107 protein-coding genes and 1 other RNA gene (2 of these 108 only partly in view) are annotated in these 112,030 nt (G+C 65.3%); 53 read left to right on the plus strand and 55 right to left on the minus strand.

The window, feature by feature from the left end; genetic code table 11:
• Positions 1–137: the 3' end of a DUF423 domain-containing protein gene (locus FHR95_RS10075; protein ID WP_183314287.1), read on the plus strand. Its footprint begins 268 nt before the window's first position; 137 of the gene's 405 nt are visible here — the last part of the coding sequence; its start codon lies off the left edge, out of view; its stop codon occupies positions 135–137.
• Here the strand turns inward: FHR95_RS10075 and FHR95_RS10080 are convergent.
• Both FHR95_RS10080 and FHR95_RS10085 read right to left on the minus strand, forming a co-directional pair.
• A complete protein-coding gene (locus tag FHR95_RS10080) occupies positions 113–526 on the minus strand; it encodes a PaaI family thioesterase (protein WP_040183775.1) in 414 nt (137 codons plus the stop codon). The two genes, FHR95_RS10075 and FHR95_RS10080, sit on opposite strands and share 25 nt — an antisense overlap.
• A gap of 192 nt (positions 527–718) precedes the next feature.
• Positions 719–2,893 (minus strand): malate synthase G, encoded by a 2,175-nt coding sequence (locus FHR95_RS10085; RefSeq protein ID WP_183314288.1) that lies wholly within the window; start codon positions 2,891–2,893, stop codon positions 719–721.
• A 232-nt stretch (positions 2,894–3,125) separates the two neighbouring features.
• Between FHR95_RS10085 and FHR95_RS10090 the strand changes: the two genes are divergently transcribed.
• Both FHR95_RS10090 and FHR95_RS10095 read left to right on the plus strand, forming a co-directional pair.
• Positions 3,126–4,100 carry an alpha/beta hydrolase gene (locus FHR95_RS10090; protein ID WP_040183772.1) on the plus strand — a complete coding sequence of 325 codons (975 nt, stop codon included), beginning with the start codon at positions 3,126–3,128 and terminating at the stop codon, positions 4,098–4,100.
• Entirely contained in the window at positions 4,097–4,579 is a 483-nt protein-coding gene (locus tag FHR95_RS10095) for a hypothetical protein (protein WP_183314289.1), read from the plus strand. Before FHR95_RS10090 ends, FHR95_RS10095 begins: the two co-directional genes overlap by 4 nt.
• A 12-nt stretch (positions 4,580–4,591) precedes the next feature.
• Here FHR95_RS10095 and FHR95_RS10100 read toward each other — a convergent pair whose 3' ends face one another.
• The gene (locus FHR95_RS10100) at positions 4,592–6,094 is read right to left on the minus strand and encodes a YifB family Mg chelatase-like AAA ATPase (RefSeq protein WP_183314290.1); all 1,503 of its coding nucleotides are present in this window, start codon (positions 6,092–6,094) and stop codon (positions 4,592–4,594) included.
• A gap of 74 nt (positions 6,095–6,168) precedes the next feature.
• The gene (locus FHR95_RS10105; protein WP_183314291.1) at positions 6,169–6,510 is read right to left on the minus strand and encodes an accessory factor UbiK family protein; all 342 of its coding nucleotides are present in this window, start codon (positions 6,508–6,510) and stop codon (positions 6,169–6,171) included.
• 291 nt (positions 6,511–6,801) lie between these two features.
• On the opposite strand from FHR95_RS10105, the gene FHR95_RS10110 reads away from it, so the two are divergent.
• The 3 genes from FHR95_RS10110 to glnK all read left to right on the plus strand — a co-directional run bounded on the left by FHR95_RS10110 (position 6,802) and on the right by glnK (position 8,921).
• On the plus strand, positions 6,802–7,140 hold the full coding sequence (locus FHR95_RS10110; protein WP_040183764.1) for a P-II family nitrogen regulator: 339 nt from the start codon (positions 6,802–6,804) through the stop codon (positions 7,138–7,140).
• Between the two features lie 39 nt (positions 7,141–7,179).
• Positions 7,180–8,430, plus strand: a complete 1,251-nt coding sequence (locus FHR95_RS10115; RefSeq protein ID WP_183314292.1) for an ammonium transporter — start codon at positions 7,180–7,182, stop codon at positions 8,428–8,430.
• Positions 8,431–8,582: 152 nt separating this feature from the next.
• Positions 8,583–8,921, plus strand: a complete 339-nt coding sequence (gene glnK / locus FHR95_RS10120; RefSeq protein WP_040183762.1) for a P-II family nitrogen regulator — start codon at positions 8,583–8,585, stop codon at positions 8,919–8,921.
• Positions 8,922–9,070: 149 nt separating this feature from the next.
• Here the strand turns inward: glnK and FHR95_RS10125 are convergent, their stop codons facing one another.
• A complete protein-coding gene (locus tag FHR95_RS10125; protein ID WP_040183761.1) occupies positions 9,071–9,847 on the minus strand; it encodes a ferredoxin--NADP reductase in 777 nt (258 codons plus the stop codon).
• A 144-nt stretch (positions 9,848–9,991) separates the two neighbouring features.
• Here FHR95_RS10125 and FHR95_RS10130 point away from each other — a divergent pair, with 144 nt between their 5' ends.
• On the plus strand, positions 9,992–10,918 hold the full coding sequence (locus tag FHR95_RS10130; RefSeq protein WP_040183760.1) for a LysR family transcriptional regulator: 927 nt from the start codon (positions 9,992–9,994) through the stop codon (positions 10,916–10,918).
• Positions 10,919–10,967: 49 nt separating this feature from the next.
• Here the strand turns inward: FHR95_RS10130 and FHR95_RS10135 are convergent, their stop codons facing one another.
• The 3 genes from FHR95_RS10135 to hemE all read right to left on the minus strand — a co-directional run bounded on the left by FHR95_RS10135 (position 10,968) and on the right by hemE (position 13,013).
• Complete coding sequence (locus FHR95_RS10135) at positions 10,968–11,396, minus strand: host attachment protein (RefSeq protein WP_040183759.1); 429 nt, start codon at positions 11,394–11,396, stop codon at positions 10,968–10,970.
• Between the two features lie 140 nt (positions 11,397–11,536).
• A complete protein-coding gene (locus FHR95_RS10140; RefSeq protein ID WP_052448555.1) occupies positions 11,537–11,944 on the minus strand; it encodes a VanZ family protein in 408 nt (135 codons plus the stop codon).
• Positions 11,937–13,013 (minus strand): uroporphyrinogen decarboxylase, encoded by a 1,077-nt coding sequence (hemE, locus tag FHR95_RS10145; protein WP_183314293.1) that lies wholly within the window; start codon positions 13,011–13,013, stop codon positions 11,937–11,939. Before hemE ends, FHR95_RS10140 begins: the two co-directional genes overlap by 8 nt.
• A 155-nt stretch (positions 13,014–13,168) precedes the next feature.
• On the opposite strand from hemE, the gene ribA reads away from it, so the two are divergent.
• Both ribA and trhA read left to right on the plus strand, forming a co-directional pair.
• Entirely contained in the window at positions 13,169–13,804 is a 636-nt protein-coding gene (gene ribA, locus FHR95_RS10150) for a GTP cyclohydrolase II (RefSeq protein ID WP_040183756.1), read from the plus strand.
• A gap of 46 nt (positions 13,805–13,850) precedes the next feature.
• Positions 13,851–14,522: a PAQR family membrane homeostasis protein TrhA gene (gene trhA / locus FHR95_RS10155; RefSeq protein WP_183314294.1), complete on the plus strand. Its 672-nt coding sequence runs from the start codon at positions 13,851–13,853 to the stop codon at positions 14,520–14,522.
• A 25-nt stretch (positions 14,523–14,547) separates the two neighbouring features.
• On the opposite strand, the gene djlA is transcribed toward trhA, so the two are convergent.
• Genes djlA through FHR95_RS10175 form a run of 4 tightly spaced genes read right to left on the minus strand, consistent with a single transcriptional unit; the run spans position 14,548 to position 18,422 of the window.
• Entirely contained in the window at positions 14,548–15,306 is a 759-nt protein-coding gene (gene djlA / locus FHR95_RS10160) for a co-chaperone DjlA (protein ID WP_183314295.1), read from the minus strand.
• Between the two features lie 28 nt (positions 15,307–15,334).
• Positions 15,335–17,248 carry a 1-deoxy-D-xylulose-5-phosphate synthase gene (dxs, locus tag FHR95_RS10165; RefSeq protein ID WP_183314296.1) on the minus strand — a complete coding sequence of 638 codons (1,914 nt, stop codon included), beginning with the start codon at positions 17,246–17,248 and terminating at the stop codon, positions 15,335–15,337.
• Between the two features lie 15 nt (positions 17,249–17,263).
• Positions 17,264–18,151 carry a farnesyl diphosphate synthase gene (locus FHR95_RS10170; RefSeq protein ID WP_183314297.1) on the minus strand — a complete coding sequence of 296 codons (888 nt, stop codon included), beginning with the start codon at positions 18,149–18,151 and terminating at the stop codon, positions 17,264–17,266.
• On the minus strand, positions 18,138–18,422 hold the full coding sequence (locus tag FHR95_RS10175; RefSeq protein WP_040183752.1) for an exodeoxyribonuclease VII small subunit: 285 nt from the start codon (positions 18,420–18,422) through the stop codon (positions 18,138–18,140). The genes FHR95_RS10170 and FHR95_RS10175 overlap by 14 nt, the downstream gene beginning before the upstream one ends.
• Before the next feature lie 272 nt (positions 18,423–18,694).
• On the opposite strand from FHR95_RS10175, the gene serA reads away from it, so the two are divergent.
• From serA to FHR95_RS10190, 3 genes are all read left to right on the plus strand, one after another.
• The gene (gene serA, locus FHR95_RS10180) at positions 18,695–19,945 is read left to right on the plus strand and encodes a phosphoglycerate dehydrogenase (RefSeq protein WP_183314298.1); all 1,251 of its coding nucleotides are present in this window, start codon (positions 18,695–18,697) and stop codon (positions 19,943–19,945) included.
• A gap of 352 nt (positions 19,946–20,297) precedes the next feature.
• A complete protein-coding gene (locus FHR95_RS10185; protein ID WP_183314299.1) occupies positions 20,298–21,653 on the plus strand; it encodes an 8-oxoguanine deaminase in 1,356 nt (451 codons plus the stop codon).
• 60 nt (positions 21,654–21,713) lie between these two features.
• On the plus strand, positions 21,714–23,057 hold the full coding sequence (locus tag FHR95_RS10190) for a uracil-xanthine permease family protein (protein WP_040183750.1): 1,344 nt from the start codon (positions 21,714–21,716) through the stop codon (positions 23,055–23,057).
• A gap of 58 nt (positions 23,058–23,115) precedes the next feature.
• Here FHR95_RS10190 and FHR95_RS10195 read toward each other — a convergent pair whose 3' ends face one another.
• Complete coding sequence (locus FHR95_RS10195; RefSeq protein WP_183314300.1) at positions 23,116–24,381, minus strand: amino acid deaminase; 1,266 nt, start codon at positions 24,379–24,381, stop codon at positions 23,116–23,118.
• Between the two features lie 101 nt (positions 24,382–24,482).
• On the opposite strand from FHR95_RS10195, the gene FHR95_RS10200 reads away from it, so the two are divergent.
• Together FHR95_RS10200 and FHR95_RS10205 are read left to right on the plus strand one after the other, a co-directional pair.
• Positions 24,483–25,268, plus strand: a complete 786-nt coding sequence (locus FHR95_RS10200; protein ID WP_183314301.1) for an enoyl-CoA hydratase — start codon at positions 24,483–24,485, stop codon at positions 25,266–25,268.
• A 126-nt stretch (positions 25,269–25,394) separates the two neighbouring features.
• On the plus strand, positions 25,395–26,219 hold the full coding sequence (locus FHR95_RS10205; RefSeq protein ID WP_040183738.1) for an IclR family transcriptional regulator domain-containing protein: 825 nt from the start codon (positions 25,395–25,397) through the stop codon (positions 26,217–26,219).
• 79 nt (positions 26,220–26,298) lie between these two features.
• Here the strand turns inward: FHR95_RS10205 and FHR95_RS10210 are convergent, their stop codons facing one another.
• From FHR95_RS10210 to FHR95_RS10225, 4 genes are read right to left on the minus strand one after another with little or no spacing between them, the layout of a single operon-like run.
• Positions 26,299–26,814 (minus strand): MarR family winged helix-turn-helix transcriptional regulator, encoded by a 516-nt coding sequence (locus FHR95_RS10210; RefSeq protein WP_082042503.1) that lies wholly within the window; start codon positions 26,812–26,814, stop codon positions 26,299–26,301.
• A gap of 13 nt (positions 26,815–26,827) precedes the next feature.
• The gene (locus FHR95_RS10215; protein WP_183314302.1) at positions 26,828–28,123 is read right to left on the minus strand and encodes a TRAP transporter large permease; all 1,296 of its coding nucleotides are present in this window, start codon (positions 28,121–28,123) and stop codon (positions 26,828–26,830) included.
• Complete coding sequence (locus tag FHR95_RS10220) at positions 28,116–28,658, minus strand: TRAP transporter small permease (protein WP_183314303.1); 543 nt, start codon at positions 28,656–28,658, stop codon at positions 28,116–28,118. Before FHR95_RS10220 ends, FHR95_RS10215 begins: the two co-directional genes overlap by 8 nt.
• Positions 28,659–28,685: 27 nt before the next feature.
• Positions 28,686–29,741 (minus strand): TRAP transporter substrate-binding protein, encoded by a 1,056-nt coding sequence (locus FHR95_RS10225; RefSeq protein WP_183314304.1) that lies wholly within the window; start codon positions 29,739–29,741, stop codon positions 28,686–28,688.
• A 376-nt stretch (positions 29,742–30,117) separates the two neighbouring features.
• Here FHR95_RS10225 and FHR95_RS10230 point away from each other — a divergent pair, with 376 nt between their 5' ends.
• The 9 genes from FHR95_RS10230 (at position 30,118) to FHR95_RS10270 (ending at position 40,420) form a co-directional block, all read left to right on the plus strand.
• Entirely contained in the window at positions 30,118–31,086 is a 969-nt protein-coding gene (locus tag FHR95_RS10230; RefSeq protein ID WP_183314305.1) for an MBL fold metallo-hydrolase, read from the plus strand.
• A 72-nt stretch (positions 31,087–31,158) separates the two neighbouring features.
• Positions 31,159–32,898, plus strand: a complete 1,740-nt coding sequence (locus FHR95_RS10235; protein WP_040183734.1) for an FAD-dependent oxidoreductase — start codon at positions 31,159–31,161, stop codon at positions 32,896–32,898.
• Entirely contained in the window at positions 32,885–33,124 is a 240-nt protein-coding gene (locus FHR95_RS10240; RefSeq protein ID WP_040183733.1) for a DUF2783 domain-containing protein, read from the plus strand. The genes FHR95_RS10235 and FHR95_RS10240 overlap by 14 nt, the downstream gene beginning before the upstream one ends.
• A gap of 14 nt (positions 33,125–33,138) precedes the next feature.
• Positions 33,139–34,449 (plus strand): homogentisate 1,2-dioxygenase, encoded by a 1,311-nt coding sequence (hmgA, locus tag FHR95_RS10245; RefSeq protein ID WP_040183732.1) that lies wholly within the window; start codon positions 33,139–33,141, stop codon positions 34,447–34,449.
• 63 nt (positions 34,450–34,512) lie between these two features.
• Entirely contained in the window at positions 34,513–35,532 is a 1,020-nt protein-coding gene (locus tag FHR95_RS10250; RefSeq protein WP_183314306.1) for a fumarylacetoacetate hydrolase family protein, read from the plus strand.
• Positions 35,533–35,543: 11 nt separating this feature from the next.
• On the plus strand, positions 35,544–36,188 hold the full coding sequence (gene maiA / locus FHR95_RS10255; RefSeq protein WP_183314307.1) for a maleylacetoacetate isomerase: 645 nt from the start codon (positions 35,544–35,546) through the stop codon (positions 36,186–36,188).
• A 97-nt stretch (positions 36,189–36,285) separates the two neighbouring features.
• Positions 36,286–37,512: a Bcr/CflA family efflux MFS transporter gene (locus tag FHR95_RS10260; protein ID WP_183314308.1), complete on the plus strand. Its 1,227-nt coding sequence runs from the start codon at positions 36,286–36,288 to the stop codon at positions 37,510–37,512.
• Between the two features lie 88 nt (positions 37,513–37,600).
• Complete coding sequence (locus tag FHR95_RS17420) at positions 37,601–37,882, plus strand: Lrp/AsnC ligand binding domain-containing protein (RefSeq protein ID WP_183314309.1); 282 nt, start codon at positions 37,601–37,603, stop codon at positions 37,880–37,882.
• A 174-nt stretch (positions 37,883–38,056) separates the two neighbouring features.
• Complete coding sequence (locus FHR95_RS10270; RefSeq protein WP_183314310.1) at positions 38,057–40,420, plus strand: EAL domain-containing protein; 2,364 nt, start codon at positions 38,057–38,059, stop codon at positions 40,418–40,420.
• A gap of 38 nt (positions 40,421–40,458) precedes the next feature.
• Here FHR95_RS10270 and FHR95_RS10275 read toward each other — a convergent pair whose 3' ends face one another.
• Together FHR95_RS10275 and FHR95_RS10280 are read right to left on the minus strand one after the other, a co-directional pair.
• A complete protein-coding gene (locus FHR95_RS10275; RefSeq protein ID WP_183314311.1) occupies positions 40,459–40,656 on the minus strand; it encodes a hypothetical protein in 198 nt (65 codons plus the stop codon).
• Positions 40,657–40,658: 2 nt separating this feature from the next.
• Positions 40,659–42,350 (minus strand): FAD-dependent monooxygenase, encoded by a 1,692-nt coding sequence (locus tag FHR95_RS10280; RefSeq protein ID WP_183314312.1) that lies wholly within the window; start codon positions 42,348–42,350, stop codon positions 40,659–40,661.
• Between the two features lie 129 nt (positions 42,351–42,479).
• On the opposite strand from FHR95_RS10280, the gene FHR95_RS10285 reads away from it, so the two are divergent.
• The gene (locus FHR95_RS10285) at positions 42,480–43,265 is read left to right on the plus strand and encodes a response regulator transcription factor (RefSeq protein WP_246378504.1); all 786 of its coding nucleotides are present in this window, start codon (positions 42,480–42,482) and stop codon (positions 43,263–43,265) included.
• Between the two features lie 67 nt (positions 43,266–43,332).
• On the opposite strand, the gene FHR95_RS10290 is transcribed toward FHR95_RS10285, so the two are convergent.
• The 3 genes from FHR95_RS10290 to FHR95_RS10300 form a co-directional block, all read right to left on the minus strand.
• Complete coding sequence (locus FHR95_RS10290; RefSeq protein WP_183314313.1) at positions 43,333–43,764, minus strand: hypothetical protein; 432 nt, start codon at positions 43,762–43,764, stop codon at positions 43,333–43,335.
• 174 nt (positions 43,765–43,938) lie between these two features.
• Positions 43,939–44,994 carry a TRAP transporter substrate-binding protein gene (locus tag FHR95_RS10295; RefSeq protein ID WP_183314385.1) on the minus strand — a complete coding sequence of 352 codons (1,056 nt, stop codon included), beginning with the start codon at positions 44,992–44,994 and terminating at the stop codon, positions 43,939–43,941.
• A gap of 65 nt (positions 44,995–45,059) precedes the next feature.
• Entirely contained in the window at positions 45,060–47,405 is a 2,346-nt protein-coding gene (locus tag FHR95_RS10300) for a cytochrome P450/oxidoreductase (protein ID WP_183314314.1), read from the minus strand.
• Between the two features lie 194 nt (positions 47,406–47,599).
• Between FHR95_RS10300 and FHR95_RS10305 the strand changes: the two genes are divergently transcribed.
• From FHR95_RS10305 to FHR95_RS10315, 3 genes are all read left to right on the plus strand, one after another.
• Positions 47,600–48,277 carry an IclR family transcriptional regulator gene (locus tag FHR95_RS10305; RefSeq protein ID WP_183314315.1) on the plus strand — a complete coding sequence of 226 codons (678 nt, stop codon included), beginning with the start codon at positions 47,600–47,602 and terminating at the stop codon, positions 48,275–48,277.
• Positions 48,278–48,365: 88 nt separating this feature from the next.
• A complete protein-coding gene (pyrB, locus tag FHR95_RS10310; RefSeq protein ID WP_040183718.1) occupies positions 48,366–49,394 on the plus strand; it encodes an aspartate carbamoyltransferase in 1,029 nt (342 codons plus the stop codon).
• Between the two features lie 93 nt (positions 49,395–49,487).
• Positions 49,488–50,135, plus strand: a complete 648-nt coding sequence (locus FHR95_RS10315; protein WP_040183717.1) for a hypothetical protein — start codon at positions 49,488–49,490, stop codon at positions 50,133–50,135.
• Between the two features lie 10 nt (positions 50,136–50,145).
• Here FHR95_RS10315 and ruvX read toward each other — a convergent pair whose 3' ends face one another.
• The 8 genes from ruvX to FHR95_RS10355 form a co-directional block, all read right to left on the minus strand.
• A complete protein-coding gene (ruvX, locus tag FHR95_RS10320; RefSeq protein ID WP_183314316.1) occupies positions 50,146–50,589 on the minus strand; it encodes a Holliday junction resolvase RuvX in 444 nt (147 codons plus the stop codon).
• 34 nt (positions 50,590–50,623) lie between these two features.
• Complete coding sequence (locus FHR95_RS10325) at positions 50,624–51,196, minus strand: YqgE/AlgH family protein (protein WP_040183714.1); 573 nt, start codon at positions 51,194–51,196, stop codon at positions 50,624–50,626.
• Positions 51,197–51,213: 17 nt separating this feature from the next.
• A complete protein-coding gene (locus FHR95_RS10330; protein ID WP_183314317.1) occupies positions 51,214–52,140 on the minus strand; it encodes a TonB family protein in 927 nt (308 codons plus the stop codon).
• A 19-nt stretch (positions 52,141–52,159) separates the two neighbouring features.
• The gene (gshB, locus tag FHR95_RS10335; protein WP_183314318.1) at positions 52,160–53,125 is read right to left on the minus strand and encodes a glutathione synthase; all 966 of its coding nucleotides are present in this window, start codon (positions 53,123–53,125) and stop codon (positions 52,160–52,162) included.
• Between the two features lie 123 nt (positions 53,126–53,248).
• The gene (locus FHR95_RS10340; RefSeq protein WP_183314319.1) at positions 53,249–53,962 is read right to left on the minus strand and encodes a CvfB family protein; all 714 of its coding nucleotides are present in this window, start codon (positions 53,960–53,962) and stop codon (positions 53,249–53,251) included.
• A gap of 51 nt (positions 53,963–54,013) precedes the next feature.
• Positions 54,014–54,739, minus strand: coding sequence for a 16S rRNA (uracil(1498)-N(3))-methyltransferase (locus tag FHR95_RS10345; protein WP_040183651.1), 726 nt, complete (start codon positions 54,737–54,739; stop codon positions 54,014–54,016).
• A 2-nt stretch (positions 54,740–54,741) separates the two neighbouring features.
• On the minus strand, positions 54,742–55,266 hold the full coding sequence (secB, locus tag FHR95_RS10350; RefSeq protein WP_183314320.1) for a protein-export chaperone SecB: 525 nt from the start codon (positions 55,264–55,266) through the stop codon (positions 54,742–54,744).
• Positions 55,267–55,297: 31 nt separating this feature from the next.
• Complete coding sequence (locus tag FHR95_RS10355) at positions 55,298–55,720, minus strand: rhodanese-like domain-containing protein (RefSeq protein WP_040183649.1); 423 nt, start codon at positions 55,718–55,720, stop codon at positions 55,298–55,300.
• Between the two features lie 218 nt (positions 55,721–55,938).
• Here FHR95_RS10355 and gpmI point away from each other — a divergent pair, with 218 nt between their 5' ends.
• From gpmI to FHR95_RS10370, 3 genes are all read left to right on the plus strand, one after another.
• A complete protein-coding gene (gene gpmI, locus FHR95_RS10360) occupies positions 55,939–57,513 on the plus strand; it encodes a 2,3-bisphosphoglycerate-independent phosphoglycerate mutase (RefSeq protein WP_183314321.1) in 1,575 nt (524 codons plus the stop codon).
• 21 nt (positions 57,514–57,534) lie between these two features.
• Positions 57,535–58,692: a murein hydrolase activator EnvC family protein gene (locus FHR95_RS10365; RefSeq protein ID WP_183314322.1), complete on the plus strand. Its 1,158-nt coding sequence runs from the start codon at positions 57,535–57,537 to the stop codon at positions 58,690–58,692.
• A 72-nt stretch (positions 58,693–58,764) separates the two neighbouring features.
• The gene (locus tag FHR95_RS10370) at positions 58,765–60,069 is read left to right on the plus strand and encodes a S41 family peptidase (RefSeq protein WP_183314323.1); all 1,305 of its coding nucleotides are present in this window, start codon (positions 58,765–58,767) and stop codon (positions 60,067–60,069) included.
• On the opposite strand, the gene FHR95_RS10375 is transcribed toward FHR95_RS10370, so the two are convergent.
• The 4 genes from FHR95_RS10375 to FHR95_RS10390 form a co-directional block, all read right to left on the minus strand.
• On the minus strand, positions 60,047–61,318 hold the full coding sequence (locus FHR95_RS10375) for a UbiH/UbiF/VisC/COQ6 family ubiquinone biosynthesis hydroxylase (protein ID WP_183314324.1): 1,272 nt from the start codon (positions 61,316–61,318) through the stop codon (positions 60,047–60,049). The two genes, FHR95_RS10370 and FHR95_RS10375, sit on opposite strands and share 23 nt — an antisense overlap.
• Before the next feature lie 101 nt (positions 61,319–61,419).
• Positions 61,420–62,631 (minus strand): 2-octaprenyl-6-methoxyphenyl hydroxylase, encoded by a 1,212-nt coding sequence (gene ubiH / locus FHR95_RS10380; protein ID WP_040183645.1) that lies wholly within the window; start codon positions 62,629–62,631, stop codon positions 61,420–61,422.
• A 64-nt stretch (positions 62,632–62,695) separates the two neighbouring features.
• Positions 62,696–64,033 carry a Xaa-Pro aminopeptidase gene (gene pepP, locus FHR95_RS10385; protein ID WP_183314325.1) on the minus strand — a complete coding sequence of 446 codons (1,338 nt, stop codon included), beginning with the start codon at positions 64,031–64,033 and terminating at the stop codon, positions 62,696–62,698.
• Between the two features lie 35 nt (positions 64,034–64,068).
• The gene (locus FHR95_RS10390; protein WP_040183643.1) at positions 64,069–64,647 is read right to left on the minus strand and encodes a UPF0149 family protein; all 579 of its coding nucleotides are present in this window, start codon (positions 64,645–64,647) and stop codon (positions 64,069–64,071) included.
• A gap of 162 nt (positions 64,648–64,809) precedes the next feature.
• Here FHR95_RS10390 and FHR95_RS10395 point away from each other — a divergent pair, with 162 nt between their 5' ends.
• The 3 genes from FHR95_RS10395 (at position 64,810) to FHR95_RS10405 (ending at position 65,985) form a co-directional block, all read left to right on the plus strand.
• On the plus strand, positions 64,810–65,109 hold the full coding sequence (locus FHR95_RS10395) for a cell division protein ZapA (RefSeq protein WP_040183642.1): 300 nt from the start codon (positions 64,810–64,812) through the stop codon (positions 65,107–65,109).
• Positions 65,110–65,159: 50 nt separating this feature from the next.
• Positions 65,160–65,344, plus strand: a non-coding RNA gene (gene ssrS / locus FHR95_RS10400) — 6S RNA.
• Between the two features lie 8 nt (positions 65,345–65,352).
• The gene (locus FHR95_RS10405) at positions 65,353–65,985 is read left to right on the plus strand and encodes a 5-formyltetrahydrofolate cyclo-ligase (RefSeq protein ID WP_183314326.1); all 633 of its coding nucleotides are present in this window, start codon (positions 65,353–65,355) and stop codon (positions 65,983–65,985) included.
• 401 nt (positions 65,986–66,386) lie between these two features.
• On the opposite strand, the gene ilvA is transcribed toward FHR95_RS10405, so the two are convergent.
• Positions 66,387–67,901, minus strand: a complete 1,515-nt coding sequence (gene ilvA / locus FHR95_RS10410; RefSeq protein ID WP_040183640.1) for a threonine ammonia-lyase, biosynthetic — start codon at positions 67,899–67,901, stop codon at positions 66,387–66,389.
• A 153-nt stretch (positions 67,902–68,054) separates the two neighbouring features.
• Here ilvA and rpiA point away from each other — a divergent pair, with 153 nt between their 5' ends.
• Positions 68,055–68,729 (plus strand): ribose-5-phosphate isomerase RpiA, encoded by a 675-nt coding sequence (rpiA, locus tag FHR95_RS10415; protein WP_183314327.1) that lies wholly within the window; start codon positions 68,055–68,057, stop codon positions 68,727–68,729.
• A 22-nt stretch (positions 68,730–68,751) separates the two neighbouring features.
• On the opposite strand, the gene waaA is transcribed toward rpiA, so the two are convergent.
• The 3 genes from waaA to FHR95_RS10430 are packed head-to-tail and all read right to left on the minus strand — an operon-like array spanning position 68,752 to position 72,567.
• Complete coding sequence (gene waaA, locus FHR95_RS10420; RefSeq protein ID WP_183314328.1) at positions 68,752–70,050, minus strand: lipid IV(A) 3-deoxy-D-manno-octulosonic acid transferase; 1,299 nt, start codon at positions 70,048–70,050, stop codon at positions 68,752–68,754.
• Complete coding sequence (hldE, locus tag FHR95_RS10425) at positions 70,050–71,480, minus strand: bifunctional D-glycero-beta-D-manno-heptose-7-phosphate kinase/D-glycero-beta-D-manno-heptose 1-phosphate adenylyltransferase HldE (protein WP_183314329.1); 1,431 nt, start codon at positions 71,478–71,480, stop codon at positions 70,050–70,052. Before hldE ends, waaA begins: the two co-directional genes overlap by 1 nt.
• Complete coding sequence (locus FHR95_RS10430; protein ID WP_183314330.1) at positions 71,470–72,567, minus strand: glycosyltransferase family 9 protein; 1,098 nt, start codon at positions 72,565–72,567, stop codon at positions 71,470–71,472. Before FHR95_RS10430 ends, hldE begins: the two co-directional genes overlap by 11 nt.
• Between FHR95_RS10430 and FHR95_RS10435 the strand changes: the two genes are divergently transcribed.
• The gene (locus FHR95_RS10435; RefSeq protein ID WP_183314331.1) at positions 72,566–73,312 is read left to right on the plus strand and encodes a 3-deoxy-D-manno-octulosonic acid kinase; all 747 of its coding nucleotides are present in this window, start codon (positions 72,566–72,568) and stop codon (positions 73,310–73,312) included. The two genes, FHR95_RS10430 and FHR95_RS10435, sit on opposite strands and share 2 nt — an antisense overlap.
• Here the strand turns inward: FHR95_RS10435 and FHR95_RS10440 are convergent.
• Entirely contained in the window at positions 73,282–74,421 is a 1,140-nt protein-coding gene (locus FHR95_RS10440; protein WP_246378506.1) for a glycosyltransferase family 4 protein, read from the minus strand. The two genes, FHR95_RS10435 and FHR95_RS10440, sit on opposite strands and share 31 nt — an antisense overlap.
• Positions 74,422–74,462: 41 nt before the next feature.
• Between FHR95_RS10440 and FHR95_RS10445 the strand changes: the two genes are divergently transcribed.
• From FHR95_RS10445 to FHR95_RS10455, 3 genes are all read left to right on the plus strand, one after another.
• The gene (locus tag FHR95_RS10445; protein WP_183314332.1) at positions 74,463–75,563 is read left to right on the plus strand and encodes a glycosyltransferase family 9 protein; all 1,101 of its coding nucleotides are present in this window, start codon (positions 74,463–74,465) and stop codon (positions 75,561–75,563) included.
• Positions 75,560–76,330 (plus strand): glycosyltransferase family 2 protein, encoded by a 771-nt coding sequence (locus FHR95_RS10450; RefSeq protein ID WP_183314333.1) that lies wholly within the window; start codon positions 75,560–75,562, stop codon positions 76,328–76,330. The genes FHR95_RS10445 and FHR95_RS10450 overlap by 4 nt, the downstream gene beginning before the upstream one ends.
• 153 nt (positions 76,331–76,483) lie before the next feature.
• Positions 76,484–78,163: a sulfatase-like hydrolase/transferase gene (locus FHR95_RS10455; RefSeq protein ID WP_183314387.1), complete on the plus strand. Its 1,680-nt coding sequence runs from the start codon at positions 76,484–76,486 to the stop codon at positions 78,161–78,163.
• Here FHR95_RS10455 and waaF read toward each other — a convergent pair.
• Both waaF and rfaD read right to left on the minus strand, forming a co-directional pair.
• Entirely contained in the window at positions 78,160–79,200 is a 1,041-nt protein-coding gene (gene waaF / locus FHR95_RS10460) for a lipopolysaccharide heptosyltransferase II (RefSeq protein WP_183314334.1), read from the minus strand. The genes FHR95_RS10455 and waaF overlap by 4 nt on opposite strands.
• On the minus strand, positions 79,193–80,149 hold the full coding sequence (gene rfaD, locus FHR95_RS10465) for an ADP-glyceromanno-heptose 6-epimerase (protein WP_183314335.1): 957 nt from the start codon (positions 80,147–80,149) through the stop codon (positions 79,193–79,195). Before rfaD ends, waaF begins: the two co-directional genes overlap by 8 nt.
• A gap of 94 nt (positions 80,150–80,243) precedes the next feature.
• Between rfaD and glyQ the strand changes: the two genes are divergently transcribed.
• The 3 genes from glyQ (at position 80,244) to gmhB (ending at position 84,213) form a co-directional block, all read left to right on the plus strand.
• Positions 80,244–81,191: a glycine--tRNA ligase subunit alpha gene (gene glyQ, locus FHR95_RS10470; protein WP_183314336.1), complete on the plus strand. Its 948-nt coding sequence runs from the start codon at positions 80,244–80,246 to the stop codon at positions 81,189–81,191.
• Positions 81,191–83,257 (plus strand): glycine--tRNA ligase subunit beta, encoded by a 2,067-nt coding sequence (gene glyS / locus FHR95_RS10475; protein ID WP_183314337.1) that lies wholly within the window; start codon positions 81,191–81,193, stop codon positions 83,255–83,257. Before glyQ ends, glyS begins: the two co-directional genes overlap by 1 nt.
• Positions 83,258–83,607: 350 nt before the next feature.
• On the plus strand, positions 83,608–84,213 hold the full coding sequence (gmhB, locus tag FHR95_RS10480; protein WP_183314338.1) for a D-glycero-beta-D-manno-heptose 1,7-bisphosphate 7-phosphatase: 606 nt from the start codon (positions 83,608–83,610) through the stop codon (positions 84,211–84,213).
• Between the two features lie 302 nt (positions 84,214–84,515).
• Here the strand turns inward: gmhB and FHR95_RS17145 are convergent, their stop codons facing one another.
• Complete coding sequence (locus tag FHR95_RS17145; protein ID WP_246378525.1) at positions 84,516–84,596, minus strand: group II intron maturase-specific domain-containing protein; 81 nt, start codon at positions 84,594–84,596, stop codon at positions 84,516–84,518.
• 4 nt (positions 84,597–84,600) lie between these two features.
• Between FHR95_RS17145 and FHR95_RS17150 the strand changes: the two genes are divergently transcribed.
• Complete coding sequence (locus tag FHR95_RS17150; RefSeq protein WP_246378509.1) at positions 84,601–84,810, plus strand: hypothetical protein; 210 nt, start codon at positions 84,601–84,603, stop codon at positions 84,808–84,810.
• Between the two features lie 116 nt (positions 84,811–84,926).
• Here the strand turns inward: FHR95_RS17150 and gyrB are convergent, their stop codons facing one another.
• The 4 genes from gyrB to dnaA form a co-directional block, all read right to left on the minus strand.
• The gene (gyrB, locus tag FHR95_RS10490; protein ID WP_040183625.1) at positions 84,927–87,347 is read right to left on the minus strand and encodes a DNA topoisomerase (ATP-hydrolyzing) subunit B; all 2,421 of its coding nucleotides are present in this window, start codon (positions 87,345–87,347) and stop codon (positions 84,927–84,929) included.
• An 11-nt stretch (positions 87,348–87,358) separates the two neighbouring features.
• Positions 87,359–88,474, minus strand: coding sequence for a DNA replication/repair protein RecF (recF, locus tag FHR95_RS10495; RefSeq protein ID WP_183314388.1), 1,116 nt, complete (start codon positions 88,472–88,474; stop codon positions 87,359–87,361).
• A gap of 58 nt (positions 88,475–88,532) precedes the next feature.
• A complete protein-coding gene (gene dnaN, locus FHR95_RS10500; protein WP_040183623.1) occupies positions 88,533–89,636 on the minus strand; it encodes a DNA polymerase III subunit beta in 1,104 nt (367 codons plus the stop codon).
• A gap of 61 nt (positions 89,637–89,697) precedes the next feature.
• Positions 89,698–91,161, minus strand: a complete 1,464-nt coding sequence (dnaA, locus tag FHR95_RS10505; RefSeq protein ID WP_183314339.1) for a chromosomal replication initiator protein DnaA — start codon at positions 91,159–91,161, stop codon at positions 89,698–89,700.
• Between the two features lie 508 nt (positions 91,162–91,669).
• Here dnaA and rpmH point away from each other — a divergent pair.
• The 4 genes from rpmH to mnmE all read left to right on the plus strand — a co-directional run bounded on the left by rpmH (position 91,670) and on the right by mnmE (position 95,608).
• Positions 91,670–91,804 (plus strand): 50S ribosomal protein L34, encoded by a 135-nt coding sequence (rpmH, locus tag FHR95_RS10510; protein WP_010626003.1) that lies wholly within the window; start codon positions 91,670–91,672, stop codon positions 91,802–91,804.
• Positions 91,805–91,817: 13 nt separating this feature from the next.
• Positions 91,818–92,234, plus strand: a complete 417-nt coding sequence (rnpA, locus tag FHR95_RS10515; protein ID WP_082042493.1) for a ribonuclease P protein component — start codon at positions 91,818–91,820, stop codon at positions 92,232–92,234.
• Positions 92,235–92,438: 204 nt separating this feature from the next.
• Positions 92,439–94,136: a membrane protein insertase YidC gene (yidC, locus tag FHR95_RS10520; protein ID WP_183314340.1), complete on the plus strand. Its 1,698-nt coding sequence runs from the start codon at positions 92,439–92,441 to the stop codon at positions 94,134–94,136.
• 101 nt (positions 94,137–94,237) lie between these two features.
• Positions 94,238–95,608, plus strand: a complete 1,371-nt coding sequence (gene mnmE / locus FHR95_RS10525) for a tRNA uridine-5-carboxymethylaminomethyl(34) synthesis GTPase MnmE (RefSeq protein WP_183314341.1) — start codon at positions 94,238–94,240, stop codon at positions 95,606–95,608.
• A 6-nt stretch (positions 95,609–95,614) separates the two neighbouring features.
• On the opposite strand, the gene FHR95_RS10530 is transcribed toward mnmE, so the two are convergent.
• From FHR95_RS10530 to rdgB, 4 genes are all read right to left on the minus strand, one after another.
• On the minus strand, positions 95,615–96,463 hold the full coding sequence (locus FHR95_RS10530) for a 23S rRNA (adenine(2030)-N(6))-methyltransferase RlmJ (protein ID WP_183314342.1): 849 nt from the start codon (positions 96,461–96,463) through the stop codon (positions 95,615–95,617).
• An 86-nt stretch (positions 96,464–96,549) separates the two neighbouring features.
• Positions 96,550–97,233, minus strand: a complete 684-nt coding sequence (locus FHR95_RS10535) for a YiaD family glycine zipper/OmpA-like lipoprotein (protein WP_183314343.1) — start codon at positions 97,231–97,233, stop codon at positions 96,550–96,552.
• Positions 97,234–97,263: 30 nt separating this feature from the next.
• A complete protein-coding gene (gene hemW, locus FHR95_RS10540; RefSeq protein ID WP_183314344.1) occupies positions 97,264–98,466 on the minus strand; it encodes a radical SAM family heme chaperone HemW in 1,203 nt (400 codons plus the stop codon).
• Positions 98,463–99,074: an RdgB/HAM1 family non-canonical purine NTP pyrophosphatase gene (gene rdgB / locus FHR95_RS10545; RefSeq protein ID WP_183314345.1), complete on the minus strand. Its 612-nt coding sequence runs from the start codon at positions 99,072–99,074 to the stop codon at positions 98,463–98,465. The genes hemW and rdgB overlap by 4 nt, the downstream gene beginning before the upstream one ends.
• Before the next feature lie 399 nt (positions 99,075–99,473).
• Between rdgB and FHR95_RS10550 the strand changes: the two genes are divergently transcribed.
• Positions 99,474–100,175 carry a LuxR C-terminal-related transcriptional regulator gene (locus tag FHR95_RS10550; protein ID WP_183314389.1) on the plus strand — a complete coding sequence of 234 codons (702 nt, stop codon included), beginning with the start codon at positions 99,474–99,476 and terminating at the stop codon, positions 100,173–100,175.
• Between the two features lie 7 nt (positions 100,176–100,182).
• Here the strand turns inward: FHR95_RS10550 and FHR95_RS10555 are convergent, their stop codons facing one another.
• From FHR95_RS10555 to FHR95_RS10575, 5 genes are all read right to left on the minus strand, one after another.
• Positions 100,183–101,430 (minus strand): P-loop nucleotide/nucleoside kinase family protein, encoded by a 1,248-nt coding sequence (locus FHR95_RS10555; RefSeq protein ID WP_183314346.1) that lies wholly within the window; start codon positions 101,428–101,430, stop codon positions 100,183–100,185.
• Positions 101,431–101,463: 33 nt separating this feature from the next.
• Positions 101,464–102,753, minus strand: a complete 1,290-nt coding sequence (gene hemL, locus FHR95_RS10560; RefSeq protein WP_183314347.1) for a glutamate-1-semialdehyde 2,1-aminomutase — start codon at positions 102,751–102,753, stop codon at positions 101,464–101,466.
• Positions 102,754–102,926: 173 nt separating this feature from the next.
• Entirely contained in the window at positions 102,927–103,787 is an 861-nt protein-coding gene (thiD, locus tag FHR95_RS10565) for a bifunctional hydroxymethylpyrimidine kinase/phosphomethylpyrimidine kinase (RefSeq protein WP_183314348.1), read from the minus strand.
• The gene (gene hemJ, locus FHR95_RS10570; RefSeq protein WP_040183611.1) at positions 103,787–104,218 is read right to left on the minus strand and encodes a protoporphyrinogen oxidase HemJ; all 432 of its coding nucleotides are present in this window, start codon (positions 104,216–104,218) and stop codon (positions 103,787–103,789) included. Before hemJ ends, thiD begins: the two co-directional genes overlap by 1 nt.
• Before the next feature lie 9 nt (positions 104,219–104,227).
• Positions 104,228–106,000: a chloride channel protein gene (locus tag FHR95_RS10575; RefSeq protein WP_183314349.1), complete on the minus strand. Its 1,773-nt coding sequence runs from the start codon at positions 105,998–106,000 to the stop codon at positions 104,228–104,230.
• A gap of 127 nt (positions 106,001–106,127) precedes the next feature.
• On the opposite strand from FHR95_RS10575, the gene argC reads away from it, so the two are divergent.
• From argC to mnmG, 6 genes are all read left to right on the plus strand, one after another.
• Positions 106,128–107,162 carry an N-acetyl-gamma-glutamyl-phosphate reductase gene (gene argC, locus FHR95_RS10580; protein WP_183314350.1) on the plus strand — a complete coding sequence of 345 codons (1,035 nt, stop codon included), beginning with the start codon at positions 106,128–106,130 and terminating at the stop codon, positions 107,160–107,162.
• Between the two features lie 129 nt (positions 107,163–107,291).
• Positions 107,292–107,645, plus strand: coding sequence for an iron-sulfur cluster insertion protein ErpA (gene erpA, locus FHR95_RS10585; RefSeq protein ID WP_040183608.1), 354 nt, complete (start codon positions 107,292–107,294; stop codon positions 107,643–107,645).
• Positions 107,646–107,759: 114 nt separating this feature from the next.
• A complete protein-coding gene (locus FHR95_RS10590) occupies positions 107,760–108,527 on the plus strand; it encodes a transporter substrate-binding domain-containing protein (protein WP_040183607.1) in 768 nt (255 codons plus the stop codon).
• A 111-nt stretch (positions 108,528–108,638) separates the two neighbouring features.
• Positions 108,639–109,310, plus strand: coding sequence for an ABC transporter permease subunit (locus tag FHR95_RS10595; RefSeq protein WP_040183606.1), 672 nt, complete (start codon positions 108,639–108,641; stop codon positions 109,308–109,310).
• 12 nt (positions 109,311–109,322) lie between these two features.
• A complete protein-coding gene (locus tag FHR95_RS10600) occupies positions 109,323–110,096 on the plus strand; it encodes an amino acid ABC transporter ATP-binding protein (protein ID WP_040183605.1) in 774 nt (257 codons plus the stop codon).
• 535 nt (positions 110,097–110,631) lie between these two features.
• Positions 110,632–112,030, plus strand: partial view of a tRNA uridine-5-carboxymethylaminomethyl(34) synthesis enzyme MnmG gene (mnmG, locus tag FHR95_RS10605; protein ID WP_183314351.1) — the 5' portion only. It continues 506 nt past the right edge of the window; only the first 1,399 of its 1,905 coding nucleotides appear in the window; its start codon is at positions 110,632–110,634; its stop codon lies beyond the right edge, outside the window.

Genomic DNA, 112,030 nt, shown 5'->3' on the forward strand with positions numbered 1-112,030 from the left:
TGGCGCTTACCGGCGTGACGAGCCTGGGAATGATCACGCCCCTCGGCGGGGTGCTGATGATCGGCGGCTGGCTGGCCCTGGCGGTAGCGGTGTTGCGCGCCCGACCGGAAGGTCAATCGCCGTCAGGCAGCGCATAGGTGGCAGTGACCAGAGCTACCGGCCGCTCGTCGCCGTCGGAGAAGAGCTGCACCTCACCCACCGCCAGGCGGCGCCCCAGCTTGAGGATCCGGGCGTTGGCGATGATATCGCGATCGCCCCGTGGCCGGCGCAGGAAACGACAATGCAGATCGCTGGTCACGGCCATGGGCTCGGGGCCAATCTGGGCCAGTATCGCCACGTAGAGGCAGACGTCGGCGAGCCCCATCAGGGTGGGGCCGGAGACGCTGGCGCCGGGCCGCAGGTGCTCATCCTCGATGGCCAGGCTCATGGTCGCACGCATCTCGTCGACGCCCTCGATGGTCCCGGTCCGCTGGGGAAAGATCTCGTCGAGAAAGTCCTCGATGGCGGCGGCGGTCATCACGGTCATCGGCAGGCTCCTTGCGGTGGTGGTGATGGCGAGGCAGAGCTCACGATAGCCGAGCTCGGCGCTGGCCGACAGTGACCGAACGTCGAGCGCTTCAACGTCGGCCCATCACGACAACGCCCCCACGGCACAAGCCGCGGGGGCGTTGCTACTCGACACCGGCGCAGGCCGGTGCCCGATCATCGGGCGAAGGCCTTACTTGGCCTTGTGCACCGCACGCCAGTGGTGAAGCAGCGGCTCGGTATAGCCGGCAGGCTGTTCACAGCCCTTGAAGATCAGGTCGCTGGCGGCCTGGAAGGCGGTCGAGGCATCGAAGTCGGCGCTCATTGGCGTGTATTCCGGGTCGCCGGCGTTCTGCTCGTCGACGACCTTGGCCATGCGCTTCAGGGTCTCCTGGACCCGGCCAGCATCAACCACGCCGTGGTGCAGCCAGTTGGCGATGTGCTGGCTGGAAATGCGCAGCGTAGCACGATCCTCCATCAGGGCCACGTCATGAATGTCCGGCACCTTGGAACAGCCCACGCCGTGCTCGACCCAGCGCACCACATAGCCGAGGATGCCCTGGCAGTTGTTGTCCAGCTCCTGCTGGCGCTCCTCGTCGCTCCACTGCGGTGACTCGTCCACCGGAATGGTGAGCAGGTCATTCAGGAAGTCCACATCGCCCTGACGTTCCATCTCGCGCTGCACGGCCGCCACGTCCACCTGATGGTAGTGCAGGGCGTGCAGGGTGGCCGCAGTGGGCGACGGCACCCAGGCGGTGTTGGCCCCGGCCTTGGGATGGCCGACCTTCTGCTCGAGCATGGCCGCCATCAGGTCCGGCATGGCCCACATGCCCTTGCCGATCTGGGCGTGGCCGCGCAGGCCACAGGCCAGACCGATCTGGACGTTGTTCTTCTCGTAGGCCTGGATCCAGGCGGCGCCCTTCATGTCGCCCTTGCGGATCATCGGGCCCGCTTCCATCGCGGTGTGCATCTCGTCCCCGGTGCGGTCGAGGAAGCCGGTGTTGATGAATACCACCCGCGAGCTGGCCTCGGCGATGCAGGCCTTGAGGTTGACCGAGGTGCGACGCTCCTCGTCCATGATGCCCATCTTCAGGGTATCGCGGGCCATGCCGAGGATGTCCTCGATGCGCTCGAACAGCGCATTGGAGAAGGCGACCTCCTTGGGGCCGTGCATCTTCGGCTTGACGATGTACATGGAGCCGGTGCGAGAGTTGCGCGGCTCATCCTCGCCCTTCTTCAGATCATGCAGGGCAATCAGGCCGGTCACGATGCCGTCGAGAATACCTTCGGGCAGCTCGTTGCCGTCGGCATCCAGCACCGCCGGGGTGGTCATCAGGTGGCCGACGTTGCGCACGAACATCAGCGAGCGGCCCGGCAGGGTCACACTGCCACCCTCGGTGTTGTGCCAGGTGCGATCGGCATTGAGGCGACGCGTGGTGGCCTTGCCGCCTTTCTCGACCTGTTCCTCCAGGTCGCCCTTCATCAGGCCCAACCAGCTGGCATAGACGCCGACCTTGTCCTCGGCATCCACCGCGGCCACGGAGTCCTCGCAGTCCATGATGGTGGTCAGCGCCGCCTCGACCACCACGTCCTTGACGCCGGCCGGGTCGGTCTTGCCGATCGGATGGCTCGGATCGATCTGGATCTCCAGGTGCAGGCCATGGTTGGCCAACAGGACAGACTCGGGAAGCTCGGCCGGGCCATTGAAACCCACCAGCTTGCCCGGGTCCTTGAGGCCGGTTTCACGGCCGCCGTCCAGCGAGACCACCAGGTGGCCGTCACGCAGCGCATACTTCACGGCATCGTGGTGGGAGCCGGTGGCCAGCGGCGCGGCGCGGTCGAGTACGCCGCGGGCATAGCCGATGACTTTCTCGCCGCGCTTGGGATTGAAGCTCGACCCTTTCTCGGCACCGCCCTCCTCGGAGATGACGTCGGTGCCGTAGAGGGCGTCGTAGAGACTGCCCCAGCGGGCATTACCGGCGTTCAGTGCGTAGCGCGGATTGTTGACCGGCACCACCAGCTGTGGGCCAGCTTGAGAAGCGATCTCGCGATCGACGTTGGCGGTGGTCACGCTGACGCTGGCCGGGGCCTCCACCAGGTAGCCGATCTCCTCGAGGAAGGCGCGGTAGGCCGCCATGTCGCGGATCGGGCCAGGGTTCTCGCGATGCCAGGCATCGAGTTTTTCCTGCAGACGGTCGCGCTCGGCGAGCAGTTCGCGGTTCTTTGGGGTCAAATCATGGAAGAGAGCGTCGACGCCGGCCCAGAAGGCCTCGGGGTCGACACCGGTGCCCGGCAGGGCCTGCTCGTTGATGAAACGGTCCAGCTCGGCGGCCACCTGAAGGCGATGGCGAGTGATGCGTTGGGTCATGGGTCGTGCTCCTCATGCTTGGCTGCTCGGTGCCCCCTGGCACCGACCGGCCGGACAGGGAATAGTGACTGCGTAGCACCAATTTTGTGGAAAATACTTCCACATGTAAAGCCGTCGCGGCCGCCTGCCACCCGGCGCTAGACCAAATGATGAGGCCGAGGCTGGGCGCCGAGGCATCGCTGGCCGGGCGGGCGGCTTGGCGCTAGCATGAACGGTCATTGCGGAGGAACCGATGAGCGATTTCACCCCCCTGCAGGCCCTGGGGCCCCTGGCCCCGGCAGACCTGTCCGGCCAGGACCTCGAGCGCTACCTGGGCCACTACGGCCTGGCGCCTCTGCTTGCCGAGCACGTAGGGCTCTATGTGGGCTACCTGGAGGCCGGTGACTTCCGTCTCTGGACCCAGGTGTGGAGTCCCGCGGCGCCCATCGGCACGGCCTTCGTGGTGCACGGCTATTTCGACCATCTCGGCCTCTACCGACACCTGCTCGAGTGCCTGCTCGCACGGGGCTGGCGGGTCGTTCTCTGGGACCTGCCCGGCCATGGGCTCTCCAGCGGCCGCCGTGCCTCCATCGACGACTTCAACGACTATGGCAGCTGCCTGCACCAGCTGCAGCAACATCTCGAGGACGAAGGCCTGGCCCCCCGCCCGTGGCTCGGCGTGGGTCAGAGCACCGGGGCAGCGATTCTCGCCACCGACGCCCTGACCCGCGGCGAAGATGGCGCCTGGTCGGGCCTCGCGCTACTGGCACCGCTGGTGCGCCCCTGGGGGTGGAACCAGTCGAGCTGGCTGCACCGCCTGGTGGAGCCCTTCGTGGAATCGATTCCGCGCAAGTTCCGCGCCAACTCCACGGATGCCGACTTCGCCAACTTCCTGCGCGAGGGCGACCCCCTGCAGGCCGACCGCCTGGCGATGGACTGGGTGGGTGCCATGCGCCGCTGGATGCCGCAGCTGCTGGCGCTGCCGCCAAGCCCGATTCCTACCCTGATCCTGCAGGGCGAGCAGGACCTGACGGTGGACTGGGAGTGGAATCTGGAAGTCCTGGCACGCAAGTTCCCCGATGCCGAGATCCATCGCCACCCCGAGGCACGTCACCATCTGGTCAACGAGGCCGAGCCGATTCGCCGCGAGCTGTTCACGGTGCTCAACCGCTTCATCGCCGGACTGGAACCGGTCGACACACCGCCACGCGAGACGATCGCACCATGACATCACGGCTGATGGTGGTGCTGGCGATCCTTCTGCTCGCCGGTTGTGCCGCCGCGCCGGAGCAGCCGACCACACTGCGCCAGGCCCTGTTTGGCCTGGCCGAACGCGCCGCCGAAAAGCTCATGGCGTCACCGCCGATGCCCAGTCCGGCAGTCGACCAGGTCCTGTTGCTGGCCAGGCCAGAGGTCGACCATGCGCTGGGACTCAGCGACGAGCGCGTACTCGAAAGCCTGACCCGCGCCCTGCTGGCGGTTTCCGACGGCCCCCAGGTGCTGGAGTGGCGTGATGCCATGGCCGAGGGCGGCAACGACAACCAGTGGCGCCTGGAGAGCCGACTCGCGGCGAACGGTCCTCGGCTAGCGCTCTCCGACCGCGAGCTGCTGCCCTATCGCCTCAGCCTGGAACTGCGACGCACCGGGAGCGACGCGCCGGATTGGCGCGGCGAGATCAGCGGGGCCCTGGACGCCACCGCCCTGTGAACGAGCAGGCCGTCACCCCTTGAGCAGGCGGTCGAGTTGCCGATAGCCGATTGCCTCGATCAGCTGATCGCGACCGGGATGTGCCTCGCCGGCCAGGTCGGCGAGCGTCAGCGCGACCCGCAGCACGCGATGGTAGGCCCGCGCCGAGAGCTTGAGACGCTCCAGCACGCCGGCTAGCCAGGCGCGATCCGCCGCCTGCAGCGCGCAGGCCTCTTCGAGGGCCTGGCCGGCCAGCCGGGCATTCAACTCGCCGCGGGCGGCCTGACGCGCCCGCGCCGCCATGACCCGCTCGCGGACCACCGCCGAGGATTCCCCTGCCTCGCGGGAGGTAAGCTGCTCCGGCGACAGCGCCGGGACTTCCACCTGCAGGTCGATGCGGTCGAGCAGCGGTCCCGAGAGGCGCGCCTGGTAACGCTGGATCTGGGCCGCCGTGCAGTGGCAGGCCTGGCGCGGGTCGCCCAGGTGCCCGCAGGGGCAGGGGTTCATGGCCGCCACCAGCTGGAAGCCGGCCGGGTAACGACGCTCGTGGCTGGCCCGGGCGATATGGATCTGTCCCGACTCCATGGGCTCGCGCATTACCTCCAGCACGTGCCGCGAGAACTCCGGCAGTTCGTCGAGGAACAGCACCCCGCGGTGGGCCAGGGAAATCTCGCCGGGACGCGGCCGGGAACCGCCGCCCACCAGGGCCACGGCACTGGCGGTATGGTGCGGGGCACGGAACGGGCGCACGCCCCACTCCTCCGCATGCGAAAGCCCGCTGACCGAGCGGATCGCCGCCACTTCGAGGGCCTCCGACTCGGAGAGCGGCGGCAGGATCCCCGGCAAGCGGCTGGCCAACATGGTCTTGCCGGTCCCGGGCGGACCGGCGAACAGCAGGTTGTGTCCGCCGGCGGCGGCCACCTCCAGGGCGCGCCGTGCCTGATGCTGGCCACGCACCTCCGCCAGGTCGGGGCCCGCCTCGGGTAGCGGGGCGATGTTCGGGGGCCGATGCGGTGCGATGGGTGCCTGGCCCAGCAGGTGGGCCACGACCTCCAGCAGGTGATCCGCGGGCAGCACCTCGAGGTTACCGGCCAGGGCCGCCTCGTCGGCATTTGCCTGAGGGACGATCAATTGACGGCCGGCGCGATGCGTCGCCATGGCCAGCGGCAGAACGCCGGCCACCGGGCGCAGTCGGCCATCCAGGGCCAGCTCGCCGGCGCACTCGACGCCCGACAGCGCCTCGGGCGGCACCTGGCCGGAGGCGACCAGCAGGCCGAGGGCAATGGGCAGATCGAAACGGCCCCCCTCCTTGGGCAGGTCGGCGGGCGCCAGATTGAGGGTGATGCGTTTCAGCGGGAAGTCGAAGCCGGCATTGACCAGGGCGCTGCGTACCCGTTCGCGACTCTCCTTGACGGCGGCTTCCGGCAAACCCACCAGGGTCATGCCGGGCAGTCCATTGGCCAGGTGCACCTCGACCAGCACCTCGGGGGCCTCAAGGCCGAGGCCAGCCCGGGTGTGGATGATTGCCAGCGTCATCGGCGCTCCCTCGCAGCCCGTCTGACCTCAGGCTAGCCCAGCCCGACGGGATGCGCCCGATGCCAAGCGGGGAATCAGCGGTCGGTCTCGCCAGCGCCGGCGTCTTCCTCGGGGCGCGGCACGTCCGGCAGCGCGGCCGGTGGCTCACTCGGCGTTGCGTCCTGCGAGGTATCGGTGTCCAGCGCCGCCTCGAGAGCCGCTACCTGTGTCTCCAGCGCCTCAACCCGCGCCCGGGTGCGCTGCAGGACATCCATGAGGATGTCGAAATCTTCCCGCGAGACCAGCTCCAGGCGATCGAAGGCGCCTTTCACTACCTGCTGAACGCCCTTCTGAACCTCCTCAGGCGCCTGGGAAGCGCCCTGCAGACGGTCGCCGATCTGCTGGGCCAGGCGGCTGATGCGATCATGGCTCACCATGGTGTCCCTCCTGAATCGTGATGGAATGCCTCCCCACAGGATACGCAAGGCACTGGCCCGGCGCATTCTCCACCATCGCCCTCTTGTGGAGCATGCGCACCACGACAGCGCACCACAACAGGGCGGTCACGACGACAGCACACTTCCCTCTACCGAAACGCCATCCCGTAATACACCCCAACATACTGATATAAAAGCCATATTCTTGGAGTTGGCACGCTTTACGCTTGGGCAGGACAGTCACTCATCGCGCGGCATCAAGCCGCCGACATCCAGTAGGGGAGATCCGGGATGAAGCTGATAACTGCCATCATCAAACCATTCAAGCTCGACGATGTGCGCGAGGCACTCGCCGACAATGGCGTCCAGGGCATCACTGTCACCGAGGTCAAGGGCTTCGGTCGCCAGAAGGGCCATACCGAGCTCTATCGCGGTGCTGAGTACGTCGTCGACTTCCTGCCCAAGGTGAAGGTCGAGGTCGCAGTGGACGACTCACGACTGGAGACGGTGCTCGATGCCATCTGCAGCTCGGCCAACAGCGGCAAGATCGGCGACGGCAAGGTCTTCATCACGCCGCTCGAGGACGTCATCCGAATTCGCACCGGTGAGCGCGGCGCCGATGCCGTCTGACCGACGCCCCCTTCCCATTCCTGACGTGGAGAGACCCCCATGGTCGAATTATCCGAGCTGAGCTACGCGCTCGATACCTTCTACTTCCTGATCTGCGGCGTCCTGGTGATGTGGATGGCGGCCGGCTTCTCGATGCTCGAGGCAGGCCTGGTGCGCTCCAAGAACACCGCCGAGATCCTGACCAAGAACATCGCGCTGTTCGCCATCGCCTGCACCATGTACCTGCTGGTGGGCTACTACCTGATGTACTCCAGCGGCGCAGGCGGTTTCCTGCCGAGCCTCGGCGTGCTGATCGGTGGAGAAAACGGCGTCGACGCGGTGTTGGCCGGCGGAGAGGACGCCCCCTACTATTCGATGCGTTCGGACTTCTTCTTCCAAGTAGTATTCGTGGCGACCGCCATGTCCATCGTCTCCGGTGCCGTGGCCGAGCGCATGAAGCTGTGGGCCTTCCTGGCCTTCGCCGTGGTCATGACCGGCTTCATCTATCCGGTCTCGGGCTACTGGACCTGGGGCGGCGGCTGGCTGGCTGAAGTCGGCTACTCCGACTATGCCGGTTCCGGCATCGTCCACCTGGCCGGTGCCGCCGCAGCCCTTGCCGGCGTGCTGGTACTTGGACCCCGTAAGGGCAAGTACGGCAAGGACGGCAGCATCTTTGCCATCCCCGGCGCCAATCTGCCGCTGGCTACCCTGGGGACCTTTATCCTCTGGATGGGCTGGTTCGGCTTCAACGGCGGCTCCGAGCTGAAGATGTCCGACGTCGGCTCCGCCAACAACGTGGCCCAGGTGTTCGTCAACACCAATGCGGCCGCCGCCGGGGGCGTGATTGCCGCCCTGGTACTGGCCAAGCTGTGGTTCCGCAAGGCCGACCTGACCATGGCCCTCAACGGTGCCATCGCCGGCCTGGTCGCCATCACCGCCGATCCGCTGTCGCCCAGCGCGCTGGGCGCGGCAGTCATCGGTGCGCTGGGCGGGCTGCTGGTGGTCATCTCCATCGTCATGCTCGACAAGCTCAAGCTGGACGACCCGGTGGGTGCCATCTCCGCCCACGGCGTGGTGGGTATCTGGGGCGTGCTGGCAGTGCCGTTCTCCAACGCCGAGGCAGGCTTCGGCCCGCAGATCATCGGTGTCCTGGGCATCTTCCTCTGGGTGTTCGTGGCCAGCCTCATCGTCTGGCTGATCCTCAAGGCCGTGATGGGTATCCGGGTCACCGAGGAGGAAGAGTACGAGGGCGTCGATCTGGCCGAATGCGGCATGGAAGCCTATCCCGAGTTCAGCGCCTCCAAGAAGTGAAGTAGGCTCCCAGCAAGCCGATGTGCTCTCACTGGCCCCCTTACGGGGGCCTTTTTTATTCCTCCCGCACCGGGTGTATGCTCTGGCACAATGAACACAGCAGGAGTGGCGGCCAGCGCCACCGACCAACGCACAGGACGAGGATCAAGACCATGAAACTGGTGACCGCCATCATCAAGCCGTTCAAGCTCGACGACGTACGGGAGTCGCTCTCCGAGATCGGCGTCCAGGGCATCACCGTTACCGAGGTCAAGGGCTTCGGTCGCCAGAAGGGCCACACCGAGCTCTATCGCGGCGCCGAGTACGTGGTCGACTTCCTGCCCAAGGTGAAGCTCGAGGTTGCGGTCGACGACGACATGGCCGAGAAGGTGATCGACGCCATCACCCAGGTCGCGAATACCGGCAAGATCGGCGACGGCAAGATCTTTATCACCCCGCTGGATGAGGTGATCCGCATTCGTACCGGCGAGACCGGCAAGGACGCGGTCTAAGCACCAAGCGGCCAAGCGGAGCCTAAAGCCAGGTAGCCAGTAGCAAGAAACCCCACCAGCGGTTAGCACGGTGGGGTTTCACGTTTCTGCCTCGCTACCTACCGCCCGTCACCGAACAGCTTGGCGGCTCGGTGCTTGAGGCTCGGCGCTTATTTCTCGACGAAGGCCCGCTCGATGACGTAGTCGCCCGGCTCGCCCATGCGCGGCGAGATATTGAAGCCAAGCTCGTCGAGCAGATGGCTGGTGTCGTCGAGCATCGCCGGGCTGCCACAGATCATGGCACGATCCTGCTTCGGGTCGATGGCCGGCAGGCCGGTATCTTCGGCCAGCTTGCCGCTGCGGATATGGTCGGTCAGTCGCCCCATGGTGTGAAAGGTCTCGCGGGTCACGGTGGGGTAGTAGACCAGCTTCTCGCTGATCTCCTCGCCGAGATACTCGTGGGCAGGCAGGTCCTTCTGGATGAAGTCGGCATAGGCCAGTTCGCTGACGTTGCGCACGCCGTGCACCAGCACCACCTTTTCGAAGCGCTCGTAGACCTCGGGGTCCTGAATCAGGCTCATGAATGGCGCCAGGCCGGTACCCGTGGAAAGCAGATAGAGATTGCGTCCCGGCAGCAGGTCGTCGGTGACCAGGGTGCCGGTAGGCTTGCGGCTGACCATGATCTGGTCGCCGACCTGGAGGTGCTGGAGGCGCGAGGTCAGGGGCCCATCGGGCACCTTGATGCTGAAGAACTCCAGGTGGTCCTCGTAATTGGGGCTGGCAATGGAGTAGGCCCGCATCAGCGGCTTGCCGTTCACCTCGAGGCCGATCATCACGAACTGGCCGTTCTTGAAGCGCAGGCTGCGTTCTCGGGTGGTCCGGAAACTGAAAAGGGTATCGTTCCAGTGGTGCACACTCAGAACGTCCTCAAGCGCAAACTTGCTCATGCCGACTCCTTGATATTCCCTAAAAGAATAGATCGGATAGCCAATCTTTGAGGGCAATTCTAAGAGCCGGGGCAATATCTGTTAAATGAATTGTATGGATAACACTTATCTATACTGTGAATATCAAGTTCGCCGAGGCATGTCATGCGCTACACCCTGCGTCAGCTGGAGGTCTTCGTCGCCGTCGCCCAGCACGAGAGCGTCTCACGGGCCGCTCGCGCCCTGGCGCTTTCCCAGTCGGCGACCAGTACCGCGCTCGCCGAGCTGGAACGGCAGTTCGACTGCCGACTGCTCGACCGTCTCGGCAAGCGCCTGAAACTCAATGCCCTGGGCTTCCAGCTGCTGCCCAAGGCGGTCGCCCTGCTCGACCGTGCCGAGGAAGTGGAGGAACTGCTGCGCGGCCAGCAGGGCATCGGCACCCTGGACGTGGGCGCCACCCTGACCATCGGCAACTATCTGGCGACCCTGTTGATCAGCGACTTCATGCAGCGCCACCCGGGCAGCCGAGTACGCCTCTCGGTGCGTAATACCCGGACCATCATCGACAGTGTGCGCCAGCATGAGCTCGACCTGGGGCTGATCGAGGGACAGTGCGAGGAGGAAGATGTGATTACCCAGCCGTGGGTAGAGGACGAGCTGGCGGTGTTCTGCTCACCTCGTCACCCGCTCGCCACGGCCGGGCCGGTGGAGCTGGACCGTCTGCTGCGCGAGGCCTGGATCATGCGCGAGCAGGGCTCCGGCACCCGCTTGACCCTGGAACAGGCCGCCCGGCACCGACGCGGACGCTTCAACATCCTGCTGGAACTGGAGCATACCGAGGGCATCAAGCGGGCGGTGGAGTCGGGGCTCGGCATCGGCTGCATCTCGAAGCTGGCCCTGCGCGATGCCTTCCGCCGCGGCAGCCTGGTACCCATTGCCACGCCCGACCTGGACCTGAGTCGCCAGTTCACCTTCATCTGGCACCGCCACAAGTACCTGGCCACCGGCATGCGCGAGTTCCTCAAGCTGTGCCGGCAGATGACGGAGGGCATTCGCCGAAGCGATCAGATCGATCTGCCCCAGGTGACCTGACGTAACGCGGCCCGCCACGAAGGCCGGGCCGCATGGAGGACGAGAGCGACTAGCGAAGGTCGCTGACGGCCTCCTGTATATCCGCCAGGGAGGCCTTGGTGAGGTCCTTGGCCAGGGTGTGAATCACCAGCTTGGCAGTGGGGCCATCGATCTTGTCACGCAGCTGGCCGAGGAAGCGCGGCGGAGCCACCAGGATCAGTTTCTCCATGGAGTTATCGACGCGGGCACGATAGAGCCGCTCGGCAACTTCTCGGGCGAAGATCTCCTCGTGGTGTTGGGTCGCGACGTTCTCTCCGCCGGCACTGCGCGACGTGGTCGCGGTCGACTCATGGACATCGCCACCGCGATCCGTCACCAGATCCCCCTCGTGCATGCGCCCCTCGGCGTGAACGAGGCTGTCTTTCTCGCTGACCTTGAGTCCATCGCGGGTGAAGAGTCGAGCCCGCGCCGCATCAGCCACCACGATATACGTTGTCATAGCCGCTCCTTGATGCTGGTGAATTGACGGAAGCCCTCCCCAGGGGGACAGCCGCTTCCGCCGCTAACTGCACATTGGCAAGACGGGTCGCATTGGTCAACCGGGAGATACGCGGCCGATGCCAGCCGCCCTCTGCGCCTCTAGAGGCGTGACACGCGCCGCGTCGGACGTCGCCGACAGATTCGACGCAGCGCATACAGTATCAGCGCTGCCACGGCGGCACCCAGGCCGTTGGCCAGGATATCCACCCAGTCACCGCCGACGCGCCCAGGCACCAGGGTCTGGGCAAACTCGAAGGCAATGCCCAGCAGCAGCGCGGCCAGGAAGGCGGACGGAAGGCGAATGCCGGCAAGACCGATCAGGCCCGCCAGGCCGCCATAGCCGATGAAGTGGCTGGCCTTGTCCCAGGGCAGCGTCTCCGGCAATTCATGACTTGGCGTCAGACTGCCCCAGGCGATCACCAGCAATGCCAGACTGGCCAGCACCGCCCAGCGGCGGCGCCAGCGTCGGTCCTCGCCTGAGGCCAGCCGGTACAGCCAGTCAGCCATGCGCGATATTGCGATGGTAGGCCGGACTGAGGTCGTGGAGGGCCTCCATGAAGGCCGTCACATGATCCGGGTCGGTGAACTGGTTGATACCGTGCCCCAGGTTGAAGATGTGGCCGGGCCCGTGGCCGAAGCTGTCGAGGGTACGTGCCACCTCGGCACGAATCGCCGAGGGACGGGCGAACAGCACGTGGGGGTCGAGGTTACCCTGCAGGGCAACCCGATTCCCGACGCGCGCCCGGGCGTCGGAGAGCTCGGTGGTCCAGTCCAGGCCGACGGCATCGGAGCCGGCCGCGGCGATATCCTCGAGCCACTGGCCGCCGTTCTTGGTGAACAGGATCACCGGCACTCGGCGCCCCTCGTGCTCGCGGATCAGGCCGGCGACGATCTGCTCCATGTAGCGCAGCGAGAACTCCAGGTAGGCCGGCGTGGAGAGCGCGCCACCCCAGGTATCGAAGATCTGTACCGCCTGGGCGCCGGCACGGATCTGGGCGTTGAGGTAGTCGGTGACGGCCTGGGCCAGGGTATCGAGCAGCCGATGCATGGTGTCCGGCGCATCGTAGAGCATCGTCTTGACGTGGCGGAAGTCCTTGCTCGAGGCCCCTTCGACCATGTAGGTGGCCAGCGTCCAGGGACTGCCGGAGAAACCGATCAGCGGTACCCGCCCGTTCAACTCGCGGCGGATGGTCGAGACCGCCCGCATCACATAGTCCAGGTCGCGTTCGGCATTCGGCGCCTCGAGCGCCTCTACCTCGGCCGCGGTGCGCACCGGCTTGCGGAATTTCGGGCCTTCGCCGGTCTCGAAGTAGAGCCCCAGCCCCATGGCATCGGGAATGGTCAGGATATCCGAGAAGAGAATGGCCGCATCCAGCGGGTAGCGCTCGAGCGGCTGCAGCGTCACCTCGCAGGCCAGCTCCTGATTGCGGCACAGGTCCATGAAGCTGCCGGCGTGCCCCCGCACCTCACGATATTCCGGCAGATAGCGGCCGGCCTGGCGCATCATCCATACCGGCGTGCGGTCGACGGGTTGACGCGCCAGGGCGCGCAGAAAGCGGTCGTTCTTGAGTTCCATGCGGGCAGCTCGTCCACGGAAAATGTGGGCGCCATTGTACCCCATCGAACGGCTCGAGGATGAGCCCCGTGACGCAACGGTGAGCCGACCGGGCCTTCCTGATAGAATGTCCCTTCACCCGTCGGCAACGCCGTGGTCTTCCACCGAGGTACATCGTGACGATTCGATTCATCGCCGCCTCGCGGCTGCCCACTCCCTGGGCCACCTTCACCATGCACGGCTTCGAGGACGACGCCACCGGCAAGGACCACATCGCCCTGACCCTGGGTGATGTGGCCGACGTCGCCCCGGTGCTGGGACGGGTCCACTCCGAATGCCTGACCGGCGATGCGCTCTTTTCCATGCGCTGCGATTGCGGATTTCAGCTGCAGGAGGCGCTCAAGCGCATCGCCGAGGAGGGCCGCGGCGTGCTGCTCTACCTGCGCCAGGAGGGGCGCGGCATCGGCCTGCTCAACAAGATCCGCGCCTACCATCTTCAGGATGCCGGCGCCGATACCGTGGAAGCCAACGAGCAGCTGGGCTTCGCCGCCGACCTGCGCCGCTACGACCTCTGCGTGCCGATGCTCGATCATCTGGGGGTCCAGGCGTTGCGCCTGATGACCAACAACCCGCGCAAGGTCGATGCCCTGACCCAGGCCGGCGTGGTGGTGATGGAACGCGTTCCGCTGACCACCGGTCTGAATGCCCACAATGAGCAATATCTCACCACCAAGGCCGGCAAGCTGGGCCACATGATGGCGCTGGACGACTTCACGCAGGCCAGCGACGTGGATATCGAACGCAAGCCCTGAGCCTCTCCCGACCCGACATCGGGCTGGCTCCCTGCAGAAGGCCCCGATGACGCATCACAGCTACCTAGACGAGACGCCTTTCAGTGTCCTGGAGGAACGCCTTCACAGCATCAGCCATGGGATCGGCGCAGCGCTCAGCCTCGCCGGCGTCGTGGTGCTGCTCGTGGTGGCCAGCCTGGCCGCCCGTGCCGACCCCTGGAAGCTCGCCGGCATCGGTCTTTACGGCATCAGCCTGGTGCTGCTCTACACGGCCTCCACCCTTTACCACGGCGTCCGCCACCCGCGCCTGAAGCGCCTGTTCCAGCTGCTCGACCACTGCGCAATCTACCTGCTGATCGCCGGCACCTATACGCCGTTCCTGCTGGTCAACCTGCGCGGCCCGACAGGCTGGACGCTGTTTGTCACCGTCTGGTCCCTGGCGCTGGCCGGCATTGCCTGCAAGCTGGCCTGGCCCCAGCGCTTTGCCGCGCTGCGGGTCGCCATCTACCTGGTGATGGGCTGGCTGATCGTCTTCGCCGGCGACGAACTGGCGGCGCGGCTATCCGCGACCGGCCTGACCCTGCTGGTCGCCGGCGGCGTCACCTATACCCTTGGCGTGGCCTTCTATGCCGTCAATGCCATTCCCTTCAACCACGTGATCTGGCACCTGTTCGTCATGGGCGGCAGTGCCTGCCACTACTTCGCGGTCTACACCGCAGTGCTGCCCTTCACGGCCTGAGCGCGTCTCATGCCGGCTCGGCGGGTCAGGCGCCACGGGCCTTGCGGATCCGCTCGTAGGCGCTGCCGATCTCGCTGGTGCGCTCCTTGGCGACCTCACGCATGCTCTCGGGCAGGCCCTTGGCGGCGAGCTTGTCGGGATGGTTCTCGCTCATCAGGCGCCGGTAGGCCTTCTTGACCTCGGCGTCGCTGGCATCCTGGTCGACCCCCAGCACCCGGTAGGCATCCTCCAGCGACAGGCCCTGCTCGTCCGCCCCCGACGGACCTGCGCGCAGCATGGCCTCGATCTGGGCAATCTCGGCTTCGGAGCAGCCCAGGCCCCGCACCACCCGCATCAGCATCTCGTGCTCGGCGGGGTGCAGCTGACCATCGGCGGCGACCGCCGCCAGCTGCACTTGCAGGAAGACCTGACGCAGCGCGGGCTGATGGGCCGCAATGTGGCGAATCTTGGCCAGCTCGGCGTCCAGATCGAAGTCCGAACTCTTGCCACGGGTAAAGTCCTCGCGGGCCTTGGCGCGCTGGGCCTCGTTCAGCCGCAGCCGATCCCACAGCTTGCGGGACGCTTCCAGCTCATCCTCGGAGACCTGGCCATCGGCCTTGCACAGGCACCCCATGACGGCGAAGGTCGACTCCAGAAACTGCGACTGGGCGCCGACCAGCTTGTCGACCAGGCGCTTGCGCAGCCGCCTGCCCAGCCAGTAGCCCAGCGCCCCGCCCACCAGCAGGCCGATGGGCCCGCCAATGGCCAGCCCCAGCAGGGCACCGATCAGTATCAGAAACAGCATCGCAACCTCATGAGAGAAACGTGACGTATCAGGACAGCCGGGCGCGGATCGAGGCCTCGATGCCGTCCGCGTCCAGGCCGCACTCGGTGAGCAGCTCGGCAGGCTTACCATGCTCGACGAAGGCATCGGGCAGCCCGAGATTGAGCACTTCCACCTGGACCCCCTCGGCCATCAGCAACTCGTTGACGGCACTGCCGGCACCGCCGGCGACCACGTTCTCCTCCAGGGTCACCAGCAGGTCGTGCTCGTCGGCGGCGGCCAGCACGGCATCACGATCCAGTGGCTTGACCGAGCGCATGTTGAGGTGGCTGGCCTCGAGGCGCTCGGCCACCTCGGCCGCCGGGCCATTGAGGCTACCGAAGGCCAGTAGGGCCAGCCGTGTCTCGCCCCCGGTGCCACGTCGACGCCACTCGGCACGGCCGATCTCGATCGGCTCGAGGTGATCAGGGGTGGGGACTCCCGGTCCGGTGCCACGCGGGTAGCGCACCGCGGCAGGGCCGGGGTGGTGGTAGGCGGCGCTGAGCATCGCTCGACACTCGGCCTCATCGGCAGGGGCCATCACCACCAGGCCCGGCAGGCAGCGCAGGTAGGAGAGGTCCAGAGCACCGTGATGGGTGGGCCCATCCTCGCCCACCAGGCCGGCGCGATCGATGGCGAAGGTCACGTCCAACTCCTGCACGGCCACGTCGTGAATCAGCTGGTCATAGCCACGCTGCAGGAAGGTGGAGTAGATCGCCACCACCGGTTTCATGGCCTCGCAGGCCAGACCCGCGGCCAGGGTCACCGCATGCTGCTCGGCGATCGCCACGTCGAAGTAACGCTCGGGGTACTCCTGGGAGAAGCGCACCAGGTCTGATCCCTCGCGCATGGCCGGGGTGATGCCGACCAGACGCTCGTCTACCGCCGCCATGTCGCACAGCCAGTTGCCGAAGACACGGCAGTACTTCTGCTTGTGGCTGGCAGGCTTGAGCGGCGGAGGCGTCTTTGCACTCTTTTCCGCCTCGTTCTTTTCCAGCTTGGTAATGGCGTGATAGCCGATGGGGTCCGCCTCGGCGGGCAGGAAGCCCTTGCCCTTGCAGGTCTTCACGTGAAGGAACTGAGGGCCGTCCAGATCACGCATGTTGCGCAGCGTCTGCACCAGCAGCGGCAGGTCGTGACCGTCGATGGGTCCGATGTAGTTGAAACCCAGTTCCTCGAAGAGCGTGGCCGGGCTGATCATGCCCTTCATGTGCTCCTCGGTCCGCCGCGCCAACTCCAGGGCGCCGGGCAGGTGGGAGAGCACGCGCTTGCCGCTCTCGCGCATGCTGGTATAGGGCTTGCTGGTCAGGATGCGTGCCAGATAGCTGGCCATGCCGCCGACGTTCTCGGAGATCGACATCTCGTTGTCGTTGAGCACCACCAGCAGGTTGGCGTCCACATGGCCGGCATGCGCCAGGGCCTCGAAAGCCATTCCGGCGGTCAGCGCGCCATCGCCGATCACCGCGCAGACTCGGCGCTGCTCACCGCGGGTCCGGGCGGCCAGGGCCATGCCCAAGGCGGCCGAGAGCGAGGTGCTCGAGTGGCCGACGCCGAAGGTGTCGTACTCCGACTCGGCGCGTCGCGGAAAGGCGGCGAGGCCGCCATACTGGCGGATGCCGGTCATCGCCTCGCGCCGCCCGGTGAGGATCTTGTGGGGATAGGCCTGGTGGCCCACGTCCCACACCAGGCGATCGAACGGCGTATCCAGCGCCTGATGCAGGGCAACGGTGAGCTCCACCACGCCCAGACCGGCGCCGAAATGACCGCCGGAAACGCCCACGCTGTAGAGCAGGTAGGCGCGCAACTCGTCGGCCACCTGGGCCAGCTGGCCGGCATTCATGGCGCGCAGTGCGGCCGGGGTATCCAGGGTATCGAGCAGCGGCGTGGCCGGACGCTCGACGGGGATGTCATCGAACAGCTTCATGTGGGCCCTGTAGTGTCAGTAATCTCGCTCGATCATGTAGTGGGCCAGGCCGGCCAACGGCGTGGCGTCCGCGCCCAGCGGCGCCAGGGCCGCCACGGCGGTCTCGACCAGCTCGTCGGCCCGCCGGCAAGCCCCCTCGAGGCCCAGCAGGCTCGGGTAAGTAGGCTTGGCTCGAGCCGCATCGGCGCCGGAGGTCTTGCCCAGGGTGGCGGTATCACCCGTCACGTCGAGGACATCGTCGTGAATCTGAAACGCCAGGCCGATGGCATCGGCATAGACGTCCAGGGCGGCTAGCCGAGGATCGGCCTCATCGACGGCGACCAGACCGCCGAGGCGGACCGCGGCGCGGATCAGCGCACCCGTCTTGTGCCCGTGCATGGCCGCCAGCGCCGCTACATCGGGATGTCCGCCAACGGCAGCGAGGTCCAGCGCCTGGCCGGCCACCATTCCGTCGCGCCCGGCGGCATCAGCCAGCGTGGCCACCAGGGCGGCCAAGCGGGGATGGCTGGCCCGTGCCAGCACCTCGAAGGCCAAGGCTTGAAGGGCATCACCGGCGAGAATTGCGGTGGCCTCGTCATAGGCCCGATGCACCGTCGGCTGCCCGCGCCGCAGGTCGTCGTCGTCCATGGCCGGCAGGTCATCGTGGACCAGCGAATAGGCATGAATCAGCTCCAGCGCCATGGCCGGGGCATCCAGGTCGTCATCCGCAGCACCCAGGGCACGACCGGCCGCATAGACCAGCACCGGCCTCAGCCGCTTGCCGCCCACCAGCAGGCCGTGGCGCATGGCCGCCTCGAGACGCGGCGCAGGCGCCAAGCGCTCGGCAAAGAGGGCCTCCAGGCGGTCATCGACCCGCGCACGATCCGAAGCCAGGCGGCTGACCAGGGAATCATCGCTCACCATCGTCCTCCGCGGCAGGCGCATCGAAGGGCTGCAGATCGACACCGCCGGCCTCGCCCTCGGTCAGGGTGCGTACCCTCAGCTCTGCCTCGTCGAGCCGTCGCTGGGCGTCGCGCGTCAGGCGAACCCCCTGCTCGAAGGCGGCCAGCGACCCCTCCAATGACAACTCGCCGGACTCCAGTCGCTCGACGAGCTGCTCGAGCCGCTCGACGGTGGCGGCAAAGTCGGCCGGTGCCGGTGGCTCGTCGTTACCTTGACCTTGCTGTTCCGCCATCGCCTCTCTCGCTGGTGACTGATCATTGGGCGACCAGTATACACGCTCTCCCCGGGGGGTCGTCTGCCCCGCCCGGCTCCCACGCAACTTGCACGCCATTCACCCAGGACGCTCAGCATTTTCATCTTCGTTCATGCCGGCTGTGGTAAGATATCGACCCTGTTTCGAGCCTGCTCTTGCCCCGCGCGAAGCGTCTCCGGCGGGCTCCAGGCTCATCACCATCTTCATGACACATGCATGCGGCTCGCGCCGACGAAGGGGTTGAATCGACCATGGCCAAAACGTCCCTGGACAAGAGCAAGATCAAGATCCTGCTGCTCGAGGGCGTCCACCAGAGCGCGGTGGACAACCTACTCAATGCCGGTTACACCAACATCGAGCACCTGCCGACCTCGCTGGACGAAGCGACGCTGATCGAGAAGATCCGCGACGTCCACTTCATCGGCATCCGCTCGCGCACCCAACTCAACGAACGCGTCTTCGACGCGGCCGAGAAGCTGGTGGCGGTCGGCTGTTTCTGCATCGGGACCAACCAGGTGGATCTCGATGCTGCCCTGGTACGCGGCATCCCGGTCTTCAACGCCCCCTTCTCCAATACCCGCTCGGTGGCCGAGCTGGTGCTGGCCGAGGCGATCATGCTGCTGCGCGGCATTCCCGAGAAGAGCGCCCGTGCCCACCAGGGCGGCTGGCTGAAGTCGGCGAAGAATGCCCATGAGGCGCGCGGCAAGACGCTGGGCATCATCGGCTACGGCAGCATCGGCTCGCAGCTCTCGGTGCTCGCCGAGTCACTGGGCTTCGACGTCATCTACTACGACGTAGTGACCAAGCTGGCGATGGGCAATGCCCGCCAGGTGGCCAGCCTGGAGGAGCTGCTGGCGCGTGCCGACGTGGTCAGCCTGCATGTGCCAGACCTGCCCTCCACCCGCTGGATGATCGGCGAGCCCGAGGTCGCCCTGATGAAGCCGGGAAGCATCCTGATCAACGCCTCCCGCGGCAGCGTGGTGGTGATTGAGGCCCTGGCCGAGGCGCTGAAGGCCGGCCGCCTCAACGGCGCCGCCATCGACGTCTTCCCGGTAGAGCCCAAGGGCAACGAAGAGGAGTTCGAAAGCCCGCTGCGCGGCCTGGCGAACGTCATCCTCACCCCGCATATCGGCGGCTCCACCCTCGAGGCTCAGGAGAACATCGGCATCGAGGTCTCCGAGAAGCTGGTCACCTTCTCCGACAACGGCACCACCGTCAGCTCGGTCAACTTCCCCGAGGTCGCTCTGCCGGCCCATCCGGGCAAGCACCGCCTGCTGCACATCCACGAGAACGTGCCCGGCGTGCTCTCCGAGATCAACCGCGTGCTCTCCGAGAACGATATCAACATCATCGGCCAGTATCTGCAGACCAATGAGCGCATCGGCTACGTGGTCATCGATGTGGACAAGGCCTACGGCGCTCGGGCGCTCGAGGCCCTTCGCCAGGTGAAGCACACCCTGCGGGTACGCGTGCTCTACTCCGAGAGCAGCTACGCCGACTGAGCCCGTCTCCGACCGGCAGGACGGAGCCGCCGCATCCATGATGCGGCGGCTCTTTTCATGAACGCCGCCCATTCAGCCGGGCTGCCTGCCGCCACCCTTTGCATGCCGAGGAGCGCCGCTGCCGACCGCTCGACGGCGGCAAGCCTCGAGCGCACGCGGATCAAGCACCCCGGTCTTGACAGTTGCCCCAAAGCCTCCCATTTTGTACACAAAACATGATGCCGCCTGGGCAACACTGAAAGTACACATACTATGTCGAAGGCACCTGAACCAAGGATCCAACCTGCTACGAGACTTGGGTAACCCTTTGCCTACGACAGGGGCCCCGCCGCGGGATCCCCGGGAGAACAGCATGACACCGACATCGCAGACCCTGTGGATCCGAGCCCCCCGTGCCTGCAGCGATGCGCGTGCCGCCGGCGGCGTGGTGATTCAGGACGGACGTATCGTGGAAGCGGTGCCTTTCGGCACCACACCGACAACGCCGGTGGATGAGGTCTTCGACGCCTCGTCGCACGTGCTGCTACCCGGGCTGGTGAACACCCACCACCACTTTTACCAGACCCTGACCCGCGCCTACTCGCCGGCCTTGAACAAGGAACTCTTCCCCTGGCTCACCACCCTGTATGACGTCTGGGCCAAGCTCACCGAGCGCCAGCTGGCACTCGCCAGCGAGCTCGCCATGGTCGAGCTGCTGATGTCCGGCTGCACCACCGTGGCCGATCACCACTACGTCTTCTCCGGGGCGCTGGAAAACGCCATCGACGTTCAGGTGGCGACCGCCCGCCGCCTCGGCGTGCGTGCCGCCCTAACCCGCGGCTCGATGAGCGTGGGCCAGGACGATGGCGGCCTGCCGCCCCAGTCGGTGGTACAGGACGAGCGCACCATCCTCGACGAGAGCGCGCGGCTGATCGGCGCCTATCACCAGCGCGGCGAGGGCGCCATGACCACTATCGCCCTGGCCCCTTGCTCGCCCTTCTCGGTGAGCCGCGAGCTGATGCAGGAGAGCGCCCGCTTGGCCGAGGAACGCGACGTGCGCCTGCACACCCACCTCGCCGAGACTGCCGACGAGACCGCCTACTGCGAGCGGCTGTTCGGCATGCGCCCGCTGGACTACCTGGAAGCCACCGGCTGGCTGAGCTCGCGCACCTGGCTGGCGCACGGCATTCACTTCAATGACGAGGAAATCGCTCGCCTGGGGCGGGCCGGCACCGGTATCGCCCATTGCCCGTCGTCGAACATGGTGCTGGGTTCCGGCATGTGCCGCACGCTGGAGCTCGAGGCCGCCGGTTGCCCGGTGGGTCTGGCGGTGGACGGCTCAGCCTCCAACGATCACTCCAACCTGGCCGAGGAGATGCGCCAGGCCCTGCTGCTGGGACGGCTACGCTACTCGCCGAGTCGGGTGACCCACGACGACGTGATCCGCTGGGCCACTCGTGGCTCGGCGGCCTGCCTGGGGCGCAGCGATATCGGCGGGCTGGCACCCGGCCAGCAGGCCGACCTGGCGCTTTTCCGCCTCGACGAGCCGCGCTTCTCCGGCGCGGAAAACCCCATCGCCGCCCTGCTGCTGTGCGGTGCCCATCGCGCCGACCGGGTCATGGTCGCCGGGCAGTGGCGCGTCACCGAAGGCCGGCCGGTGGGCGTCGACCTCGACGCCCTGCTGGCTCGACATGACCAGGCCGCGCGCAAGCTACGCGGCTCAGTGTGATGCCTTTCCCGCTGCCCGCGATTTCCCACCACCTCCAACAATGACAACAGGAGACACCTCATGACCACCGAGTCCCGCCCCGAGGCGACGGAAACCGGGGTGCGCAGCACCCAGGACGTCGACGCCATGCCGCCCCTGGGGCGCGCCATTCCCCTGGGACTGCAGCACGTACTGGCGATGTTCGTCGGTAACGTCACCGTGCCCATCATCATCGCCGGTGCCGCAGACCTCTCCGCCGAGCAGACCACCTTCATGATCCAGGCCGCGATGTTCGTGGCCGGGGTGGCCACTCTGGTGCAGTCGCTGGGGCTTGGCCCCATCGGCGCCCGCCTGCCCATCGTCATGGGTACCAGCTTCGGCTTCGTGCCGGTGCTGATCCCCATCGCCGTGGGCATGGGGCTGCCGGCGGCCCTGGGGGCGGCGCTCTGCGGCGGGGTCGCCATGGCCCTGGTGGGCCTGTTCCTGCCCTGGTTCCGCTTCCTCTTCCCGCCGGTGGTCACGGGGACCTTTGTGATCATGCTCGGCACCCTGCTGATGCCGGTGGGGCTGGCCTATGTGGGCGGCGGCTTCGGCGCCGAGGACTTCGGGGCCTCACACCACCTGTTGCTGGCGGGGCTGGTGCTGGTCATCACCCTGGGCCTGCACCAGTTCGGGCGCGGCATCTGGTCGGAGGCCGCCCCGCTGATCGGCCTGCTGGCCGGCTATGCCACGGCCACGGCCTTCGGCCTGGTGGACTTCTCCGCCATCGGTGGCGCCGCCTGGGTCTCGCTGCCCACGCCGCTGGCCATCGGCCTGGAGTTCCACTGGGCCGCCGTGCTGCCGGTGGTGCTGCTGGCCGTAGTGACCTGCGCCGAGTCGATCGGCGACATCGCCGGGACCACCGCCGGGGGGCTGGATCGTGCGCCGACCCCCAAGGAGCTCTCCGGCGGGGTGATGGCCGATGGCCTGGCCAGCGTCTTCGCCGCCATCTTCAACGCCTTCCCCCAGATCAGCTTCAGCCAGAATGTCGGCATGGTGGCGCTGACCGGCGTGGTCAGCCGCTTCGTGGTGGCGATCGGCGGCGGCTTTCTGGTCATCGCCGGCCTGCTGCCCAAGCTCGGCGCCATCGTTTCGAGCATTCCCAATGCCGTGCTCGGCGGGGCGGTGGTAATCATGTTCGGCATGATCGCCAGTGCCGGCATCAAGATGCTCTCCCACATCAGCTTCAACAAGCGCAACATGGTGATCATCGGCGTCTCGCTGTCGGCGGCCATCGGCCTGCCGGCCCAGGAGGGGCTCTATGCCGACCTCTCCGACAACCTCCAGGCGATCATCGAGTCGGGGCTGATTCCCGGTGCGCTCTGCGCCATCGTCCTCAACCTGATCCTGCCTCGCGAGGAGCGCCCCTTCCGCAGCGATGTCTGAGCTGACCCGCGCCTGCCCCGCCGCCTCGAGGAGGTGGCGGGGTAGCATGCTCGGGACGTCAGAAGCAGGTCTCGAGGACCTCGACCACCGCCAGCGACGCGTCGACCCGACACAGGCGTCGCCACTTGTCGAAGGTCAGGCAGGGATGGGAGATGCCGAAGGCGACGATGTCGCCGATGCGCACCTCCTCCCCACGATGGTGGCCCGGCGTCTCGGGCAGGCGCACGAAGGCATGCTGGTCCATGAGCTTTTCCACCCGCCAGCCATCGATCGGCATCGTTCGGTCCGCCGACCCGCCTTCGCGATAGCGGCGCAGCGCCCGCGGCAGGCGGTCGCCGCCGACATCGCGGCGTCCCATGGCGACAATGGCAAGGCCCGGCTCCGGCAGCGACTGCACCTGGGCAAAGACCTCCAGGGCCGGTCGTAGCCCCTCGCCGAGGGCCGGCCGACGCCCCAGCACCCTGGCCTGGGCCTCACCGTAGAGGCCGTGGTCGTGGGTCACATAGCAGCCGGGACGCATCACCCGGCGGACCCGCTCATCCAGCCCGGCATCGCGGAAGGCCTCGGCGACGATGTCGTGCCAGGCAGACCCGGAGGCGGTGACAAGCGGTCGCGCCCCCGCCAGCAGGCCGGCCTGCATGAGGGCGGAAAGGGTGTCGACCAGATCGGCCGCATAAGCCGCCACCGCCGCTTCCGGGGACGCCTCTCCCTCTGCCTGAACCAGCCCCTCGTAGCCCTCCACACCGCAGAGCTCGAGACCCGCCGCCGCGTCGACCACGGCGGCCAGCGCCAGCACCTCCTCGCGGCTGCGACAGCCGCAGCGCCCGCCCGGCACCCCGCGCTCGATCAACACCGGCAGGCGCAGGCCACGCCCGGCGAAGAAGGCGTCCAGCTCGCGGGCGTTGTCAGCGGCGTCCACCAGGCACCAGAGCTCAGCGCCGGCCTCGAGCAGCTCCGCCACGATGGCCATGTTGGCGCGCCCTACCAGCTGGTTGGCCAGCAGCAGGCGCGTCACGCCATGGGCGAAGGCAGCCCGGCACTGGGGGGCCGTGGCCAGGGTGATCGCCCAGGCGCCGCTTTCCCGCTGGCGGCGAAAGAGCGCCGGGGCCATGGTGGTCTTGCCGTGGGGCGCCAGCAGGGCGCCGTGGGCATCGCAGAAGGCCTGCATCCAGCCCAGGTTATGGGACAGCGCTGCCTCGTGCAGCACTGCCGCCGGCAGGCTCACGTCCGCCAGCAGGCGAGGGCCGATCTCGGGCAGCCCCTTGTGCTCGGCGCGTTCGGGGTCCGCCAGGAAGGCGGTGGACTCGGGGGACACGTCGCTCATGGGCACTCCTCGCCAGGGACCGTCTTTGGTCGCAAGCCTATCGAATGCGCTGCCCGGGGCGCTAGGCTGGAGGCCTGTGCCTTTCCACCGGAGTCCCCACGATGCACGATGACAACCCCCTGGTCCGCCGCCATGAAGCCGACGGCGTGACGACTCTGACGCTAAACCGGCCGACGCACTTCAACGCGCTCTCCGAGGAGATGCTCGAAGCGCTGGGCGTCGAGCTCGACCGCCTGGCCGACGACGCACAGGTGCGCTGCGTGGTGATCGCCGCCGAGGGTCGCGCCTTCTGTGCGGGCCACGATCTCAAGCAGATGCGTGCCAATCCTGAAGAAACCTACTATCAGCAGCTCTTCACGCGCTGCGGGGCCGTGATGCAGGCGATCGTCGAGCTGCCGGTGCCGGTGATCGCCCGGGTGCAGGGCCTCGCCACGGCGGCCGGCTGCCAGCTGGTGGCCAGCTGCGACCTGGCGGTGGCCGCGCGCTCGTCGCGCTTCGCCGTCTCGGGCATCAATGCCGGGCTGTTCTGTTCCACGCCGGCGGTGGCGCTGTCGCGTAATGTCGGCCGCAAGCGCGCCATGGAGATGCTCTTCACCGGTGAATTCATCGACGCCGACCAGGCCCGCGACTGGGGCCTGGTCAACCGAGTCGCCGACGACGAGGCCCTCGACGAGGTGCTTGGCAAGCTCACCGCCAGCATCTGCGCCAAGAGCGCGGTTGCGGTGCGTACCGGCAAGGCGATGTTCCACCGCCAGCTTGCCATGCCGCTGGACGAGGCCTACGCCTACGCTGGGGAGGTGATGGCCTGCAACATGATGGCCGAAGATGCCGGCGAAGGGATCGACGCCTTCATCGAGAAGCGCCCGCCCCAGTGGCGACATCGCTAAAAGCGCGACGACAGCGCTCGAGAGCAGGCGTCGACACTGGATGGAAGCCATTTCCGCAACCGCGACAATGCCCGACCGACACGGTATCCTGTCGCTTCGTCAGAACGCGGCAGGAGGACAGTACGGGTGAGCGAAGGCAAGCGCAGGACAGCGGGACGGCCCGCGGGGTCGGGCAAGAGTACCAGTGGTCACAGCCAGTCGCTGGTACGCGGGCTCAACCTGCTCGAGCGTCTGGCGGCCAACCCCGGCGGCCTGGCCCTGTCCGAGGTGGCCGAGCAGGCGGATCTTGCGCCTTCGACCACTCATCGGCTGCTGCAGGCCCTGCAGAGCCAGGGCTTCGTCACCCAGGACAGCGAGCTCGGCGTATGGAAGATCGACGTCAAGACCTTCCGCATCGGTAACAGCTTCCTGGAAGCCCGCGACTTCGTCGCCACAAGCCGCCCCTTCCTGCGCCGCCTTACCGCCGTGACCGGCGAGACGGCCAACCTTGGCGTGCGCGACAACGGCACGGCGGTTTTCCTGGCCCAGAGCGAGTCGCCGCAGATGATGCGCATGATCACCCGGCTCGGTTCCCGGGCACCGCTGCATGCCTCGGGGGTTGGCAAGGCGCTGATGGCCTGGCTGCCGGAAGACGAATTCGAGCGCGTCCTCGACGAACGTGGCCTGGCGCGCGTCACCGAGAACACCCTGCACACCGCCGCATCGCTGCGCGAGGGGCTCGCCGAGGTTCGCCGCCAGGGCTTCGCCTGCGACCGGGAGGAGCACGCCATCGGCCTGCAGTGCGTGGCCGCCTGCGTCCATGACGAGCACGGCACCCCGCTGGCCGCCATTTCGGTCTCCGGCCCCAAGGCGCGCATCCCCGAGGCGCGACTGGCCGAACTGGGCGAACTGGTGCGGGATACTGCCGCCGAGATCACCGCCCGGCTGGGCGGCCAGGTGCCGGCGATCTGATCGCCAGCGCCCGGCCGACACGACTGCGCCCGGCCATGGCCGGGCGCAGTCGTGTGGCGGATTCGCCTTCAGGGTCAGCCTAACCGATGCGCTCCAGCTGCCGTTCGAGCTTGCCCATGGCGTTGAGCAGGTCACGGTATTCGCCCGCGCTCAGCGTCGCCACGAGCTCTGCCTCCCAGTGCTGGGCCTCGGGGATCAGGCGCGAAAGCAGCGCTACACCCTCGCGCGTCAGGTGCAGGTCATGCACCCGCTGATCCTTGGCGGAGGGCGTTCGCGTCACCAGGCCGCGATCAACCAGCGCCTGCACCGCCCGGGAGACTCGCGCCTTGTCCATGTTGGTATAGGTGCAGACCTTCTTGGCAGTCAGGTCATCGCAGTGGCTGAGCCAGGCCAGCACACGCCACTGGGCCACGTTGAGCCCGTAGCGCTGTGCGTACATGCGCTCCAGCTCATCACTGATGCGGTCGGCCAGCCGGTTGAGCCGATAGGGCAGGAACTGGTTGAGGTCGAGCTCAGGCTTGGGGGGAAGACCCGCCCCGACGACGTCTTCATCAGCACTCGTCGGCTCTTGAAACACATTTGGTGGCCCTTCCATTTCCATCCTTCCCCTAATAGAGCAGTTGCGGCAAGAAGAGTGCGACACTCGGGAACACCAGTACCATCAGGGCACGCACGGTACCGGCCACCCAGAACGGGGTCACCCCGCGGAAGATTGTCCCCGTGGAGACGTCTGGCAGGACAGCCCGAAGCACGAAGACGTTCATTCCCACCGGTGGGGTGATCAGGCTGATCTCGATCACGATCACCACCAGGATGCCGAACCACACCAGATCATAGCCGAGTCCTGCCACCACCGGAAAGAACACCGGTACGGTGAGCAGCAGCATCGACATGCTTTCGAACACACACCCCAGCACCACATAGATGGCGATGATCACCAGGATCACCACGAAGGGCGCCACATCCAGGCCGCTGACCAGGGCCAGCAGATCGTTGGGCAGCCCCGCACGGTTGATGAAGTTGGCAAAGATCAGCGCCGTCAGCACCACAGCGAACAGCATGGCGGTGGTACGCACGGTATCCATCAGCACGTTCATCAGCACCTGGAAATTCAGCGCCCGCTTCAGCAGGGCGATCACGAAAGCCCCCATGGCGCCGATACCGGCGGCTTCGGTGGGGGTGAACACCCCAAGATAGATGCCGCCAATCACCAGCACGAACAGTGCCAGGGTGCTGCCAACGTCCTTGAGCGCGGCAAAGCGCTCCGACCACGGCACCGCCTCGCCGGCCGGGCCGGCGTCGGGGTCACGCCACAGCACCCACTTCACCGCACCCAGATAGAGGAAGATACCTAGAATCCCGGGGATAAAGCCCGCGGCAAACAGCTCACGAATGCTGGTCTCGGTGAGGATACCGTAGATCACCAGCATCACGCTGGGCGGAATCAGGATACCCAGGGTACCGCCGGCGGCGATCGACGCCGCCGCCAGGGAGTCCTTGTAGCCGTACTTGCGCATCTGTGGCATGGCCACACGGCCCATCGTGGCACAGGTGGCCAGGCTCGAACCGCAGATGGCGCTGAAGCCGCCGCAGGCCACGATGGTGGCCATCGCCTGGCCGCCCTTGCGATGACCGAGGAAACCATTGGAAGCACGGAACAGGGCATCCGACAGTCCGGCATGGGACACCAGGTTGCCCATCAGAATGAACAGCGGGATCACCGACAGGCCGTAATCCATGGCGGTATCGATCACTCGACGGGCGGCCATGGCCTCGGCGGCGTTCCAGTTGCCGGTGAGGTAATAGAAGCCGGCGAAGCCGACGATCCCCATGGCGAACGCCAGCGGTACCCGCAGGAACGCCAGGATCAACAGAGCGGCGAAGCCGTAGAGCGCTTCAGTCATTGTCGCCTCCCTTGCTCAGTGGGCCGCCCCGCTCGAGCACGCCAACGCCCTCCAGCAGGTAGGCTCCGGCGCGCATGACGGTCAGCAATGCCGACAGGGCCAGCATGATCGCCATCAGGTAGATGAGGTAGCCGATGGGAAGACGCAGGAATTCGGTCACATCGCCCCAGGCGAAGGCCCGTGAGCCCAGCGCCCAGACGCGCCCCGCCATCACCCACAGCGCCGCCGTCACGATCAGGTTGACGATCATCTGGCGCAGCCAGATCCAGCGGGGAGGAAAGATCGCGTCGAGGAGGTCGACGCTCACGTGCTCCTCGCGCCAGCAGGCCACCGGCAATGACAGGAAGACCACTGCCGCCAGCATCAGCTGGGTCAGCTCCACGCTGCCGAGGATCGGGGAGTTGAAGAAAAAGCGGCCGGTCACATCGGCCGTGGTCAGCAGCATCATGGCGAAGAGGGTGGCGCCTGCCACCCCCTCCAGCGTCAACTGCATGGCACGGCCGACCCTCAGCCAGCGAGTGGACGGGGTCGGCATGGTCAAGCCTCCAAGGGTCGACAAGGGTTACTGCGACACGACGCGATCGGCAATGCCTTCATCTTCCGCGGCCAGCGCGAGCTGTTCGCGGAAGTGGGCCAGTGCCGCTTCGGCATCAACACCACGCTCTGCCACGTCACGGGTCCAGTCGGCAATCAGCTCTTCGGTCACACCGCGCAGCATCTCGACGTCCTCTTCGGGCACCTGAGTGAAGGTGGCGCCGTGCTGCTTGCCAAACTCGACGCCACGCTGATCGGAGACGTCCATCATGTAGCCGAACAGGCGCGACAGTGACTCGCCCGATACCGCCTCGATGGCCTGGCGGTCCTCCTGGGAGATCTTGTCCCAGAACATGGGGTTCATGACGATGGCGAAGCTGCCGCGATAGAAACCGCCGTCAACGGTGAGCGTGTGCGGCGCCACTTCTGCCACGCGGAAGCTGCGCAGGCTTTCCAGGGTCAACATGGCGCCATCTACCACGCCCTGGGAGGCGGCTTCATAAACGCCGGTGGGCGGCAGGGCAACACCGGTAAAGCCGATGGCCTCGGCGAGGTCGCTCATGACCCCGCCCCCTACCCGCAAACGCTTGCCATCGAGCCCATCGAGGGAGTCGACCTGTTCCGCGGTGAAGATCTGCCCCGGGCCGTGCACGCCCATGGCCAGCACGTCGACGCCACGGTGTTCGCCCGCCTCGGCCAGGTACTCCTGGTGAGTGTCCCAGTAGGCGGCGGCGGCATCCTCGGAGGAGAACTCCTCGAAGGTCGGAAACTCGGGCAATTGGGTCGCCAGGAAACGACCGGCCATATGCGCATGGAAGATCCAGCTGGCGTCGGCGATACCGTCGGCCACGATCTCCATCTGCGCGGCGGGCGGGCCCATGTCGTGCACGACTTCCACACTCACGCGGCCTTCGGTGGCCTCTTCGATCCACGCCTTCCAGGTGGGCCAGACGATGGTGTTGATGCCGTGATTGGGGCCACCCCAGGTGCTGACGGTGATGGTTTCCTGAGCCAGGGCGGGCGTGCCGAGGCTGACACCGAACGCCGCTACGGCGCCGATCATGAGGCGATTTGTGATTTTCATTTCATGCTCCTAGGTCGTCACGGAGAGGCGTGCTCGCGCCACGTTGTGTACCTGAGATTGTTGTATTACGGCTGAGGTCTCACCGGCAGTAAGTAGAAGCAAGAGCGCAACAGCCCGTCGTTTTCACGCTATCACCATGCCGCCAGTTACTCTCCCCTGCAACTAATTTGGCGAAAGCAGGGATTATACTTAGGTAGTAAAAACGTCAAAAATGCATGATAAGGAGCAATTTATTGCCAATCACGGCGCACTTGCTTCGCAACCTGGTCCGTGATTTGCTGGACATATAGTTTCATTAACAACTATGCTGCCGCCATCAATCCTACTCTGGCCAGGCGTCCGAAGCGTGACGCCCCCTGATGCACCTGGAGGAATCATGAGCAAGAAGTTCGCGTCCCACGCCGATACCGAAGAGAAACAGATCAGCTTCGACAAGCTGGCGGAGGGCCTCTACGCCTATACCGCGGAAGGCGATCCCAACACCGGCATCGTTATCGGCGATGACAGCGTGATGGTCATCGACACCCAGGCCACCCCGATCATGGCCCAGGACGTGATTCGCCGTATCCGCGAGATCACCGACAAGCCGATCAAGCACGTGCTGCTGACCCACTACCATGCCGTGCGCGTGCTCGGTGCCTCCGCCTACGAGGCCGAGAACATCATCGCCAGCCAGCACACCTATGACCTGATCGTCGAGCGCGGTCAGCAGGACTACGAGTCTGAGGTCGGCCGCTTCCCGCGCCTGTTCAAGGGTGTCGACTCGGTGCCCGGCCTGACCTGGCCGAATATCGTCTTCCAGCAAGAGCTGACGGTGTTCATGGGCAAGCGCGAGGTGCGCATCATCCACCTGGGACGCGGTCACACCAAGGGCGACACCATCGTCTGGCTGCCCGAGGAGAAGGTGATGTTCTCCGGCGATCTGGTGGAGTTTGGTGCCACGCCCTACACCGGCGATGCCTACCATGAGCACTGGCCCACTACCCTCGATCGCCTGCAGGCGATGGGGCCCGAGAAGCTGGTACCCGGCCGCGGCGAGGCTCTGCAGACCCCCGAACAGTGCCAGGAAGCCATCCAGGGCACCCGCGATTTCCTCGCCGACATGTACGAGAGCGTCAAGGCGGGCAAGGCCGCCGGCAAGTCGCTCTCCGAGTGCTATTCCGAGACCTACGCCAAGCTCAAGCCCAAGTACGGCCACTGGGTGATCTTCGATCACTGCCTGCCCTTCGATATCACCCGCTGCTACGACGAAGCCGGTGGCGAGTACCCGGATCCGCGCATCTGGACCGCCGAACGTGATAACGAAATGTGGCACTCGCTGCAGGAAGCCGTCGAGAACCAGTAACTGCCGTCCGGATCCCGTCCGGATCACGACAAGCTCGCCGGGTGCCGCCCGGCGAAGCCGTGGGAGCCCTTCATGCCCAAGACCTACAAGAACCCTGTCTATCCCTATCGACGCCCGCCGGAACTGGACCTCAACGAGACACGACACTGCCCGGTGGTGATCATTGGCGCCGGCCCGAGCGGCCTTGCCGCGGCCATCGACCTGGCTCAGCAGGGTATCGAGAGCGTGGTGCTCGACGACAACAACACCGTCAGCGTCGGCTCGCGAGCGATTTGCTTCGCCAAGCGCACCCTGGAGATCCTGGACCGCCTGGGCTGTGCCCAGCCCATGGTAGACAAGGGTGTGACCTGGCAGCACGGCCGTGTCTTCTTCCAGGAGCGGGAGGTGTACGACTTCAATCTGCTGCCGGAGGAGGGCCACCGCATGCCGGCCTTCATCAACCTGCAGCAGTACTACTTCGAGGAGTACCTGGTCGACCGCGCCGATGCGCTTTCCGACCGCATCGACCTGCGCTGGAAGCACAAGGTGGTCGAGATCGACAGCCGCCCCGAGCGCAGCGAAGTTCTGGTTACCACGGAGGATGGCGACTACCGCCTCACCTGCGACTATCTGCTGGTGGCCGACGGCGCCAACAGCAAAATCCGCGACATGCTGGGCCTGGAGAGCAAGGGGCAGATCTTCCAGGATCACTTCCTGATCGCCGATGTGGTCATGAAGGCTGACTTCCCGACCGAGCGCTGGTTCTGGTTCGACCCGCCCTTCCACCCGGGCCAGTCGGTGCTGCTGCACAAGCAGCCGGACAACGTCTGGCGCATCGACTTCCAGCTGGGCTGGGACGCCGACCCGGAGGAGGAGAAGAAGGAGGAGAACATTCGTCCCCGCGTGCAGGCCATGCTCGGCGAGGACGTAGAGTTCGAGTTGGAGTGGGCCAGCGTCTACACGTTTCGCTGCCGCAAGATGGACGACTTCATTCACAACCGGGTGTTCTTCATGGGCGACGCCGCCCACCAGGTCTCGCCCTTCGGGGCACGCGGCGCCAATGGCGCCCTGCAGAGCACCGAGAACCTGGCGTGGAAGCTGGCGCGGGTGCTCAGGGGCCAGGCCCCCACTGCGCTGCTGGAAACCTACGACATCGAGCGCCAGCACGGCGCGGCCGAGAACATCCTCAACTCGACCCGGGCCACCGACTTCATCACGCCCAAGAGCCACATCAGCCGTGTGTTCCGCGACACCACTCTGGAACTCGCAGAGTCGTATCCCTTTGCCCGCAGCCTGGTTAACAGCGGTCGATTGTCGAAACCCTGCCGCTATGACGGCTCGCCACTCAACGGCGAGGTCGGCGAGGGTTTCCCGCTCGAGCTGCGCCCCGGCAGCCCGGCCAAGGACGCCCCGGTGCACCTTGCCGGCCGCGACGCCTGGCTGCTCAACCAGCTCGGTGACCGCTTCGTGCTGCTGCTCGACGGCCGCGTCGACAGCGCCCGCGCCGAGACCCTCAAGAGCGAGCTCGAGCCGCTCCTCGCGCGTCGTGACGACCTCGACCTGGTGACGGTCGGCCCCACGCCCCACGCCCTGACCGAGCTGCCGCGCAGCACGCAGCTCGAGGATGCCGAGAACCTGATTGGCGAGCGCTACGGCCTTGCCGCCGGTGCCGGCTACCTGATTCGCCCTGACCAGCACGTTACCGCCCGCTGGAATCAGGTAACCGCCAAGGCAGTGGATGAGGCGCTGGAGTGCGCACTGGGCACCCATCTTGCCATCCCTCGTCGCGAAACGCCTCGAGACAACCAGGGAGACCGCCATGCCACGGCTTGAGCTCGACCCCAACTTCACCGATCCGGATGCTTTCTACGCGGCGCTGACCGAGGTTCATCGCGAGCGCAGCGAGACGCAGAGCGAACGCATCAACGCCAGGCTGATCCTGCTGCTGGCCAACCATGTCGGCGATCAGCAGGTCCTCGAGGAAGCCCTGGCCATTGCCGGCCAGGCCACCGAGTCGACACCGGCTCAGGACCAGCCCGCCCAACAACAACAGCGCTGAACGAGGATATTTCCATGACCACCGAGACACTCGAGTACCAGAGCGGCTTTCGTAACCACTTCTCCACCGAGGCGCTGCCCGGTGCACTTCCCGTGGGCCAGAACTCACCGCAGAAGTGTCCCTACGGCCTCTATGCCGAGCAGCTGACCGGCTCTGCCTTCACCGCACCGCGTCACCAGAACCTGAGAAGCTGGCTCTATCGCATTCGCCCCTCCGTGGTGCAAAGCGCTTATCAGCCGCTCGAGAATCGCCAGGTGCATACCTCGCCGCTGGACAAGCCGGCGGCCGACCCCAACCAGATGCGTTGGGACCCGGCGCCACTGCCCGACCAGCCCACTGACTTCATCGACGGCCTGTTGACCATCGCCGTCAACGGTGACGCCGGTGCCCAGACCGGTGTCGGCGTGCATATCTACGCCCTCAACCAGGATATGACCGACCGCTTCTTCTATACCGCGGACGGCGAGATGCTCTTCGTGCCTCAGCTGGGCGGGTTGCGCTTGCGCACCGAGTTCGGCGACATCGACGTCGACAACGGGGAGATTGCGGTGATTCCCCGTGGCGTGAAGTTTCAGGTGCGTCGCGCCGAGGGCGTCGATGCCGCGCGCGGCTATATCTGCGAGAATTACGGCAGCCCGATGGAGCTGCCCGGCCTGGGGCCCATCGGCGCAAACGGGCTGGCCAACCCCCGCGACTTCCAGAGTCCCGTCGCCGCGTACGAGGACCGTAAAGGCGACATCTCGCTGGTGGCCAAGTTCTCCGGGCGTTTCTGGGAGACCCGCCTCGATCACTCGCCGCTGGATGTGGTGGCCTGGCACGGCAACTGTGCGCCCTACAAGTACGACCTGGCCAACTTCAACACCATCAATACGGTAAGCTTCGACCATCCCGATCCCTCGATCTTCACCGTGCTTACCTCGGCCTCCGACACACCGGGCACGGCTAACCTGGACTTCGTCATCTTCCCGCCGCGCTGGATGGTGGCCGAGAACACCTTCCGTCCGCCCTGGTTCCATCGCAACCTGATGAGCGAGTTCATGGGCCTGATCCACGGCGAGTACGACGCCAAGGCAGAGGGCTTCCTGCCCGGTGGCGCCAGTCTGCACAACTGCATGTCGCCCCACGGCCCCGACGCCGAGACCTTCGACAAGGCCTCCAATGCCGAGCTGAAGCCGCAATATCTGGGTGATACCCTGGCCTTCATGTTCGAGAGTCGCTACGTCTTCCATCCCACCGAGGCCGCTCTCGCCACCGAGTATCGCCAACGCGACTATGTGGATGTGTGGTCCACCCTGCGTTCAAACTTCACGCCCGATCAGCGCTGACCCGGACTGATGCACCATGGCGGGGCTTTCGAGCCCCGCCCCTGACGAAAGGACCGAATTCGAATGAAACTGGCAACATTGAAGAAAGGCCGTGACGGTGAGCTGATCCTCGTCTCACGCGACCTTTCCCGCGCCGTAAGCGCCGCCGACATCGCCCCGACGCTCCAGCAGGCGATCGAGAACTGGGGCGCCGTGAGCCCGACGCTCGAGGTCCGCTACGCCGAGCTCAACGAGGGCAAGGCCGAGGGCGCTTTCGACCTCGACCAGAGCGCTCTGCACTCGCCGCTGCCGCGCACCTACCACTGGGCCGATGGCTCCGCCTACCTGAATCATGTCCAGCTTGTTCGCCAGGCGCGCAACGCCGAGATGCCCGAGACGTTCTGGCATGATCCGCTGATGTACCAGGGCGGCGGCGACAAGTTCCTAGCCCCCACCGAGGATATCGAAGCGATCAGCGAGGAGCACGGCATCGATTTCGAGGGCGAGATCGCCGTGGTCACCGACGATGTGCCCATGGCGGTCAGTGCCGAGCAGGCGGCCCAGCACATCAAGCTGATCATGCTGGTCAACGACGTCAGCCTGCGCGGCCTGATCCCCGGCGAACTGGCCAAGGGCTTCGGCTTCTTCCAGGCGAAACCCGCCTCCGCCTTCTCGCCGATCGCCGTGACGCCTGACGAACTGGGCGATGCCTGGCAGGACGGCAAGGTCCACCTGCCGCTTACCGTGCACCTCAACGGCGAGAAGTTCGGCGCGCCCGAAGCCGGTCCGGACATGATCTTCAACTTCCCGCAGCTGGTGGCCCATGCCGCGAGGACCCGCTACCTGGGCGCCGGCGCGGTGGTTGGCTCGGGTACCGTTTCCAACCCGGACCCCGACGGCGGCCCCGGAAAGCCGGTGGCCGATGGCGGCGTGGGTTACAGCTGTCTGGCCGAGGTGCGCATGGTCGAGAAGATCCTGCATGGCGACAGCAAGACCCCCTTCATGCGCTTCGGGGATCGGGTACGCATCGAGATGTTCGACCGTGACGGCAAAAGCATCTTCGGCGCCATCGACCAGCAGGTGGTGAAGTACCAGGCCAAGTGAAGGAGGGCGGCATGACGACGCTTTACGGCTACTTTCGTTCGTCGGCGGCCTACCGGGTCAGAATCGCCCTGAATCTCAAGGGCCTGGCCTATGAACAGGCCCCGGTCAACCTGGTCGCGGGTGAGCAGCGCAGCAAGGAGAATCTCGCCCGCCAGCCCCAGGGGCTGGTGCCCAGCCTGGTGACGGAGGATGGACGGGTGCTGAACCAGTCCCTGGCGATCTGCGAGTACCTCGACGAGACGCACCCCGAGCCAGCGCTGCTGCCGTCGGATGCCGCGGGGCGCGCCAGGGTCCGCGCATTGGCCCAGCTGGTCGCCTGCGAGATCCACCCTCTCGACAACCTGCGGGTGCTCAAGTACCTGGTAGGTGAGCTGGGCGTGGACGAAGACGCCAAGCTCACCTGGTACCGGCACTGGATCGCCGAAGGCTTCAGCGCCCTGGAGGCCCAGCTCTCCCGTGAAGCCGGCAGCGGTGACTTCTGCCATGGCGACACACCGACCCTGGCCGACCTCTGCCTGGTGCCACAGGTCTTCAATGCCGAACGCTTCGCCTGTGATCTGAGTGCCTACCCGGCGATCCAGCGCATCACCGGCAACTGTCGAGCACTACCGGCCTTTCAGCAGGCCGCACCGGAGACACAGCCGGACGCTCACTGATACAATAAGCGGGCTAACAAAGCGGGCGCGGCTCACGGCAACATGCCGGTGCCGTGTCCGCTTTTTGTATCGGGACAACACGACCGAGGAGAACCGGGTGCTGAAGCTGACCTCCCCCGCCACCGTGGCGGTACTCGCGGCACTGACCGCGCTGGGACCCCTGGCCACCGACATGTACCTGCCGGCCATGCCGGAAATGGCCGAGGCGCTAAACACCGGTCCCGACCAGGTCCAGCTGACCCTGAGCCTCTACATGGCAGGCTTCGCCCTGGCCCAGCTGCTGTGCGGACCGGTCTCGGATCGCTTCGGCCGCCGCCCGATAATGATCGGCGGCTTCATTCTCTTCCTGGCGGCCAGCCTGCTGTGTGCCTTTGCTCCCAGCATCGAGTGGCTGCTGACGGGGCGCTTCCTGCAGGCCTTCGGCGGTGCTGCCGGCCCGGTACTGGCACGTGCCGCAGTGCGCGACATCTACGCACCGACAGAGGCCGGCCGTGTGCTCTCCTACATGGCCAGCACCATGGCCATGGCACCGGCATTGGCGCCCGTGGTGGGTGCTGGGCTGCTGATGTTCTTCGGCTGGCAGTCGATTTTCATGCTGCTGTCGCTCTACGCAGTGGTCATGCTGTTGATCCTGGCCCTGCTGATGCCCGAACCACTGCCTGCCGAACGCCGGCAGTCGGTGGCCCCCGGGGTGATACTGGCCAACTTCCGCATGCTGCTGACCCAGCGGAGTTTTGTCGGCTATACGCTGATCAACGCCAGCGGCTTCGCCGGCCTCTTCGCCTTCCTTTCTGGCTCCTCCTTCGTGCTCATCGAGTACATGGGCCTGTCGCCGCTCCAGTACGGGATCGGCTTCACGCTGATTGTGGCGGGGTTCTTCTCGGGCACCCTGTTCAGCGGCCGCTACAGCCATCGGCTGGGACGCGACCGGCTGCTGCTGCTGGCGACCTTGCTGTGCGCGCTGTCCGGAAGCAGCATGGCCACGCTGGCTCTGGTCGGCGCCCACCAGCCCTGGGCCGTGATCGGCCCTCACATTGTCTTCCTGTTCGGCTTCGGCATCGTCATGCCGCAGAGCATGGCCGGTGCCCTGGCCCCCAACCCGCAGTGCGCGGGTTCGGCCTCGTCGCTGTTCGGCTTTCTGCAGATGACCATCGCCGCCCTGGGCGGCGCCCTGGTCGGCCAGTTCCATGACGGCACCTCGCGCACCATGGCCATGGCCATTGCCCTGGGGGGCCTCGTGGCGCTCGGCGCCTACCTGCTACTGATTCATCGCGCCCCCGAGCGCATCAATCGCACGCGGTCCGCCGCCGACAGACAGCCATGACCCAGGCCTGGAAACAGTACCGCCGTGCCCCGACGGCGGGTACCCGAATCCTCCGCCGCCAGGAATTGCCTCACCGGCGTCACTGAGCGTGCGCCTGACCGGCGACAAGGCCACCGTCCCGCTGCGGCTCGCGACGGGTCAAGGCCCGGGCGGGAAACGGCACCCGGAAGTACGGCACTGCCAGGCCACCACCACCGGCAACGCTGACCTCGTGCCACGGGTGGCAAGCGCAGACATGACCGCCTATGATCGCTTCTTCAATGAGCAACTCTCCGCCCTGGTGGAGGTTTCCCCAGGGGGGTTCCCACGTCGTCCTGCGAAAGATCAAGAACGTGACGGGCATTCCGATTCGCTGACGCGGGGTATCTGAGCAACGTTCAGAGAGCGGCTCTACGCGTCAACCCGTTCAGCGCCTTGGAGTGAGCGCGATGAAGATGACGGTATTGACCGCCCCATGCGCCGAACTGAGCCGGAAGAGAAGCCGCCTGGAATGCTTACCTCGATCCTCCAAAATCTCCGAAACGGCATCCGGGGTACCTGGCTCATGCTGGCATTGGCCGCTTGGGCGCCTGGGCTGGCGGCGCAGGATCGCGCCTATAGCGAATCCATCCAGGTACTGGCGTCCTACCATCGCGGCAGCCCCTGGTCCGATGAGCTCGTCGACAGAATCAGCGAGGCGGTAGAGCGCCTCGAGTGGCCGGATGGCATGCATGTGGATTACCTGGATGCGCGCCGCCTCGACGAATCGACCGCCTTCGAGATCGAGCGACGCCGCCTGGCAGGGCGCGAAGCCGTGGACCCGGCTTCGCGCCTGCTGCTGATCGATGATGCCGCCCTGCGTTTCTATCTTCGTCATGCCGAGCTGCTGGGCAATCCTCCGCGAGTGGTCGCGATCGGCATCAACGACCCCGAGCTTCGGCAGCGCGCCGTGGCCAAGGGGGTGAAGGTGATTGTCACCACCGCAGTGGAGCGGCAGTCCCTCGCCTTCCTGAAGACGCTGTTCGGCGAGCCGCTACCACTTCTGGTACTCGGAGACACTACCGGCAGCGGCCAGCACCTGACGCAAACCTTCCTGAACAGCGTGAAGACAGTGCCGGGCGTCACGGCGACGCGGCTCCTCCGGGACTGGACGCCCGAAAAGGTCCTCGCGACGCTCTCCCGTCTGCCAAACGACACCCGCGTGTATCTTATCGAGGGCCAGACCACCGGAGCGGCAGATCTGGCCCCCCAGGCACGCCACTGGCTCGAACATCTCGCCGACCGGGGCGTCCGGGTCTTCTGCCACCTGCCCTATCAGGTTCGGCTGGGCTGCGCCGGCGGCGCCCTGCTGGATACACGGCGTCTGGGCGGACTGGCAGTGGAGTCGCTGATCAGCCCGGCCTTCACCTCCCTGCCGTCGATACAGGAAGTCGGGGCAGGACGCCATGCCCTGCATGCCACCTTTTACAAGCGCCTACCCGAGACACGCCGCGAGGAGGTGGAATGGCTCGGCGTGAAAGGCAGCCTGGCCACCGCCGACAGCCGCATCTTGCGCCTCTTCTGGGGCGGCATCCTGGTGACCGGCGTGCTGCTGTCGGGCCTGCTGCTGCTGTGGCTCTCACGCCGCCGCGCGCGGCAAGCCCAGGGCCGTCTCGCCATCGACCCCGCCAGCGGGCTTCCGACGCGCCAGGTGCTCGAGAGCGAGTTCGAGACGCTGTGCGACAGGGAAGCCGGCGGCTGGCTGTTTGCCCTGCTGTCTCCGGGACTGCGCGACTATCGGCGTCATGCCGGCCTTCCCGCGGCTCAGGCGGTATTCCGGGAACAGCTGGGTATCCTGCGCGCCCAGCTGCCAGGCGATGCCCGGCTCTACCTGAATGCTGACCTGGGCGTCATCGGTCGCCTGCCCTCCCGTGACGGGGATGACGGCGACACGGCGTTCGACCGTTTCATCGCACGACTGGGGCATAACCCGGACCAGGCGGAGCCGAGACGCCTGGCCTGGTACGGCAGCCTGCTGCGCTGGTCCGGCAGCGAGACAGACTTCGCTCAATGCCAGGCAGCGCTGGACGACGGTCTGTTTCGACTCGAGCGCCAGGGATGGCGTCAGCCGGTGATCCGGGTGGAGCCGATGGAACGCCGCCGGGCCACGCGTTTCCGTCAGCTCTCGGAGGCGATCGAGCGGGTGATCGCCCACCCCGAACCGGAATGGCGCCTGGTCATTCAACCCAAGGTATCCCCGCATGATGGTCGGCTAAGGGGAGCCGAGGTGCTGCTGCGCTGGTACCACCCCACGCTCGGGGAGATTCCCCCCGTCGAGTTTCTGCCCACGGTCGAGATCCTCGACCACTCGTGGGCCCTGGACCACTGGGTCATGACCCATAGCCTCGCCTGGCTGGCCAGCGTGCGGGATGCCCTGCCCGAGCTGGAGCATCTCTCCATCAACGTCAACCTGGCCACGCTGTCGACGACGCGCTTCCGCGAAGCGCTGATGGAACAGTTACAGGCACAGGGGCTGTCACCGGGAATGGTCGAGCTTGAGATCACCGAGCATGCCGACTTCAGCGATCTCGATACCCTGGAGCACCACATGAGCGATCTGCGCCGGCAAGGGGTGCGGCTGGCGCTGGACGACTTTGGAACCGGCCATACCGCCTTCCGGTTGCTCCAGCGCCTGCCTTTCACCGTGATCAAGATGGACCGCAGCCTGCTGCTCGCCGCCGACCAGCATCGCCAGGGACGCGATGCCTATGCCGCCATGGTGCAGTTTGCCGGCCAGTTGGGCATGAAGGTCGTTGCCGAGGGCGTCGAGGAGCGCGCCCAGGCCAACTGGCTGGGCGCGCTGGGGGTCGACGAGGTACAAGGCTTCCTGTTCGCCAGGCCGATGGAACTGGACGCCATGCTGGACGCTTACGGGGTACCGGCACCCTGACCGCCCGAGCAATCCCGCCTGGAATAGCGGGAGGCGGGTCAGTCTGCCCTCGTACCTTCTCGCGCCTCGTCGATCGCCGCCATCACTCGCTCGACCTCGGGCACGCGGTGGGCCAGCGCCAGCGCCAGCTGAGCGAGAAAATGGCTCTCCTGCGCCTCGGGCAGGGCATCGAGGGTCTCGGCCAGCCGCTCGTAGACGTGCTCCAGGTCGGCAAAGGGCAGTGTCTCATCAGTCATGATCATTCTCCTCCCAGGGCCCAACCTTGGGCAAGGTTCAGGGCATGGTCGAGGGCAGCGGGGTCGAGCGTTTTCCAGCGGGCCGCGACATGGCGATCGGGACGCGCCAGATAAGCGGTACCGGAGGCAGCACCATAGCCGGCGAACAGGCGGCCATCGGGGTCGAGCAGCGCGTCCTCGTCGCCCGGCTCTCGGGCGATACGCAGCAGGGTAAGGTCGAACCCCTTGGCTCGAAGCGCCTCTATGCGTTGGAGCAGCGCCGGCTCAACTTCGCCTGTCCCGCTGAAGTGCAGCAGGGTGAAGCCCGAAGCGAGGTGGTCGAGCAGGAAGTCATTCTCGCCCAGACGGCGATTGATCAAGGGCGCGCCGGGCACCGGCCCGGCTTCGAAGCCGATATCGTCGGCCAGGGTCAGCGGGCTCTCGGCATAGGTGTAGGGGGTCACCTGACGCGGATTGGCGAAGCCACTCGCATAGTCGTTATGGTAGGCCAGCGCCAGGGCGGCATCGCGCATCAGGGCATAGCCGCGGGTGGGCGGGGTCATGAAACGCGTACTCTTGCCGGCATTGGCGAAGACATCCAGGGTCGCACCGCGCCGCTCCGGGCTGTAGCTGTCCAAAAGCCGATCCGACGCCTGCCCATTGAGGACACAGGCCAGCTTCCAGCCGGCATTGGCGGCATCCGCCAGGCCGTTGTTGAGGCCGCGAACGCCAAAGATCGGCACCAGGTGGGCGCTGTCGCCGATAAACAGCACGCGTCCATGACGGTAATCGTCCAGGGCCAGGGTGTAGGCCTTGTAGAGACTCCACCACTCCAGCTCCCAGGCGTCGCTCTCGTGCATCACCTCGCGCACGATCAGCTCGACCTTCGCGCGGATATTGGCCTCTTCCACCGCCTGCTCGGGGTCCTCATCGGGGCCGAGCTGGTAGTCGATACGCCAGATGTCGTCGGGCTGCTTGTGTACCAGGATGGTGGTGTCGGGCAGCGCATGGGAATGAAAGAAGGCGCGGCGCTCGGTGGGGAAGACGGAAGCAAGGCGCACGTCGGCGATCACGTAGCGACCCTCATAGGCCTCACCTCGCAGCGGGAGGGAGAAGGCCTTGCGCACCGCGCTGCGCGCCCCGTCGGCAGCCAGCAGGTAATCGGCGGCGAGCCGATAGTCCCCCTCGGGAGTGCTGACCGTGAGCGTCACGCCCGCGTCGCCCTGGGTGACGCCGGTGATCGACTGCTGCCAGCGCAGTTCGATCAGCTCGCTCTCCTCGGCCTTGTCGATCAGGAACTGCTCGATGTACTGCTGCTGCAGGTTAACCATCGGATAGAAGCGCTCCTGGTCGGAGTGCGGCATCCGGAAACGGTAGATCTCGCGGTCGCGGAAATAGGTGCGGCCCTGGGTCCAGCCCAGCCCCTTCTCTGCGAAGGGCACGTCGACGCCGAGTTGCTGAAGAATCTCCAGGCTGTGACGCGAGATACAGATGGCCCGTGAACCGTCATTGACGGTGGCCTTGTCGTCCAGCACTACCGAGGCAATGCCGTGGCGGGCCAATTCCAGGGCGGCGGTCACCCCCACCGGCCCGGCACCGACGATGGCCACGCGGTGGCGCAGCGCCTGGCCCTCCAGCTCGGGCGGACGAACGAAGGGAAAATACGGATAATCGAAGTAGAGCGAATCGGTCTCGGCGCGTCCGGCGGGTCGCATGGCCTCTCTCCTGACAGGGGGCACGATGTTGCTGGCTAAGCTGCCGGCAGAGTAATCCCGGGACGGGCTGCCACCTGTCCCGTCAAAGATGGGACAACAACGCCACTCTCTACGACAAAGGTAGCGGTTTTGGAAACAGGCTCTTCCACAGGCGTCTCTCCAGGCTGCCCGGCGCTGCTGGCGGTCATGGCGGAGTGTGTGACGCAACTGGGCACGGAGCACTTCGATGGTCAGCTGATCGCGCTGCTGCGCCGAGGCGTAGGCATCGAGCAGTGCATTCTGTTCGCCTACACCAGTAGGCAGCGGATGGGCACCCTGCTGGTGGATAACTCCCGCTATCCCAAGGTCGCCGGGCGCCTGGCCACGCTCTATGCCGACGGGCTGTTCCGCGAAGATCCCAACTATCCGCGGCTACGCCAGCTGCTCGAGACAAGCACGGAGCAGGCAGACGCCGAGCTGATGCCCATGCAGACCGACGTCATGTCGCCGGCCTACCGCAGCCACCTGTTCGCCTTCCCGGACCTGGCCGACAAGGTCTCGGTGGTGATTCCCGCCAACGGCACGGTCTACTACCTGAACCTCTACCGTGACCTCGGGCGCGGCCCCTTCAGCCCCGGGGACATGGCGCGCCTGGAGGCCCTGATGCCGCTGCTGGCCAGCCTGATACGGCGCCATTATCGCCAGGCACGCCCGGCCGCCCTGCCCGCCAGTCACGAGGAAGCCGAGGTCCTCAAGCGGCTCTCCGCGCGGGAGCGCCAGCTATGCCTCGCTCTGTTGCGCGGCCACACCCTCAAGACGGCGGCCGCCGAGCTTGATATCGCGCTGTCCACCGCCGAGACCTACCGCAAGCGCGCCTACGCCAAGCTGGGCGTGCGCTCCAAGGCACGGCTGGTGGCGCTGTGCCGAAGGGGCTAGCGCCGAAATGTAAAAGCCCCAGCACATGTCATGGCCAGGGCTTGAAGACCTCTTTCATCGACGCGCCTCAGCCTGTCGCGAGACGATCGAAGGCCTTGGCATTGGGGCAGAAGCCGCGACACGCTTCGACGTCGGCACCGGCACGCATGGCCTTCCAGCATTGCCCGACAGCCGGACAGGCATTGCAGGTCTCACGCATCCCGGTGTAGCCCGCATCGACTGCCACCTCCGCCGCCTGCAAGCCGAAGCGCTGCATCATCACCGGCATCAGCGTGATGGCCGGAGCAAAGGAGGATGGCTGACCCGATGCCAGCTGGCGTGCCATCTCGCGCTCGAAGCCCGGTTCCAGGGGGCTTGCCAGGTCATTCAGCAGTGCGTCATAGGTAGGGCCCGCTTCATGCTGGACGTCACGCACCAGCTGAGCCGTGGAGGTGGCATAGCAGCGTTCGGTCAGGCGCTCCCACCAGCCGAGTGCAGGCTTGGTCTGTGCAGTGGCCATGATGGCTCCCCCGTGAAGTAATCTCGATGTCGCCACCAGTATCGATCCGGGGGCGCCAAGGCGCCTTGACGCGGGTCAAAATAGTTTCAATTGAAACTAGACGAGAAGTTTCGGCCCTGCGGCGGCGAGCACAGCCGTGGCCGAGCTCGCCAACACGCCGATCACCGGCTGGAATCAGGCCTCGGGGTCGATCACTTCAGCGGCGGAAATACCGTCCTCCGCACCGGCTTTATCGAGCTGCTCGAGGAAGTAGTCACGTGCGGCTTCACCATCTACGCCCTTGTCGCTGGCCACCTCGAACCAGGCCGCCGGCAATTCTGACGCCATCTGCTGGAAGCGCTCCACTTCCTCGGCGGGCAACTCGATGAAGGTATTACCCTGTTGCTTGGCAAACTCGACGCCACGCACGTCCACGACATCCATCATGTAGCCGAACAGCCGCGAGAGCCGCTCGCCCGAGACCTCCTCGATCGCCGCTCGATCCTCCTCGGAGAGCGATGCCCAGGTGTTCGGATTGATGACCAGCGAGAAGCTACCGCGATAGAAGCCGCCGGGCATCTGCACCGTATAGGGCAGCACCTCGGCAAGCCGGAAGCTCTTGAGTCCTTCCAGGGTGAGCATGGCGCCATCGATCACGCCCTGCGTCGCGGCCTCGTAGGTGCTCCCTGGCGGCAAGGCGACCCCGGTCAGGTCCAGCGCGCTGGCGATATCGGCCATCGTCCCGCCACCGATGCGCACCCGCTTGCCGTCGAGATCATCGAGGCCGTCGATGGCTTCATCGAGGAACAGCGAGCCCGGGCCATGCACGCCCAGGCCGATCACGTCGACCCCACGATGCTCGCCGACATCCGCGAAATATTCGTTGTGGGTGCGCCAATAGGCGACCGAGGCGGCTTCCGAGGAGAAGTCCTCGAAAGTGGGCAACTCGGGCAGCTTGGTCAGCTCGAACCGCCCCGGCATCAGCCCATGGAACAGCCAGGTAACGTCGGCCACGCCGTCCGCAATCAGCTCCATCTGGGCATCGGGCGGCCCGAGGTCATGGACCACGTTGACGGTGACCCGCCCGTCGGTGGCTTCTTCCACCCACTGCCCCCAGGTCGGCCAGACGATGGTGTTGACGCCGTGGTTGGGGCCCGCCCAGGTGCTGACCTGCAGTTCGGTGGCGGCCGCACTATGGAAGGCACCAAGGGAGAGGGCGGTGAGTGTCGTCAGTGTCGCGAGCTTGTGCATTTTCATTGTCGTTCCTCGTGAGTCACGGTTGGCGTGCGTGGGTTGTGGTGGTTTTTTGTCGTTGGTCAAAGCGCGAGTTTCAGTTTCTTGCCGCGCGCCCGCGAACAGCAGCTCATCAATCGGTCCTGGCTGGCTTGTTCAGCGGCGGTGAGAACCTTGTCGCGGTGGTCGATCTCGCCCTCGACGACCTCTACCTGGCAGGAACCGCACAGGCCCTCCTCGCAATCGCTGGGCACATCGACGCCGGCAGCCCGCAGCGTCTGTAGCAGAGTGCGGTCCGCTGCCACCTCGACGACGAGCTCGGAGTCGGCAAGCTCGACCTCGAAGGCATGCTCGTGCTCCGGGTCCAGCAGGGCGCCCTCGGCCGTGAAATGCTCCACGTGCAGACTGCCCTCCGGCCAGTGGGCCGTGTCGAAGTCGAGGGCCGTCAACAGACGCTCCGGGCCACAGGCGTAGATCAGCGCATCCTCCACCGGCTCGGCGAGCAGGGCAGCGAGATCGAGGCGTTTTCCCGCGTCCTTGGGATAGAGCCGCAACACCTCGCCATGATCACGCTCGAGCCGCTCGATAAATGCCATGCTCTCGCGTGAACGGCCGGCATAGTGCACCTCGTAGGGCTTGCCCAACTGCTTGAGGCGATCCGCCATGGCCATGATCGGCGTGACGCCGATCCCACCGGCGATCAGCACATAGCGACCTGCCGATTCATCCAGGCGGAAGTGGTTCTTGGGCCCGCGCACACGTAGCTCGATGCCTTCGCGGACCGCGTCATGCATCCAGCGCGAGCCGCCGCGGCCCGCCTCTTCGAGCAGTACTGCAATACGCCAGTCGCCGGCCTCCGCTGGACCACACAGCGAGTATTTGCGTGACTCGCCATCGGGCAGCATCACGTCGAGGTGCGAACCCGGTGACCAGGCCGGCAGCTGACGCCCGACGGGGTCAACCAGGGACACGCCGAGCACGCCCCGGGCCTCGGGCTTGGCGCTGGCAACCCTGACGCGGCGCACGATGGTGCGGGCCTCCGGCGCTCCCACCGGGAAGTCACGCTGGGCGCGGCGCACTGCCGGTTCGCGATGCTCGGGGTTGCACGCCGGGTCCCAGCGCACCCACAGCGCCTCGGGGCCGCGGAAGGAGGTATTGGGCAGGAAGGTGAATTCCTGCTCCTCGAGTTCCAGCTGCGGCAGGCGCCGAGTGAATTCCTCGAGGAAGATGCGCATCTCCATCCGACCGAGATTCTTGCCCATGCACTGGTGGCTACCGTAGCCGAAGGTGAGGTGATCGACGGCATTGTCGCGATAGATATCGAGCTCGTCGGGATTCTCGAAGTGGCCTGGGTCATGGTTGCCCGATGCCGTCACCATCAGGATCCGGCCGCCCTCGGGAATGGTGACGCCACCCACCGAGGCGTCACGCATGGCGATGCGTCGCCACGCCACCACCGAGCCGGAGTGGCGCAGGCACTCCTCAGCCGCTGCGGGGATCAGCTCGGGGTTGTCGCACAGCTCGGCCCACACCGCGGGGCGCGAGAGCAGCTGGCGGAACGCGTTGGCAGTGGCCAGTGCCGTGGTCTCGTGAGCGGCGACGATGATCGCCATCATCATCGAGTGCAGATAGTTGTCGGTCACGACATCCGGCTTCTGCCGATTCTTCTCGATCATGTCGTACATCCAGCCGTGGCCGCGGGGCTGGTCCTGCATCTTCTTGAGCACCTGGCCGGAGTACTGCCAGAACTTGCCGACGCCCTCGGCCACCTCGACCTGCTGCTCGGGCGAGGGGCGTCCCCAGGTATTGAGGGTGTGGGCTACCGAGAAACGGCGCAGCTGCTCCATGTCTTCCTCGGGCACGCCGAGGAAGTGCAGCGCCACGGTCAGCGGCACCTCCCAGAACATCTCGGCCACCAGGTCGGCACGGCCAAGGTGGATGATCGCATCGAGCTTTTCCCGCACCAGCCGGCGCACCATCGGCGCATGAGCCTCCAGCGCCTCGGGAGAGAACGCTTCGAGCAACTCCCGCCGCCTCGCCATGTGGGCCGGCTCGTCCTCGTTTACCAGGGTGCGATTCATGCCGTACTCGTAGCGTTCGAGAACCGCCTGGGCCTCGTCGCTCGCCGGGGTGATCTTCTCCAGCGCGATCGACGGCGAGAAGGTCAGGTTGTCGCGGAAGATCGCCTTGATGTCGGCGTAGCGACTGACCACCCAGTAACCCAGCTTTGGGCTGTAGAACACCGGTTCCTGCTCACGCGACCAGCGCAACGCCTCGGCGGGATCGAGCTGGTAGGGTCGGTCGAAGGGATCAAAGGCCGCGGCCCGGGGAGATACGGGGCAGCCGGTGGGGGTTTCCGGCCATTCGCTGGAGGCAGAGAAGGGGCAGCCATCCGCGCCGGAAGCGGACCGGTGAGTGGTGGGATTCATGGGGCCTCCCGCGGGCTAATGTCCGAGATGTTGGCGGTCATGAGGGGAATATGCTTGTTGTTACTTTTATCGCACACATAGTATCGTTTAACGAACAATTGGCTGAACATAGGCCGTTTCGACGAGGGCGTCAATCCTGAACAAGGGTGCCGCCCTACCCCGTCACTACCACCCGACTCGAGGGAGATCGTTCGATGGCCACCACCCTGCAAACCCTGGATCGCGGCCTGCATGCCCTGGAGATCATCGCCGAGCATGCCGAGGGCATCAGCGTGGCCGACCTTGCCGAGCAGCTGGACGTGCATCGCGCCATCGCCTATCGCATCGTCACGACCCTTGAGGGGCATGGCCTGATCACGCGGACCCTTGAAGGCCCGGTGCGGCTGGGCGCGGGCATCTCGCTGCTGGCCTCTCGCTTCGAACCGCAACTGCGTGCCGTGGCGCAGCCGCTGCTGCGGACGCTGGCCGGGTCCACCCGGGCCACGGCCTTCATCTCGGTGGCTCAAGGAACGGAGTGCGTGGTCATCATGGAGGCCCAACCCGAGGAGGGGCTGCTACGGGTCGGCTATCGGGTGGGCAGCCGCCATCCGCTGACACGTGGCGCGGCCGGCATCGCCATCCTGGCCGCTCGCCCCCCACAGCCTGAGGATGACGAGGCCGTTTGCCGGGCCCGAGCCGAGGGCTTCAGCCTGACCCGCGGTCAGCTGCAGCGCGGTGCCGTCGGCGTGGCGAGTGCCATCGCCTCGCCGCAGGGCCGGTCCGGGGTGGAAGCCTGCGTCGGCGTGGTCGCCATGGATGACCTGGACACCGACACGGCCATCCGCGAGGTGATGTCCCATGCCGACCAGCTCGCCGAGCTGATCGGCCAATGACAGGCGGCGTCCCGCCCGTGAAGCCCTTACGCCGGAGGGTTACACTAGCGCCCGTCCCCCAGCCACCAGCCACCAGCCGAGGCCTGTGATGAGTTCCCACCTGCTCTCCATCGACTCCCTGTCCCGCGACGACATCGACCATCTGATGCGCGTTGCTGCGCGAATGGAGCCGATCGCCAGCCGCCGCAAGATCACCCGTGTGCTGGAAGGGGCCGTGCTCGGCAACCTCTTCTTCGAGGCCAGCACCCGGACCCGTGTCAGCTTCCACGCCGCCTTCTGCCGACTCGGCGGCAGCGTCTGCGACACCACCGGCTTCACCTTCTCGTCCATGGCCAAGGGTGAGTCGCTCTACGACACCAGCCGGGTGATGAGCGGCTACTGCGACGCCATCGTCATGCGCCACCCGGACCAAGGCTCGGTGGCAGAGTTCGCCGCGGCGACGAATGTGCCGGTGATCAATGCCGGTGACGGCCCCGGCGAGCACCCCAGCCAGGCGCTGCTGGACTTCTACACTATCGACAAGGAGTTCGCCCTGCAGGGCAAGGCGCTCAGGGACGCCCATGTGCTGATGACCGGCGACCTGAAGTACGGCCGCACCGTGCACTCCTTGATCAAGCTGCTGTCACGCTACGCCCCGATGCGCGTCACCCTGGTGGCGCCGCCCGGCCTCGAGATGCCGAGCCACCTGATCGAGCGGGTCAGCCGCCAGGGGCTCAGCGTGGAGATCCGCGAGAGCCTGGCCGGCGACTTCTCCGATGTGGACGTGGTCTACACCACTCGCATCCAGAAAGAGCGCTTCACCGCCGAGATGAGCGAGGGCTTCAACCTCTCCCGAGACTTCACCGTGGATCGCGCCTTCCTGGACAGCCGCTGTAACGCCTCCACCATCGTCATGCACCCGTTACCCCGCGATAGTCGCCCCGAGGCCAACGACCTGGACGTGGACCTCAACGGTGACCCGCGCCTGGCGATCTTCCGCCAGACCGACAACGGCATCCCGGTGCGCATGGCGATCTTTGCCACTCTGCTCGGGGTCGAGGCGCTCATCGACAAGGACCTGCGCGACGTGCCCTGGTTCGTCCCCGAGCGCCTGGGCGTTGACGACACCACCCTCTGAGCGGAAGGCAGGTCGCGTCCGCTCGCCTATGCTGGTGAGAACAACAACACGCGTCGCCGAGCGTGGCGACCCTGGCTTGGAGACATGACACCGATGAACCTGAAGCGTGCGTATCTGTTGCTGTGTGGCTTCTACACCCTGCTGATCCTGATCGGCGCCATTGCCCTGCTGGCGGGTGGAGGCTCGCTGCTCGCTGCGATCCAGTTGGGCATAGGGGCGCTGGTGGTGATCGGGCTGTGGGGCTATTTCCTGGGCAGGGGGTTCATGAACCCCCGCATGTGGCGCCCGTTGGCGGGGCTGCTGGCAGTGGGCATCGTCATCCAGCTGATCGCGGTGTTCACGGCGCACCTCTCCGCCACGGCGATGACCTGGACCCTCACCACGGCCATCTTCTCGGTGCTGCCGATGATTTTCCTGTATCGCTACGGCGACCGTGACCAGTCCCTGTGGGCAACACCCGAGGAGCGCGAGGGAGGCAAGATGCTGGGAGAGCTGCTCGAGCGCCAGCGCGAGCTGTGGGTCGAGAAACAGGCCGCTGACAGCCAGGCAACCGTCAAGGTCAGCAAGATGGGAGACGCCTACCTGGCCAGCGTAGAGCGAGAGCGGGACGGAAGTATCGAGGCCTTCGAGGAGCGTTTCCGCTGCCCGGCAACCCTGGCGTTCTTCATCGAGAAGTTCACCTGCCTCTCGGTGAGCGACTTCGTCAGCAAGTACCGCGACAACGACGTCAACCCGGCCTGAAGGCTCAAGCTCAGCGCGCAGGCAGGCCCTCGCGCCGGGCAAAAAAACCTTCCAGGATCAGCACCGCGGCGATGCCGTCGACCCCCTGGTCGCGATAATTGCCGCGGTGGCCGGCTTCTCGGGCGATCGACTTGGCCTCGCGGGTGGAGCCGCGCTCGTCGACCATCTCGCAGGGGATGCCATAGCGGCCGTAGAGGCGCTTGCCGAACTTGCGCGCCCGCGTGCTCATGACCGACTCGCTGCCGTCCATATTGAGCGGCAGCCCTACCACGAAAAGATCGGGACGCCACTCGTCCACCAGCCGCGCCACCTGCGCCCAGTCGGGGATACCATCGCGGGCCGGTAACGGTTCGAGCTCCCGGGCGCTGGCGAGCAGTTCGTTGCCCACCGCCACGCCGATGCGTCGGGTGCCGAAATCGAAGGCCAGAATCAGACGCTTGCCGGAATCGACCATCGGCTCGGCTCCACCCTGCTGTGCCGTCCGCTCATCAGGAGTGGCCGGCCTCGCGCGTCATGAGGTTCAGATCGATGCCCAGGATGCCTGCAGCAGCGCCCAGCCGCTGCTCGGGCGGCACCGTGAAGAGGATGTCGGCGCGCCCCTCGACCGTGAGCCAGGCATTCTCCTTGAGCTCGCTCTCCAGCTGACCCGACTCCCAGCCGGCACACCCCAGGCAGATAAGGAACTGCTCGGGTCCCTTGCCGTCTGCCAGCGCCTGGAGGATATCCATGGAGGTGGTCAGGGCGATGTCGTCGGCGACCTGGATGCTGGAATCCCAGGCATCGCTTTCGCCGCGATGCAGGATGAAGCCGCGATCCTTGTGGGTCGGCCCGCCATAATAGACCGGCGCATCGCGATGGGGGCTTTCGTCACCGCCCAGTTCGAGCTGCTCGAAGAGGGCGTCCAGGGTCAGCTCCAGCGGTCGGTTGACGATCACGCCCATGGTGCCGTTCTCGTCATGGTCGCAGAGGTAGCTGAGGCTGCCGGCGAAATTGGGATCTTCCATGTGCGGCATCGCCATCAGGAAGTGGTTTTTCAAACCGAAGTGTTGCACGGATTGCATGAGACTCCCCGGCGGACCTATTGCACGCCGTAATGATTGCCTTGGCCGAACCGCCAGACCCGGGTAATGGACAGGCTATCCAGGTTGCCCATGCCCCGGTCGAAGGGACGATATGGGCCAGCACCGTGCACCGTGTCCAGTGCCGCCTGGTCGAGTTCGGCATGTCCCGAGGATTGTATCACCTCTGCCCGGCGAACCTGACCGTCGCTTCCGATCACCACCCGGATCCGCAGCTGCCCCGACAGATGCTGCGGTGCCGGATGCACTCGGTTGCCGTAATCCTCGACCCGCCGGGTCCAGTCATCGATGTAGCGCGCCTCGGCGGCCTGCTGGGCGGCCTGGCGCCCCTGCCCCGGCTGCTCGCCGGCGAAGTCGGGCGATAGCCCCTGCTCGCGGATGCTGGAAGTGGCCTGGGCGAGCAGGTCGCGTCCCGAGGCGGAAGGAGCGGAAGCGGTGGGCGGTGCCGAGGTATCGGCCGACTGGGGGGCACTGTCGCGGGGCTCGGGCGTCGCCTCGGCCTCGCGGGAGACCTCGGCCGCGGGAGGCTCGTCCGCCTCGCTGGCACGCTCGGGGTCGGGGCGGGCCGCCGCCTCCAGCTCGGCCGGCGTGGCCGGATCCACCTCGGGTTCTGCCGCCTGCCGTTCAGGCAGCTCGTCCATGGGCGCCGCGCGGGCTTCCGCCGGGGCCTGCTCCTCGGGTGTGCCGGCCGCGCGCTGGTCGGCCTCAGCGATAGCCGCAGCGTCCACGGCCTGAGACGACGGCCGGCTCACCAGCACCACATCGATGCTGGAGTGCTCAACGGGCGCCGGCGCGAACTGGCGGCTCGCCACCACCCCGATGACCGCCAGGTGCAGCAGCAGCGCCAGCGACCAGGCCAGCCAGTGCCGGTACGGCCGGGTGACCGGGGCATACTGGATGGGGTCGCTGAGCGGGCTGCTGGTCATGGACGGCAGGCCTCCAAGATCAGCGCCGTTCGCCGAGGCGGCGCTGGATGGCGTCCATCAGCTGACCGGCGATATCGGTGCCGCGCTGATCATCGATCTCGCGCACACAGGTCGGGCTCGTGACGTTGATCTCGGTGATGTAATCGCCGATCACGTCGAGGCCGACAAACATCAGGCCCTTCTCGCGGATCATCGGCTGGACCTGCTCGATCAGCCAATGGTCGCGGTCGGTGAGCTCACGACTGACGCCCGTGCCACCGGCCGCCAGATTACCCCGCGTCTCGCCGGCCATGGGCACGCGGGCCAGGCCAAAGGGAACGGGCTCGCCATCCACCAGCAGGATGCGGGTATCGCCTTCGCTGATCTCGGGAATGTAGCGCTGCGCCATGATCTGGCGCCTGCCGCGCTCGCTCAGCATCTCGATGATGGCGCCCAGGTTGCGACCTTCGGGACGCACGTGGAAGATCCCGGTGCCGCCCATGCCATCCAGCGGCTTGAAGATCACATCGCCGTGCTCGGTATGAAAGTTGCGCAGCACCGCCTCGTTGCAGGAAACCAGCGTCGGGGTACAGCACTGGGGGAACTGCTGGGCGAAGAGTTTCTCGTTGCACTCCAGCAGCGCCTGCGTCGGGTTGACCACCAGCACGCCCTCGCGCTCGGCGAAGCCCAGCAGGTAGACGGCGTTGAGGAAGTAGCCATCGACCGGCGGGTCCTTGCGCATCAGGATCACGTCGAGCTCGGCGAGCGGCGCCACCTCGGGCTCGCCCAGGTCATACCAGTGCTCGGGATCCCGATGGACCTCGAGCGCGCGCATCTGGCCGAAGGCGCGACCCTCGCGCAGAAAGATGTCTTCCTGCTCCAGGTAGTGCAGCGACCAGCCGCGGGCTCGCACGGCCCACAGCATGGCCAGGCTAGTGTCCTTCTTGTAGGTGAGATCGGCGATGGGATCCATCACCACGCCGATCTTCAGCGCGCGTTCGCTCATGGCGTCGGGGTTCCGGTCTGAGGAGTGAATGCAGTCAGTATGCCGCAGGGGTATCGCCTCCACCAAGGCAGTTAGCCCCCCTCGAACCATGGCAGTAACGCTCGAGGCTATCCCGACGACGGACTACTCCCCGTTCGGCACCAGGCGAATTCCGCCGGGCTCCAGGGTGATCTGCTGGCGCTTGTAGAGGCGGCCGATGGCCTGCTTGAAGGCGTTCTTGCTTACCCCCAGCCGCGCCTTGATCTCGGCCGGGTCGCTCTTGTCGCCCAGCGGCAGGTAGCCGCCGCTCGCGCGTAGCGCCTTGAGCACCTGCTCGCCCACTACATCCAACCGCGCTTCGCCCGGCGGCAGCAGCGACAGGTCGAGCCGGCCGTCATCGCGCCGGCGCTGTACATAGCCACAGAGACGCTGACCACGGCGCAGCGGCCGGTTCAACTCATCGCGATAGAGCAGGCCCCAGAAACGGTGGTTTACCACGGCCTTGACGCCCAGGTCGGTGGCCTCGGCGACCACCAGCGACACCTCGTCGCCCGCCTGCAGACCCACGGCCTCGTCGGCGATGAAACGCTCGAGCTTCTGGGAGGCCACCGGCCGGCCCTGCTGATCTTCGTAGATCATCACCAGCACCCGCTTGCCCACGCTGGGACGAAAGCGCTGCTCTCCATAGGGCAGCAGCAAGTCGCGGGGGTGGCCCCAGTCGAGGAAGGCCCCGATGTCGTTGACAGTGACCACCTCGAGGTAGGCCACGTCGCCGACCGACGCCTTGGGAGCACGATAGTTGCGTGTGCCGGCCGGGCGAGTCGCGTTGGCTGGGCGACGATCTCGGGAATCAGACATCAGGACCTCCGATGAGAGAACGGGCGCAAGGCGTCGGGAAGGCAGCGAGGCTCACAGGTCGCCGAAGCGGGATTGCAGCAGCGACAGCGCCACCACCGGCGCGGTCTCGGTGCGCAGGATACGCGGTCCGAGGGACAGGGGAACAAAGTCGCCGGTCAGGGCCGTTTCGACTTCGGCCTCGGAGAATCCGCCCTCGGGGCCGATCAGCAGGGCGGCGCTAGCCGGATTCTCACTGCCTGTCAGGGCCCCGGCAGTACCGGGATGCAGCACCAGCCGCAGCGCCTCGCTGCGGCTGGCCAGCCAGTCGGTCAGACCTATGGGAGGGTGTACGGGCGGCAAGGTCGCTCGACCACACTGCTCGCAGGCGCTGGCAGCCACGGCCTGCCAGTGCGCGAGCTTCTTCGCCTCGCGCTCGCCCCTGAGGCGAACATCGCCGTGCTCGGTATAGAGTGGGGTGATCGCTGCCACACCCAGTTCGACCGCCTTCTGGATGGCATAGTCCATGCGATCGCCCTTGGAGATCGCCTGCCCCAGGTGCACGGCGAGTGGTGACTCGCCACTGCCGGGGGCCACGGCCTCGATGCGCGCGACCACCCGCTTGCGGGAGGCGTCGACGATCACCGCCTGGGCCTCCAGGCCGGCGCCATCGAAGAGCCGCAGGGACGCTCCTTCAGCCAGGCGCAGCACCCGCGCCACGTGGCGGGCCGGCCCCTCGGGCAGAACAACGTCGCCGCCGACGCTAAGGTCGGCGGCGACGTGGATGCGCGGCGCCCTCACGCTTACTGGGTCGCCTGCTCGCTCGACTGCTGGGCCTGCTCGGCCTCGCGCTTCTTCTTCTGGGCGTAGATCGCCTCGAAGTTGACCGGCGCCAGCATCAGCGGGGGGAAGCCGCCGCGATTGACCAGGTTGTCGATGCACTCGCGGGCATAGGGAAAGAGCATGTTGGGGCAGAAGGCACCCAGGGTATGGTCGAGCTGCTGGCCCTCGATGCCGCTGATACGGAACAGGCCGGCCTGTTCGATCTCTGCCAGGAAGGAAGTGGTGCCTTCCTCGCTGTGGGTCACCTGCGCGGTGACCTTGACGACCACCTCGTAGAGGCCTTCCCCGACCTGGCGACTGGTGGTGTTCAGGTCCAGGCCGACCTTGGGCTTGAACGGCTGCTGGAAGACCGACGGCGAATTGGGGGCCTCGAAGGAGAGGTCCTTGACATAGATACGCTGCAGGGCGAACTGCAGCTGGGGCTTATCCTGCTCGCCGGCCGCCTGGCCATTGGCGCCGGCGTTCTGGTTGTTCTCTTCCGCCATGGGAAAGATCCTTTGATTCGATGAACGAGATTTACTTCTTGACGACCGGCAGGCCATCGGCCTGCCACTGGGCCATGCCGCCCTTGAGCTTGAGCGCTCGCTCGAAACCCGCCTTGGTCAGCTTGGCCTGGGCAGCACCAGCACTCTGGCCATGCTTGCAGGCCACGATGATAGGCTTGTCCTTGAACTTGTCGAGTTCGCGCATGCGCTCGTCGAGCTTGCTCTGAGGAATATTGCGCGCCCCGGCGATGTGACCCGCCTTGAAATCACCGGATTCACGGAGATCCAGCACCACGGCGTCTTCGCGATTGATCAGCTGGGTCGCCTCGCCGGAGGTCACGCCTCCGCTGCTGCTGTTGCGGACCTCGTAGGCGATCCAGGCGGTCAACACCAGCAGGAAGGCCCCCACCAGAAGCGGGTGATTCTGCACGAATTCGAACAGCTGATCGATCATGGGTTCGGCTAACTCTTGTCTCGGGTGCACGGTGAAGGAGCCGGCGAGTCGCGGCGGCATCCAGTATACATGAAGCCACGGCAAGCCGCGGCCCGCGGGCCGCTCAAATGACGTCCGGCGGTGCGCTGCGATATGATGCCGCAAGCTGATGCAAGTCGCGACCCCGGTGACCGCCTGCACGTCTGCCGGGTCAGACAACGACAATAGAGGCCCTTTCCATGACCGAACCCCGCACCCCTGCCCCGCGCCCGGTAGCACTGATCATCCTCGACGGCTACGGCCATAACGAAGATGCCAGTGACAACGCCGTGCTCGCCGCCCGAACCCCGGTAATGGACCGCCTGTGGCAGGAACGGCCGCATACCCTGATCCATACCGACGGCCGCCATGTGGGCCTGCCGGACGGTCAGATGGGCAACTCCGAGGTCGGTCACATGAACCTGGGGGCGGGCCGCGTCGTCTATCAGGACTTCACCCGCATCACCAAGGCCGTCGAAGACGGTGATCTGGATACCATCGACGCGTTGACCCAGCCGATCGATACCGCCGTAGCCGCCGGCAAGGCCGTGCACCTGCTGGGCCTGCTCTCGCCGGGTGGCGTGCACAGCCACGAGGATCACATCCTGGCCATGGCCGAGCTGGCCGCCCGCCGCGGGGCAAAGCGCATCCATGTCCACGCCTTCCTCGACGGCCGCGACACGGCACCGAAGAGCGCCATGGCGTCGCTTACGCGCGCCAATGCGCGCCTCGCCGAGCTGGTCGGCGCCGAGAACGGCTTCGTGGCCTCGATCATCGGGCGCTACTTCGCCATGGACCGCGACAACCGCTGGGATCGCGTCGAGCAGGCCTACCGCCTGATGACCGAGGGCGAGGGCAAGTTCACGGCGGATACCGCCGAGCAGGGCCTCGAACTAGCCTACTCGCGTGGGGAGACCGATGAGTTCGTCACCGCCACCAGCATCCGCCCCGCCGGCGCCGCGGTGGCCATGGCCGATGGCGATGCCGCCATCTTCATGAACTTCCGCGCAGACCGCGCCAGGGAGCTGACCCGCGCCTTCGCCGAGGACGGCTTCAACGGCTTCGCGCGCCAGGCGCGACCAAGGCTCGCCGCCGACGGCCTGGTGATGCTGACCCAGTACGCCGCCGACATCCCGGCCCCGGCAGCTTTTCCACCGGCAGAGCTCGTCAACACCCTGGGCGAGGTGATGGAGAAGCGCGACCTCACCCAGCTGCGCATCGCCGAAACCGAGAAGTATGCCCACGTCACCTTCTTCTTCTCCGGGGGCCGCGAGGAGGAGTATCGCGGCGAGACTCGGGTGCTGGTGCCCTCCCCCCAGGAGGTGAAGACCTATGACGAGAAACCCGAGATGAGCGCCGAGGAAGTCACCGACCGGCTGGTGGAAGCGATCGATGCCGACACGTTCGATCTGATCGTCTGCAACTACGCCAACGGCGACATGGTCGGCCACACCGGTGACTTCGATGCCGCGGTCAAGGCCATCGAAGCGGTAGACGTCTGTGTCGGCCGAGTGGTCGAGGCGATCCAGCGTGCCGGTGGCGCCTGCCTGGTCACCGCTGACCACGGCAATGCCGAGCAGATGGTCAATCCCGAGACCGGTGAACCGCAGACCGCCCATACCACCTTCGCGGTGCCGCTGATCTATGTCGGCGAGCGCCCGGCGCGGCTCGTGGACGACGGCAGCCTGTGCGACATCGCCCCGACCCTGCTGGCGATGATGGATCAGCCGATTCCCGATGAGATGACCGGCCGGGTACTGATCGAGCACGACTGAGTCAGGCGGGGAGGCCAGGGAATGGCGAGAGGCGTCGCGAGACTCGGCACATGGCTGCCAGCGCTGGCCCTGCTGCTGGGCCTGGCCTCGCCGCTTTGCGCCCAGCCCTCCGAGCGCGAGGCCCAGGCGAGACTCGATGCCCTCGGCAAGCAGATTCGGGAGGCCACCGCACAGCTCTCCACCACCCGCGAGGTCCGCGACGAAGCCAGCGAGGCGCTGCGCGAGGTCGAGACGTCACTGGCCGAGACCCACCGCCGCCTCGACGCCCTGCAGGCCGAGCGACGCACGCTCGACGATGAGATCGCCAGCCTCGAGACACGCCGCGAGCAGCTGGCCGCCGAACGCGCCGAGCAGGTCGAGGCCCTCTCGGCCCAGCTCGATGCCCTCTATCGCCTCGGCCTCACGCCCCAGCTCAAGCTGCTGCTCAACCAGGACGACCCGGCACGGCTCGACCGTCTGCAGACCTACCTGAACCGCCTGGCCCGGGCGCGCAACGAGCGCCTCGACGAGCTGGCAAGGCTAGATGCGGAACTGGCGGACAACCGCCAGGCGCTGTCGCAGCGCGGCGAGCGTCTCGAGGCCGTGGCCACGGCGCTTGCCGCGCGCAGCGCCACCCTGGCCGAGCAGATCAGTGAGCGTTCCGCCCTGGTGGCCAGACTGGACGAGCGCTTCGCCAGCGAACAGGCTCGCCTGGCCACGCTCGCCCAGGACCGGGCTCATGCCGAGCGCACCCTGCGCGACGTGCAGGAGCGGCTGGCTCGCCTCGAGCGACCGCCTCCCTCCACGGCCATCGAGCAGACAAGGGGTGAGCTGCCATGGCCGGTACACGGCAGCATCACGTCCACCTTTCACCAAGGGGCCGGCGTGCATCGCAACGGCCTGCTGATCCAGGCTGCCGCGGGCACTCCGGTCAGGGCCGTGCACGCCGGCCGAGTGGTATTCGCCGACTGGATGCGCGGCTTCGGCAACCTGCTGATCGTCGATCACGGCGACCGCGTCATGACCCTGCACGCCCACCTGCAACACTTCAGCGCCGGCGTAGGCGCGGCCGTCTCTCGCGGTGACGCCCTTGGCGCGGTGGGCAACAGCGGCGGTCAGCAGCAGCCTGGGCTCTACTTCGAGGTGCGCCGCGGCGGCGATCCCATCGATCCACGGCGCTGGATCGCCCGCCAACCGTAAGGTCCGGCTATTCCATAGACGCCCGGGCGCGGGCTATGCTGGGCGGCCACCACCGGAACCGCGAGAGTCTGCATGTCCCCAAGCCCCGACGCTCTGCCCAACGTGACGCGCCGCCTGTTGTCGGTGCTGCTGCCGGCCGCCCTGCTGGCGCTGGCTCCCCTGCCTGCCGCCGCACAGGACCAGAGCCCGTCGGATGATCTACCGGTCGCCGAGATCCAGGCTTTCGCCGAGGTATTCGAGCGCATCAAGCGTGCCTACGTGGAGGAGGTCGAGGATGCCGACCTGCTGCGCAACGCCATGCGCGGCATGCTCAACGAGTTGGACCCCCACTCCGCCTACCTCGACGACGAGGAGTTTGAGAGCCTGCGCGAGTCGACCCAGGGGGAGTTCGGTGGTGTGGGCATCGAAGTCGGCATGGAAGAGGGCCAGCTGACGGTGATCACGCCCATCGACGACACACCCGCCTCGCGGGCCGGCCTGCAGTCCCGGGACAAGATCCTGCGCATCGACGACACGCCCACCGACCGACTTTCGCTGCAGGAAGCCGTCAACCTGATGCGCGGCGACCCCGGTACCGAGATTCGCCTGACCATCCTGCGCCAGGGCGAGAGCGCGCCCCTGGAAGTCACCCTGACCCGCGAGATCATCCGCACCGTGAGCGTCAAGAGCGAGCTGCTGGAAGCAGGCTACGGCTATCTGCGGGTCAGCCAGTTCCAGACCCGTACCGGCGAGCAGGTCAATAACGCCATCCGCCGCCTGGAACGCGACGCACCGCTCAAGGGCCTGGTGCTTGACCTGCGCAACAACCCCGGCGGCGTACTGCAGGCCGCGGTAGACGTGGCCGACGCCTTCCTCGACGAAGGGCTGATCGTCTATACCGAGGGGCGCCTGCCAGACAGCGAGATGCGCTTCTCGGCCGGCCGAGATACGGCGGCGGCGGATGTGCCGCTGGTGGTGCTGATCAACGGCGGCAGCGCCTCGGCGGCGGAGATCGTCGCCGGCGCCCTGCAGGACCAGCGTCGCGGCGTGGTGATGGGTACCGAGAGCTTCGGCAAGGGCTCGGTGCAGCAGATCATGCCGCTGGGCAACGGCGAAGGGCTCAAGCTGACCACGGCGCTCTACTTCACGCCCGACGGCCGCTCGATTCAGGCGCTGGGCATCGAGCCCGATGTCGAGGTGATCCGCGGCCGCCTGGAAGTCGCCGAGGGCAGCGGCCTGGACGTGCGTGAGTCGGACCTGGAGGGCCACCTGGGCTCACAGCGCGAGCAGCGCACTCGCCGCGAGATGAGCGAACGCCTGCGCGAGGACTACCAGCTCGGCGAGGCGCTCAACCTGCTCAAGGCGCTCAACGTGCTCAGCCAGCGTCGAGGCGACTGAGCGGCCGGCAGGCGCGAGGCAGGCGACCGCGATGCCCTGTCGCCTGCTGCATCAGCAGGCGCTTGAGCGGCCCCAGCCGGTCCACCCCCGAGAGCCCCAGGTTGCGCGCCAGGATGAAGGCCGGATGGCGCGCCCCGAACAGCAGCCGAAAGCCGTCCATCAGTGTCAGTATGTTGGCATTGTCACCGCGCCGCCGCCGAGCATAGCGGCCCAGCAGCGTCGCATCTCCAAGGGAGAGCCCCCGCTGCCGGCCGGTCAGCAGTTCCTCAGCAAGCACCGCGGCATCCATCAGCCCCAGATTCACCCCCTGGCCCGCCAGGGGGTGAATGCTGTGTGCCGCATCGCCCACCAGGGCGAAGCCCGGCAGCACGTAGCGCTCGGCATGACGCTGAGTGAGCGGCACCGCCAGCGCCCGGTCCGTCACCGTCACCTCGCCTAGTCGGTGTTCGATGGCGTCTGCCAGTTCCACACCCAGCGTGTCCCGAGGCAGGGCCACCAGACGCTCGGCTTCCTGCGGGGTGGTGGACCAGACGATCGAGCAGTAACGCGTATCGCCCTCGATGCGCAGCGGCAGGAAAGCCAGCGGCCCGGTGGGAAGGAAGACCTGGCGCGCCACGCCGCCATGGGCGAGGCGGGTACGCACCGTGGTGACCACGGCCACCTGGCCGGTATCACGAGCGCGGACATCGATGCCGACCATCGCCCGCAACGGTGAGCGTGCGCCGTCAGCGGCGACCACCAGAGGCGCCGTCAATCGGCGGCCGTCCTCCAGTTTTACCGTCTGCCCGGCGGCGTCTTCCTCGATCTCCGACACGCGAGCAGCAAAGCGCGTCTCGACGCTCGGTAGCTCGGCCAGACATGCCTCCAGCGCTGCCAGGATGACATCGTTCTCGACGATATGACCGAGCACCGGCAGGCCGGCCTGCTCCGCGGAGAAATTCACCTCGCCGCTGCCCTCGCCATCCCAGACCCGCATGAAGCGATAGGGACTCACCCGCCGCGAGGCCATCCATGCCCAGGCCCCCAGCCCCTCCAACAGCTGTCGCGATACCGGCGTCAAGGCACTGACCCGCTGGGAGGGCGCTCCTTCACCCACGGTGTCGCGGTCAAGCGGGGCCTCGCGGGCATCCAGCAATGCCACCGCCATGCCGGCCCGGCCCAGCAGGCAGGCCAGGGTCGAGCCCACCATGCCACCGCCGACGATGATCACCTCGAACGGCGCCGACGCCTGTCCGTGTTCTGCACTCATTCCCTCTGCTCCTCATGTTGGCTCCCATGGCCAAGCCTTCTGTTCACCCTGCCCGCTGCCAAAGGACACCTTGTGACCTGGCAGGAGCTGTTTTCCGACCGCTATCGCGCCAGCCCCATAGCTCGGCGGGCCAAGCCACGACGCAAGGGGCCCGTCAGGTTAAGCCCCACCAGGCCGGCCGCTCTAGCATGGGAGAGCAGGGGAAGGTCGACCCCGAACAGGCGGATCAAGCCGTCGCTGAAGCGGATGACGGTATCGCGGTCCGCGTCTCGACGCGCCTCGAAGTCCTGCAGGACTGCCGGGCTCCCCGGGCGCTGGTCCCGCTCGATGCCGGTCTCGATGGCAGCCACCAGGTCCATGACGCCGCGTAGCGCCAGGTTGAAGCCCTGACCGGCCACCGGGTGCAGGGCATGCGCCGCATTGCCCAGCACCGCCAGCCCGGGGCGCACCGTCTCGCGGGCAGTGATCAGCGAGAGTGGATAGGCATGGCGGCGACCCACCCGACGGAAGTGTCCGGCCCGGTCACCGAAGGCCTGCTGCAGCTCGGCCAGGAAGTTCGCGTCGGAGAGCGCCAGGCGGCGATCTTCCTCTCCCCGCGTGTGGGTCCAGACCAGCTCCATGGCCTGGCCCTGGAGAGGCAGCAAGGCGATCGGTCCCGCCGGCGTGAACCGCTCGTAGGCAACACCCCGGTGGGGACGGCTGACCTCGACGCTGGCAATCAGCGCCACCTGGTCGTAGGGCTGCTCGCGACTCTCGATCCCAAGTCGCTCCTTGAGCCCCGAGCGTCCGCCGTCGGCGAGCACCGTCAGTCCAGCCTCCAGCTCGCTGCCGTTCGACAGCTGCAGCCGGTACCCCTCGGCCACGGGCTGAATCGCCTCGACCTTGGCCGGGCAGTGCCAGGTCAGCGGCAGCTGGCTCAACCGGCCATGCAGCACGCGACCCATCCAGGCGTTGGGGATCACGTAGCCCAGCGCCTCGACGTCGAGCTCCTCGGCTCGCAGCCGGGTGACGCCCAGCCGCCCCCGTTCGCTGACATGGATAGTGCGGATCGGGGCCGCCATCTCGGCCATGTGCGTCCAGACGCCCAGGCTGGCGAAATGCCGGGCCGAGCCGGCGGCGATGGCGCTCGCCCGGGCATCGAAGCTGGGCTGCCAGGGCGCGGTCGGTTGAGGCGCCATCGGCGCCGCTTCGATGACTGCCACCCTGAGCCCCGCCTGCTCGACCAGCGCGGCCAGGGCACAGCCCAGGCTGGCCCCCACAAGGCCACCCCCGATGATGGCGATATCCACCTGCGACGGCGATGTCGAACTCATGGCAGGCCTCCCTTTTTTCATAACGTACATTACATAAAGGCACGTCGAGACGCGCCTTGACCGGTCATTTCCTGCTCATCAGGGCCTCGATATCTGCCACCCGCTTGGGCACACCTGCGGTCAACACCTCGTGGCCGTCGACCGTCACTGCCACGTCATCCTCGATACGGATGCCGATACCGCGGAAGGCTTCCGGCACGTCATCGTCAGCAGGCACATAGAGACCGGGCTCCACGGTGAGCACCATGCCGGGCAACAGAGCACGGGGCTGGCCCTCAAGGCGATAGCTCCCCACGTCATGCACGTCGAGGCCCAGCCAGTGGGAGGTCGAATGCAGGTAGAAGCGCTTGTAGCTGTCGTCCTCGATACGCGCCTGGACATCGCCTTCCAGCAGCCCCAGTTGGATGAGGCCGGCGGTGAGGTCATGCACCACTCCTTCGTGGATCATCGCCAGGGTAACGCCGGGGCGAATCGCACCGACGGCTCGCTCCTGAGCGACCAGCACCACCTCGTAGAGGGCCCGCTGAGCCTCGCTGAAGCGACCGTTTACCGGAAAGGTACGGGTAATGTCGCCGGCATAGAGATCGAACTCGGCACCGGCATCGATCAGCACCAGGGCGCCATCCTCCAGGAGGGCGTGGTTCTCGATGTAGTGCAGCACACAGGCATTGCAGCCGCCACCGACGATGCTGGCATAGGCCGGGCCACTGCCGCCCTGCCAGCGGAACTCGTGCTCGAGCTCGGCCTGAAGCTGCCACTCCATGAGGCCCGGGAGAACCGCGCCCATGGCCCGAACATGAGCCCGGGCGGAAATCGCCCCGGCATGGCGCATCAGGGCCAGTTCCGCCTTGCTCTTGACCAGGCGCTGTTCGTGGAGCAGTTCGCTAACGTCGGCAAAGGCCGATGGCGCCACCGCACCCCGACGTGCACGGCCGGCCAGCTCACCGCGCACTTCCTCGGCGAGCGCCAGCGCGTTGCTATCACCCAGTGGCAGGTAGAGCGCATGACGCCCGTCCAGCAGTTCGGCCAGCCTCGCGTCGCGCTCGGCATTCTCGAAAGCCTGATCGACGCCATGAACGCGCACGGCGCCTTCGGCCCCCAGACGAATGCCGGTCCATGCCTCCAGGGTCGGGTCGCGGTCCTGGCAGAACAGCATGCTTTCCCCGGCATCACGGCCGGGCAGCAGCAGCAGCAGAGCATCCGGTTCGGGAAATCCGGTCAGGTAGTGGAAGTCGCTGTCCTGGCGGAAGGGGAACTCGCTGTCACGCGAGCGCGTGACCAGGGCCGCTCCGGGCAGCAGGATAGCGCTGTCGTCGGGTAGCTGATCCATCAGCCTGCGACGGCGGGCACGGTACTCGTCGTTGCTGATCGGGGCGGGGCGGGGCAAGGTCTCGGAGGGCATCACGGCTCCTGTATGGGTGGGCGCTTCGACCGGTGTCAATGCTGCGTGGGCTCATCGACCTGCTCAACCTGTGGCTTGCCGGGGTGCTGCTCGGTGTAGAGCAGCATGGCCGCCATGCGCGCGTGCTCGGTGAGGGCAAAGAGGTCATTCTCATTCTCCGGGCTGTCCTCGATATCGGTCTCGATGCTCGTCAGGCCCTCGAGATCCTCGAGCGCCTCGCGCAGCGCCGGCGACCAGGCACGCCGGGGCCCCTCGCCGGCATCGGCCACTACCTCGAGGAAGCCGAGGGTCCACTCCTGCAGGCCCAGGGCGCGCTCGGCGAGAGAGAAGAGCTCGTCGGGCAGCAGCGGCTCGAAGTTGAGCTCGGCGGCGGAGAGGGCTTCAAGGGTCTGGCGGCGCCAGCCCAGCAGTCGCTCGGCGCTGGGCTCGTCGCGGGGCTGGTCGACGCCGAGGCTAAGACAGACCTCTTCCAGCCAGGCCTCGGGGGCCAGGTCATGCAGCGCAAGCTCGGCGCAGAGGCGCCCGTCGAGAAAGGCCGGCGACTGCATGCTGCCGTGGAGCAGGAAGGTGTCGGCAATGGTCGAAAAGTCCTGGCGTTCGTTGATCAGTGACATGGCAAGATCCGCTGGTGGGGCCGCCGGGCGCGTTGACCGCCCGCAAACGGCTCTCTTATAGTGACTGGCGTTCATTCCGTGGCCTCGATGTTAACGCATCGGCTCCCCATGACGCGCACCCGGCGTGCGACTCCTTTCCCCTGGCCCTTTCCGGAGCCTGCCATGACCGAGCCTCAACGGCCCACCACCGAGATCACCCTTCTCGAGCGCAGCTACGCCATCGCCTGCCCGCCAGAAGAGCAGGAAAAGCTCGAGCGGGCAGCCCGCTACCTCGACCGCGCCATGCAGGGTATCCACTCCCGAGGCAAGGTGATCGACCGCGAGAAGATCGCCATCATGGCGGCCCTCAACATCGCCCACGAGCTACTCGAGGCCCTGGACGATCAGCGCGCCGGTGAGCAGAGCCTCAACGCGCTCAACGCCCGCCTCGAGAAGGCGCTGGACGCCATGCCGGAGCGCTGAGCCAAACAATCATCCCTTTGGCACCGCCTCTGGCTCTGGTAGGATAAAGACGTTCCCTGGGGTGTTTGCCAGTCGTTATCGTCCCTCGAGCCTATGCGCATTACCCAGGGGGCCAAATGCTAGCCGGACCCGTGTGCATGTCCGTGCGTCGGAAAGCCTGACGGTTCGGCTGCGGCCACCCACCTTGAACCACTGGGTTCAAGGGCCAGAACGACAGCGGCACTCTGGGGAACCTCATCCGACATGAGCCACATGCAGGATACCGCCGCCCACCTTTTGACCGACGACGCCCGTCGCCGGCTCAGACGTGAGTTACGTCAACGTCGGCGCCAGTTGAGCGCCGCCGAGCGACGCCTAGCCGCCGAACGCCTCTCCCGGCACCTGCGGCAACTCCCGGAAATTCGTCGCGCCCGTCGTATGGCTCTCTACCTGCCCAATGACGGCGAGATCGATCCCACCCCGCTGATTGCCTGGCTCGAACGTCGCGGCACCCGCATTCACTTGCCGGTCCTCAAGCCGCTCACTCTCAACCAGCTATGGTTCGTGCACTACCATTCGGGGACACCCATGGTGGTCAACCGATACGGCATCCCGGAACCCGAAACCCGTTTCGGCGCCCATCGCGCAAGGCGCACGCCGGCCTGGGCGCTCGACGTGATCCTGCTGCCCCTGGTGGGATTCGACGACCGGGGGCAACGCATGGGCATGGGCGGCGGCTTCTACGACCGCACGCTGGCCTTCACTCGCCGCCCCGGACCACGTCCTCGCCTGATCGGCCTGGCCCATGACTGCCAGCGGGTCGAGCGCCTTCCCGCCGCCCCGTGGGACGTGCCGCTGGACGCCATCGTCAGCGACGCCCGAGTGATACGTCCTTAATGCCATGGCACACTAATGACAACGGCCGATGCATGCGCGCATCGGCCGTTGTCATCAGGCGGTTCCAGCGTGACGTTCTCCCTTCGGCTCAGTGGGATTCAGCCACCCGCCAACGCCTGGGCATAGCCAGTCGCCACAACGCCGATGCCGAAGACCAGCACCAGTGTCATGACCAGATCGGGCTTGCGCTTCATTGTGAACTCCGTAGAGACAGGACCCCGAAGGGCGGGATGAATGTTGTTGTTTTGTCACCGCGGAGGTGACGATAACGCGTTGACTATAGGGGCTCCTACCCACGCATGACAACCAGCATACCGGCAGTATTACATTTTTAAACACGCGGGAGCACGGAGCTACACGGCGAGTCAGCGCTCACTCGCCATGATGACGACACGCGCGCATCAGGCCATGAAGAGCCGGTAGGCCGGGTTGTCGCTCTCCTTCCAGTAGCGATAGCCGATGGCGTCGAAGTACTCCTCGACATGGAAACGGTCACCATTGGGCACCTGCATGCCCACCAGCACCCGACCATAGGCGGCCCCGTGGTTACGATAATGGAACAATGAGATGTTCCAGTCGTGTGGCAGGTGGGTCAGGAAGTTCATCAGTGCTCCGGGGCGTTCCGGAAACTCGAAGCGGTAGACCTCCTCGTCGAAATGCTCCTTCGGGCGGCCACCCCCTAGATGGCGGATGTGCAGCTTGGCCAGTTCGTTGTCGGTGAGGTCCTCCACGGGATAGCCGGCACCCCGGAGCTTGTCGATCACCGCCTGGCGGTCCTCGCCGCCGGGTTTCACCTGGACGCCGACGAAGATATGGGCCTTCTCGGGATCCGCATAGCGGTAGTTGAACTCGGTGACCATCCGCTTGCCGATGGTACGGCAGAACTTCTTGAAGCTGCCGGGCCTCTCGGGGATGGTCACGGCGAGGATCGCTTCGCGCTGTTCGCCTAACTCAGTGCGTTCGGCGATGTGCTGCAGGCGATCGAAGTTGGTGTTGGCCCCGGAGTTGATACAGATGAGGGTCTGGTTCTCGGCCCCCGTCTGCTGGATGTACTTCTTCAGCCCGGCCAGCGACAGCGCCCCGGAGGTCTCGGAGACCGCTCGGGTATCCTCGAAGATGTCCTTGACCGCGGCACACATCTCGTCGGTGTTGACGGTGATGACGTCATCCACCAGGTCGCGCATCACGGCGAAGGGGGCCTCGCCGATCTGCGCCACGGCGACGCCCTCGGCGAAGACGCCGACCTGGTCCAGTACCACGCGCTCCCCGGCAGCCAGCGCCGCCTTGAGGCAGGCACTATCCTCGGATTCCACCCCGATCACCTTGATCTCGGGCCTCAGGTACTTGATGTAGGCGGCCATGCCGGCCAGCAGACCGCCACCGCCCACCGGCACGAAGATGGCGTCGATCGGCCCGCCGTGCTGGCGCAGGATCTCCACGGCGATGGTGCCCTGGCCGGCAATGACATCGATATCGTCGAAGGGCGGAATGTAGGTGTAGCCGTGCTCGGCGATCAGTTCCTGGGCATGGGCCGCCGCCTCGGCAAAGGCATCGCCCTTGAGCACCACCTTGGCGCCTCGCGCGCGCACCGCGGCGACCTTGATTTCCGGGGTGATGCGCGGCATCACGATCACCGCCTTGACGCCCATCAGCTTGGCCGCCATCGCCAGTCCCTGGGCATGATTACCCGCCGAGGCGGCGATCACGCCCTTGGCCTTCTGCGCCTCATCGAGCTGGGCCATCTTGTTATAGGCCCCACGAATCTTGAAGGAGTAGACCGGCTGGAGGTCCTCGCGCTTGATCAGGATCTGGTTGTTGAAGCGGCGGGAGAGAAAGGGGGCCGGGGAGATGGGGGTTTCCCGGGCGGCCTCGTAGACCCGGGCCTGGAGAATCTTCTTGACGGTAGCTTCGAGCATCCTGATATCCCAGAAGTGACGCGAGGGGCACCGTGAACGGCGCCGCAAGTAACCCTTATTGGTAGCATTGCGGTGGCCATGGCGTCCAGCACCGGCCGCCGGCATCGCCTATAATGGCGCGGCATTCGCCATCCACCCGTTAGCGAGCACGACATGACCCAGGACGAACTCAAGGACGCCGTGGCCGCCGCCGCCATCGACGAGATCCGCCCTCGCCTCGAGCGCGACACCATCCTTGGCATCGGCACCGGCTCCACCGCGAACCGCTTCATCGACCGGCTGGCGGCGCTGCGCCATGACTTCCGTGGGGCCGTGGCCAGCTCGGAGGCCAGCGCCGAACGCCTGCGGAGCCACGGCATCGAGGTCTTCGAGCTCAACGAGGCCGGCACCGTGCCCTTCTATATCGACGGCGCCGACGAAGTGAACGCTCACTTGCACATGATCAAGGGGGGCGGTGCGGCCCTCACGCGGGAGAAGATCGTCGCCGCCTGTGCCGAGCGTTTCATCTGCATCGCCGACACCTCCAAGCGGGTCGAGCGGCTTGGCCGCTACCCGCTACCGGTGGAGGTAATCCCCATGGCCCGCTCCTACGTGGCCCGGGAGCTGGTCAAGCTGGGCGCCGATCCGGTCTATCGCCAGGGAGTGGTCACCGACAACGGCAATCAGATTATCGACTGCTTCGAGTTCATGATCGACGACCCGGTGGCCATGGAGGCACGTCTCAATGCCATCGTCGGCGTGGTCACCAATGGTCTGTTCGCGGCCCGCGGCGCCGATGTGCTGTTGCTCGGCACCGAGCAGGGCGTGGAGCGCCAGCTGCCGGCCTGACTCCGCTTTCAGTAGCGAGCACTCACTCCGCCTGCATAAGCCCTTCCAGCCCCACCATAGTGCGCGCCAGGGCACCCCGGTTGGCCGCGACCACCTCGCGGCCCGCCGCGGCGAGGCGGTGCCGCGCCTCCCGGTCGCCGAACAAGCGCCACAGCGCGGCAGCCAGCGCCTCGGCGTTGTCGACCTCCACCAGGGCGCCGGCCGCGCGCATTGCCTCGGCCACATCCTCGAAGTTGGCCAGCGCGGGCCCAGTGAGCACCGGCGTGCCCACGGCGGCCGGCTCCAGCAGGTTGTGTCCGCCGATGGGCACCAGGCTGCCGCCGACGAAGGCCAGGTCCGCCGCGCCATAGAGCGCCAGCAACTCCCCCATGGAGTCGCCCAGGTAGACCGCCGTGTCGTCCCCGGGCCACTGGTCGCGCGAGCGGCGCGCCAGCGTCAGGCCCGCCTGGCGGCACAGCGAGGCCACCTCGTCGAAGCGGCGGGGATGGCGGGGCACCAGCACCAGCAGGGCATCGGGAAGCCGCTTGCGCAGGCGGGCATGAGCGGCCAGCACCTGTTCGTCTTCGCCGGGGTGAGTGGAGCCTGCTATCCAGACCGGCCGCCTCCCGAATCGGGTGCGCAAACGCTCACTCACCTCCTGATCCCCGCTGGCAGTGATATCGAACTTCAGCGAGCCCACCACCGTGGTGCGCGCCGGCGCCATGCCTAACTCGATGAAGCGCCGGGCGTCGGCCTCGGACTTAGCCGCCAGCCAGGCCACATGGCTCAGGGCCTCCGCCATCAGGGGACGAAGGCGGCGATAGCCCCGGAAGGCGCGTGGCGAGAGGCGGCCGTTGACCACCGCCACCGGCACGCCCGACCGCTCGCAGGACGCCAGCAGGTTGGGCCAGAGTTCCGTCTCGAAGAAGATGGCGAGGTCGGGGCGTAACCGTGCCACGAAGCGGCGCGCCGAACCGGGGAAATCCAGGGGCACGAAGTGATGGCTCACTTCGGCGCTATCCTCTGAATTCCGGCGGCTTTCTGCTAGCGCTAGCACCCGCTCCGCCCCGGTGGCAGTCATGGTGGTGATGACCAGGCGGTAGCCGGGGCAGCGCTGCCCGAGCGCCTCGACCAAGGGCCGCGCGGCCTGCACCTCGCCCACCGAGGCGCAGTGCAGCCAGAGGGTGTACTCTCCTGCGGCGGAAGGCGGAATGCAGCCCAGCCGCTCGCGACGCGACCGCCCGGGCAGCTGCTCGCGCCAGACGCGTCGCCAGATCAGCGGCGCGAAGAGGTAGAGGGCCGCCGCATAGACCCGGCGGACCCAGGGGCGTGGCGCCGGCATCAGCTCTCGCGGTCGAGGATGGTGGAGATCAGCGCCGTGGTGGAGACGCCATCCTCGAAGCCCAGCACCCTGACTTCGCCCCCTGCCTCACGGACGGCAGCGCCGCCGGCGATCTCTTCGGGACGATAGTCGCCGCCCTTGACCAGCACGTCCGGCAGCACCGCCTCGATCAGTCGCTGGGGAGTGTCCTCGCCAAACGGCACCACCCAGTCGACGGCGCCCAGACCGGCCAGCACCTGCATGCGCCGCGCCAGGGGATTGATGGGCCGCTTGGGGCCCTTGAGGCGGCCGATGGAGGCATCGTCGTTGACCGCGACCACCAGCCGGTCACCGAGGCGTCGGGCCTGTTCCAGGTAGGCAACATGGCCGGCATGCAGAATGTCGAAGCAGCCGTTGGTCATCACCACCCGCTCGCCCCGTGCCTGGGCGGCGCGAACCGCCTCGATCAGCGCGGGCTCCTCGATTGCCCCGAACTCGGCCAGCTTGTCGCCGTGCAGGGCGGTATAGAGCTCGGCAATCGACAGTGTCGCGGTGCCGGGCTTGGCCACCACCAGGCCAGCGGCCAGGTTGGCCAGGGTCATCGCCTCGGCGAAGCCGTGCCCGGCCGCCAGCGCCAGGCCCAGTACGCCGATCACGGTGTCGCCCGCCCCGGTGACGTCGAAGACCTCGCGGGCCCGAGTGGGAAGGTGCAGCGGCTCGTGTCCCTCGCGAATCAGCGTCATGCCCTTCTCGCTGCGGGTGATCAACAGCGCTTCCAGCTCGAGCTCGGCACGCAGCGTCTCGCCCCTGGCGGCAAGCTCGGCATCGTCTCGGCAGTGGCCCACCACCGCCTCGAACTCGCCCAGGTTAGGGGTGATCACGCTGGCCCCACGGTAGCGGCTGAAGTCGCTGCCCTTGGGATCCACCAGCACCCGCTTGCCGGCGGCCTTGACCAGCCGGATCAGTGCCTCGACGCGGTTGAGGGTTCCCTTGCCGTAATCGGAAAGAATCACCAGATCACAGTCGGACAGGGCCGCCTCGACCCGTGCCAGCAATCCGGTGGTGTCCACGTCGCCGAGGCCCTGCTCGAAGTCCAGGCGGATCAACTGCTGGTTGCGGCTCATCACGCGCAGCTTGGTGATGGTCGGCGTCCCGGGACTACGCTCGAAGTGAGTGCTCACTCCGACCGCCTCCAGGCGGGAAGCCAGCCGGTCGGCATTGTCATCGTCGCCCACCAGGCCCGCAAGGGCAGCATGGGCGCCTAGCGAGGCGATGTTGAGGGCCACGTTGGCGGCCCCCCCGGGGCGGTCCTCCGACTCGTCGACCCGCACCACCGGCACCGGCGCCTCCGGAGAGATGCGCGAGGTGCCGCCATGCCAGTAGCGATCGAGCATGACATCGCCCACCACCAGCAGGCGGGAGTGCTCCAGCGCGGTCAGGTCAAGCTTCATCGGGGGACTCCATGTCCTGAGGGATCTCGGGGTGGGCCAGCACTGCCTCGAGGCGCTCGATCACGTCCTCGGCGCCGATCAGCGACATGGCATCGGGATGACGGACTCGCTGGCCCCAGGAGAGCTCCGCGGGCTCCTTGTGCAGGAAGGTGCGAGCCGCATCAGCATAGCGATCGACCACGAAGTCACGCCACCGGTAGGGGCCGGCACGCTCAGGGTTAGTGGTGGCGTAGAGCCCCACCACCGGAGCACCCAGGGCATTGGCCATGTGCACCGGGCCCGAGTCAGGAGCGACCACCGCCCGGCTATCACGGATAAGCGCCAGCAGGCCCTTGAGCGAGGTCTCGCCAATGACATCGATCACTACCTCCTCGGGGCAGAGGGCCCGGATACGCTCACCGAGCTGGCGCTCCTGAGTGCTGCCACCCCCGGTGAGTACCGTCTTCAACCCATGCTGGCGCCAGGCATGCTCGATTACCGCCGCGTAGCCCTCGGCGGACCAGTTGCGGAAGTTGCGCAGGCGCGGGTTGGCGCATGGGCTGATCAGCAGGTAAGGCGATGCTGCGGTGATGTGGTGGGCTTCCTCGACGGCCGCTTCGGGTACCGGCAGGTCCCAAGCCAGCGAGAGGTCCTCGACGCCCAGCAGGCGCGCGAAGTCGAGATACGACTCCAGCACATGGGCCCGGGGGTGGGGCGCCAGATGGCGCTGGGTGAACCAGTGCTGGGCATCCTTGGCACGGGCCTTGTCGTAGCCCACCCGCACGTCGGCCTTGAGCCCCAGGGAGAGCACGCTGGCCCGCAGCGCCTGCTGCATGTGCAGCAGCACGTCGAAGCGGGTATCGGCCAGCTCGCGCCACAGGGCGCGCATGCCCGCAAGCCCCGTCGCCTTGTCGTAGACGACGAACTCGACCCCGGAGAGGCCCGCCAGTAGACTGTGCTCGCCCTTGCCGATGACCCAGGTGATCCTCGCCGCGGGCCACTGGCGCTGCAGGGCACGTACCGTCGGCACCAGGTTACAGACATCGCCCAGGGCAGAGAGCCGCAGTACGCAGATATGCTGGGGTCGGTCGGGAAGAGGATGCTTCATGCGGTTGGCAACGTATCGAGCGGGAAAGATTTTCATTCTATATGATGCGGACAGTTTATGTGACGCCGGCCGGCCGTCACAAATGGCGCCGCCCCTCCCTCCTCATAGCTTCGATCCCGACTACTGGCGCGATGCCGGCCGGGTCGTCGGCGAGGCCCCCGGGCGAGGGGCCAGCCTCTTTCTGGACGCCAGCTCCTTCGAGCGGGGCGCCCGATGGGTGCTCAGGCCGTATCGTCGCGGCGGCCTCGTCGCCCGGCTAAGCGACGACCGCTACCTGTGGACCGGCCTTGAGCGGACCCGCGCATTTCGCGAGTGTCGCTTGACCGCCGAACTGTATGCGCGCGGCCTGCCCGTGCCGCGCCCGGTGGCCGCTCGGGTAACTCGCCATGGACTCACCTACCGGGCGGCGCTGATCACCGTTTGCATTCCCGGCGCCCGTGCCCTGGCCAGCCTGGTGGAGAACGACGAAGCCGGTGATGCCCTGCTGGAGGGTGTCGGCTCGACTATCCGGCGCTTCCACGATGTCGGCCTCGACCATGTCGATCTCAACGCCCGCAACCTGCTGATCGATTCGCAGGGCAAGGTGTGGTTGATCGACCTGGATCGCTGCCGGCTGCGCCCAAAGGGCACCTGGCAGGCGGACAACCTGGCGCGGCTGGAACGCTCACTGGCGAAATTCGGCGCCACTGACGTCATGGCGACGATCCAAGACGGCTATGCTGGCTCATCCAAGGTGTCGGTATAGGCCTTCACCAGCCCCGTGACATGGGATTCCAGAGTGAAGTGAGCACTCACTTCCTTGCGCGCCGCTTCACTCAGTCGCTGCCTGAGGGTGGCATCGCCGGCAAGCTCGGCCATGGCGTTACACCACGCCAGGGAATCATCTGGCGCAGCGAGGCGGCCCGTCTGGCCATCGATGAGCTCGGGAATGGCCCCACTGTCGGCACCGATCACCGCCTTGCCGGCGGCCATGGCCTCGATCACCGTCAAGCCGAAGGCCTCGTTGCGTGACGGCACACAGACGATATCGAAGGCCTCGAACAGCCTCGGCAGGTCCGCCCGGAAGCCGGCGAAGGTCACGCGCTCGCCCAGGCCGAGTTCGGCCACGCGGTCGCGCAGCTCGGCCACGAAGGCCTCGCTGCTGCCCTCTGCGGCGGTCAGCCCGCCGATCAGCACCCCGTGCCAGGCCAGCGCCGGATAGCGCTCGCGGAGCCCGGCCAGCGCCTCGATCCAGATGCCCTGCCCCTTGCCCGGCGTCAATCGCCCCGGCAGGCCGATTGCCACCGCCCCCGACGGGATACCGAGCGCGTCGCGCAGCACCTGCCGCTCTGAACCGGTGAGGCGCGGCGCATATGGCACGGGGTCAATGCCGAGATACAGCCGGCGGATACGCTCGGGGGGTAGCGGGAAGGCCGCCAGATTACGCTGTCGCGTTGTCTCGCTGATGGAAAGGAGACGCGATACCTTGCCGTAGGCCCAGCGGTGGTAGGGATCCTTCTTGGGACGCGTGACGCCCATGTGGTCGGTGAAGAAGAGCCGCAGCGAGGGACGCAGGGTCACCAGCAGGGCCCCCAGGCACAGGTCGCTGGACTTGTGGCAATGCAGTATCCGGATATCGTGGGCCTTCAGGTATCGGAGCAGGCGCCCCACCCTCAGCAGGGCCTGGCCACGGGAGGCCACGGTCAGCGGAGCGATGCCGGCCTCAACCAGACTGTCGGCGACTCGAGAGCCCGCCATCGCCAGGCCATGGGCCGCCCACCCCTGCCGCCTCAGCTCGGGTATAATGCGCGATGAATACATTTCCAGTCCGCCCCAGCCGTTCGAGAGGCAGATATGCATGACCTTGCGGGACAAGGGGGTCTCCTTTGCGGTGACGGGGCTCGGGAGCCCGGATGATGACACTTCGCCCTGCCAGCGAGGACGGCGACCGCCCTCGCCTGCTGGTGGTTCGCAACGACAAGCTCGGGGATTTCATGCTCGCCTGGCCGGCACTTGCCTGCCTCAAGGCCGTCGATCCGGCGCCCCGTGTCAGCGTCCTGGTTCCCGCCTACACTGCGCCGCTGGCCAGGCAATGCCCCTGGATCGACGAGGTGCTGATCGACCCCGGTGATGCCGGCGGCCGAGCGGGGCGCCGGACGCTGCTCAAGCGCCTGCACGAAGCGCGCTTCGATGCCCTGCTGACACTCTTCTCCACCCCGCGCATCGGCTGGCTGGGCTGGCGGGCCGGCATTCCCCTGCGCCTCGCCCCGGCCACCAAGTGGGCCCAGCTATTCTACAACCGACGCATCGTGCAGCGCAGGTCGCGCTCCGAGAAACCTGAGTACCTCTACAACCTGGAGCTGGCCGAGGCCCTGCTGGCAGAACTCGGGCTTGCGGTGCCGGCACGCCCCGAGCCGCCCTACTGGCCGCTTCCCGAGGGGACCCGTGCGGCGCAGCGGGCGCGCATTGCCGATGAGCTGGGCCTGGACGACTCGCGCCCCTGGCTCTTCCTGCATCCCGGCAGCGGCGGCTCGGCCGTGAACCTCACCCTCGAGCGCTATGCCACCCTGGTGCTGGGCGTGGAGGCGCGACTGGCCGCGGCGAGTCGCCCCGCCCCGGCCTGGGTGCTCACCGCCGGCCCGGGCGAGGAGACCGCGGCCGACAGGCTCCGCGAGCGCCTGGTCGGCGAAGGAGTGACGGCAGGCCTGCTGCCACCCCGCCACGGGCTCGATGACTTCGCCCTCAGCCTGTCGGCCGCCGACCTGTTCATCGCCGGCTCCACCGGCCCCCTGCACATCGCCGGCTGCCTGGACCGCCCCACCGCGGGCTTCTATCCGTCCCGCCGCTCTGCCACCCCGCTGCGCTGGCAGACCTGCAACGCCGAGGCCCACCGGCTCGCCTTCTGTCCGCCCCCGGGGGCCGGTGAGCGCGACATGAAGAGCATCGACCTGGAGGCCGCGGCGAGCCGGATCGCCGGCCACCTGGGCCACTTCCCGACCCGCGAGACGACACCATGACGCCGATCACCGGAATCATCATCACCCTCGATGAGGCAGAGAATATCGCCGACTGCATCGCCTCGCTGCGCCCCGTCTGCGACGAGATCATCGTCGTGGACTCGGGGAGCCGCGACGATACCGTGGCGATCGCCGAGCGCGAGGGTGCCACCGTCATTCATCAGCCCTACCTGGGAGACGGTCCCCAGAAGGCCTTCGCCGTGCCCCGGGCGCGCAACGACTGGATCCTGGCCCTGGATGCCGACGAGCGCCTCGAGGAAGATGCTGTCACCGCCATCCAGGGACTGGCGCTGGAGGATCCCGATACGGCCTATCGCTTCAAGCGCCGCAATTTTGCCGGCCATCACTGGATCAAGGCCGCCGGTTTTTATCCGGATCCCGTGACGCGACTCTATAACCGCACCACCTCGGGGTACCTGCCAAAGAAGGCCCACTCCTCCGTGCAGGCACCGAAGGTCCTCGATACGGGGGGCCATATCCGGCACTTCACCTACCGCGACCTCTCTCACTGGATCATCCGCATCGACCAGCTCTCGAGCCGGGATGCCTGGGCGATGAAGCAGCGCGGGAAAGCGCCTTCCCGCTCCCGTCCCGCCTGGCATGCACTGAGCGCTTTATTGAGAAAACTGGTTCTCAAGGGGGGCCTGTTCCAGGGTTCGGACGGGGTCACGGTCGCCGTGACAACCGCCTTTCATGCCTACATGAAGTACGCCAAGCTCAATGAACTCCACGAGCAGGAAAGAGACGGCCCCTCTGGTCCGTCATGACGCGTCGGCGCCCAGATGGCGAGTCTCTTTGGTCGGGGCGTCGGCGCCTGAAGGCAGCGGGTAGCTTCGGCTAGCGTCTCCACGGTCCACCGGTGCATTCGCCTCCCGACCCTTGGTAAGCTGGTGGAGAACTCAGCTCCGCGTCGCTCCATCATGATCAGCCGTTTCCTGCCGCCCTCGCTTCGCCAGCTTCGCTGGTGGGCCCTGCTCGTGATCGGGCTGTGGCTGGGGTTTGCCATTGCCGCCCTGCCCCATGTTCCACCCTGGAGCATGGTGCCGGTCGCCGCAGGTTGGCTGCTGGTGGCCCGCTGGTGCGGCTGGGGAGCGCGCGCCCATCGACGTCCCGCGCGTCGCGCCTGGCCATGGTCGCTGTTGCCGATCGCCCTTTGGGGGCTCTATGTCTATCTTGCCAACAGCTTCGGCATAGTCGATCTCGGCGCCGTCTTCTTTCATCTCCAGGCCGGCATGGAAGCACATGGCGGCGGGGAGCGTATCGTCACCGCCCTCCTCTACACCTTGAGCATGATACTGCTGCTGGCCTGCTTCACCTGGCTAGTCCGGATGGATCATCGCTGGCGACGAGGAGAACGGCTGCTGGCGGTGGCACTGCTCGTCACCAACCCCTTGCTGTATGGCATCGGGCAGCGCGGCGCGGCCATCGTTACCGAGGATGGCGCCTGGCTGGATCGCCAATATGTGGAGCCGGTCATTCTCGAGGCCCCTGGCGATCCACCCAACCTGCTGCTGCTCTACCTAGAGAGCATCGAACGCACCTATGCCGACAAGGCGCGCTTCGGAAATGCCTATGCCCCGCTGGAGGACCTGGGCGAGAGGGCCGTGGTCTTCGATGGCGTGCGCCAGGTGGGCAACACCGGCTGGACCATGGCGGGCATGATCGCCAGCCAGTGTGGCACACCGCTGATGCCGGCCGGCCTGCTGCATGACAGCCAGTTCGAGCCGCTTGGGAAGGTCGTGCCTGGCGTCGACTGCCTGGGTGACCTGCTCGATGCGCGGGACTACACCCTCTCCTACATGGGCGGCGCCAGCACGCGCTTCGCCGGCAAGGGCGTCTTCTATCGGGACCACGGTTTCGACCGGGTACTCGGGCGGGAGGAACTGGAACCACGGCTGGAAGAGCCCGGCTACGTGAACAGCTGGGGTCTCTACGACGATACACTCTATGACTTCACCGTCGAGGAGATCCACCGCCTGGAGCGCCAAGGCGGCCCCTGGGGACTCGTCAACCTGAGCATCACCGGCCATGCTCCCAATGGCTACCCGGCGCGCGACTGCCGGGAGCGACAGGGTGAATTCGACGGCGTGGACATCCTGTATTCCGTGGAGTGCTCTGCCTGGCTCGTCCGCCGGCTGGTCGAGCGCCTGGAGGAAGAGGGCCTGCTGGAGAATACCCTGGTAGTGATCGCCAGTGACCACCTGACCATGCGGGTCTCCGCCTGGGAGGAGCTGATCGCCGGGGAGCGGGACAATACTTTCATGCTGCTGGGGGAGCATCTCGAGCCGCACCATGAGGATGTCGAGGCATCGACCATGGATATTCTGCCCACGGTTCTCGAGGCCATGGGCTTCGTCATCGACTGGCATCGAGCCGGGCTCGGGGTGTCACTGCTCTCGGGCGAGCCAACCCTGGTCGAGGAACACGGACGCGAGACGCTCAATGCGCGCATGCGTGAGGAGACAGCCCTCCAGGAGCGCCTGTGGGAGGGGCTGGAGCCGCCGCAAGGTCCTCCTACGCCCCCACAACCAGCCGTCGAGCAGATCGTCGAAACACCCGGGGACCAGGCGCCGGAGGCGCCACCAGAGGCACTACCCTAATCGCCGTTCGCCAGCATCGCCTGCAGGACCCGTTCGGGCATGAGCTGCTTCAGACAATTGGTATGTCCCAGCGGGCAGGTGCGCTGAAAGCAGGGGGAACAATCGAGGGCCAGGTAATGGACCTCGGCATTCTCGGTCAGGGGTGGCGTATAGGCCGGCGATGATGAGCCGTAGAGGGCCTGCACGCGAGTTCCGACCGCTGCCGCCACATGCATCAGTCCGGAGTCGTTGGTCACCACCTGCCGACAGTCGCCGAGCAGGTCGACGGCATCCGCCAGCCGTGTCCTGCCGCACAGGTTGTGGGTATGGGGCAGCGCATCGGCGATCTCCTCGCCGGCCTCCCTGTCCTTTGGGCCTCCCAGCACACGGACCTCGAATCCCTCTACCACCAGCGATCTCGCCAGTTCCCGAAAATACGCCAGCGGCCACTGCTTGGCGGGACCATATTCCGCCCCCGGCATCATGCCGATGGCCGGGCGCGACGACAGCCCGAGCTCAACGCGGCGCTCGACGAGATTCTCGGTGTCCAGACGCAGCCGGGGCTGCGGGATAGGAATGTCGCCATTGGCTGCCGCCTCTGCTGGTAGGCCCAGCGCCACGAAGCGTTTCACGGTCTGATCCAGCACTGTCTTGTCGAGTCGCCTGCGGTCATTGAGCAGCCACAGGCGCTGCTCGCCGGTGAAACCGGTACGCCGAGGGATGCGCGCCAGAAAAGGCACCAGGGCCGACTTCCAGGAGCGTGGCAGTACGATGGCGTGATCGAAGCGCCCTTGCAGGGAGCGAGCAAGCTGCCGCCGTGTTGCCAGGCCGAACTGGCCGTGCCCCACGCTGAGGCTGACCACCTCGTCCACCTCGTCCATTCGCTCGAGGATCGGTCGCGACCAGGCGGGCGCCACCACGGCGATTCGGCTGCTCGGCTGCCTCGCCTTCAGGGTCTTGAAGAGGCTCTGGGCCATGACCATGTCGCCAACCCAGGAAGGCCCCACCACGAGGATGCGAGGCTCATCGCCGAGCGACATATGCCGGGCCTCAGGCATTGAGCCACTCCAGGTATTCCCGCACCCCTTCAGCCACGGTACGGAACTCGCGGTCGTAGCCGGCCTCGCGCAGGCGGCTGATGTCGGCACGCGTATAACTCTGGTAGCGGCCTTTGAGCTCCTCGGGAAAATCGATGTACTCGATACCGCCGCGGCCATAGTAGTCGACCACCGTCTCGCCGATAGCCTTGAAGGGTTCGGCGCGGCCGGTGCCCAGGTTGAAGATGCCGGAGGCCTCGGGATGGTCCAGGAACCAGAGGTTGACGTCCACCACGTCACCCACATAGATGAAGTCGCGACTCTGCATGCCGGCCTCGTAGCCCTCCCAGGCACCGAACAGCTTCACGTTCTGACCGGCGCATATCTGGGTATGGTGGTGGTAGGCAACACTGGCCATCTTGCCCTTATGCTGCTCCCGGGGCCCGTAGACATTGAAGTAGCGGAAGCCCACTACCTGACTGGTGAAGTCATCGTGGCGGGCACGCACATACTGGTCGAACAGCAGCTTCGAGTAGCCATAGACGTTGAGCGGCTTCTCGTGCTCCGCGGCCTCGAAGAACACCTCGCTCCCCCCGTAGGTGGCCGCCGAGGAGGCATAGAGGAAGGGAATGCCCTCACGCTGGCAGAAGTGCAACAGCACCTTGGAATACTCGAAGTTGTTCTCGAGCATGAAGCGGCCGTCCCATTCGGTGGTGTCCGAACAGGCCCCCTCGTGGAAGATGGCCTCAATGGGTGGCAGGTGAGACGTCTCGCCGTTCAGTGCAGCCCTCACACGGGCAATGAAGTCATCCTTGTCGAGGTAGTCGCCGAGGGTGCAGTCGGCCAGATTGACGAACTTGCTGCCGTCGCTGAGATCATCGACCACCAGCACATCCTCGCGGCCACGGGCATTGAGTGCCTTGACCAGATTCGAGCCGATAAAGCCGGCCCCGCCTGTTACTACGATCATGGGAATCCTCTCGTCTCCGGGCCTGCGCCTATAACCGATCTTCCGGTGATTGTATACTTGACGGCCCGTGAATTCATGGCCAACGGTGCTACCAATGACTCAGTCGTCGCCAGACGTGACAACCTTTCAGGGCCTGATCCTTGCCCTGCAGCAGTACTGGGCCGATCAAGGCTGCGTGATCCTTCAGCCCCTGGATATGGAGGTGGGGGCCGGCACCTTCCACACCGCCACCTTCCTGCGTTCCATCGGCCCCGAGACCTGGAACGCGGCCTATGTTCAGCCTTCCCGCCGCCCCACCGATGGCCGGTATGGCGAGAACCCGAATCGCCTGCAGCACTACTACCAGTTTCAGGTAGTAATGAAGCCCTCCCCCATCGAGTTGCAGGAGCTCTACCTGGGCTCTCTGAAGCACCTGGGTCTCGATCCATTGGTCCATGACATCCGCTTTGTCGAGGACAACTGGGAGTCTCCCACTCTCGGCGCCTGGGGCCTGGGTTGGGAAGTCTGGCTCAACGGCATGGAAGTGACCCAGTTCACCTACTTCCAGCAGGCCGGCGGCCTGGAGTGCTACCCGGTCACCGGCGAGCTCACCTATGGTCTGGAACGCATTGCCATGTACCTGCAGGACGTCGACAGCGTCTATGACCTGGTCTGGACGGTGGCGCCGGATGGCAGCCGCGTTACCTACGGCGATGTCTACCTGCAGAACGAGCGCGAGCAGTCTGCCTACAATTTCGAACACGCCGACGTCGACTTCCTCTTCGCCTCCTTCGACCACCAGGAGCGCGAATGCACCAAACTGCTGGATGCCAGCCTGCCGCTGCCTGCCTACGAACAGGTGCTCAAGGCATCGCACACCTTCAATCTGCTGGATGCCCGGCACGCCATCTCGGTGACCGAACGCCAGCGCTACATCCTGCGCGTGCGCACCATGGCCCGTGACGTGGCCCAGGCCTACTTTGACTCGCGCAAGGCCGCCGGCTTCCCGCTGGCCCCCGAAGCCTTGCGCCACGAACTGCTTGCCGAACAGGGAGACGCGTGATGGCTGCCACTACCCTACTGGTCGAACTGGGCGTCGAGGAACTGCCGCCAGGCGCCATCGACAACCTCTCCGATGCCCTTGCCGAGGGCATTCGACAGGGTCTCGCCGAGGCCGAGATCGACTTCAGCGAGACCCTCGCGTTGGGCGGTCCGCGTCGCCTGGCTGTGCAGGTGCGCGAGTTGGCCGACAAGCAGCCCGACCGCGAGGTCGAACGTCGTGGCCCGGCTTTGGCCGCCGCCTTCAAGGATGGCCAGCCGACGCGCGCCGCCGAAGGCTTTGCTCGCTCCTGCGGTGTCGGCGTCGATGAGCTGATCCACCTGGAGAACGACAAGGGCACCTGGCTCGGCTACCGCGAGCAGCAGCAGGGCGAAGCCACCACGACCCTGCTCCCCGCCATCGTCGAGAAGGCCATCGGTGCCCTGCCGGTACCCAAGAACATGCGCTGGGGTGCCTCGCGAGTGGAGTTCTCCCGTCCTGTTCACTGGCTGGTCATGCTCTACGGCAGCGAGGTCGTCGAAGCCAGTGCCCTGGGTCTGCAGTCGGGACGCACCACCCGTGGCCACCGCTTCCACGCACCAGCGCCTATCGATCTGGCTCACGCCGACGACTACCTTGGTGCCCTGGAACAGGCCTGGGTGTTGGCCGACCGCGACAAACGGCGTGAGCGCATTCGCGAGCAGGTGCTGGCCGAGGCCGAGGTCCAGGATGCGACCGCAGTGATTGACGAGGAGTTGCTTGTCGAGGTCAGCGGTCTGGTGGAGTGGCCCGTGGCCCTGACCGGCAGCTTCGACGAGCGCTTCCTCGAGGTGCCTGCCGAGTGCCTGATCTCTTCCATGAAGGCCAACCAGAAATACTTCCACCTGCTGGATCAGCAGGATCAGCTCAAACCGCTCTTTATCACCATCGCCAACATCGACAGCCACGAGCCGGAACAGGTCATCCAGGGCAACGAGAAGGTGATCCGCCCACGCCTGGCCGATGCCGCCTTCTTCTACGACACCGATCGCCGCCGCCCGCTGGCGGACCGAGCTCCGGAGCTGGCCGGCGTGGTGTTCCAGAAGAAGCTCGGGACCCTGGCCGACAAGGCGCATCGCAGCGCCGCCGTGGCGGCCTTCATCGCCGGTCGCATCGACGGTGACGTGGCTCAGGCACGGCGCGCCGCTGAGCTCGGCAAGTGCGACCTGGTCACCGAGATGGTCCTCGAGTTCCCGGAACTCCAAGGCATCATGGGACGCTACTACGCCGCCAACGACGGCGAGGCCGCCGAGGTGGCCCAGGCCCTGGAGGAGCAGTACCTGCCGCGCTTCGCCAGCGACGCGATCCCCCGGACCCGCACCGGCCTGGCGCTGGCACTGGCCGATCGTCTCGATACCCTCACCGGTATCTTCGGCATCGGCCAGCGACCCAGCGGCACCAAGGACCCCTTCGCCTTGCGGCGCGCCGCCATTGGGGTGATCAACATCCTGGTCAAGGGCAAGCTTGCCCTCGACCTGCGTGAATTGCTGGAGTTGGCCGCAGCGCAGCACCAGGAGTTGCCCTACGCCGAAGGGTTGGTGGACGAGGTGCTCACCTACATGCTCGACCGCTTCCGCGCCTGGGCACGCGACGAGGGTATCGATACCGAGGTCTACCTGGCGGTTCGGGCACGCCCGGTGACCCAGCCCTTGGACTTCGCTCGTCGCTTGCGCGCCGTCCAGGGTTTCTCTCGTCGCGAGGAGGCCGCCGCCCTGGCCTCTGCCAACAAGCGCGTCTCCAACATCCTCAGCAAGCAACAGCACGACGGCAGCACCGAAGTGGAAGCCGACCTGCTCCAAGAGCCCGCTGAGCAGGCGCTCTACGAGGCCCTGGCGTCTCGCCGTGAAGCGGTGATGCCGCTCTTCGCCGAAGCGCGCTACAGCGAGGCGCTGGATGCCCTGGCGGGCCTGCGCGAGCCAGTGGACACCTTCTTCGACCAAGTCATGGTCATGGCCGAGGACCCGGCGGTTCGCCGTAACCGGTTGGCCCTGCTCGCCGGCCTCCAGGCCCTCTTCCTGGAAGTCGCGGATATTGCCCTGCTGCAGCAGTAACGCAGCGTCTGGTGAGATCGAGGCCGGCGAGCGATCGCCGGCCTTTTTCATGTCGATTGTTGATGTTTCACGTGGAACATCTGTATGTGCAAGAGACAGCGGCACCCAGTTCGGTGCGAGGAAAGCCGGCCTTGGGCTTACACGGCACTCTCCTTTCGCTCTCTCCTTCCCTTTCCCCTCTCCCCCCTTCCCGTCCTACCTTGGCCGCTTGGCCGCTTGGCCGCTTGGCCGCTTGGCCGCTTGGCCGCTTGGCCGCTTGGCCGCTTGGCCGCTTGGCCGCTTGGCAGGGTATGTTCCACGTGAAACACTCCTCCCCTGGAGAAAAGACATTTCCAGGGAGTCTGCCCCTTATGTTCACAGCCGACCGACTCGTTATCCTTGATCGTGATGGCGTCATCAACCAAGACTCGGATGAGTATGTGAAGTCTCTCGATGAATGGATCCCCTATCCTGCCGCCATCGAGGCCATCGCCAGGCTGAGCCGTGCCGGTTGGACGGTGACCGTGGCCACCAATCAATCCGGCATTGCCCGCGGCTACTATGACACCGAGACGTTGCATGCGATTCATGATCGGCTCACAGAGATTGTTCACGAAGCAGGCGGAGAAATAGCGTACATCGCCCACTGCCCTCATGGCCCGGATGACGGCTGTGAATGTCGCAAGCCCCTGCCCGGCTTGCTGGAAGAGGTTCAGGAGGCATTGGCACTGGACAGCCTTGACGGCAGCTGGATGGTCGGTGACAGCCTACGAGACCTGCAGGCCGGCAAGGCAATGGGATGCCGGCCGGTACTGGTTCGCACCGGCAAGGGACGTCGGACGGAGAAGAAGGGAGATGGACTCGGAGGCGTGATGCTCTTCGATGACCTGACTGCCTTCGTAGAATGGCTATTGTCGAAGAACAGCAGCAACACGCCAGACACTACTCTCGGGAAAACCCCTCGCTGGATCGAGTAGGAGAGAGTTGCCTCCCCCGTCCTCTCACACCACCGGGCATATGGTTCCGTACCATGGCGGTTCATGAAGAACGACGAAGCCCTCTTACCGTCCCGAGTACCGAGACCATTCCCTGCTGACGGAACCAACTGTTAGGCAAGGCATGGCGCATATGCAGAGCGCCGGCATTCCACCAGGGGCCACCCATTCCCCGCTGATTTCCAGGCACGCTGGTCGTCCAGACCCAGCGCCAGAGGCTTGCGGCGCCGAGTCGCCGGACGCTTCCATTGCCGCCAGATCAGGCAACGCGGTCGGCGCCGTACCTATTGATCTAGCGCTTCCAGCGGGCGCTTCACGACGACGAGGGCGAAATAGCTGGCCCAGCCCCGGGGGACCGGGGTCAACTCCTTGATCGCCCTCGGAGGTTACGTCCCTGCCACGCTTGAGGATCTCGCGGACACTTTGCATCAGGCGCTGCAGCCGCTTATCGCGGACGCGGTGCGCGATCCGCGCCATCAGCAGGTCGTGGTTCACTCGGTCGAAGAAGGCTTCCAGGTCGAGGTCGACCACCCGGCGGTGGCCGGCGGTAACATGGGTCTTAATGGCCGCGACGGCTAGGCGCTGCGCGCCATGCCTGGCACACATGAAACAAGGCCGGCCTCAATGGCCGGCCTTGTCGTCGTGATGCCTCTCAGGCGCTGTGATGTTTCACGTGGAACATCCTGTCTACGCCATCAGATATCCAGGTTGGCCACCAGGGCAAAGCGCTCGATGAAGTCGCGCCGGGGCTCAACTTCGTCACCCATCAGGGTATTGAACATCATGTCGGCGGCAACCGCATCTTCGATGGACACCCGCAGCATGCGCCGAGTGTCCGGGTTCATGGTCGTCTCCCAGAGCTGATCGGGGTTCATCTCACCGAGCCCCTTGTAGCGCTGGATGGAAAGACCCCGCTGGGCCTCGGCCATCAGCCATTCCAGCGCATCGTAGAAGGTTGCCACGGACCTCTTCCGCTCCCCACGGGCCACGTAGCTTCCAGCCTCGAGCAGACCATCCAGGGTCTCGCCGAGACTCGCCATGGCACGATAGTCGACGCTGGTGAAGAACTCGATCCCCCAGACATAGTCGGTGGTGACGCCATGTGCCGTCAGCGTCACCGCCGGCAGAAAGATGCCGCGCTCTCCATCCTCCTCGAGGCGGAAAGTGTATCGCGGCCCCCCTTCATAGGAGACGAGCGCATCCATCTCGGCCTGGAGGTACTCGATCCAGTTCTCCATGGTGACGCGATCGCGCAGACTCTGCTCGCCATCGAGGTGTGCCGCGTGGACGATCTTGCGCAGCACCACGTTGGGGTAGACGCGCGACAGGCGATCGATACGCTTCATCACATCACGATACTGATTGACGAGGGCTTCCAACTGGGCACCACCGATGCCGGGGGCATCCGCGTTGACATGCAGACGGGCTCCATCAAGAGCGGTGGTCGTCAGGTAATCGATCATCGCCTGCTCATCCTTAAGATAGAGCTCCTGCTTGCCGCGCTTGATCTTGTAGAGCGGCGGCTGGGCGATGAAGACATGACCACGCTCGATGAGCTGAGACATCTGGCGAAAGAAGAAGGTCAACAGCAGGGTCCGGATGTGTGATCCGTCCACGTCCGCATCGGTCATGATGATGATGGAGTGATAGCGGAGCTTGTCGGGATCGAACTCCTCTCGCCCGATACCACAGCCCAAGGCGGTAATCAGCGTGCCAACCTCGGCCGAGGAGAGCATCTTGTCAAAGCGGGCTTTCTCGACGTTAAGAATCTTGCCCTTGAGCGGCAGGATGGCTTGTGTGCGTCGATCCCGGCCCTGCTTGGCACTGCCACCGGCCGAGTCGCCCTCGACGAGGAAGAGTTCCGAGAGACTGGGGTCTTTCTCCTGACAGTCGGCCAGCTTGCCCGGCAGGCCAGCGATGTCTAGAGCCCCTTTGCGCCGGGTCATGTCACGTGCCTTGCGCGCGGCCTCGCGGGCTCGAGCCGCATCCAGCATCTTGTTGACGATGGCCTTGGCTTCGTTGGGCTTCTCGACCAGGTATTCCGAGAAAAGCCGTCCCATCTCCTGCTCTACCGCCGTCTTTACCTCCGAGGAGACCAGCTTATCCTTGGTCTGCGCGGAGAACTTCGGATCCGGCACCTTCACCGAGATGATCGCCGTCAGCCCCTCGCGGGCATCGTCTCCTGAGGTATTGACCTTGGCCTTCTTGAGCAGGCCCTCGGCTTCGATGTAGTGGTTGAGCGAGCGCGTCAGAGCCGCGCGGAAACCGGCCAGATGGGTCCCGCCATCCCGCTGGGGGATGTTATTGGTGTAGCAGAAAATGTTCTCTGAGAAGGTATCGTTCCACTGCATCGCCACCTCAACGCCGACACCATCCTCACGCTCAGCGTTGAAGTGAAAGACGGGGTTGAGCACCGTCTTATTGGTATTCAGGTGGTTGACGAAGGCCTTGAGACCGCCTTCGTAATGAAACAGTTCCTCCTTTCCACTCCGCTCGTCCATCAGGCGGATGGCCACGCCAGAGTTGAGGAAGGAGAGCTCCCTGAGGCGCTTGGCCAGAATATCGTAATGGAACTCGATATTGTGAAAGGTCTCGGCGGAGGGGCGGAAGTGAACGCGGGTTCCGCTCTGCTCCGTCTTGCCCACCACTGAAAGCGGTGCATCGGCAACACCGTGATGGTAGAGCTGTTCATACACCTGGCCAGCACGCCAGATGGTCAGTTTCAGCTCCTCGGACAGGGCATTGACGACAGAGACCCCCACGCCGTGGAGGCCGCCGGACACCTTGTAGGAGTTATCGTCGAACTTGCCACCGGCATGCAGCACCGTCATGATCACTTCGGCTGCCGACACACCCTCTTCCTCGTGAATATCGGTCGGAACGCCCCGGCCGTTGTCGGTCACGGTAACCGATTCATCTGGATGGATAATGACGCGAATCTCGCTGCAGTATCCGGCCAGAGCTTCATCAATGGAGTTGTCCACCAGCTCGAACACCATATGGTGCAGGCCCGTGCCGTCGTCGGTGTCCCCGATGTACATGCCTGGCCGTTTGCGTACGGCATCCAGCCCCTTGAGAACCTTGATGCTCGATGAGTCGTAAGCCTGTTCGCTCATTGACCACTCCGTCATGAAGTCTTTCTGTCCATTGGCAGCAGCTGTCCCTGCCCCGATTCGGAATGTTTCACGTGGAACATCGCCACTTGGGTGTCCGTCTGCCAGAGACCTGTAAGAGCATCGGGATCGACGCTGGTAATGAACACCTGGCAGCGCATACGCTCCAGCCAATCACAGAAAACCCGGCGATGTTCCAGGTCCAGTTCGGCAGGAAGGTCGTCGATCAGGTAGATGCAGGTACGTCGAGTGGCCTGCTCCAGCAGACGTCCCTGGGCCAGCTTCAGGGCACTCACCACCAGCTTCTGTTGACCCCGGGACAGTACTTCTACCGCCGGTCGCTTGCCGAGACGGATCCCCAGCTCGGCGCGCTGCGGCCCTTGCTGGGTAAAGCCCATCTGTCGATCGGTGTCACGTGCATCGCGAAGAATATGCACGAGTTCTCGCTTTCGGTCCCAGCCGCGAGCATAGCGTAGCTTCAGCCCGGGCAATCTGATCAGCTCAGCTAGCGTATCCTCGAACACCGGGATAAATGCCTCGACCCATTCGCGACGCATGCTATCCAGTCGGGTGCTCCAGAGCACCAGTTCCTTTTCCCAGGCATCCAGAGAAACAACGTCCATTCTACCATGCCTGAGAAGGGCATTCCGATGTTTCAGCGCGCGTCGAAAACGCCGCCAGACATCGAGAAAGCCATGTTTCACGTGAAACACACCCCAGTCCAGAAACTCCCGTCGTCCGGACGGAGGCCCCTCGAGAAGACGAAAGGCATCTGGGTTGATCAACTGAAGTGGCAGGGTCTCGACGAGGCGTGAGACTCGCTCCAGACGCTCACCCCCCAAGCGCATTTCAAGATCGCTGCCCTCGCGAGAGCGGCGTATGCCGATGGTCGTCGGCGGATCGCCGACCAGGCGGCCATGAAGCGTCATGACCTCGGCATCGTGAGCGATGGCATGACGAAGCTGGCGAACGCGAAAGGAACGCCCCATGCCAAGAACGTAGATACCCTCCAGCAGACTGGTCTTGCCACTGCCGTTAGCGCCAATCAAAAGGTTGATGCGTGGACCCGGGGAGAGGTCCACAGCCTCGAAGTTGCGCAGGCCATGGAAAGAGAGACGTTCGACAGACATCAGACAGGAACGACCATCATGCCGGTGGCACCCGGCGAGGGTACCACCTGCCGACACCTCAAAGGCGCATCGGCATGACGACATACATGGCGTCGCCACCGCCGGGCTCTTCCATCAGCGCACTGCTATTGGGGTCGGCCAGGGTCATCTGCACCCGATCCTCGTCCAGCACGCTGAGCACATCGACGAGATAGCCGACGTTGAAACCGATTTCCATGGCCGGCCCGCTGTACTCGATGGCAACATTTTCCTCGGCTTCTTCCTGTTCGGGGTTGTTGGCCATTACCCTAAGATTGCCTTCCTCGAGATTCAGGCGTACCCCGCGGTACTTCTCATTGGAGAGGATGGCCGTGCGCGACAGCACCTGCCGTAACTCGGCGCGATCGGCGATGAAGACCTTGTCACCGCCGCGCGGCACTACCCTTTCGTAGTCGGGAAACTTGCCATCGACCAGTTTGGAGGTGAAGGTGAAGTCGCCTGTGTGGGCCCGCACATGGCTGGCACCGAGCGTCAGACTGACGGGTTCCTCGCCGTCATCGAGCAGGCGCACCAACTCCAGGACACCCTTGCGCGGCACGATCAGTTTCTGAGAAGGCTCCACCCGGATGTCCGCTGAGCGCGAACAGACGGCAAGACGATGGCCGTCAGTAGCCACCGTGCGCACCAGGTTGTTGCCCATCTCGAGAAGCATGCCATTGAGGTAATAGCGGACATCCTGCTGAGCCATCGCGAATGACGTCGCATCGATCAGGTGCTTCAGTGTGCCTCGCGGCAGACTGAGCTCTACCTTCCCGGGATCGTCCTCGATATTGGGAAACTCGGCCACCGGGAGGGTCGAAAGCGTGAAACGCGAACGACCACTGCGCAACACCGCCCTGCTCTCCTCGACCGAAAGCTGTATCTCGGACTGATCCGGCAGTGACTTGCAGATATCCATGAGCTTGCGAGCCGGCAAGGTAGCGGACCCTGGCTCTTCCACCAGGCTGGCGGCGGTACGGCCGATCAGTTCGACTTCGAGATCCGTACCCGTAAGAGACACCTGATCCTGGTCAACCTGAATCAGCACATTGGAGAGTACCGGGAGCGTCTGGCGTCGTTCCACCACGCCGGCCACCAGCGTCAGCGGGCGCAGCAGCGCTTCTCGGGAGATGGTAAATTTCATGTCGGCTCCACTACTTGTCCTGGAGAGGTTGAGGCCGGCGACCCGACCGCAGGTATTGCGTTCAGCTGGTCAACAGCCGCAGCAGATTCTTGTAGTCCTCGCGGATATCCGAACTCTCCTCCTGCAGCGACTTCACCTTGCGGCAGGCATGCAACACGGTGGTGTGATCCCGACCACCGAAGGCGTCACCGATCTCCGGCAAGCTATGGTTGGTCAGTTCCTTGGCCAGGGCCATGGCAACCTGACGAGGCCGGGCCACCGAGCGAGAGCGACGCTTGGAGAGCAGGTCAGCAAGCTTTATCTTGTAATACTCGGCCACGGTACGCTGAATGTTATCCACGCCGACCTGTTTATCCTGCAGCGCCAGCAGATCCTTAAGGGATTCGCGGATGAAATCCTGAGTGATCGTCTTGCCCATGAAGTGGGAGTCAGCGATCACTTTCTTCAGGGCGCCTTCCAACTCGCGCACATTGGAGCGGATCTTCTGGGCGATAAAGAAGGCAGCATCGTGAGGAAGATCGACCTTGGCCTGATCCGCCTTCTTCATCAGGATTGCGACTCGGGTCTCCAATTCGGGCGGCTCGATCGCTACCGTCAGCCCCCAGCCAAAACGTGACTTCAGACGCTCTTCTACTCCGCTGATTTCCTTGGGATATCGATCAGACGTCAGGATCATCTGCTGGCCGCCCTCAAGCAGCGCATTGAAGGTATGGAAAAACTCCTCCTGGGAGCGTTCCTTGCCGGCGAAGAACTGGATATCGTCGATCAGTAGCGCATCGACGCTGCGATAGAAGCGCTTGAAGTCGTTGATGGCATTGAGCTGAAGGGCCTTGACCATGTCGGCCACGAAACGTTCGGAATGCAGGTAGACCACTTGGGCATTCTCGCGGCGCGTTGCCAGGGCATTGCCTACCGCATGCATCAGGTGGGTCTTGCCCAGCCCCACCCCACCGTAGAGGAACAGCGGATTGTAGGCACCCCCGGGATTCTCGGACACCTGGCGGGAAGCCGCTCTGGCCAGCTGATTCGACTTGCCCTCGACAAAGGTTTCGAAGGTGAAGTTGGGGTTGAGGCCACTGCTGTGCTTGAGGCTTCCCTCTACCTGCACCTGGCGCTCGCCGCCCCGCCGTTGGTTAGGGCCTTCCTCGCGAAGTTGATCGATCTCGCGTTCGTCTGCCACGTCTCCCCGAGGAGGTACCTGGACCGCCGGAGCGGCAGGGCTCCGTGCTGCCGAGACGGGATTGCCCAGTTCTCGAGGCTGCGGGCTTGGAGCAGCGCGGCGACTGCCGACGGCCAACACCACCTTGGGCGGCTTGGCAGGCGAGAGTTCACGCATCAGCTCATTGATTCGCTTGGCATACTTGTCGCTGACCCAGTCACGCACAAAGCGATTAGGCGCCAGCAGGCGCAACTGGTTGGAGTCCCCTTCTTCCGCCTGCAACGGGCGGATCCAGGTATTGAACTGTTGGGAATTCAGTTCATCCTGAAGGGTATCCAGACATTGTTGCCATAGAGCCAGTGACACGCGACCTCACCATTGCATCGAAAACGGCCGCCTATTGTATCGTTCAGTGGCAGGGTTATCCACATGGCGCCGGCAGCCACACTACCTGTGGAAAACCTTTCGGCAACCCTGAAGTGGGCACAGGCCTCAAGATCCAAGCCAGACCATGCCTCCATTGTGACTGACCCCGTTGCCGGCCATCCCCACCACATCCCCACCTTGTACACAGCAAGGACATAGCCACAAATCATTGATATTAAATTATATAAAAGACTTTTCCACAATATCTGTCCCCAATAGTGATAACAGGATCCCAATCCATGGCAGCGAACCTGCCGCGACGACAGTGGACTGAGAAGCTGGGCCACATACCTTGCAGACCGCATCGAGACGCAGGGAAGAATTGCACCGCGACGCTGAAATCACTACAATTTCCGGTCTTGAACCGAATACCCCCGGGTCCGTCAGCGGCATCCGGATGCCTCCGAATGATCGATTCGTTCCAAAAACCATGTGGGAATAACGAGTTATGAAACGTACTTTTCAACCCAGCGTACTCAAGCGCAAGCGCGTGCATGGCTTTCGTGCGCGCATGGCCACCAAGAATGGTCGAGCTGTACTGGCACGTCGTCGTGCCAAGGGCCGCAAGCGCCTGAGCGCCTGACCGCGGCTCTTACGTGGTCAATCAGGGCTATCCCCGGCAACTGCGACTGCTGACTGCCGGGGATTATCGACGTGTCTTCGAAACGGCTGCATTCAAGATCCACGGCAAAGGGCTGATGGCCCTCGCCTCGCCCAATGAGCGAGATCATCCACGCCTCGGCCTGATCTTCAGCAAGAAGAATGTCCGCAGAGCCGTCGACCGAAACCGCCTCAAGCGCATCGTGCGAGAGTCCATCCGTCTTCAGCAACATCGCCTGCCTTCGGTGGATATCGTGGTACTGGCAAGACGAGGAGTCCATGAACTGGACAATGCCACCGTGCATCGCCAGCTCCACGGGATGTGGCGTCGCCTGGAGCGAGAGACGCGCAGAGCGTCCTGCGGAGGAGACGCGTCCAGCATGGATAGCGGTGACGCGGGCCGCGCACGATGACCAGCGCTTCAGCGTATCGGTGCGAACCGGTGCCAGCATGGGTCCCACCACCGCCCTCCCCGCAGGGCCCCTCCTTGCTGTTGCCTCGGATGCAGCCAACCAGCACGCGTTGTACAGCCTGCCACCGGCAGGCTTTCGTATGTCTCGGGCGTGCGACCTGCGTTGCGCCATCGGAATGTTCACTACCCATCGGGCAGACTCCTCATGGACGTAAAACGACTTCTCCTCGTGATTCCTCTGGCGGTTCTCGCCTATCTGCTGATCGTCCAGTGGAATCAGGACTACGGGCAGGTAACCCCTGAGCCGCAAGCTCCCGGCATCACCAGCAATGCCCCGGAAGGAGCTCGACAGGACCCGGCATCCTCGGGTAGCGATGACCTCTCGGTCCCCGCAAGCGCCGGTGCACCAGACGACATCACCGGGGAGATTCCCGGCGAAGCCGCTTCCATGTCGGGAAGTCGCGACCTGGTGGCCGTGGTCACCGACGTGCTCGATGTCCGCATCGACCCTCAAGGGGGGGATATCGTCTACGCGGCGCTGCCCCAGCATCGCTTCAGCCTCGACTCCGAACGGCCCTACGTGCTGCTCTCCGACAGCGAAAGTCGCAGCTACGTGGCACGCTCCGGGCTACAGCTGGAGGGCCACGAGGGCCGCATCACCTTCTCTCCCGAGGCGACCGAATATCGTCTTGGCGAGAACGACGAGCGTCTCGAGGTCGATTTGACCGCCGAAGTGAACGGCGTGGAAGTGATCAAGCGCCTTACCTTCGAGCGTGACAGCTATGCGGTCGACGTGAACTACTTCCTCGCCAACAACACCGAGGAGCCGGTCACGGCTCGCTTCATCGGCCAGTTGGCTCGCGACAACAGCAGCGACCCCTCCAGCGGCCCGGCGCTGGGCATGCAGTCCTTCCTCGGTGCCGCCTATTCCACCCCGGAGGATCGCTACCTGAAGGTCGACTTCGAGGAAATCCAGGAAGGCAGTTTCAACAACCGCGACGTCGAGGGTGGCTGGGTTGCCATCATCCAGCACTACTTCACGTCGGCCTGGGTGCCACCGCAGAACCAGCAGAACCTGTTCTACGCCACCACCGATTCACGTAGCCGCAACGTCGCCGCCTTCGCCGGCCCTACCAGCAGCGTGGCAGCCAATGGTGAGACAACACTTGGCGCGACCCTCTACATGGGGCCCAAGGTACAGGAGCGCCTGGAAGCCGTGGCACCCAACCTGGAGCTGACGGTGGACTTCGGCTGGCTGTGGTTCATCGCCAACCCGCTGTTCTGGTTGCTGGACCATATTCACGACCTGATCGGCAACTGGGGCTGGTCCATCGTGCTGTTGACCTTGTTGGTAAAGCTGGCCCTTTGGCCACTCTCCGCCAAGGCCTACAAATCCATGGCCCGCATGCGCAAGCTGGGTCCCGAGATGCAGCGCCTGAAGGAGCAGTTCGGCGACGACCGCCAGAAGATGTCCCAGGAAATGATGAAGTTCTACCAGAAGGAGAAGATCAATCCTCTGGGTGGCTGTCTGCCGATCCTGGTACAGATGCCGGTGTTCATCGCCCTCTACTGGATGCTGCTGGAATCCGTGGAGTTGCGTCACGCGCCCTTCATTTTCTGGATCCAGGACCTGTCGGTGAAGGATCCGTACTTCATTCTGCCGCTTCTGATGGGTGGCTCGATGTTCGTCCAGCAGATGCTCAACCCGACGCCTCCGGATCCCATGCAGGCGAAGATCATGAAGATGCTGCCGATCGTCTTCACCTTCTTCTTCCTGTGGTTCCCGGCCGGCCTGGTCATCTACTGGGTGGTCAACAACTGTACGTCCATCGTTCAGCAGTACATGATCACCCGCAAGATCGAAGCTGATCCGAATATCGGCAAGGGTATGAAGACCAAGTAGCGCCACCCGTCTCATCCCTCTCTAGACCCCCGCCCCGGCGGGGGTCTAGCGTTTGCTGGGTCCGCCCCGGACAATACCCCCTTCCCGCATAGGAGCCGTCGATGACTGCCAGTCTCCATGATCAGGACACCATCGCCGCCCTGGCCACACCGCCGGGGCGTGGCGGAGTGAGCATCATCCGCCTCTCGGGACCCGGCTGCGCGACGATCGCCGAAACCGTAGTGGGCCACTGCCCTACCCCACGATACGCCCACTATGGCTCCTTCCGCGGGGAATCCACGGTGATCGATGAGGGCATCGCGCTGTTCTTCCCCGGCCCGCACTCCTTCACCGGCGAGGATGTCCTGGAACTTCAGGGTCACGGTGGCCCGGTGCTTATGGACCTGCTACTCGAGCGCTGCGTTCAGCTGGGGGCGCGACTTGCTCGTCCCGGTGAATTCTCGGAGCGCGCCTTCCTCAACGACAAGCTGGACCTGGCTCAGGCGGAAGCCATCGCCGACCTGATCGAAGCCAGTTCCCGAGGAGCCGCCGAGAACGCCCTGCGTTCACTTCAGGGTGAGTTCTCGCATCGCGTGGCGTCTCTGGTCCAGCGGTTGATCGAGCTGCGCATCTACGTCGAAGCGGCCATCGACTTCCCCGAGGAGGAGATCGACTTCCTGGCTGACGGGCATGTCGCCAGCCGGCTGGCCGCGATTCAGGCGGAACTTGCTGAGGTGCGTGCCTCGGCCGCTCAGGGCGCCCTGATGCGGGAGGGCATGAGCGTGGTGATCGCCGGTCGTCCCAATGCCGGCAAGTCGAGCCTGCTCAATGCCTTGACCATGCAGAACACCGCCATCGTCACCGACATCGAAGGCACCACCCGGGACGTGCTCAGGGAGCATATCCACCTGGATGGCATGCCCCTGCATGTCATCGATACGGCCGGTCTGCGCGACACGCCAGATGCGGTGGAGAAGATCGGGGTCGCCCGGGCCTGGGAAGAGATCGAGAAGGCCGATCGGGTGCTGCTGATGGTGGATGCCGCAACCACCGAGGCCATCGACCCCATGGCCATCTGGCCCGAGTTCGTGGCTCGCCTTCGTGATCCCTCGCGGCTGACGCTGGTCCGCAACAAGATCGATGCCAGTCACGAGGCCCCTGGCTTCGATGCCGATGCCACCACCCCGGTAATCCGGCTTTCAGCCACAAGCGGGGCGGGCGTGGATGATCTCAAGGAACATCTGAAGTCGGTTATGGGCTATGCCACTACCACCGAGGGACGTTTCTCGGCTCGCCGCCGTCACCTGGAGGCCCTGGACCGGGCCGGACGGGCACTTGCCAACGGAGAAGCACAGCTCGCAGGCTTCGGGGCCGGTGAGCTGCTTGCCGAGGACTTGCGTGACGCCCAGCAGGCGCTGGGCGAGATCACTGGGGAGTTCAGCGCAGACGATCTGCTGGGAGAGATCTTCGGCAGCTTCTGCATCGGCAAGTAACTCCGCCTATTCCCCGACCCACCAGTCACCACGGTGATGGCAGCTCGTGCCCAGTAGCGGCGTGACGTGCTGCATGGCGGCTTCCAGCCGGGAATCGAGCCCCCAGGGAGGATTGATTACGAGCATGCCGCTGCCGATCATGCCCCGCTCGGACTCCTGAGGTTCGCGTAGCCTCAGCTCACTACGCCAGATCTTGCGCAATCCCCCCTGGCGCAACCCCTCCAGTAGCTCACTGTGGCGGCCCGTGGGCAGCAGGGGATACCACACCAGCACCACCGCATGGCGCGCCTTGCGCATGGCCTCGAGCAGTGTCTCGGCTACCTCGCCATACTCCGTCTTGCGCTCGTAGCTGGGGTCAACCAGAACGCAAAGCCGAGGCGTCGACACCGGCAGTCGCTTCAACAGCCCCTGCAGGCCGTCACCGTAAATGCGCTGGGCATTGGCGGGCAGTGCCTGTTGGCTCAGGTGCCCATGCTCGCCAGGGTGCAATTCAAAGAGCGCCAGGCGATCCTCGGCACGTAATCGGTCCGACAACCACCAGGGCGAACCGGGGTAATGGTCGAGTCGATCTTCTCTCGCCTGGACACGTCCGACAGCAGCGAGCCAGTCGGCGAGGAGGGTATCGCTAACCAGGTGTTCACGTGCCTGCCATAGCCGGGCTATGCCCTCACGATACTCCCCGAGTCTCGCCGTCTCTTCGGCCGCCAGTGGGTAGAGGCCACGCCCGGCATGGGTATCTATGTACGTAACTGGCGATTCCTTACGTAAAAGATGGTCAATGACCGCAAAGAGCATTATGTGCTTGTGAACGTCGGCGAAATTGCCCGCGTGATAGGCATGCTGATAGGAAAGCATGAAAGAGTCCGTGAGACGTCAAGACGAAGAGACCCGCCACTGCAGGACAGTGACGGGTCAGAGTGGTACTGGACCAGAGTGCCGGCTTATTGCTGCTGGAAGCGGTCCTCGATGGGCGACAGGGTAATCTCTACCCGACGGTTCTGGGCTCGACCCTGCTCGGTGTTATTGCTGGCCACCGGCTGACTCTCGCCATAGCCGCGCATGTTCAAGCGATTGCGTGATACACCGGTCTGAGCCAAATAGTTACCCACCGATTGGGCACGACGCTCGGAAAGACGCTGATTGTAGCCGGCATCCCCCGTGCTATCGGTATGGCCGCCGATGTTGACCAGGGTGTCGGGGTACTGCTGGAGCACCGCTGCCACGTCGTTGAGGGCATTGCGCGCGTTCGGCGTCAGGTCGCTGGAATCGAAGCCGAAGGTCACCTCGCTCGGCATGTTGAGCACGATATCGTCACCGCGACGATCGACACCGATGCCGGTGCCCTGCGTGCTCTGACGCAGCTGCTCTTCCTGACGATCCATGTAGGCGCCGATGCCACCGCCGGCAGCGGCCCCGACAGCGGCGCCGATCAGGGCACGATCGCGGCGACTGGTGCTGCCGTCACCACTGAGGGCACCGGCCGCAGCACCGACGGCAGCGCCGATGGCCGCCCCCGTCCCGGTCTGGCTACGCTGAGTCTGTCCGGTGTAAGGATCGGTCGTGGTACAGCCCACCAGCAGCACGGCGGCCGCCAGCGGTGCAATCAGTCGGATGGGTCTGATCATGGTGTCCTCTTCTCCTTGGGTTGACGAGTGTCATCCTTCACTGGCTTGCTCATCATCGATCAGAGCCAGCACTTCGTTCAAGAATAGTAGACCCTGAGGCGATGCCCTAAGCCAGTTGGCATCTTCCACAAGAAGTCCTTTTTCACGGGCCTCAACCAGCCTTCCAAGCAACTGCTGTGGATCTCGGCCGGTATGCGCCTGCCAGGTCGACATCGGCACCCCACCGACCAGACGCAGAGCATTCATGGCGAATTCCAGCGGCAGTTCATGCTCATCGATAACGGCGCGACCGGCCACGAAGCCCCGTGGGTCGTTAAGCCGACGCAGGTAGTCCTCGGGCCGCCGCGACTTCCAGCGACGTTGGATCTCGAGCCCCTCAGGGCCCGCAACACTCAGCTTGCCATGGGCACCGGCGCCGATGCCCAGATAGTCACCGAAGCGCCAATAGTTGAAATTATGTCGCGAACCTCGCCCGGGTCGCGCATAGGCGGAAATCTCGTAACGCTCCAGGCCAGCGGCCTCCAGGCGCTGGTGCCCCAGGTCCTGAATGTCCCACAGTAGCTCCTCCGCGGGCAGGTCAGGCGGAAAACGGTGGAATTCGGTATTGGGTTCCAGCGTTAGCTGGTACCAGGAGAGATGCTCCGGGGAGAGCGACAGTGCCTGCTCGAGGTCGGCCAACGCCAAATCCGGCGTTTGTTGCGGCAGGCCGTGCATCAGATCGAGATTGAGGTTGTCGAAACCCGCCTGGCGCGCCTCTTCGACGGCCGCCACGGCATCATCACCGCCATGAATACGCCCCAGAGCGGACAACTGCGCATCCTGGAAGCTCTGCACGCCCAACGACAGGCGATTGATCCCCGCTGCCCGATAGCCGGCGAAGCGTCCTCGCTCGAGGGTTCCGGGGTTCGCTTCCAGGGTGATCTCGATGTCGGCTGCCAGCGGAAGCCGGCTCGCTATGGCCCGCAGAAGCCGCTCATAGAAGCTAGCGGACATCAGGCTCGGCGTCCCCCCCCCAATGAAGATGCTTGTGACCTCACGCTCAGCAGCAAACGACAGATCGACTTCAAGATCGGCGATCAGCGCCTCGAGGTAGCTTGCCTCAGGCAGCTCGGCGCTACGCCCCACACCATGAGAGTTGAAGTCACAGTAGGGACACTTGCGTACGCACCAGGGCACATGGACATAGAGCGAGAGCGGCGGCATGCAGGCCGAAACCGAAGACGTGATGCTCATCGCTGACCCCGGCCAATACCCATTTCCGCCACCAGCGCCTGCATGGCCCGCCCTCGATGACTGAGCCAATTCTTCTGTTCAGCACTGAGTTCAGCAGCACTCGCACCCTGATCAGCAAGCCAGAACAGCGGATCATAGCCGAACCCACCCTCACCGCGTGGAGACTGAAGGATCTCACCTTCCCAGCTGCGCTGGACGATAATGGGCACGGGGTCCTCGGCATGACGCAACAACACCAGAACACACCAGTAGCGTGCCTGACGATGACCCTGTGGCACCTCGGCCAGGGACGCCAGCAGCCGAGCATTGTTACGCGCATCGCTCTTCGGTTCCCCGGCGTAGCGTGCGGAGTAGATGCCGGGTGCCCCATGCAGAGCATCGACCTCCAGGCCGGAATCATCGGCCAGCGCAGGCAGCCCGCTGAGGCGACTCGCTTCGCGAGCCTTGAGCAGGGCGTTCTCGACGAAGGTCAGACCGGTCTCCTCGACGTCTGCCACGCCAAAATCGGCCTGGGGGCGCACGTCGAAGCCCAGCGGGGCGAGTAGCTGGTGGAACTCTCGCAGCTTCCCGGCATTGCCGCTGGCCAGAACCAGCTCGGCTGGCGTCATGGTCGTTTCTCCAGACGATCTTAAAGGACCCATTCTACGAGCCGTGACTAGCAGGGAAAACGGCCAGGCCGAAGAGATGCGGGACATTCCGTTCATAAGGATGAATTTTCTCATACATAATAGTGAGATCTCGAATCGAAAACCCGAGAGCATCAGGCTGAATTTCCTTGGTGGAGACTCTCAACAGGCGAAGCAGAAGCTCCATACATAGACGCCAAGTCCTTGATCATGTGGGACATAAGCCAGCTATAAAAAATTAAAATGAATATCGATATGACCATAAGTTAGTAACGGAAAGTTACATTCTGATCAAGACTAAGAACCAGTGTGTTACTTGTGCCGAAAATGCCTGATTACTTCATCATTAAAGTTAACCGCGGCTTGCGAAGGGGTCACACCATGGAACAGGGGAAGAGCCTGGTGTTGCTGGTTACCGCCAACAACCCTCAGTCACAACTCTTCATTAACTATCTCCACGAGCAGCTCGACTGCTCGGTCTCAGTGGTCTCACCGGGAACGGAGTGGAAGGACAAGCATGCTTCGCCGACCGTGGTGCTGCTCGATGCAGATCATATCGACGAAGCAACCATGCAGCAGTGGCATGTCAGGGCGGCCGAAGTCGATGACATGTCGCTTGCCGCTTTCAACCTGCGGGACGAGGAGCATGCCGTTGAGGTCCTCTCGGCAATGAACCTGCAGGGCGTCTTCTACCGCAGCGATTCGCTGGAGATGATCTGCAAGGGGCTCTCAATCCTGCTGGAAGGCAACCTGTGGATGTCACGCTCGTTGATGACGCGAATGATCCAGTTCTTTCGCCGCCAGCAGCTCAACTCCTACCGGCCGGTCTGCGGCTTGACCCACCGGGAGTTGGAGATCATTGCCATGCTGGGCACAGGGGCTTCGAACATCGAGATTGCCGACCAGTTGTTTGTCAGCGAGCACACCGTTAAATCCCACCTCTACAACATCTTTCGCAAGATCAAGGTGCACAATCGACTTCAGGCGGTGAACTGGGCCCGCCAGAACCTCGGCGCCCCGCCACCACTGGTAAAACGCCATCCACGCAATGCGCACTATCAGATCCCTGCTGCCCCCAACTGACCGAGTGTCACGTCAATTTCACGTGATGCTGAATCAAATCCGCCAGCGTCTCGGCGGCGTTGTCGGCCGTGGTATCGAGATGCAGCAGGTGCAGACGTTCCTCGTCACCGAAGGCCTCGATATCCGCTTGCTGACGAGCCAGGACGGCGAGGCTCTCCTCAACCGGAACACCCTGGCGCCGGGCGCGCTTGTCGATACGACGGCGCAGGGTAGCCTGGTCAGCCTCGAAGCTGACCAGCAGCACCGGCAGACCCCGAGCCTCGGCTTGATGGCGCAGGAGATCGCGCTGCTCCCGCTTTAGGAAGGTGCCATCGACGCAGGTGGGAAATCCTGCCTCCAGCAGCGTGCCGGCACACTCGGCAAGTCGACGATAGGTCTGCTCGGTAGCCTCTGGAGAGAACATATCCACAGGAGCGTCTATCGAGGTCGCCTGTGGATCGATAGCGAAAAGACGGTGGCGCTCTACATCCGAACAGAGACGCACGGCTCCCAGACGGCCGACCAGGGTGCGGGTGAAGCGACTCTTGCCACTGCCCGAGACACCGATGCCAATTAGCAAGGGGGGGAAGCGGAACTCGGCATGGGCCTCGGCCAGATCCAGGTAACCCCGACACTCGCGCATGGTCTCGGCCAGCAGAGCAGGTCGTTCGCCGTCCTCACCGGCCGACTGATGGCGCTGCAGGGCGCGGCGCGCGCCGGCAAGGGCCTGGACGAAAGCGAAGACCGACAGCAGGCGGGCCACCTCGTAGTCTCCAGACTGGCGCAGGTAGCCATCGAGGGCCTGGCGAGCCAACACTGTCTCACCGCGGGCCTCGAGCCCCACGAGCAGCGACGCCAGGTCGCTGCCTGGATCGGCAATGCCATCACCGCTGGCGCTCTGGAGATCCCGGCCGATGGCATTGGCCAACAGCACTCGGCCCTTGTCACAGAGACGACTGTGCGGATGCACGACGGCCCAGCTGGTTTCAAGAAGACGCTCACGTCGGGCCAGGAAGACTGCTGCTAACCGCTCGAGATCCTCCTCGAGCCACTGGCGGAGACAGGCCAGACGATGGCGGTCCTCTTCCCCGACAAGCAGCGGCTCGATGTCCGCTACTTCCCCTTCAAGCTGTGCCCGAATGGCAACCAGCCCGGCATCTTCGGGGGCGGCCGCTACGGCAGAGCACTGATGAAAGGCCACCAGGCGGTCGACCAGCTCATCAAGCTGCAGCGCCTCCTCGCAGGAAGCCGCGTATTCGGCATGTGTGGGGCTCATCTGGGGGGTCTCTCGCTATGGCGTGATGGAGTCTCAGCTATGCTGCATCGCCGCGAATGCCTTTTCGGCACCGTCGAGGGTCAGCTGGATGTCTTCAGGGGCGTGGGCACTGGACATGAAACCCGCCTCGAAGGCCGATGGTGCCAGATAGACGCCCTGATCGAGCATCAGTGAAAAGAAGCGACGAAAGGCATCGGCGTCGCAGGCAGTGGCCTGGGCGAAGTTGTCGACACGGCTCTGGCCGGTGAAGAAGACACCGAACATGCCCCCGGCACGCTGGGTGATCATGTCGACACCCGCGGCGTCGGCCCGCTCCTGTAGACCATGGCAGAGGGTTTCGACCCGCTGTGCCAGGGCATCATGAAAGCCCGGCTGGCGAAGCTTCCCGAGCAGCGCGGTGCCGGCAGCCATGGCCAGCGGATTACCCGAGAGGGTGCCAGCATGATAGACAGGACCGAGCGGCGAGATCACCTCCATGATCTCTCGTCGACCGCCGAAGGCGCCTACCGGCATGCCGCCACCAACGATCTTGCCCAGACAGGTGAGGTCCGGCTCGACGCCGAAGTGCGCCTGGGCGCCCCCCATCGCCACGCGGAAACCGGTCATTACCTCGTCGAAGATCAGCACGCTGCCATGCTGGTCGCAGACGCGGCGCAAGGTCTCCAGAAAGCCCGGCTGCGGCGGGATACAGTTCATGTTGCCGGCCACCGGCTCGACAATGATGCAGGCCACGTCGCTGCCAATCTCTTCGAAGCACTGTTCGACGGCATCGGGATCATTGAAGGAGAGGGTCACGGTATGCTCGGCCAGCGAGGCCGGCACCCCGGGTGAGCTCGGCTCGCCATGGGTGAGGGCACCCGAGCCGGCCTTGACCAGCAGCGAGTCGGAGTGGCCGTGGTAGTTGCCCTCGAACTTGACGATCTTGTCACGGCCGGTGAAGCCCCGTGCCAGACGGATCGCCGACATGGTGGCCTCGGTCCCCGAACTGGTCATGCGCACCATCTCGATGCTGGGAATCATGTCGCAGATCAGGTCGGCCATGGTGGTCTCGATCGCCGTGGGCGTGCCGAAGGAGAGACCGTTGTCGAGCCGTTCGCGAACCGCACCGAGCACGTCGGGGTCGGCATGGCCGGTGATCATGGGGCCCCAGGAGCCGACGTAGTCGACATAACACTTGCCTTCCACATCGAACAGATAGGCGCCGCGGGCACGCTCCATGAACACCGGGGGGCGGTCCATCCCCTTGAAGGCGCGAACCGGCGAGTTGACCCCGCCAGGAATGTGGCGGCAGGCCTGCTCGAAGAGCTGTGCGGATGTGGTCATGTCAACCTCTTGCCCTGTTAATGCATGCCCGAAAGCGGGCTGTGGATAATTCTCTTGACAACCTTGTGACAGGCAGTGAAGCGACAGTGAACATCGTCGAACAACGCTCGCCTGCGCTCTGCCGACTTCGCCCCATTCTCGTCTCCCGGAAGCGCGATGGCCAGCCCATTGCCTCATCGCCGCGGCATCTCGGCACTAGCAGGGAGACAAGACGGCATCATCGGCAGCTGCCAGAGACGCCGTGGCAGCTGCTGATCCTGTCCCGGCTGCCAGCCATGCGCCAGCGCCTGCCAGGTGAAGGCCTGCGCCTGCTCACAGGCCTGTATCAGTGACTCGCCCACCGCCAGACGGGCCGCCAGGGCGCTGGCCAGGGTACAGCCGGAGCCGTGGAAGCTGCCCTCCAGTCGCGGCCAGGTCCACTGGCGACTCGTCTCTGGCGCATGCAAGGTATGCTCGACCCGATCGGCAGGAACCCGGGCTTCAGGGTGATCGGTACCGGTGACCAGCAGTGCCTGGCAGCCTAGAGACATCAGCCTCACGGCTCGTTGGGTATCGTCGTCAAGGTCGGCGCCGGCCAGCCGGGCCAACTCCTGCCGGTTGGGGGTCAGGATATCCACAAGCGGCAGCAGCTGACGACGCATGGCATCGCCGAGTTCGGCTGTGGACAAGTCGCTTCCTCCGCCGGCCCTGAGCACCGGATCCACCACCACCGGCACGCCCGGTCGACGACGCAGGATATCCACGACCACATCCAGAACGGCAACATCCGGCACCAGACCGATCTTGATTGCCGCCACCTCGAAGTCATCCAAGGCTGCCGACATGGCATAGAGGTCATCGGCGGAAACGGGCCTGATCGCGCTCACGTCGCGGCAATTCTGCACCGTCAGGGCCGTGGGCAGGGTCAGCGCCCAGCCACCGCAGGCCGCTACTGACTCGCTGTCGGCCACAAGACCTGCACCACCGGTGGGATCATGGCCCGCCAGCACCAGCACGGTCGGCAGGTGAGGCTTCAATTCAGGGAAACCGGCCATCAGAACGGCTTCAACACGGCCAGGAAGATGATCAGCAGCAGTGCGATCACCGGTAACTCGTTGAACCACCGAAAGAACACATGGCCGCGTCGACAGCGCGCGTCAGCAAACTGCTTCAGGTAGATCAAACAGACATGGTGGTAACCCACCAGCAGCACCACCAGCAATAACTTGGCATGGATCCAGCCCTGAGTGAGCCAGGCGGGGTTGAGCACCAGCAGCGCACCCCCGAAAAGCAGCACGGCGATCATCGACGGGGTCATGATCCCCCGGTAGAGCTTGCGTTCCATCACCAGGAAGTGGTCGATAGCCTGCTGCTCGCCCTTGTCCCGGGCCATGGCGTGGTAAACGTAGAGACGCGGCAGATAGAACAGGGCGGCGAACCAGGTCACCATGGCCACCAGGTGCAGGGCCTTCATCCACAGATACATGACGACTCCTCAGCCGTAGGTCGAATCGGAAAAGCGGTAATAGCGCTCGATGGCATCCCGGGTGATGATACCGGAAATCCGCTTCTGCTTCGGCCGGTTACCGTGCTCCACGTAGAGGGCATCCAGCGCCTTGTCATTGAGCCGCATGAACGCCTCGGAAAGCGTCGCCTGCAGGTGGATCGGCGCCATGTCGAGGCGCTGACCGGGTATCTCAAGGAGGTCGAGCAGGGCGCCATCGTCTTCCGAATCGGGCTTGTCGTGCTCCAGCAGCCAGCGGGCGAGGTCAGCTGCCTTGAGCGCCAGGGTCGGCTTGTCGTCCGTGGAACGTTCGATAAGCACCCAGACAGGATTGGACTCGAGCAGAACGCTGGCCTGGTGACGGGTTACCATGCGCGACGTGCGCACCAGGCTGCGTTCCATCACTGCCGGCACCGAGACCCGAGACAGCGCCTGCATCAGCGGCTGCTGAAGGGGGTGCTGGCCCTGACGGGTCTGGGTAAGGAAGAACCCCTGGCTGCGGCTCAACTGTCGCGCCGTGAGGCCAGCCACCACCACTGCCAGCATGCCCGGCATGATGATGGCGGGATTGTGAGTCAGCTCGAGCAGAGCCATCAGGGCTGCCAGGGGCGCCTGAAGCACCGCCCCCATCATGGCGGCCATGCCCAGCAAGGCATAGACCTCGGGCGCCGAGGCCCCCACCGGCAACAGTGCCTGGCCCGCCAGACCGCACAGGGCGCCGGCCGCACCACCGACCACCAGGACAGGACCGATGATGCTGACCGGAATGCCACAGGCCACCGTGAAGGCCGTGAGCAGCAGCTTGCCGATCGCCACCGCCAGCAACACGTCAACCGCGGCACTCCCTCCCAGCGCCCGTTGCAGCGTGTCGTAGCCCATCCCCTGCACCTCGGGGTACCACCACGCCACGCCGGCCACCGCCAACGCCGCCATGGCGAAGCGTAACGTCATGGGCATTGCCTTGAGCCGCGCATGTCCACGGGCCACACGCACGAAGAGTGCCGCCAGCAGCCCGATCAGCAGGGCACTGGCCAGGATCCAGGGAATATCCAGCAAGGACCTCAGGTGCAAGTCAGGAATACCGATGGCAGGTTCAGGCCCATAGACCAGTTGAGCCACCACGGCGCCCATGGAAGAGGCCAGGATCACCGGCATGAAGCCGATGATGGTGTACTCCATCATCACCACTTCCATGGCAAAGATGACCCCGGCAATGGGCGTATTGAACGAAGCCGAAATACCCGCCGCCGTTCCGCAGGCCACCAGCACCCTGAGGCTGTTATGCGGTAGCCGCAGATACTGACCGAGGCCGGTGGACGCCGCTGCCCCCAGATGGATCGCCGCTCCCTCGCGACCGGCGGAGAGACCCCCGATCACCGAGACCACCCCCACCCACCACTGAGTCAGCCAATTGCGAAGGGGAAAGCGGCCCTGATGATACGTCAGCCGGTCGATGACATGGACCACGCCGATCCGCCGTCCCTCGGGCGGCAGGCGATAGAGCCACAGGCCGATCAGCGCCGCCGCGGCGAGCGGCATCAGCACTCGCAGGGCCGGCGGCAGGGCCTCGAAGGCCTCGGGATCCCCGTCAGGAAAAAGCAGCAGACCGCCCAGCGACAGCAGCAGGCGGAACAGCACCATCAGTCCGCCCGTCACCAGACCCGACACCACCCCCAACACGCAAAGCTGTGGCAAGGCATCGACATTGGCCAACTGGCGACGGAAGCCTTCCAGGCTGAAGTCGGGTAGCGAGAGACGCGGCACAGCGACGATCCTGTTCGGCCTTGCGGGAAAACCCACCCAGCCAGGCCTGGGTAGGTCATGTCTCTCTTGTGTATCATATCCGGGGACACAGGTCCCAGCATCACGTTACGAACCTCAGGAGGCCACCGTGATCAAGGTTGGAATCGTCGGCGGTACCGGTTACACCGGTGTCGAATTGCTCAGGCTGCTGGCCCGTCACCCAAACGTGGCGGTGGAGGCCATCACCTCACGCTCGGAGGCCGGCATGGCCGTTAGCGAGCTCTACCCCAACCTGCGCGGCCACTATGACGATCTGGCCTTCAGTGAGCCCGACGCCGACCGATTGGCCCGCTGCGATGCCGTCTTCTTCGCCACTCCCCACGGGGTAGCCCATGCCTTGGCCGGCGAATTACTCGACAAGGGCACGCGAGTTATCGACCTCTCGGCCGATTTCCGGCTACGCGACACCGAGGAGTGGGCCCATTGGTACGGCCAGCCCCACGGCGCCCCCCAGCTGCTCGACGATGCCATCTACGGGCTGCCCGAAGTCAACCGCGAACAGATCCGGCAAGCACGACTGATCGCTGTCCCTGGCTGCTATCCCACCGCCGTGCAGCTCGGCCTGCTGCCGTTGCTGGAAGCGGGCGTGATCGATGCCGACCGGATCATCGCCGACTGCAAGTCCGGCGTCACCGGTGCCGGCCGCGGCGCCAAGGTTCCCTCGCTACTGGCCGAAGCCAGCGAGTCCATGAAGGCTTACGGTGCCTCGGGCCATCGCCACCTGCCGGAGATCCGCCAGGGGCTGGCCGATGCGGCGAAAGGCCCGGTGGGCCTGACCTTCGTGCCCCATCTGACGCCGATGATCCGCGGTATCCATGCCACGCTTTACGGACGTCTGACCACAGACCCCGGCGACCTGCAGGCGCTCTTCGAGCGGCGCTTCGCCAGCGAGCCCTTCGTCGACGTGATGCCGGCCGGCAGTCATCCCGAGACACGCAGCGTGAAGGGCGCCAACCTCTGCCGTCTGGCAGTCCACCGGCCCGGCGACGGAGACACCGTGGTGGTGCTCTCGGTGATCGACAACCTGGTCAAGGGCGCATCGGGGCAGGCCGTGCACAACCTCAACCTGATGTTCGACCTCGATGAGCTGGCCGGCCTCGACGCCCCAGCGATCATGCCCTGATAGCGTCCGTCAGATCCAAGCATCAAAGGCGCCGGAGGGTTAGTCGCTCCCGACAAAGTTGACTGTTTTACTGGGGATTGTGGATAATCCCCCTCAGCGCAACATTCATCGATCCAGGGGAGGTCACCCATGAGCGGTGCCGAATCCTTCGCTCCTACCCCCTTGCTGCTCTCGCACGGGGCTCGCACGCGTCTGGCGACGCTTATCGAGGAACAGGACAACCCCCGGCTCAAGCTGCGGGTCTACGTCACCGGGGGTGGCTGCTCAGGCTTCCAGTACGGGTTCGACTTTGCCGAAGAGGTCGCTGATGACGATACCGTCATCGAGTTCGGCGACGTTTCCCTGGTGGTCGACCCGCTCTCCTACCAGTATCTGGTCGGCTCCACCGTCGACTACGAAGAGGGGCTTGCCGGCGCCCGTTTCCTGGTGCAGAACCCCAACGCCACCACCACCTGCGGCTGCGGTGCCTCCTTCATGGTCTGACCACAACCGTTGGTTCAGCGACGACGACCGCCTTTTTCCTTCACTTGACGCTTCCCCGGGAACTCGCCATGGTTTATGGCGTAATCCAGAATAAATTCTTCCATGGGGAATCGTATGAAACGTCAACTGAAGACCGCCTCCCTGGCCGCCAGCGTCGCTCTCGGGCTGGGGCTATCCAGTGTCGCCAGCGCCGACAACCACGTCCTGGAAGTCGTTACCGACCCGAGCTTCGTGCCCTTCGAGATGATGGACCAGGAGACCGGCGAGATGGTCGGCTTCGACATGGACATCATCAGTGAGCTGTCCGAGCGTGCCGGTTTCGAGTACAACCTGCGCACCATGGACTTTAACGGCATCATTCCTGCAGTGCAGACCGGTAACGTCGACATCGCCATCGCCGGCATCACGATTACCGAAGAGCGCGAAAAAGTCGTCGATTTCTCTGACCCCTACTACGACAGCGGCCTGCGGATTCTGGTCAGTGCCAACGACGACAGCGTCCAGGGGCTCGAGGACCTCAAGGGCAAGAAGATCGGCACCAAGGTTGGCTCCACCAGCTATGACTTCCTCGACGAGAACCTCGGCGACGAGGCCGACATCACCCCCTATCCGGGCAGCAGTGACATGTACATGGCCCTGCTCGGCGGCAGCGTCGATGCGGTCTTCTACGATGCCCCCAACGTCGGCTACTTTTCCCAGACCCGCGGCGAAGGCCGCGTCAAGGTCGTGGGGGACCTCTACGAAGGCCAGCAGTACGGCATCGCCTTCGCCGATGGCAGTGAGTGGGTCGAGCCGGTCAACGAGGCCTTGGCCGCAATGAAGGAAGACGGCACCTACGACGAGATCCACGCCAAGTGGTTCGGTAGCGCCAGCGGCGAGTAATGTCGCTCGCCTGTTGATCGCGGGGCCGGGTCAAAGCGCCCGGCCCCGTTGCGTTGCGAATCCGGTTCGTTCCCCCCTGTCGTCACCCCTGCGTCTTGACGGAGAAACCTTGTGGACGTCACCTTCCAATTCGACTGGCAGGCGGCCTTTGCCTCCATTCCCCACCTGCTGCCGGGGATCCCCTACACCCTGCTGATCTCCTTCGTGGGCCTGGCCATCGGCTTCATCATCGGCATCATCTTCGGCCTGCTGAGGATCAGTCCCGTCAGCTGGCTGCGGATTCCTGCGATCACCTATATCGAGATCTTCCGTGGCACCCCGGTACTCGTTCAGGTGCTGTTCATCTTCTACGGCCTGCCCCAGCTGCTGGGTGGCCCGATCAACGCCCTGGTGGCCGGCATCGCGGCTATCGCCGTCAACTCCGGCGCCTACATCTCCGAAATCGTCCGCGGCGGCGTGCAGTCCATCGACCGAGGCCAGAAGGAGGCCGGACTCTCGCTGGGTCTCTCGCGCCGCCAGACCTTCCGCTACATCATCTGGCCCCAGGCCTTCCGGCGCATGATCCCGGCACTCGGCAACCAGGGCATCATCAGCATCAAGGACACCTCGCTGTTCTCGGTAATCGGGGTCGGCGAGCTGGTCCGTCAGGGCCAGGTCTACATCGCCACCACCTTCACTGCCCTAGAGGTCTACCTGATGGTCGCCATGCTCTATCTGGCGATCACGCTCTCCCTGTCGTTGGTGCTACGCATCATCGAACGCAAGGGCCTGGCCGGACAATAAGGAAAGCGCGACATGAACCAAGAAAAGTCCTCTTCCAGCGCCAACCCCATCGTGCGCCTCGATAAGGTCAACAAGTTCTTTGGCGACCTGCACGTACTGAAGGACATCGACCTGGAGGTCTCGCCCGGGGAAGTGGTGGTGATCGTTGGTGCCAGCGGCTCGGGAAAGTCGACGCTGATCCGCTGCATCAATGGCCTCGAGGAGTTCCAGCAGGGGCATATCGAGGTCGATGGCAACGAGCTGCTGCCGCATGGCAAGGCCGCCCAGGCACTGCAGAAGATCCGTACCGAGGTCGGCATGGTCTTTCAGCAGTTTAACCTCTTCCCTCACCTGAGCGTGCTCGACAACGTGACGCTGGCGCCCATGAAGGTGCGTGGCTGGAGTCGTCTGGATGCCATGGAGACGGCCGAACGGCTGCTTGAGCGCGTGGGTATCAGCGACCAGGCGGCGAAGTATCCAGGGCAGCTCTCCGGCGGTCAGCAGCAGCGTGTCGCCTTGGCGCGAGCCCTGGCGATGGAGCCACGCCTCATGCTGTTCGATGAACCAACATCGGCACTCGACCCGGAAATGATCGGCGAAGTCCTCGACGCCATGCGCGAACTGGCGAAAGAGGGCATGACCATGATGATCGTGACGCACGAGATGGGTTTCGCCCGAGATGTCGCCGACCGGGTGATCTTCATTCATCAAGGGGAAATCGCCGAGCAGGGGCCACCCGAGGAGGTCCTGGATCATCCCCGCAACAAGCCGACCCAGCAGTTCCTGTCGAGGGTGCTCAAGCACTGATCCAGCCCCTACAGCACCGTCACGAAAAAGGCCCTGTCGTTATCGACAGGGCCTTTTTTTGCCTGTGGACAGAAAGTTCGTGGAGCTGCGCGAAATCCGCCTGCAAGCCCCGTCGTTGGCGGCGCGGAAGGATCTCTCGCGGGTTGTTCACAGCCACGGTGACAAGCCCGGTAGCTGACGGTGGACAAGACGTGTCCGAGTCACGCTGTGGACAAGACGCCTTTACATCCACAGCCTCCCAACACCTCATCCGCAGGTGGTCACTTGGCTTTCCCCCCAGGCGTCAACACTCTAAGTTGATGTAAAAAAGCACTTTTCCCTGGTTATCCACGAAAAATGTCCACACCAGTAGTAACTACCACAACAGAACTTCTCTTTATATTCTGTTTTATTGTTTAGGAGTAGCGAGCGCTGCAACAGGATGCGAAATCCATGTGTGGAAAACCCTGACGATTACCCACAGGAGGTTTATACTGCCCCGCTGATTTCTACTCTTGTGATTGCAACATCGGCGCCCTGCGCCAAGAGGTGACCCTTGGAGTATCCCGACCGCTTTGACGTCATCGTCATCGGCGGCGGCCATGCCGGAACCGAAGCTGCGCTGGCTTCGGCCCGCACGGGCTGCCGGACCTTGCTGCTGACCCACAACATCGAGACCCTTGGCCAGATGTCCTGCAATCCCGCCATCGGCGGGATCGGCAAAAGCCATCTGGTCAAGGAGATCGATGCTCTGGGCGGTGCCATGGGCCTGGCAACCGATATCGGCGGCATCCAGTTCCGTGTGCTCAATGCCCGCAAGGGCCCGGCGGTACGCGCTACCCGCGCCCAGGCCGACCGAGTCCGCTACAAGGCAGCGATTCGCCGCATGCTGGAGACCCAGGCCAACCTGACCCTCTTCCAGCAGGCGGCCGGTGATCTGATCGTCGAGGGCGATACCGTGCGCGGGGTGGTCACCGAGACCGGTATCCGCTTCAAGGCCGAGACCGTGGTGCTGTGCACCGGGACCTTCCTCGGCGGGGTGATCCATATCGGCCTCGACACCAGCCGCGGCGGCCGTGCCGGTGACCCGCCCTCCAACGCCCTGGCCGAACGGCTGCGGGCATTGCCGTTCAGGGTTGATCGCCTGAAAACGGGAACACCACCCCGGCTCGATGCCAAGAGCGTCGATTTCTCGCATCTCGAGGAGCAGCCCGGTGACAGCCCGACGCCGGTGATGTCCTACCTGGGTAATCGCGAGATGCACCCTCGTCAGGTGAGCTGCCATATCGCGCACACCAACGAGCGCACCCATGAGATCATCCTCGCCAACCTCGACCGTTCGCCGATGTACTCCGGGGTGATCGAAGGGGTCGGACCGCGCTACTGCCCCTCCATCGAGGACAAGGTGCATCGCTTTGCCGACAAGGCGAGCCACCAGGTGTTCATCGAACCGGAAGGCCTCGATACCCACGAGCTCTACCCTAACGGCATCTCCACCTCACTGCCCTTCGATGTGCAGCTGCAGGTGGTGCGCTCCATCACCGGGTTGGAGAACGCCCATATCACCCGGCCGGGCTATGCCATCGAATACGATTTCTTTGATCCGCGTGACCTCAAGCACTCGCTGGAAACAAAGTTTATCCACAACCTGTATTTCGCCGGTCAGATTAACGGCACCACCGGCTACGAGGAAGCGGGGGCCCAAGGACTGCTGGCCGGACTCAACGCGGCACGACGGGCCCTTGGGCAGGAGGCCTGGTTACCGCGTCGCGATGAAGCCTACCTTGGCGTGCTGGTCGATGACCTGATCACCATGGGCACCAAGGAGCCCTACCGCATGTTCACCTCGCGGGCCGAATACCGCCTGCTGCTGCGCGAGGATAATGCCGATATGCGACTCACCGAGTCCGGTCGCGAACTGGGTTTGGTCGATGAAGCCCGTTGGTCGGCCTTTG

Source organism: Halomonas fontilapidosi (assembly GCF_014192285.1).
Classification (GTDB): Bacteria; Pseudomonadota; Gammaproteobacteria; order Pseudomonadales; family Halomonadaceae; genus Halomonas; species Halomonas fontilapidosi.

What these genes read in the sequence shown, in the direction of transcription:
- FHR95_RS10140 (WP_052448555.1), bottom strand. Translation starts at nt 11,944, where the DNA reads ATGGCTGACTGGCTGTACCGGCTGGCCTCAGGCGAGGACCGACGCTGG.
- FHR95_RS10355 (WP_040183649.1), bottom strand. Translation starts at nt 55,720, where the DNA reads ATGATCGATCAGCTGTTCGAATTCGTGCAGAATCACCCGCTTCTGGTG.
- gyrB (WP_040183625.1), bottom strand. Translation starts at nt 87,347, where the DNA reads ATGAGCGAACAGGCTTACGACTCATCGAGCATCAAGGTTCTCAAGGGG.
- hemW (WP_183314344.1), bottom strand. Translation starts at nt 98,466, where the DNA reads ATGAGCATCACGTCTTCGGTTTCGGCCTGCATGCCGCCGCTCTCGCTC.
- FHR95_RS10550 (WP_183314389.1), top strand. Translation starts at nt 99,474, where the DNA reads ATGGAACAGGGGAAGAGCCTGGTGTTGCTGGTTACCGCCAACAACCCT.
- FHR95_RS10100 (WP_183314290.1), bottom strand. Translation starts at nt 6,094, where the DNA reads ATGACGCTGGCAATCATCCACACCCGGGCTGGCCTCGGCCTTGAGGCC.
- FHR95_RS10290 (WP_183314313.1), bottom strand. Translation starts at nt 43,764, where the DNA reads ATGGCCACTGCACAGACCAAGCCTGCACTCGGCTGGTGGGAGCGCCTG.
- FHR95_RS10340 (WP_183314319.1), bottom strand. Translation starts at nt 53,962, where the DNA reads ATGTCTGATTCCCGAGATCGTCGCCCAGCCAACGCGACTCGCCCGGCC.
- waaA (WP_183314328.1), bottom strand. Translation starts at nt 70,050, where the DNA reads ATGCCGGCGCCACGCCCCTGGGTCCGCCGGGTCTATGCGGCGGCCCTC.
- secB (WP_183314320.1), bottom strand. Translation starts at nt 55,266, where the DNA reads ATGGCGGAAGAGAACAACCAGAACGCCGGCGCCAATGGCCAGGCGGCC.
- thiD (WP_183314348.1), bottom strand. Translation starts at nt 103,787, where the DNA reads ATGGCCGGTTTCCCTGAATTGAAGCCTCACCTGCCGACCGTGCTGGTG.
- pyrB (WP_040183718.1), top strand. Translation starts at nt 48,366, where the DNA reads ATGAGTTCCCACCTGCTCTCCATCGACTCCCTGTCCCGCGACGACATC.
- FHR95_RS10305 (WP_183314315.1), top strand. Translation starts at nt 47,600, where the DNA reads ATGGCCACCACCCTGCAAACCCTGGATCGCGGCCTGCATGCCCTGGAG.
- FHR95_RS10175 (WP_040183752.1), bottom strand. Translation starts at nt 18,422, where the DNA reads ATGGCGGAACAGCAAGGTCAAGGTAACGACGAGCCACCGGCACCGGCC.
- FHR95_RS10215 (WP_183314302.1), bottom strand. Translation starts at nt 28,123, where the DNA reads ATGACTGAAGCGCTCTACGGCTTCGCCGCTCTGTTGATCCTGGCGTTC.
- FHR95_RS10555 (WP_183314346.1), bottom strand. Translation starts at nt 101,430, where the DNA reads ATGAGCCCCACACATGCCGAATACGCGGCTTCCTGCGAGGAGGCGCTG.
- FHR95_RS10235 (WP_040183734.1), top strand. Translation starts at nt 31,159, where the DNA reads ATGCCCAAGACCTACAAGAACCCTGTCTATCCCTATCGACGCCCGCCG.
- hemJ (WP_040183611.1), bottom strand. Translation starts at nt 104,218, where the DNA reads ATGTATCTGTGGATGAAGGCCCTGCACCTGGTGGCCATGGTGACCTGG.
- FHR95_RS10365 (WP_183314322.1), top strand. Translation starts at nt 57,535, where the DNA reads ATGGCGAGAGGCGTCGCGAGACTCGGCACATGGCTGCCAGCGCTGGCC.
- FHR95_RS10375 (WP_183314324.1), bottom strand. Translation starts at nt 61,318, where the DNA reads ATGAGTGCAGAACACGGACAGGCGTCGGCGCCGTTCGAGGTGATCATC.
- FHR95_RS10600 (WP_040183605.1), top strand. Translation starts at nt 109,323, where the DNA reads ATGAACCAAGAAAAGTCCTCTTCCAGCGCCAACCCCATCGTGCGCCTC.
- FHR95_RS10135 (WP_040183759.1), bottom strand. Translation starts at nt 11,396, where the DNA reads ATGACAACGTATATCGTGGTGGCTGATGCGGCGCGGGCTCGACTCTTC.
- mnmE (WP_183314341.1), top strand. Translation starts at nt 94,238, where the DNA reads ATGACTGCCAGTCTCCATGATCAGGACACCATCGCCGCCCTGGCCACA.
- FHR95_RS10225 (WP_183314304.1), bottom strand. Translation starts at nt 29,741, where the DNA reads ATGAAAATCACAAATCGCCTCATGATCGGCGCCGTAGCGGCGTTCGGT.
- gmhB (WP_183314338.1), top strand. Translation starts at nt 83,608, where the DNA reads ATGTTCACAGCCGACCGACTCGTTATCCTTGATCGTGATGGCGTCATC.
- FHR95_RS10130 (WP_040183760.1), top strand. Translation starts at nt 9,992, where the DNA reads ATGCGCTACACCCTGCGTCAGCTGGAGGTCTTCGTCGCCGTCGCCCAG.
- FHR95_RS10270 (WP_183314310.1), top strand. Translation starts at nt 38,057, where the DNA reads ATGCTGGCATTGGCCGCTTGGGCGCCTGGGCTGGCGGCGCAGGATCGC.
- FHR95_RS10095 (WP_183314289.1), top strand. Translation starts at nt 4,097, where the DNA reads ATGACATCACGGCTGATGGTGGTGCTGGCGATCCTTCTGCTCGCCGGT.
- FHR95_RS10125 (WP_040183761.1), bottom strand. Translation starts at nt 9,847, where the DNA reads ATGAGCAAGTTTGCGCTTGAGGACGTTCTGAGTGTGCACCACTGGAAC.
- FHR95_RS10190 (WP_040183750.1), top strand. Translation starts at nt 21,714, where the DNA reads ATGACCACCGAGTCCCGCCCCGAGGCGACGGAAACCGGGGTGCGCAGC.
- serA (WP_183314298.1), top strand. Translation starts at nt 18,695, where the DNA reads ATGGCCAAAACGTCCCTGGACAAGAGCAAGATCAAGATCCTGCTGCTC.
- rfaD (WP_183314335.1), bottom strand. Translation starts at nt 80,149, where the DNA reads ATGATCGTAGTAACAGGCGGGGCCGGCTTTATCGGCTCGAATCTGGTC.
- FHR95_RS10455 (WP_183314387.1), top strand. Translation starts at nt 76,484, where the DNA reads ATGATCAGCCGTTTCCTGCCGCCCTCGCTTCGCCAGCTTCGCTGGTGG.
- FHR95_RS10435 (WP_183314331.1), top strand. Translation starts at nt 72,566, where the DNA reads ATGCGGTTGGCAACGTATCGAGCGGGAAAGATTTTCATTCTATATGAT.
- FHR95_RS10230 (WP_183314305.1), top strand. Translation starts at nt 30,118, where the DNA reads ATGAGCAAGAAGTTCGCGTCCCACGCCGATACCGAAGAGAAACAGATC.
- FHR95_RS10445 (WP_183314332.1), top strand. Translation starts at nt 74,463, where the DNA reads ATGACACTTCGCCCTGCCAGCGAGGACGGCGACCGCCCTCGCCTGCTG.
- ilvA (WP_040183640.1), bottom strand. Translation starts at nt 67,901, where the DNA reads ATGCTCGAAGCTACCGTCAAGAAGATTCTCCAGGCCCGGGTCTACGAG.
- FHR95_RS10295 (WP_183314385.1), bottom strand. Translation starts at nt 44,994, where the DNA reads ATGCACAAGCTCGCGACACTGACGACACTCACCGCCCTCTCCCTTGGT.
- waaF (WP_183314334.1), bottom strand. Translation starts at nt 79,200, where the DNA reads ATGCCTGAGGCCCGGCATATGTCGCTCGGCGATGAGCCTCGCATCCTC.
- FHR95_RS10200 (WP_183314301.1), top strand. Translation starts at nt 24,483, where the DNA reads ATGCACGATGACAACCCCCTGGTCCGCCGCCATGAAGCCGACGGCGTG.
- FHR95_RS10450 (WP_183314333.1), top strand. Translation starts at nt 75,560, where the DNA reads ATGACGCCGATCACCGGAATCATCATCACCCTCGATGAGGCAGAGAAT.
- FHR95_RS10535 (WP_183314343.1), bottom strand. Translation starts at nt 97,233, where the DNA reads ATGATCAGACCCATCCGACTGATTGCACCGCTGGCGGCCGCCGTGCTG.
- glnK (WP_040183762.1), top strand. Translation starts at nt 8,583, where the DNA reads ATGAAACTGGTGACCGCCATCATCAAGCCGTTCAAGCTCGACGACGTA.
- glyQ (WP_183314336.1), top strand. Translation starts at nt 80,244, where the DNA reads ATGACTCAGTCGTCGCCAGACGTGACAACCTTTCAGGGCCTGATCCTT.
- FHR95_RS10220 (WP_183314303.1), bottom strand. Translation starts at nt 28,658, where the DNA reads ATGCCGACCCCGTCCACTCGCTGGCTGAGGGTCGGCCGTGCCATGCAG.
- dnaN (WP_040183623.1), bottom strand. Translation starts at nt 89,636, where the DNA reads ATGAAATTTACCATCTCCCGAGAAGCGCTGCTGCGCCCGCTGACGCTG.
- FHR95_RS10110 (WP_040183764.1), top strand. Translation starts at nt 6,802, where the DNA reads ATGAAGCTGATAACTGCCATCATCAAACCATTCAAGCTCGACGATGTG.
- FHR95_RS10170 (WP_183314297.1), bottom strand. Translation starts at nt 18,151, where the DNA reads ATGGTGAGCGATGATTCCCTGGTCAGCCGCCTGGCTTCGGATCGTGCG.
- FHR95_RS10185 (WP_183314299.1), top strand. Translation starts at nt 20,298, where the DNA reads ATGACACCGACATCGCAGACCCTGTGGATCCGAGCCCCCCGTGCCTGC.
- FHR95_RS10315 (WP_040183717.1), top strand. Translation starts at nt 49,488, where the DNA reads ATGAACCTGAAGCGTGCGTATCTGTTGCTGTGTGGCTTCTACACCCTG.
- maiA (WP_183314307.1), top strand. Translation starts at nt 35,544, where the DNA reads ATGACGACGCTTTACGGCTACTTTCGTTCGTCGGCGGCCTACCGGGTC.
- FHR95_RS10300 (WP_183314314.1), bottom strand. Translation starts at nt 47,405, where the DNA reads ATGAATCCCACCACTCACCGGTCCGCTTCCGGCGCGGATGGCTGCCCC.
- FHR95_RS10250 (WP_183314306.1), top strand. Translation starts at nt 34,513, where the DNA reads ATGAAACTGGCAACATTGAAGAAAGGCCGTGACGGTGAGCTGATCCTC.
- rpmH (WP_010626003.1), top strand. Translation starts at nt 91,670, where the DNA reads ATGAAACGTACTTTTCAACCCAGCGTACTCAAGCGCAAGCGCGTGCAT.
- FHR95_RS10390 (WP_040183643.1), bottom strand. Translation starts at nt 64,647, where the DNA reads ATGTCACTGATCAACGAACGCCAGGACTTTTCGACCATTGCCGACACC.
- glyS (WP_183314337.1), top strand. Translation starts at nt 81,191, where the DNA reads ATGGCTGCCACTACCCTACTGGTCGAACTGGGCGTCGAGGAACTGCCG.
- FHR95_RS10115 (WP_183314292.1), top strand. Translation starts at nt 7,180, where the DNA reads ATGGTCGAATTATCCGAGCTGAGCTACGCGCTCGATACCTTCTACTTC.
- recF (WP_183314388.1), bottom strand. Translation starts at nt 88,474, where the DNA reads ATGTCTGTCGAACGTCTCTCTTTCCATGGCCTGCGCAACTTCGAGGCT.
- hmgA (WP_040183732.1), top strand. Translation starts at nt 33,139, where the DNA reads ATGACCACCGAGACACTCGAGTACCAGAGCGGCTTTCGTAACCACTTC.
- trhA (WP_183314294.1), top strand. Translation starts at nt 13,851, where the DNA reads ATGACGCATCACAGCTACCTAGACGAGACGCCTTTCAGTGTCCTGGAG.
- ruvX (WP_183314316.1), bottom strand. Translation starts at nt 50,589, where the DNA reads ATGGTCGATTCCGGCAAGCGTCTGATTCTGGCCTTCGATTTCGGCACC.
- FHR95_RS10530 (WP_183314342.1), bottom strand. Translation starts at nt 96,463, where the DNA reads ATGCTTTCCTATCAGCATGCCTATCACGCGGGCAATTTCGCCGACGTT.
- FHR95_RS10280 (WP_183314312.1), bottom strand. Translation starts at nt 42,350, where the DNA reads ATGCGACCCGCCGGACGCGCCGAGACCGATTCGCTCTACTTCGATTAT.
- hemL (WP_183314347.1), bottom strand. Translation starts at nt 102,753, where the DNA reads ATGACCACATCCGCACAGCTCTTCGAGCAGGCCTGCCGCCACATTCCT.
- rpiA (WP_183314327.1), top strand. Translation starts at nt 68,055, where the DNA reads ATGACCCAGGACGAACTCAAGGACGCCGTGGCCGCCGCCGCCATCGAC.
- yidC (WP_183314340.1), top strand. Translation starts at nt 92,439, where the DNA reads ATGGACGTAAAACGACTTCTCCTCGTGATTCCTCTGGCGGTTCTCGCC.
- hemE (WP_183314293.1), bottom strand. Translation starts at nt 13,013, where the DNA reads ATGGAACTCAAGAACGACCGCTTTCTGCGCGCCCTGGCGCGTCAACCC.
- FHR95_RS10240 (WP_040183733.1), top strand. Translation starts at nt 32,885, where the DNA reads ATGCCACGGCTTGAGCTCGACCCCAACTTCACCGATCCGGATGCTTTC.
- erpA (WP_040183608.1), top strand. Translation starts at nt 107,292, where the DNA reads ATGAGCGGTGCCGAATCCTTCGCTCCTACCCCCTTGCTGCTCTCGCAC.
- ubiH (WP_040183645.1), bottom strand. Translation starts at nt 62,631, where the DNA reads ATGAGTTCGACATCGCCGTCGCAGGTGGATATCGCCATCATCGGGGGT.
- FHR95_RS10195 (WP_183314300.1), bottom strand. Translation starts at nt 24,381, where the DNA reads ATGAGCGACGTGTCCCCCGAGTCCACCGCCTTCCTGGCGGACCCCGAA.
- gshB (WP_183314318.1), bottom strand. Translation starts at nt 53,125, where the DNA reads ATGAGCGAACGCGCGCTGAAGATCGGCGTGGTGATGGATCCCATCGCC.
- FHR95_RS10325 (WP_040183714.1), bottom strand. Translation starts at nt 51,196, where the DNA reads ATGCAATCCGTGCAACACTTCGGTTTGAAAAACCACTTCCTGATGGCG.
- FHR95_RS10105 (WP_183314291.1), bottom strand. Translation starts at nt 6,510, where the DNA reads ATGGTGAGCCATGATCGCATCAGCCGCCTGGCCCAGCAGATCGGCGAC.
- FHR95_RS10090 (WP_040183772.1), top strand. Translation starts at nt 3,126, where the DNA reads ATGAGCGATTTCACCCCCCTGCAGGCCCTGGGGCCCCTGGCCCCGGCA.
- rdgB (WP_183314345.1), bottom strand. Translation starts at nt 99,074, where the DNA reads ATGACGCCAGCCGAGCTGGTTCTGGCCAGCGGCAATGCCGGGAAGCTG.
- pepP (WP_183314325.1), bottom strand. Translation starts at nt 64,033, where the DNA reads ATGCCCTCCGAGACCTTGCCCCGCCCCGCCCCGATCAGCAACGACGAG.
- FHR95_RS10275 (WP_183314311.1), bottom strand. Translation starts at nt 40,656, where the DNA reads ATGACTGATGAGACACTGCCCTTTGCCGACCTGGAGCACGTCTACGAG.
- hldE (WP_183314329.1), bottom strand. Translation starts at nt 71,480, where the DNA reads ATGAAGCTTGACCTGACCGCGCTGGAGCACTCCCGCCTGCTGGTGGTG.
- FHR95_RS10395 (WP_040183642.1), top strand. Translation starts at nt 64,810, where the DNA reads ATGACCGAGCCTCAACGGCCCACCACCGAGATCACCCTTCTCGAGCGC.
- FHR95_RS10085 (WP_183314288.1), bottom strand. Translation starts at nt 2,893, where the DNA reads ATGACCCAACGCATCACTCGCCATCGCCTTCAGGTGGCCGCCGAGCTG.
- djlA (WP_183314295.1), bottom strand. Translation starts at nt 15,306, where the DNA reads ATGCTGTTTCTGATACTGATCGGTGCCCTGCTGGGGCTGGCCATTGGC.
- FHR95_RS10370 (WP_183314323.1), top strand. Translation starts at nt 58,765, where the DNA reads ATGTCCCCAAGCCCCGACGCTCTGCCCAACGTGACGCGCCGCCTGTTG.
- gpmI (WP_183314321.1), top strand. Translation starts at nt 55,939, where the DNA reads ATGACCGAACCCCGCACCCCTGCCCCGCGCCCGGTAGCACTGATCATC.
- FHR95_RS10590 (WP_040183607.1), top strand. Translation starts at nt 107,760, where the DNA reads ATGAAACGTCAACTGAAGACCGCCTCCCTGGCCGCCAGCGTCGCTCTC.
- FHR95_RS10080 (WP_040183775.1), bottom strand. Translation starts at nt 526, where the DNA reads ATGACCGTGATGACCGCCGCCGCCATCGAGGACTTTCTCGACGAGATC.
- dxs (WP_183314296.1), bottom strand. Translation starts at nt 17,248, where the DNA reads ATGAAGCTGTTCGATGACATCCCCGTCGAGCGTCCGGCCACGCCGCTG.
- FHR95_RS10330 (WP_183314317.1), bottom strand. Translation starts at nt 52,140, where the DNA reads ATGACCAGCAGCCCGCTCAGCGACCCCATCCAGTATGCCCCGGTCACC.
- FHR95_RS10210 (WP_082042503.1), bottom strand. Translation starts at nt 26,814, where the DNA reads ATGGAAGGGCCACCAAATGTGTTTCAAGAGCCGACGAGTGCTGATGAA.
- FHR95_RS10405 (WP_183314326.1), top strand. Translation starts at nt 65,353, where the DNA reads ATGAGCCACATGCAGGATACCGCCGCCCACCTTTTGACCGACGACGCC.
- FHR95_RS10430 (WP_183314330.1), bottom strand. Translation starts at nt 72,567, where the DNA reads ATGAAGCATCCTCTTCCCGACCGACCCCAGCATATCTGCGTACTGCGG.